Origin of the sequence: Corallococcus sp. AB030, assembly GCF_003668965.1 — a bacterium.
Taxonomy (GTDB): Bacteria; Myxococcota; Myxococcia; order Myxococcales; family Myxococcaceae; genus Corallococcus; species Corallococcus exiguus.
Map to the genome: position 1 here is coordinate 1 of NZ_RAWQ01000005.1, position 113,540 is coordinate 113,540.

Annotated in this window: 100 protein-coding genes and 1 tRNA gene; 52 read left to right on the forward strand and 49 right to left on the reverse strand. The window is 70.5% G+C overall.

Annotated elements, in window-relative coordinates; genetic code table 11:
• On the reverse strand, positions 1-984 hold a 984-nt coding region (locus tag D7Y15_RS02185), incomplete at its 3' end, for an ABC transporter permease (protein ID WP_121751558.1).
• Positions 985-1,282: 298 nt separating this feature from the next.
• Here D7Y15_RS02185 and D7Y15_RS02190 point away from each other — a divergent pair.
• A complete protein-coding gene (locus tag D7Y15_RS02190) occupies positions 1,283-2,053 on the forward strand; it encodes a hypothetical protein (protein WP_121751559.1) in 771 nt (256 codons plus the stop codon).
• Here the strand turns inward: D7Y15_RS02190 and D7Y15_RS02195 are convergent.
• Entirely contained in the window at positions 2,050-3,093 is a 1,044-nt protein-coding gene (locus tag D7Y15_RS02195) for a sulfotransferase (RefSeq protein ID WP_126935393.1), read from the reverse strand. The genes D7Y15_RS02190 and D7Y15_RS02195 overlap by 4 nt on opposite strands.
• A 310-nt stretch (positions 3,094-3,403) precedes the next feature.
• Between D7Y15_RS02195 and D7Y15_RS02200 the strand changes: the two genes are divergently transcribed.
• The 8 genes from D7Y15_RS02200 (at position 3,404) to D7Y15_RS02230 (ending at position 12,511) form a co-directional block, all read left to right on the forward strand.
• A complete protein-coding gene (locus D7Y15_RS02200; protein ID WP_121751561.1) occupies positions 3,404-3,871 on the forward strand; it encodes a hypothetical protein in 468 nt (155 codons plus the stop codon).
• A 16-nt stretch (positions 3,872-3,887) separates the two neighbouring features.
• Positions 3,888-5,162, forward strand: coding sequence for a cupin domain-containing protein (locus tag D7Y15_RS46525; RefSeq protein WP_121751562.1), 1,275 nt, complete (start codon positions 3,888-3,890; stop codon positions 5,160-5,162).
• A 4-nt stretch (positions 5,163-5,166) separates the two neighbouring features.
• Positions 5,167-5,436 (forward strand): hypothetical protein, encoded by a 270-nt coding sequence (locus D7Y15_RS44580; protein ID WP_158628992.1) that lies wholly within the window; start codon positions 5,167-5,169, stop codon positions 5,434-5,436.
• 62 nt (positions 5,437-5,498) lie between these two features.
• Positions 5,499-6,041, forward strand: a complete 543-nt coding sequence (locus D7Y15_RS44585) for a 2OG-Fe(II) oxygenase (protein WP_158628993.1) — start codon at positions 5,499-5,501, stop codon at positions 6,039-6,041.
• On the forward strand, positions 6,038-8,746 hold the full coding sequence (locus D7Y15_RS02215) for a thiopeptide-type bacteriocin biosynthesis protein (protein WP_148712677.1): 2,709 nt from the start codon (positions 6,038-6,040) through the stop codon (positions 8,744-8,746). Before D7Y15_RS44585 ends, D7Y15_RS02215 begins: the two co-directional genes overlap by 4 nt.
• 196 nt (positions 8,747-8,942) lie before the next feature.
• Entirely contained in the window at positions 8,943-10,238 is a 1,296-nt protein-coding gene (locus D7Y15_RS02220) for a cupin domain-containing protein (protein ID WP_158624423.1), read from the forward strand.
• Entirely contained in the window at positions 10,228-11,292 is a 1,065-nt protein-coding gene (locus D7Y15_RS02225) for a hypothetical protein (RefSeq protein WP_120577428.1), read from the forward strand. Before D7Y15_RS02220 ends, D7Y15_RS02225 begins: the two co-directional genes overlap by 11 nt.
• Before the next feature lie 25 nt (positions 11,293-11,317).
• Positions 11,318-12,511, forward strand: a complete 1,194-nt coding sequence (locus tag D7Y15_RS02230; protein WP_121751565.1) for a hypothetical protein — start codon at positions 11,318-11,320, stop codon at positions 12,509-12,511.
• 19 nt (positions 12,512-12,530) lie between these two features.
• On the opposite strand, the gene D7Y15_RS02235 is transcribed toward D7Y15_RS02230, so the two are convergent.
• Both D7Y15_RS02235 and D7Y15_RS02240 read right to left on the reverse strand, forming a co-directional pair.
• The gene (locus D7Y15_RS02235; RefSeq protein WP_255430323.1) at positions 12,531-14,411 is read right to left on the reverse strand and encodes an ABC transporter ATP-binding protein; all 1,881 of its coding nucleotides are present in this window, start codon (positions 14,409-14,411) and stop codon (positions 12,531-12,533) included.
• Positions 14,412-14,453: 42 nt separating this feature from the next.
• A complete protein-coding gene (locus D7Y15_RS02240; RefSeq protein WP_121751566.1) occupies positions 14,454-15,359 on the reverse strand; it encodes a flavoprotein in 906 nt (301 codons plus the stop codon).
• A 188-nt stretch (positions 15,360-15,547) separates the two neighbouring features.
• On the opposite strand from D7Y15_RS02240, the gene D7Y15_RS02245 reads away from it, so the two are divergent.
• On the forward strand, positions 15,548-16,567 hold the full coding sequence (locus tag D7Y15_RS02245; RefSeq protein ID WP_158624424.1) for a radical SAM protein: 1,020 nt from the start codon (positions 15,548-15,550) through the stop codon (positions 16,565-16,567).
• A 63-nt stretch (positions 16,568-16,630) separates the two neighbouring features.
• Here D7Y15_RS02245 and D7Y15_RS02250 read toward each other — a convergent pair.
• Together D7Y15_RS02250 and D7Y15_RS02255 are read right to left on the reverse strand one after the other, a co-directional pair.
• Positions 16,631-16,703, reverse strand: a tRNA-Phe gene (locus D7Y15_RS02250).
• 91 nt (positions 16,704-16,794) lie between these two features.
• A complete protein-coding gene (locus tag D7Y15_RS02255) occupies positions 16,795-17,598 on the reverse strand; it encodes a sigma-70 family RNA polymerase sigma factor (RefSeq protein WP_121751567.1) in 804 nt (267 codons plus the stop codon).
• A 124-nt stretch (positions 17,599-17,722) separates the two neighbouring features.
• Here D7Y15_RS02255 and nhaR point away from each other — a divergent pair, with 124 nt between their 5' ends.
• Positions 17,723-18,622, forward strand: coding sequence for a transcriptional activator NhaR (gene nhaR / locus D7Y15_RS02260; RefSeq protein ID WP_014393518.1), 900 nt, complete (start codon positions 17,723-17,725; stop codon positions 18,620-18,622).
• Between the two features lie 6 nt (positions 18,623-18,628).
• On the opposite strand, the gene D7Y15_RS02265 is transcribed toward nhaR, so the two are convergent.
• Positions 18,629-20,227, reverse strand: a complete 1,599-nt coding sequence (locus tag D7Y15_RS02265) for an amidohydrolase (protein ID WP_121751568.1) — start codon at positions 20,225-20,227, stop codon at positions 18,629-18,631.
• An 11-nt stretch (positions 20,228-20,238) separates the two neighbouring features.
• Positions 20,239-20,460 (reverse strand): hypothetical protein, encoded by a 222-nt coding sequence (locus D7Y15_RS02270; RefSeq protein ID WP_120577435.1) that lies wholly within the window; start codon positions 20,458-20,460, stop codon positions 20,239-20,241.
• A gap of 247 nt (positions 20,461-20,707) precedes the next feature.
• On the opposite strand from D7Y15_RS02270, the gene D7Y15_RS02275 reads away from it, so the two are divergent.
• Both D7Y15_RS02275 and D7Y15_RS02280 read left to right on the forward strand, forming a co-directional pair.
• On the forward strand, positions 20,708-22,042 hold the full coding sequence (locus tag D7Y15_RS02275) for a nodulation protein NfeD (RefSeq protein ID WP_233604807.1): 1,335 nt from the start codon (positions 20,708-20,710) through the stop codon (positions 22,040-22,042).
• Positions 22,039-22,863 carry a slipin family protein gene (locus tag D7Y15_RS02280; RefSeq protein WP_121751569.1) on the forward strand — a complete coding sequence of 275 codons (825 nt, stop codon included), beginning with the start codon at positions 22,039-22,041 and terminating at the stop codon, positions 22,861-22,863. Before D7Y15_RS02275 ends, D7Y15_RS02280 begins: the two co-directional genes overlap by 4 nt.
• Before the next feature lie 80 nt (positions 22,864-22,943).
• Here D7Y15_RS02280 and D7Y15_RS02285 read toward each other — a convergent pair whose 3' ends face one another.
• Together D7Y15_RS02285 and D7Y15_RS02290 are read right to left on the reverse strand one after the other, a co-directional pair.
• Entirely contained in the window at positions 22,944-23,459 is a 516-nt protein-coding gene (locus D7Y15_RS02285) for a peptidylprolyl isomerase (protein ID WP_120577448.1), read from the reverse strand.
• Positions 23,460-23,598: 139 nt separating this feature from the next.
• Positions 23,599-24,090, reverse strand: coding sequence for a DUF2721 domain-containing protein (locus D7Y15_RS02290; RefSeq protein WP_120577438.1), 492 nt, complete (start codon positions 24,088-24,090; stop codon positions 23,599-23,601).
• Positions 24,091-24,205: 115 nt separating this feature from the next.
• Between D7Y15_RS02290 and D7Y15_RS02295 the strand changes: the two genes are divergently transcribed.
• From D7Y15_RS02295 to D7Y15_RS02310, 4 genes are all read left to right on the forward strand, one after another.
• On the forward strand, positions 24,206-24,694 hold the full coding sequence (locus D7Y15_RS02295) for a MerR family transcriptional regulator (RefSeq protein ID WP_121751570.1): 489 nt from the start codon (positions 24,206-24,208) through the stop codon (positions 24,692-24,694).
• Positions 24,691-27,405 carry a VIT domain-containing protein gene (locus D7Y15_RS46530; RefSeq protein ID WP_121751571.1) on the forward strand — a complete coding sequence of 905 codons (2,715 nt, stop codon included), beginning with the start codon at positions 24,691-24,693 and terminating at the stop codon, positions 27,403-27,405. Before D7Y15_RS02295 ends, D7Y15_RS46530 begins: the two co-directional genes overlap by 4 nt.
• A 101-nt stretch (positions 27,406-27,506) precedes the next feature.
• Positions 27,507-28,655: a hypothetical protein gene (locus tag D7Y15_RS02305; protein ID WP_121751572.1), complete on the forward strand. Its 1,149-nt coding sequence runs from the start codon at positions 27,507-27,509 to the stop codon at positions 28,653-28,655.
• Positions 28,656-28,696: 41 nt separating this feature from the next.
• Positions 28,697-29,335 carry a phospholipid scramblase-related protein gene (locus tag D7Y15_RS02310; protein WP_121751573.1) on the forward strand — a complete coding sequence of 213 codons (639 nt, stop codon included), beginning with the start codon at positions 28,697-28,699 and terminating at the stop codon, positions 29,333-29,335.
• 3 nt (positions 29,336-29,338) lie between these two features.
• Here the strand turns inward: D7Y15_RS02310 and D7Y15_RS02315 are convergent, their stop codons facing one another.
• The gene (locus D7Y15_RS02315) at positions 29,339-29,632 is read right to left on the reverse strand and encodes a YkvA family protein (protein ID WP_121751574.1); all 294 of its coding nucleotides are present in this window, start codon (positions 29,630-29,632) and stop codon (positions 29,339-29,341) included.
• Positions 29,633-29,725: 93 nt separating this feature from the next.
• On the reverse strand, positions 29,726-30,781 hold the full coding sequence (locus D7Y15_RS02320) for an ABC transporter ATP-binding protein (protein WP_121751575.1): 1,056 nt from the start codon (positions 30,779-30,781) through the stop codon (positions 29,726-29,728).
• 178 nt (positions 30,782-30,959) lie between these two features.
• Here D7Y15_RS02320 and D7Y15_RS02325 point away from each other — a divergent pair, with 178 nt between their 5' ends.
• The gene (locus D7Y15_RS02325) at positions 30,960-31,592 is read left to right on the forward strand and encodes a nuclear transport factor 2 family protein (RefSeq protein ID WP_121751576.1); all 633 of its coding nucleotides are present in this window, start codon (positions 30,960-30,962) and stop codon (positions 31,590-31,592) included.
• Between the two features lie 86 nt (positions 31,593-31,678).
• Here the strand turns inward: D7Y15_RS02325 and gyrA are convergent, their stop codons facing one another.
• From gyrA to D7Y15_RS02340, 3 genes are all read right to left on the reverse strand, one after another.
• Positions 31,679-34,492 carry a DNA gyrase subunit A gene (gene gyrA / locus D7Y15_RS02330; protein WP_121751577.1) on the reverse strand — a complete coding sequence of 938 codons (2,814 nt, stop codon included), beginning with the start codon at positions 34,490-34,492 and terminating at the stop codon, positions 31,679-31,681.
• 263 nt (positions 34,493-34,755) lie between these two features.
• Complete coding sequence (locus D7Y15_RS02335) at positions 34,756-35,520, reverse strand: tetratricopeptide repeat protein (RefSeq protein WP_120580045.1); 765 nt, start codon at positions 35,518-35,520, stop codon at positions 34,756-34,758.
• A 60-nt stretch (positions 35,521-35,580) separates the two neighbouring features.
• Positions 35,581-36,426: a class I SAM-dependent methyltransferase gene (locus tag D7Y15_RS02340; protein WP_158628994.1), complete on the reverse strand. Its 846-nt coding sequence runs from the start codon at positions 36,424-36,426 to the stop codon at positions 35,581-35,583.
• A gap of 275 nt (positions 36,427-36,701) precedes the next feature.
• Between D7Y15_RS02340 and D7Y15_RS02345 the strand changes: the two genes are divergently transcribed.
• Positions 36,702-38,036 (forward strand): Xaa-Pro peptidase family protein, encoded by a 1,335-nt coding sequence (locus tag D7Y15_RS02345; protein ID WP_121751579.1) that lies wholly within the window; start codon positions 36,702-36,704, stop codon positions 38,034-38,036.
• A gap of 148 nt (positions 38,037-38,184) precedes the next feature.
• Entirely contained in the window at positions 38,185-38,544 is a 360-nt protein-coding gene (locus D7Y15_RS02350; protein WP_120594668.1) for a response regulator, read from the forward strand.
• 71 nt (positions 38,545-38,615) lie between these two features.
• Here D7Y15_RS02350 and D7Y15_RS02355 read toward each other — a convergent pair whose 3' ends face one another.
• Genes D7Y15_RS02355 through D7Y15_RS44590 form a run of 6 tightly spaced genes read right to left on the reverse strand, consistent with a single transcriptional unit; the run spans position 38,616 to position 44,289 of the window.
• Positions 38,616-39,419, reverse strand: coding sequence for an acyl-CoA thioesterase II (locus D7Y15_RS02355; RefSeq protein ID WP_120580049.1), 804 nt, complete (start codon positions 39,417-39,419; stop codon positions 38,616-38,618).
• 60 nt (positions 39,420-39,479) lie between these two features.
• Positions 39,480-40,700 (reverse strand): hypothetical protein, encoded by a 1,221-nt coding sequence (locus D7Y15_RS45515; protein WP_233604808.1) that lies wholly within the window; start codon positions 40,698-40,700, stop codon positions 39,480-39,482.
• A 13-nt stretch (positions 40,701-40,713) separates the two neighbouring features.
• Positions 40,714-42,318, reverse strand: coding sequence for a TIM44-like domain-containing protein (locus tag D7Y15_RS02365; protein ID WP_199745870.1), 1,605 nt, complete (start codon positions 42,316-42,318; stop codon positions 40,714-40,716).
• Entirely contained in the window at positions 42,315-42,944 is a 630-nt protein-coding gene (locus D7Y15_RS02375) for a hypothetical protein (protein WP_121751580.1), read from the reverse strand. Before D7Y15_RS02375 ends, D7Y15_RS02365 begins: the two co-directional genes overlap by 4 nt.
• 38 nt (positions 42,945-42,982) lie before the next feature.
• On the reverse strand, positions 42,983-43,663 hold the full coding sequence (locus D7Y15_RS02380; RefSeq protein WP_120594663.1) for a uracil-DNA glycosylase: 681 nt from the start codon (positions 43,661-43,663) through the stop codon (positions 42,983-42,985).
• A gap of 56 nt (positions 43,664-43,719) precedes the next feature.
• Positions 43,720-44,289 carry a hypothetical protein gene (locus D7Y15_RS44590; protein WP_158628996.1) on the reverse strand — a complete coding sequence of 190 codons (570 nt, stop codon included), beginning with the start codon at positions 44,287-44,289 and terminating at the stop codon, positions 43,720-43,722.
• Between the two features lie 241 nt (positions 44,290-44,530).
• Between D7Y15_RS44590 and D7Y15_RS02390 the strand changes: the two genes are divergently transcribed.
• The 5 genes from D7Y15_RS02390 to D7Y15_RS02410 all read left to right on the forward strand — a co-directional run bounded on the left by D7Y15_RS02390 (position 44,531) and on the right by D7Y15_RS02410 (position 51,500).
• Positions 44,531-46,252, forward strand: coding sequence for a CpaF family protein (locus tag D7Y15_RS02390; protein ID WP_121751582.1), 1,722 nt, complete (start codon positions 44,531-44,533; stop codon positions 46,250-46,252).
• A 181-nt stretch (positions 46,253-46,433) separates the two neighbouring features.
• Positions 46,434-47,402: a hypothetical protein gene (locus D7Y15_RS02395; RefSeq protein WP_120580055.1), complete on the forward strand. Its 969-nt coding sequence runs from the start codon at positions 46,434-46,436 to the stop codon at positions 47,400-47,402.
• 14 nt (positions 47,403-47,416) lie between these two features.
• Positions 47,417-49,162, forward strand: a complete 1,746-nt coding sequence (locus D7Y15_RS44595; RefSeq protein ID WP_158624532.1) for a hypothetical protein — start codon at positions 47,417-47,419, stop codon at positions 49,160-49,162.
• 140 nt (positions 49,163-49,302) lie between these two features.
• Positions 49,303-51,009 (forward strand): serine/threonine-protein kinase, encoded by a 1,707-nt coding sequence (locus D7Y15_RS02405; RefSeq protein ID WP_121751583.1) that lies wholly within the window; start codon positions 49,303-49,305, stop codon positions 51,007-51,009.
• A gap of 8 nt (positions 51,010-51,017) precedes the next feature.
• On the forward strand, positions 51,018-51,500 hold the full coding sequence (locus tag D7Y15_RS02410; RefSeq protein ID WP_121751584.1) for a hypothetical protein: 483 nt from the start codon (positions 51,018-51,020) through the stop codon (positions 51,498-51,500).
• Between the two features lie 7 nt (positions 51,501-51,507).
• Here the strand turns inward: D7Y15_RS02410 and D7Y15_RS02415 are convergent, their stop codons facing one another.
• Positions 51,508-52,293, reverse strand: a complete 786-nt coding sequence (locus tag D7Y15_RS02415; RefSeq protein ID WP_120575134.1) for a transglycosylase domain-containing protein — start codon at positions 52,291-52,293, stop codon at positions 51,508-51,510.
• A 55-nt stretch (positions 52,294-52,348) separates the two neighbouring features.
• Here D7Y15_RS02415 and D7Y15_RS02420 point away from each other — a divergent pair, with 55 nt between their 5' ends.
• The gene (locus D7Y15_RS02420) at positions 52,349-53,041 is read left to right on the forward strand and encodes an NAD-binding oxidoreductase (RefSeq protein WP_120575135.1); all 693 of its coding nucleotides are present in this window, start codon (positions 52,349-52,351) and stop codon (positions 53,039-53,041) included.
• On the opposite strand, the gene D7Y15_RS02425 is transcribed toward D7Y15_RS02420, so the two are convergent.
• Together D7Y15_RS02425 and D7Y15_RS02430 are read right to left on the reverse strand one after the other, a co-directional pair.
• Positions 53,035-54,675, reverse strand: coding sequence for a WD40 repeat domain-containing protein (locus D7Y15_RS02425; RefSeq protein WP_121751585.1), 1,641 nt, complete (start codon positions 54,673-54,675; stop codon positions 53,035-53,037). The genes D7Y15_RS02420 and D7Y15_RS02425 overlap by 7 nt on opposite strands.
• A complete protein-coding gene (locus D7Y15_RS02430; protein WP_233596698.1) occupies positions 54,672-56,816 on the reverse strand; it encodes a penicillin-binding protein activator in 2,145 nt (714 codons plus the stop codon). The genes D7Y15_RS02425 and D7Y15_RS02430 overlap by 4 nt, the downstream gene beginning before the upstream one ends.
• A gap of 442 nt (positions 56,817-57,258) precedes the next feature.
• Here D7Y15_RS02430 and D7Y15_RS02435 point away from each other — a divergent pair, with 442 nt between their 5' ends.
• On the forward strand, positions 57,259-57,699 hold the full coding sequence (locus D7Y15_RS02435; RefSeq protein ID WP_233596699.1) for a hypothetical protein: 441 nt from the start codon (positions 57,259-57,261) through the stop codon (positions 57,697-57,699).
• A 10-nt stretch (positions 57,700-57,709) separates the two neighbouring features.
• On the forward strand, positions 57,710-58,183 hold the full coding sequence (locus tag D7Y15_RS02440; protein ID WP_120575138.1) for an SMI1/KNR4 family protein: 474 nt from the start codon (positions 57,710-57,712) through the stop codon (positions 58,181-58,183).
• 49 nt (positions 58,184-58,232) lie between these two features.
• On the opposite strand, the gene dnaJ is transcribed toward D7Y15_RS02440, so the two are convergent.
• Together dnaJ and D7Y15_RS02450 are read right to left on the reverse strand one after the other, a co-directional pair.
• Positions 58,233-59,354, reverse strand: coding sequence for a molecular chaperone DnaJ (dnaJ, locus tag D7Y15_RS02445; RefSeq protein WP_120575139.1), 1,122 nt, complete (start codon positions 59,352-59,354; stop codon positions 58,233-58,235).
• Between the two features lie 127 nt (positions 59,355-59,481).
• Positions 59,482-59,922 (reverse strand): hypothetical protein, encoded by a 441-nt coding sequence (locus tag D7Y15_RS02450; RefSeq protein WP_120575140.1) that lies wholly within the window; start codon positions 59,920-59,922, stop codon positions 59,482-59,484.
• 158 nt (positions 59,923-60,080) lie between these two features.
• On the opposite strand from D7Y15_RS02450, the gene D7Y15_RS02455 reads away from it, so the two are divergent.
• The 3 genes from D7Y15_RS02455 (at position 60,081) to D7Y15_RS02465 (ending at position 63,378) form a co-directional block, all read left to right on the forward strand.
• Positions 60,081-61,844, forward strand: coding sequence for an ABC transporter ATP-binding protein (locus D7Y15_RS02455; protein WP_120575180.1), 1,764 nt, complete (start codon positions 60,081-60,083; stop codon positions 61,842-61,844).
• A 45-nt stretch (positions 61,845-61,889) separates the two neighbouring features.
• Positions 61,890-62,363 carry a hypothetical protein gene (locus D7Y15_RS02460; protein ID WP_233596700.1) on the forward strand — a complete coding sequence of 158 codons (474 nt, stop codon included), beginning with the start codon at positions 61,890-61,892 and terminating at the stop codon, positions 62,361-62,363.
• Between the two features lie 82 nt (positions 62,364-62,445).
• A complete protein-coding gene (locus D7Y15_RS02465) occupies positions 62,446-63,378 on the forward strand; it encodes a hypothetical protein (RefSeq protein ID WP_121751586.1) in 933 nt (310 codons plus the stop codon).
• Here D7Y15_RS02465 and D7Y15_RS02470 read toward each other — a convergent pair.
• A complete protein-coding gene (locus tag D7Y15_RS02470) occupies positions 63,347-64,039 on the reverse strand; it encodes a hypothetical protein (RefSeq protein WP_233596701.1) in 693 nt (230 codons plus the stop codon). The two genes, D7Y15_RS02465 and D7Y15_RS02470, sit on opposite strands and share 32 nt — an antisense overlap.
• A 145-nt stretch (positions 64,040-64,184) precedes the next feature.
• Between D7Y15_RS02470 and D7Y15_RS02475 the strand changes: the two genes are divergently transcribed.
• Positions 64,185-64,946, forward strand: a complete 762-nt coding sequence (locus D7Y15_RS02475) for a hypothetical protein (protein ID WP_120575143.1) — start codon at positions 64,185-64,187, stop codon at positions 64,944-64,946.
• Between the two features lie 2 nt (positions 64,947-64,948).
• Positions 64,949-65,503, forward strand: a complete 555-nt coding sequence (locus D7Y15_RS02480) for a hypothetical protein (RefSeq protein ID WP_169821335.1) — start codon at positions 64,949-64,951, stop codon at positions 65,501-65,503.
• On the opposite strand, the gene D7Y15_RS02485 is transcribed toward D7Y15_RS02480, so the two are convergent.
• The 5 genes from D7Y15_RS02485 to D7Y15_RS02505 all read right to left on the reverse strand — a co-directional run bounded on the left by D7Y15_RS02485 (position 65,504) and on the right by D7Y15_RS02505 (position 72,673).
• The gene (locus D7Y15_RS02485; protein ID WP_120575144.1) at positions 65,504-66,214 is read right to left on the reverse strand and encodes a hypothetical protein; all 711 of its coding nucleotides are present in this window, start codon (positions 66,212-66,214) and stop codon (positions 65,504-65,506) included. It lies immediately after the preceding gene.
• Positions 66,214-67,197 carry a hypothetical protein gene (locus D7Y15_RS02490; RefSeq protein ID WP_120575145.1) on the reverse strand — a complete coding sequence of 328 codons (984 nt, stop codon included), beginning with the start codon at positions 67,195-67,197 and terminating at the stop codon, positions 66,214-66,216. The genes D7Y15_RS02485 and D7Y15_RS02490 overlap by 1 nt, the downstream gene beginning before the upstream one ends.
• Positions 67,197-68,735 (reverse strand): pilus assembly protein TadG-related protein, encoded by a 1,539-nt coding sequence (locus D7Y15_RS02495; protein WP_120575146.1) that lies wholly within the window; start codon positions 68,733-68,735, stop codon positions 67,197-67,199. The genes D7Y15_RS02490 and D7Y15_RS02495 overlap by 1 nt, the downstream gene beginning before the upstream one ends.
• A complete protein-coding gene (locus D7Y15_RS02500) occupies positions 68,714-69,511 on the reverse strand; it encodes a TadE/TadG family type IV pilus assembly protein (RefSeq protein ID WP_121751587.1) in 798 nt (265 codons plus the stop codon). The genes D7Y15_RS02495 and D7Y15_RS02500 overlap by 22 nt, the downstream gene beginning before the upstream one ends.
• Before the next feature lie 102 nt (positions 69,512-69,613).
• On the reverse strand, positions 69,614-72,673 hold the full coding sequence (locus tag D7Y15_RS02505) for a helicase-related protein (protein ID WP_121751588.1): 3,060 nt from the start codon (positions 72,671-72,673) through the stop codon (positions 69,614-69,616).
• A 342-nt stretch (positions 72,674-73,015) separates the two neighbouring features.
• On the opposite strand from D7Y15_RS02505, the gene D7Y15_RS02510 reads away from it, so the two are divergent.
• The 9 genes from D7Y15_RS02510 (at position 73,016) to D7Y15_RS02550 (ending at position 86,537) form a co-directional block, all read left to right on the forward strand.
• On the forward strand, positions 73,016-74,872 hold the full coding sequence (locus D7Y15_RS02510; protein ID WP_121751589.1) for an ATP-binding protein: 1,857 nt from the start codon (positions 73,016-73,018) through the stop codon (positions 74,870-74,872).
• A gap of 268 nt (positions 74,873-75,140) precedes the next feature.
• A complete protein-coding gene (locus tag D7Y15_RS02515) occupies positions 75,141-77,000 on the forward strand; it encodes a cytochrome C (RefSeq protein WP_121751590.1) in 1,860 nt (619 codons plus the stop codon).
• A 27-nt stretch (positions 77,001-77,027) separates the two neighbouring features.
• Entirely contained in the window at positions 77,028-78,191 is a 1,164-nt protein-coding gene (locus D7Y15_RS02520; protein ID WP_120575151.1) for an FIST signal transduction protein, read from the forward strand.
• A 7-nt stretch (positions 78,192-78,198) separates the two neighbouring features.
• The gene (locus D7Y15_RS02525; protein WP_120575152.1) at positions 78,199-81,165 is read left to right on the forward strand and encodes a response regulator; all 2,967 of its coding nucleotides are present in this window, start codon (positions 78,199-78,201) and stop codon (positions 81,163-81,165) included.
• Positions 81,158-81,577, forward strand: a complete 420-nt coding sequence (locus D7Y15_RS02530) for a response regulator (RefSeq protein WP_120575153.1) — start codon at positions 81,158-81,160, stop codon at positions 81,575-81,577. Before D7Y15_RS02525 ends, D7Y15_RS02530 begins: the two co-directional genes overlap by 8 nt.
• Positions 81,578-81,789: 212 nt before the next feature.
• Positions 81,790-83,355, forward strand: coding sequence for a tryptophan 2,3-dioxygenase family protein (locus D7Y15_RS45145; RefSeq protein WP_199733739.1), 1,566 nt, complete (start codon positions 81,790-81,792; stop codon positions 83,353-83,355).
• A complete protein-coding gene (locus D7Y15_RS02540) occupies positions 83,352-84,497 on the forward strand; it encodes an aminotransferase class V-fold PLP-dependent enzyme (protein ID WP_120575154.1) in 1,146 nt (381 codons plus the stop codon). Before D7Y15_RS45145 ends, D7Y15_RS02540 begins: the two co-directional genes overlap by 4 nt.
• A gap of 8 nt (positions 84,498-84,505) precedes the next feature.
• A complete protein-coding gene (locus D7Y15_RS02545) occupies positions 84,506-85,540 on the forward strand; it encodes a methyltransferase (protein WP_120575182.1) in 1,035 nt (344 codons plus the stop codon).
• Positions 85,541-85,862: 322 nt separating this feature from the next.
• On the forward strand, positions 85,863-86,537 hold the full coding sequence (locus D7Y15_RS02550) for a dienelactone hydrolase family protein (protein WP_121751591.1): 675 nt from the start codon (positions 85,863-85,865) through the stop codon (positions 86,535-86,537).
• A 10-nt stretch (positions 86,538-86,547) separates the two neighbouring features.
• On the opposite strand, the gene D7Y15_RS02555 is transcribed toward D7Y15_RS02550, so the two are convergent.
• The gene (locus D7Y15_RS02555) at positions 86,548-87,237 is read right to left on the reverse strand and encodes a response regulator transcription factor (RefSeq protein ID WP_121751592.1); all 690 of its coding nucleotides are present in this window, start codon (positions 87,235-87,237) and stop codon (positions 86,548-86,550) included.
• Between the two features lie 234 nt (positions 87,238-87,471).
• Here D7Y15_RS02555 and D7Y15_RS02560 point away from each other — a divergent pair, with 234 nt between their 5' ends.
• Together D7Y15_RS02560 and D7Y15_RS02565 are read left to right on the forward strand one after the other, a co-directional pair.
• Positions 87,472-89,406: a CheR family methyltransferase gene (locus tag D7Y15_RS02560; RefSeq protein WP_121751593.1), complete on the forward strand. Its 1,935-nt coding sequence runs from the start codon at positions 87,472-87,474 to the stop codon at positions 89,404-89,406.
• On the forward strand, positions 89,403-90,653 hold the full coding sequence (locus D7Y15_RS02565) for a sensor histidine kinase (RefSeq protein ID WP_121751594.1): 1,251 nt from the start codon (positions 89,403-89,405) through the stop codon (positions 90,651-90,653). The genes D7Y15_RS02560 and D7Y15_RS02565 overlap by 4 nt, the downstream gene beginning before the upstream one ends.
• A 9-nt stretch (positions 90,654-90,662) precedes the next feature.
• Here the strand turns inward: D7Y15_RS02565 and D7Y15_RS02570 are convergent, their stop codons facing one another.
• Positions 90,663-91,721 (reverse strand): chemotaxis protein CheB, encoded by a 1,059-nt coding sequence (locus tag D7Y15_RS02570; RefSeq protein ID WP_120575183.1) that lies wholly within the window; start codon positions 91,719-91,721, stop codon positions 90,663-90,665.
• 119 nt (positions 91,722-91,840) lie between these two features.
• Positions 91,841-92,260 carry a hypothetical protein gene (locus D7Y15_RS02575; RefSeq protein WP_120575159.1) on the reverse strand — a complete coding sequence of 140 codons (420 nt, stop codon included), beginning with the start codon at positions 92,258-92,260 and terminating at the stop codon, positions 91,841-91,843.
• Between the two features lie 257 nt (positions 92,261-92,517).
• On the opposite strand from D7Y15_RS02575, the gene D7Y15_RS02580 reads away from it, so the two are divergent.
• Positions 92,518-92,913: a response regulator gene (locus tag D7Y15_RS02580; RefSeq protein WP_120548103.1), complete on the forward strand. Its 396-nt coding sequence runs from the start codon at positions 92,518-92,520 to the stop codon at positions 92,911-92,913.
• Between the two features lie 22 nt (positions 92,914-92,935).
• On the opposite strand, the gene D7Y15_RS02585 is transcribed toward D7Y15_RS02580, so the two are convergent.
• From D7Y15_RS02585 to D7Y15_RS02595, 3 genes are all read right to left on the reverse strand, one after another.
• Positions 92,936-94,246, reverse strand: a complete 1,311-nt coding sequence (locus D7Y15_RS02585) for an AarF/ABC1/UbiB kinase family protein (protein ID WP_121751595.1) — start codon at positions 94,244-94,246, stop codon at positions 92,936-92,938.
• A 75-nt stretch (positions 94,247-94,321) separates the two neighbouring features.
• Positions 94,322-96,178: a serine/threonine-protein kinase gene (locus D7Y15_RS02590; protein WP_233596702.1), complete on the reverse strand. Its 1,857-nt coding sequence runs from the start codon at positions 96,176-96,178 to the stop codon at positions 94,322-94,324.
• A gap of 660 nt (positions 96,179-96,838) precedes the next feature.
• Positions 96,839-97,318, reverse strand: coding sequence for an SMI1/KNR4 family protein (locus tag D7Y15_RS02595; protein WP_120575162.1), 480 nt, complete (start codon positions 97,316-97,318; stop codon positions 96,839-96,841).
• A 30-nt stretch (positions 97,319-97,348) separates the two neighbouring features.
• On the opposite strand from D7Y15_RS02595, the gene D7Y15_RS02600 reads away from it, so the two are divergent.
• The 3 genes from D7Y15_RS02600 to D7Y15_RS02610 all read left to right on the forward strand — a co-directional run bounded on the left by D7Y15_RS02600 (position 97,349) and on the right by D7Y15_RS02610 (position 98,833).
• Positions 97,349-97,756, forward strand: a complete 408-nt coding sequence (locus D7Y15_RS02600; RefSeq protein ID WP_121751596.1) for a hypothetical protein — start codon at positions 97,349-97,351, stop codon at positions 97,754-97,756.
• Between the two features lie 213 nt (positions 97,757-97,969).
• Positions 97,970-98,287 carry a hypothetical protein gene (locus D7Y15_RS02605; protein WP_199745871.1) on the forward strand — a complete coding sequence of 106 codons (318 nt, stop codon included), beginning with the start codon at positions 97,970-97,972 and terminating at the stop codon, positions 98,285-98,287.
• A 9-nt stretch (positions 98,288-98,296) separates the two neighbouring features.
• The gene (locus D7Y15_RS02610) at positions 98,297-98,833 is read left to right on the forward strand and encodes a cupin domain-containing protein (RefSeq protein ID WP_121751597.1); all 537 of its coding nucleotides are present in this window, start codon (positions 98,297-98,299) and stop codon (positions 98,831-98,833) included.
• Between the two features lie 25 nt (positions 98,834-98,858).
• On the opposite strand, the gene D7Y15_RS02615 is transcribed toward D7Y15_RS02610, so the two are convergent.
• Genes D7Y15_RS02615 through D7Y15_RS45525 form a run of 3 tightly spaced genes read right to left on the reverse strand, consistent with a single transcriptional unit; the run spans position 98,859 to position 101,176 of the window.
• Positions 98,859-99,803, reverse strand: a complete 945-nt coding sequence (locus tag D7Y15_RS02615) for a ribokinase (RefSeq protein ID WP_121751598.1) — start codon at positions 99,801-99,803, stop codon at positions 98,859-98,861.
• Positions 99,800-100,501: a dienelactone hydrolase family protein gene (locus tag D7Y15_RS45520; RefSeq protein WP_121751599.1), complete on the reverse strand. Its 702-nt coding sequence runs from the start codon at positions 100,499-100,501 to the stop codon at positions 99,800-99,802. The genes D7Y15_RS02615 and D7Y15_RS45520 overlap by 4 nt, the downstream gene beginning before the upstream one ends.
• 3 nt (positions 100,502-100,504) lie before the next feature.
• Positions 100,505-101,176 carry a phosphoribosyltransferase gene (locus D7Y15_RS45525; protein WP_120575167.1) on the reverse strand — a complete coding sequence of 224 codons (672 nt, stop codon included), beginning with the start codon at positions 101,174-101,176 and terminating at the stop codon, positions 100,505-100,507.
• A 239-nt stretch (positions 101,177-101,415) separates the two neighbouring features.
• On the opposite strand from D7Y15_RS45525, the gene adh reads away from it, so the two are divergent.
• Both adh and D7Y15_RS02635 read left to right on the forward strand, forming a co-directional pair.
• On the forward strand, positions 101,416-102,942 hold the full coding sequence (gene adh, locus D7Y15_RS02630; RefSeq protein ID WP_120575168.1) for an aldehyde dehydrogenase: 1,527 nt from the start codon (positions 101,416-101,418) through the stop codon (positions 102,940-102,942).
• Between the two features lie 10 nt (positions 102,943-102,952).
• On the forward strand, positions 102,953-103,342 hold the full coding sequence (locus tag D7Y15_RS02635) for a DUF779 domain-containing protein (protein ID WP_120575169.1): 390 nt from the start codon (positions 102,953-102,955) through the stop codon (positions 103,340-103,342).
• 24 nt (positions 103,343-103,366) lie between these two features.
• Here D7Y15_RS02635 and D7Y15_RS02640 read toward each other — a convergent pair whose 3' ends face one another.
• The 8 genes from D7Y15_RS02640 to D7Y15_RS02675 all read right to left on the reverse strand — a co-directional run bounded on the left by D7Y15_RS02640 (position 103,367) and on the right by D7Y15_RS02675 (position 111,229).
• Positions 103,367-106,189 carry a GAF domain-containing protein gene (locus tag D7Y15_RS02640; protein ID WP_158628997.1) on the reverse strand — a complete coding sequence of 941 codons (2,823 nt, stop codon included), beginning with the start codon at positions 106,187-106,189 and terminating at the stop codon, positions 103,367-103,369.
• A gap of 244 nt (positions 106,190-106,433) precedes the next feature.
• Positions 106,434-107,387, reverse strand: coding sequence for an aldo/keto reductase (locus D7Y15_RS02645; protein WP_121751601.1), 954 nt, complete (start codon positions 107,385-107,387; stop codon positions 106,434-106,436).
• Between the two features lie 32 nt (positions 107,388-107,419).
• Positions 107,420-107,695, reverse strand: a complete 276-nt coding sequence (locus D7Y15_RS02650) for a DUF5985 family protein (RefSeq protein ID WP_169820306.1) — start codon at positions 107,693-107,695, stop codon at positions 107,420-107,422.
• A gap of 18 nt (positions 107,696-107,713) precedes the next feature.
• Entirely contained in the window at positions 107,714-107,971 is a 258-nt protein-coding gene (locus D7Y15_RS02655; RefSeq protein ID WP_120593881.1) for a DUF5985 family protein, read from the reverse strand.
• A complete protein-coding gene (locus D7Y15_RS02660) occupies positions 107,964-108,371 on the reverse strand; it encodes a hypothetical protein (protein ID WP_121751602.1) in 408 nt (135 codons plus the stop codon). Before D7Y15_RS02660 ends, D7Y15_RS02655 begins: the two co-directional genes overlap by 8 nt.
• Positions 108,372-108,499: 128 nt before the next feature.
• Entirely contained in the window at positions 108,500-109,321 is an 822-nt protein-coding gene (locus D7Y15_RS02665) for a hypothetical protein (protein ID WP_121751603.1), read from the reverse strand.
• A gap of 31 nt (positions 109,322-109,352) precedes the next feature.
• Positions 109,353-109,742 (reverse strand): response regulator, encoded by a 390-nt coding sequence (locus D7Y15_RS02670; protein ID WP_120575175.1) that lies wholly within the window; start codon positions 109,740-109,742, stop codon positions 109,353-109,355.
• A gap of 14 nt (positions 109,743-109,756) precedes the next feature.
• A complete protein-coding gene (locus D7Y15_RS02675) occupies positions 109,757-111,229 on the reverse strand; it encodes an ATPase domain-containing protein (RefSeq protein ID WP_120575176.1) in 1,473 nt (490 codons plus the stop codon).
• A gap of 81 nt (positions 111,230-111,310) precedes the next feature.
• On the opposite strand from D7Y15_RS02675, the gene D7Y15_RS02680 reads away from it, so the two are divergent.
• Positions 111,311-112,657: a short-chain fatty acid transporter gene (locus D7Y15_RS02680; RefSeq protein WP_120575177.1), complete on the forward strand. Its 1,347-nt coding sequence runs from the start codon at positions 111,311-111,313 to the stop codon at positions 112,655-112,657.
• A gap of 138 nt (positions 112,658-112,795) precedes the next feature.
• On the forward strand, positions 112,796-113,299 hold the full coding sequence (locus D7Y15_RS02685; RefSeq protein ID WP_120575178.1) for a hypothetical protein: 504 nt from the start codon (positions 112,796-112,798) through the stop codon (positions 113,297-113,299).
• Positions 113,300-113,540: the final 241 nt, after the last annotated feature.

The following is a 113,540-nucleotide window of genomic DNA, read 5'->3' on the forward strand; positions in this document are numbered from 1 at the left end:
CCCTCCCACCAGCGCCAGCAACAGGCTCTCCACCAGGAACTGCCGGACAAGCCGGCCCCGCCGCGCCCCCAACGCCACGCGGATCGCCAGCTCCTGCTGACGGGCACCCGCGCGCGCCAGCAACAGGTTCGCGACGTTGGTACAGGCAATCAGCAGGACGAGCCCGACGGCGCCGAGCAGCACCTGGAGCGGCGTGCGCCACGCACGGGTCTCCATCTGGGACAGCGAGAGCACCGCCGCGCCCCGCCCCTTCTGCGCCGCCGGGTACAGGGCCTCCATCCGCGCGGCCAGCTGTTTGAGCAGCGCGTCCGCCTGCTCCACGGACACGCCCTTCCCCAGCCGAGCGCGCACCGTGAGGATGTGGCTGCGATTGGGCGCCTCCGAGTCCGCGGGGGTCTCCAGGGGGAGCCACACGTCCATCTCCTGGGAGAACGAGGCCGGCATCACCCCCACCACCGTGCGGGACACCCCATCCATCACCAGCGTCCGGCCCAGCACCGAGGGGTCCGCGCCAAAACGCCGCCGCCACATTGCCTCGCCCAGGACCGCCACGGGCGCCCGGCCGGGCAGGTCCTCCCCGGACTCGAAGGTGCGCCCGAGCAGCGGCGCGACCCCATGGACGGCGAAGTAGTCCGCGGTGCCTCGCGTGGCCATCAGACGCTCGGGCGCGGCCTCCCCCGAGAGGATGACACCCCCTTCCGTGAAAGCCGTCATCCGCTCGAAGGTGGCGGTCTGCTGCTTCCACTCCAGGAAGGTGGGCCAGGACACCATCCCCCCGCCGTTGCGCTCCCCCAGCACCACCAGCCGCTCGGGGTCTGGGTAGGACAGCGGGCGCAGCAACACGCCGTTGACCACGCTGAAGACCAGGCCATTGGCTCCAATGCCTAGCGCCAGACAAAGCACGGCGATGATGACGAAGCCGGGAGCACGCCGCAGGGTCCGTGCCGCGAATCGTACGTCCTGCTTCAAATCATCCCACCACATGGCGCGCACGTGTCCTTTCTCTTCCGGGCTGCTGGCGGCGGCGGAAACCCTGTCAAGGACTGGCAGGGCCTCTTCACGCCCGATACGCTACCACCTGATGGAGGACGCAAGCCCTTGAATCCTCCCTCATTCCGCCCGCAACCGCTTTCAATTCCAGGCCATTCCCATGCACCCACTCCGCGTCGCGCAACGCACGGCGATCCTCGGGCTCACGGGATACTCCCAGCTCTTCATTCCACCTATTCCAAACAATTTCACATTCATCCTCTTTCCCACCGGCACGGACGCTGAACAGCAGATGGAGAGGGTTCGCGTCCTCAACGCGCCCCTGAACCAGGCCAACCTGCTGCTGCACGAGTGCTGCCGAGAGCTCGCGGCGCGCATGGGGGGCGGCCCGTTCCCCGCCCTGGAGGAGGCGTTGGAGGGATGGCGGCGGCAGATTGACGGGCGCACCAACCTGCGCAGCGTGGAGTACGCGGAAGCCGCCCTGGCGGCGCTGGACCAGCGCTTGTCGCCCCGGCGTGCCCGCACGGAGATCGCCCGGCGGCGCCCCGACATCATCACGGCCTTCACCCGCGCCCCCGTGGACGTGAAGGGGCTGCTGCGCATCAACCTGTACCTCCCGGAGGAGGCGCTGGAGGACTCCCTGTCCGGCCTCATTCGCGGGGTCTTCGCGACGCCGGCCTCCTTCGGGTTGGTGGAGCGGCTGGAGGTGGCCAAGGTCCGGGTGGAGCCCTCCATCGCCGTCACCTATCCCACGCTCATCCTCTATTTGAGGGCCCACGCGAACCAGCCGGCGCTGCGGCCGAGGGTCGAAGCCCTCCTCCAGGGACTGGCCTCGCTCCTGGAACCGTTCAGGCGCGCCTCGCTCGCGGACGACACGTACGCGGACCAATGGCACCCCAGCGCCACCGCGACCCAGGGGCTGCGCCTGCACAAGCGCTACCTGCACCTGCTGGCGCTGCTGAGCCGGGTCTACGACCGGCGGTCGAACTTCGCCTACCTGAAGGCACCTCCTTCGCGCGCCTCCAGCTTTCCCGGCGTGCTCGACCGCGTCCGGACCCGCTAGCGGAGCCGGCGGGGATGCCGGTCGAGCACGGAGAAGGCTGGCAGCGCCCAGCGCTCCGCCGCGCGCTCCACCGCCGGTCCCGCGACGCGCCGCTTGAGGGCGGTGTCCCCGGTGAAGGCCCGCTGGCCACTGGGGTCCTTGGAGTACACCCGCAGGCTCTCCTCGGCGCGCGCCTGCTCCGCCCGGGTGGGCCGGACGCCGAAGGCCTCCATCACCGCGCGGATCCGCGGCAGGTCGATGTCCTCGTAGTTGAGCAGGTATGCACGCCCGTCCGCGCTTCGCGCCGCGGCCGAGCAGAAGCTCCCCACCACCCGCGCGCAGTATTCCTCGGGCGTCATGTCCGCGAGCTGCTCCCCGCTCCAGCCAAAGTGCAGGGTCTTCCAGTCCGCGGGCATTCGCATCCAGCCCGGAGGCCGTGACAGGTTCGAGACCATGACGTCGACCGGGTTCCGGTAGACGAAGAGCCACGGCACGTCCGGCCACAGCCTCCGGATGACGTCGAGCTGCACGCTGTTGCGGCTGGTGAACTTCACGAAGTATCGCCGGTCGCCGGGCCGCCGCCGCTGCCCGAAGATGCGCACCATGCTGCGGAGCAACGCGTCGCGCCTCGCCTCCCAGTCTTCGCGCTCGCCCGGCCACACGCTGGGGGAGTACGGCGTCAGCAGCGTGCACAGCGGCTCTGGTTCGCCAGGGACGATGCTTCCGTCCAGGCACCGCAAGGCGTTCTGGACCAGCGTCGAGCCACAGCGGGACATGTGGAAGATGAACCCGGAAGGCTTGAGCGCGTCCAGGACGTCCCCCACCAGGTTCACCGTCCCCAGGCTCGTGCGGTTGCGGGTGATGCGCGGCTCACGCCGCATCAGCGCCTCCACCGCGTGCCGGTAGAAGGGGGCTTCCTCGTAGTGTTCCCCGGCCTGGAGCCACAGCACGCGCGGGACGTCGGCCTCCAACCGGACCGCGGCCGGAAGCCAGCCCTTCCAGAGTCTGGCCATGACGGCGCGGGAGGGCATGGGCAGGGGGTGCTGGATCTGGGCGCTCATTCGAGAGGACACCTGCGCGAAGGGGACCGGATGAAAGGACTTGCTTGGACAGACGCGACCACGCGCGAACTCTAGCCATGGCGCGCCCCCAGGGGAAATGCCTGCCATCCCACGCCAGGATTGGCGGAATTTTGCAATGATTGCCCCCAATCCACCCAGGCCCTTCAAATAACGCCTGACGCCCTTGCAATCCACGACAATGCCTGTGTAGCTTGTCTTTGATGCAGAGCGCGCCGGGTGAGCGCCTGCCTTCAGTGATTGGAAGGGTCACCCGGGACACGCAAACACAAACGAAGTGCCCGGAGGAATCATGGCCAGCACGACAGGCAGGCGCACCACGACGACGTCCTCGAAGTCCGCCACGCGCACCGCCCAGAAGATGATCAAGCCCGCGGCGGCGCAGGGCCGCGGCCAGCGCACGAAGTCCGTCGTGACGCGCTCCCGCAGCACGGTCACGCCGCAGCTGGCCGCGGAGCCGGTCTTCGCCTGGGCCGAACTCAAGCCCCTGCTCAAGGCGCGGGCCCGCAACGACCCGGACTTCCGCAAGAAGTTGCTGGCCCACCCGGAGGCGGCCTTCGAGGAGGCCGTGGGCTATCCGCTGCCCAAGGGCCTGCGCCTGCAGCCCTTCGAAGAGACGCCCCAGCAGCTCTACATCATCGTTCCCAGGAGCGAGCGCAAGCTGACGGCCCTGGAGATCGAGGTCGTCCAGAGCGGCCTCGACTTCCCGCCGTCCTGCCCCGAGGACTGCCCCGGCGACAGCAACCCGCCGTCCTGCTAGGGCGCCCCGTCCCTCCGTGAAGCCCCGACCTCGCTCCGCCCGTGTCGCGCGGCAGGAAGCGTTCGCGCCTCCGGTCCATGCGCCGAGCCTCGAAGCCCTGCTCGGAGGCCTGACGCCAGTGGCCTTCCTTGCGGACCACTGGGAGCAGCGGGTCTACCACCTCTCCCGAGGGCAGCCGGACTTCTACGCGCCGCTGCTGCCCCGGGCGGAGATCGATCATCTGATCGCCTCCGCGCTCGCGCTGGACCCCACCAGCGTGGAGCTGCTGCCTCGCGCGCGGCCGGGGGACGCCGGGCGTCCCCTGGACGCCCAGCGCCTCCAGGAGGGCTACGACGCGGGCAACACCCTGCGCGTCAACGCGGCCCACCGGTTCCTGGGCCCGCTGCGCCAGCTCCGGGGACACCTGGAGCAGGGACTCGGCGCGCTGGTGAACGTCAACCTCTACTGCGCCCCCGCCCGTTCGGAGACGGCGCAGGTGCACTTCGACCGGCACTGCTTCGTGTTGCAGGTGTCTGGCCGGCGGAAGTGGAGCCTGTCGCCGCGGGAGACGGACCTGCCGCTCGAGTACGTCCCGCCCTTCCGCTTCGAGGACCTGGAGGATTCGCGCGGCTTCCGCACCCCCCGGTTCCAGCCGGCGGGGAGCGACGGCCCCACCGAGCACTTCGTGCTGGAGGCAGGAGACCTGCTCTACCTGCCCCGGGGCCACGTCCACGAGTCGCGCGCGGATGGCACCCATTCGGTCCACCTGACGCTCGGGTTCAAGACGCTCACGTACGTGGACTGCCTGGCGTCCGCCCTGTACCAGTTGGCCCACCGGGAGCCCGCCCTGCGCCGCTCCCTGCCGCCCGGCTTCCTCCTCGGAGGCACCGTCCAGGAAGAGGTGCACGAGGAACTCCGCCGGCTGGGGGAGCGGCTGCCCCAGGCGCTCGACGTGGAGGCAGCGGTCACCGACATCGCCCGGGCCTTCCTTCACAAGCGCGGCCAGCTCACGGGGATGACGCTGGGCTCGGAGGACGACGCGGCCCACCTGGGCCTCCAGGACCGGGTCGAGCGGCGGGCGGGGCAACTCCTGCACTACAGCGAGGGCGCGGGCAAGGCGCGGCTCCAGTTCGGACAACGGACCGTGTCGGTGCCGGCGGACTTCGGTGAAGCCCTGCGGTTCATCCAGCGAACCCCCCGCTTCCAGGTGCGGGCGCTACCGGGGCCACTGGATGACGAGGGCCGGCTCGCGCTGGTGGGCCGGCTGACCCGCGAGGGCCTGCTCTACGCCTTGCGCCAAGAGGAGGACTGACGGGATGGAGCGGCACTGGGAAAGCCCATGGCAGGCATTGAAGGTCGCGATCGCCCGGCGCGCGCGCGTCGATCCCCTCTTCCGCATGAAGCTGCTGGCGACCCCCCGGCGTGTCATCAAGGAGGTGCTCGGTGTCGACCTCCCGCCTGGGATTGCGCTGCACATGAAGGAAGAGGCGCCGCGGACCCTCTACCTGACGGTGCCGCCCAGCGCCGAGCCCCCCCGGGGACGGAGCCGTGGGCGCGGCCGCTCACGCCAGGGGGGGCGCCCATGAGCGCGGCCGGAAGACGTGCGCGCGCGCCAGCGCCGCGACCTTCGCGGCAGGTCGAGGCCTTCATGCCCCTGGAGGTGGGAATCGCCCTGGGCAAGCTCTTCACCCGCCAGCAGGCGAAGCACATCGTGGCGCTGGCGAAGCAGTCCCCGGACTGGGATGCCGCGACGGTGCTGAACCGGGAGGGCAAGGTGCTGAAGCCCCAGGTCCGCTCGGCGCGGGTGCTGACCGAGAAGGTCCTCCCGGAGGCTTTCGCGGACTTCCGGGAGCGGCTCCAGTTGGCGCTGGCTGGCGCGGACTGGCTGCCCTGGAGGCACCTCATGCTGACGCCGCTGCAACTGGTCCGCTACGGCGTGAACGACTTCTACCGGCTCCACCGGGATGACCGCCCCGGCGGCAAGCGCCGCCTGTCCATCGTCTGCTACCTCAACGACGACTTCGACGGCGGAGAGACAGCCTTTCCCAAGCTGGACATCCGCGTCCAACCGCATGGCGGCATGGCCGTGCTCTTCGACTCCAGCCTGCTCCATGGCGCCGAGCGGGTCTCGCGCGGGGAGAAGTTCGTCTTCGTGGCGTGGTTGGCGACGCAGCCCGAAGAGGGCCCGTGACGCCGGGGGCCGCACCCGAGGCGTCCCTGGCCGGGATGGCGAGGCGGCTGGGACTCGGGGCGCTGGAGTTGGAGTCCCTGGTGCACGGCGCGCTGCGCCTGCCCGCCCTGGCTCCGGGCCTCCTGGCGGAGCTCCAGGCCCTGGCCCGGGACGACCCGGGTCAGGAGGCGGCGGCGCTCCACACCTGGCTGGAGGAGCAGCTCCAGCGTCCGGAGCTGCGTCCGCTCATCGCCACGGCCAGCCCCCAACTGCTCCAGTACTGGGAGGGCGGGGGGAAGGATGACGCCGCCCGGGGCGCCCTGCTGCGCTACCTGCTGCGCGCCGCCTCGCGCTGCACACCGGTGGGGTTGCTCGCGTGGGCGGCGGCGGCGCGCTTCGACGCACCGGAGGGCAGCTGGCCGGACCTCCGCGCGCTGCCCATTCGCGTCGCGGGACTCCAGGCGAACACCGGACACCGCCGGGTGCTGGCCTCGGAGCGCGTCCTCGCCCGTCGCGGCAACCGCATCGTGGCGGCGGAAGCGCACTCCCAGGAAGAGGCGCTCCTCGACTTCCGCGAAGAGCTGTGGCGCGAGCTGCGCGGCATCCATCCAGACCGCGGGCGCTCCCCCGTCCAGGAACAACTGGTGCGGGTGAGGCTGCTCGACACTGTCGCGCAGCCGGAGCTGACCGAGCGGTTCCTGAAGCCCGGTGAAGTGGACTCCTTCCAAGGCGTGACGGCGGCGGTCGTCGCCGAAACGGTCCCCCTGCCGGCATCGGTGCGGCGGGCCATCGCCCACCGGGCACTGGCGCTGCTGTCGTGCCAGTCGCTCCCCGACAGCGCCCGCAGGCTCCGGACCTATCACCGCCTGTTCCGGGACCGCTTCACGGACGAATGGGTCTGCGCCGCGGAGCTGGCGGATCCGCTCATCAGCGGACTGCCCGCGCCATGGGAGGCCGACCTGGAGCCCCCGTCACCCGCCGACGAGGCCCGTGCCCGCTGGCTGGCCACCGTGTACCACCGGGGCATGGCCGCCGGGGGACGGGCCGTCCTCGAGGATGACGAGCTCTCGCGCTTCGCCGCCCCCGCCGCGCGGGAGGTTCCCGTCGCGGACGGGTTCGAGGCGGGCTGTCTGCTCGTCGCCTCCAGCCAGGCCGACCTGGAGCGGGGAGCGTTCACGCTCGTCCCAGGGAGCCTGCACGGCTCGGGCGCGCCGCATCGCTCGCTCGGGAGGTTCCTGGGGTGTCTGCCCCAGACCTTCCGCGACGAGGTCCTGGGCCACCAGCGGACCTGGGAGGGGGAGCGGGGAGCCCTGCACGCGGAGGTGGTCTGGACACGCGCGGACTCGCCTCCCTCGCTGCGCTGGGCCGCGCATGCCTGGTCGAGCGAGGTGATCTGCAACGGCGCTCCCCGGATGGCCTCCCGGCGGCGGGTCCGCCCCGAGGACGTGATGGTGCGGGCGGCGCCGGAGGGCTTCGTCTTCGCGCTCCGCGACGGCACGCCGCTGGTGCTGCACCAGGGTCACATGCTGGCCCCCCGCGCGAGCCCGCGCGTCGCGAGGCTGCTCCTGGAACTGGCGATGGAGGGCGCGCGCCATCCGGGAGGCTTCGACTGGCGGGAACTCGGAAACCTTCCCCGGCTGCCGCGCCTCACCTGGCGGGGGCAGATCCTCTGTCTGGCGCGCTGGCGTCCCGGCGGGCCGTACTCGCGGGAGCGCGCCGGGGCCCTGCGCGACTGGCGCGAGGCGAATGGCGTCCCCCGCGTCGTCTGCCTCGTGGAGAACGAGCGGCGGCTCCCCATCGACCTGGAGTCCCACTGGGGACGGACGGAGCTCCTCCGCGCGAGCCGGTCCGCCGCGGCCTCCTGCTATCTGGAAGAGGCGCCCTGGCTGGAAGAGGCCACCGCGAGGACCGTGGTGTGCGAGGTGGTCCCCAGCTTCCGCCGCCGGCTGCCCGCCCCGGCTCCGCGCCAACAAAGGCCCCCCACCGACGGGACGCGGATCCACCGGCAGTGGCGCTCCTTCACCCTCTTCGCCGACGAGGCGGCGCAGCGCAGGCTCCTCGTCGCCTTGCGCCCCATGCTCCCCGCCAGCCCCGGTGACTGGCACTACGTCCGCTTCGCGGAAGGGCCCCGCCGGCTGGTCCGCCTGCGCTGGCGTGGAGAGTCCCCGCTCGACCGCTTCGAGTCCCTGCTCGACCTCGCGCTCGAGCACGGCGCCACGGACGTCCGCCAGGAGACCTTCCGCCCGGAGACCTTCCGCTATGGCGGCGCCGACGCGCTGGACGCCGCGCTCCGCGTCTTCACCTGGGACAGCGACTCCGCGCTCGGGAGCTGGGGCGCGGGCAGGGAGCCGGAGCGGCTGCTCATCGAAACGGGAGCGGTGATGGCCGCCTACCTGGAGCTGCTCCTGGGCCGTGCCGCGGGCGCCGCCGCGTGCCGCGAGCGTTCCCGGCGAACCGAGATCGCGCCCCTCATCCGCCGGCTCCGCGCCCGGCAGGACCTGCTGGAACAGCTGGGGCGGGACGCCCCCCCTCGGGCGCTGATGGAGCTGCTGCGGGCATGGCGCGACGCCACTCCCAACGCGGGACCTCGTGAGGCGCTGTCCTTCACGCACATGGCCGCGAACCGCCGGCTGGGTTCACGGCGGGGACAGGAAAGCGTGGCACAGGCCCTCGCGGAAACGCTGCTCCAGGCCCGGATGCGCGCCGAACCCCAATCCTCGCGCTGAATGGCAACCACCCCCGGCCGTCGTCTCCGTAATTCTTTACCATGACGGCTCAATGACGGGTCATTTCCCCGGAAACCCTTCACGCTTTCACTTGTCAGACACACAGCACCAGAACAATGATTGCCCAGGTCCTCCATCCGCCTGGGAAAGCCATGCATTGCCACCCACCCTCCCGCCAGGCCCGACTCCCTCTCCCGTGAAACCCAGACTCCGCTCCGCCCGGACCCCGCGGCGGCAAGCCCTCGCACCCGCCAGCTATGCCCCAAGCCTGGAGGCGCTGCTCGGAGACCTGACGCCAGAGGCCTTCCTGGCGGACCATTGGGAGAAGCGTTTCTACCGTCTTTCCCGGGGCCAGCCGGACTTCTACGCCCCCCTGCTGTCCCAGGCCGGGCTCGACCACCTGGTCGCCTCGGCCCTCGCGCTGGACCCGGCCGCGGTCGAGCTGCTGCGCTCCGACCTGCCGCGCAACAGGATGAAGGACCCGACCCGCGCCCCCGACGCACAGCTCCTCCAGGCGGGCTACGAAGCCGGCAGCACGCTCCGGGTGAACGCGGCCCACCGCTTCTCGACCTCCATCCGCGACCTGTGCTTGTCATTGGAGCAGCGCCTCAGCGCGCCGGTGAACGTCAACCTCTACTGCTCACCGGCCAGGTCCCAGGGGGTGCAGGCCCACTTCGACCGCCACGACGTCCTCGTGCTCCAGGTGGCCGGCCGCAAGACGTGGAGCCTGAGCCCTCCGCCGGTGGACCTGCCGCTCGAGTACGTCCCGCCCTTCCGCTTCGAGAACCTGGAGGACGCCCAGCGCTTCCGCGTCACGCGCCACCAGCCCTCGCAGGTGGACAACTCGTCGCCGACCCAGCGCTTCACGCTGGAGCCGGGGGACCTGCTCTACCTGCCTCGGGGCCATGTCCACGAGGCCCGGACGGATGGCGGCCATTCGCTCCACCTGACGGTGGGCTTCAAGTCCATCACCTACGCGGACTGCCTGGCCTCCGCCGTCTTCCAGCGGGCCCACCAGGAGCCCCGCCTGCGCCGCGGGCTGCCTCCGGGCTTCGCCAGCGACAGCGCCGCCTGGGATGAATTGCGCGGGGAGTTCCGCCGGCTGGGTGAGGCGCTGTTCCAGTCGCTCGACCCGGACGCGGCGGTCTCCGAGGTCGTCGAGGTCCTGATGAGGAGCCGCTCGCGCGTGTCGGGGTTGACGCTGGGCTCCGAGGAAGACGCGGCCCGTGTCCACACGCGCAGCCAGGTCCAGCGGCGGTTCGGGCCCCTGATGCGCTACCGCGAAGGCGACGGCAAGGCCACGCTCCAGTTCGGCCAGCGGGCCGTGTCGGTGCCGGCGGACTTCGGCGAGGCGCTGCGCTTCATCTTGCGGACGCCGCGCTTCCAGGTGGGTGAGCTTCCGGGGCCCCTGGATGACGAGGGCAGGGTGACGCTCGTGCGCCGGCTGACCCACGAGGGGTTGTTCCACATCGTGTCGTCCAATGACGGGTGACTTCATGGGCGCGAAGCTGGTGCATCCCATCCCCCCGCCGCCCCGGGGCGCCATGGCGGCGCTCTGGGAGGGGTGGATTCCCGCCTGGGACCGTCTGGCCGAGGAGCCCCGCGGCATCGAATGGATCAACGAGGCGGGGCGCTTCCAGGAAGGACCCTTCTACGACGAGTCCATCGCACTCCTGCTCCAGCGCCATCCGCGCATCGGGCGCAACGTCAGCAGTCCGGCCACGGTCCATCAGGTGGCGGAAGCCATCGACGGGCTGTCGCCCTCCGGCTTCATCTTCCACATGTCCCGGTGCGGCTCGACGCTGGTGCAGAACGCGCTGCGCTGCCTGGACGGCACCCTCGTTCCCGGCGAGCCCGACGTCCTGTCGTCGCTCCTGCTGGCCTCGGTGCCAGGCCCCAGGCCCCGGGGCGCGTCCGCCGCGGCGCAGGCGGAGCGGGACGCCCTGCTTCGCAGTCTGGTCAAGGTCTTCGGCCGGCGCCGCACGAAGCGCGACCGCCGGCTCTTCATCAAGTTCGCCAGTCTGGAGACCGTCCGTCTGGATGTCGTCCGCAGGCTCTGGCCGGACGTGCCGTGGCTCTTCATCTACCGGGACCCCGTGGACGTCGTGGTGTCCAACATGGCCCGCCCCTCCGGCTGGATGGACCGGCCCACACCGGAGCAGGTCAAACGGTACTTTGGCTGGGGTCCCCGGACCGTGGACGCCATGACGCGCGAGGAGTACTGCGCGCGAGCCGTCAGCCATTTCTGCGGAGTGGCCGCTGACAGCGCGGATGCGAAGGCCCACCTGCTCAACTACGAGGACATCGACCTGGAGCGGCTGGTGGCGGTCATGGATGCGTTTGGCGTCCACCCCACCCGGGCGGAGCGGGCGCGCGTCGAGAAGAGCCTGCGGGTGTACTCCAAGGACCCGCGGGGCAAGCGCCGCTTCATCGCGGACACCGCGCTCAAGCGGCGCATCGCGGGCCCCGCCGTCCATGACGCCGTCAAGCAATGGGCCCTGCCGGCCTACCGGCTGCTGAACCGGCACCGCAGGCGGATCCGCTAGGAGCGGCCCAAATCAAGGAGGCGCTGTGTCCAACCTCGTGGTGAACCCCTTCGCATCCATCGAGCTCACCCGCGAGCGCTCCGCCCCGGTCGGGCTCCGGGTCTCCGCGCCGTTTCCCGGGAGAGGCAGGCTGACGACCGCCATCGACAGCCGGCTGCACCCTCGGCTGTTCCAGTCGCTCCGGGCGCTGGCGGAGAGCGCCCGGAGCCACGGCCGCGGCCGCCTGGAGTTGGACGAGACCGAGGTGTCGGTCCTGCGCGAGGCCGGATACCTGGTCCCGCCCTCGGAGGTTCCCCAGGCCCCGCGCTTCGGCTGCCTCCTGGGAGAAGACCTCCCGGCGGCGGGCCGCAAGCCGCGTCTCGCGCCCGGCACCGTCGTGGTGACGGGCTTCAAGCTGCTGACGGCGCCCCCACGGCTTCCTCGGGAGAAGCGCCATCTGGGCCTGCTCGGACTGACCGGGCGCTTACCGCTCGCGCTGGTGCGCGATGCCGTCACCGGCATCACCGCCGTCCACGAGGTCCCCGGCTGGCTTGTCGGGGCCTGCACCCGGCTGCGGCCTGGCGGATCCGCGCCCACGCTCACGCCCCGGGAGTTCCAGGCGCTGAGGGCCGCGCGCATCCTCCTCTCCCAGGAGGAGCTCACCCGGGAGCGGGCCACCTGGCGCTACGCGCTCGACTCCGCGCGCATCCTCCTGGAGCACCGGGGCTATGCCAACATGGCGGGGCTCTTCCACCCCGCGCAGATGAAAGCCCTCCGCGCCTACTACCGGGGCCTCGTGAGCAGCGGGCTGCTGGTGCTGGGAGACCCCCAGAGCTTGCGCTACGTGCGGCACAACGATCCGGTCTCCAGCTTCTTCCACGAACAGCTCGCGGGCGTCGTGTCGAACCTCTTCGATGTCGAAGCCCGGCCCTCCTACAACTACCTGGGCTGCTACCAGCCCGGCGCGCGGCTCGCCCGCCACACCGACCGGGCGCAGTGCCGGTTCAGCGGAACCCTGCTGGTCGACTTCACGTCAGGCCGGACGGGGCCCGGCAGTTGGCCGCTCGTCTTCAGTCCGCCTGGCGGCAGGCCGGGCACCCTCCACCAGACATCGGGCGAGTGTGCGTTCTACCGTGGCTGCGACATCCCCCACGCCCGCCCCACGCTCCCCGAGGGCTGCCGCTCCACGTCCCTGTTCCTGCACTATGTGCCCCGGACATTCCGGGGGGCGCTGAGCTGAGGCCGGGCAGTCCGCGGGCTCAGCGCCCCGCGCGTCCCGAAGCAGGCTCGTCGCCGTGGCCGTCCGCATGGAGCTGGAAGAGATGCGCGTACTGTCCACCACGGCGAAGCAGTTCTTCGTGGGAGCCCAGCTCCTGGATCTCCCCGTTGTGCAGCACGACGACGCGGTCGGCGATCCGCACCGTGGAGAACCGGTGGGAGATGATGAGCGCGGTCCGGTCCTCGGCGAGGGCCCGGAAGCTCTCGAAGAAGCGCTGCTCGGCGCGGGCATCGAGGCTCGCCGTCGGCTCGTCCAGGATGAGCGCCTCCGCGTCGCGCATGAAGGCGCGGCTGACAGCCAGCTTCTGCCATTGCCCCACGGACAGGTCCTGGCCTGACTCGAACCACAGGCCCAGCAGCGTGTCGAGCTTCCGGGGCAGCGACTCGATGAGCGTGCTGGCACCGCCTTTCTCCGCCGCCGCCTGGATCCGCGCCGCGTCCTGCCAGTGCTGGGTGTCCCCCAGCCCGATGTTGTCGGCGGCGCTGAACTGGTAGCGGACGAAGTCCTGGAACACCGCGCTGAAGCGGGAGCGGAGGTCGCCGGGGTCCATGTCCCGCAGGTCGACGCCGCCGTAGGTGATGGACCCCTCCGTCGGCTCGTAGAAGCGCAGCAGCAACTTCACGAAGGTGCTCTTGCCCGCCCCGTTCTCCCCGACGACGGCGAGCTTCTCCCCCGCGGGGAGGGTCAGGTTGACGTGCCGCAGCGCCCACCCCTGCTGTCCCGCGTACCGGAACGACACGTCGCGGAACTCGATGGTCTGGGCCCGCCCCCGCACCGGGCTCCGCGGGGGAAGCACGCGCGCGCCCTCCTGGTCCGTGGGCACCGCGAGATACTGGAACAGGTCCGACATGAAGAGCGACTCCCGGTAGACGGACCCGATGGACAGCAGGGTCGCCTGGAGCGCCGTCTGCCCCTGCCGGAAGACCGCGATATAGAGAATCATCTCCCCCAGGGTGAGGACGCCCATGACGGTCCGGGCCACCACGAACGCATAGCACCCGTAGAAGGCGAGGATGGACAGCGCCCCGAAGCCCAGCCCGAAGGACAACCGCCGCCGCTCGTACTTCCGGTCCCGCTCGTAGAACAACCGGGCCAACCGCTGGTAGCGGTCCAGGATGATGGAGCCCAGGCCATACAGCTTGACCTCCTTGGCATGGTTGTCCCGCGTGAGCAGCCATTCCAGATAGTCGAGCCGCCGCGCGGCCCCCGCGCGCTCCGAGTGGAGTTCGAACGACTCGCGGGCGAGGCGTGCCTCCACGAAGAAGGCCGGCAGGGACGCCGCGACCAGGATGAGCGCGCTCCAGGGCGACAAGGCCAGGAGGAGCGCCGCGTAGCTCGCGAGCGTGACGCCGTGCTGCACGGTCGAGAACAGGTTCACGACAATCACCAGGGGCCGGCTGTCCGCCACCCGCCGCGCCTTCTGCATCGTGTCGTGGACCTGGGGGTCCTCGAAGTGGCGCAGCTCCAACGCCAACGCCTTGTGAAGGATCTTGAGGTTGGTGGCGGTGGTGAGGCGCGCCTGGAGGACCTCGTGGACGAGCGCGATGAGCCGGCCCAGGGCGGCGGAGGCAAGGACGAGCGCGAACTCCAGCGCCACCAGCCACAAGGTGTGGGAGGAGAGGGCCTCGCTCCGGGTCTTCGCGGCGGCCAGGACCCCATCGACGACGAGCTTTCCCACGTAGACGATGGCCGGCGGGAACAGCGCCGCGAGCAGCGTCAGCCCCGCGCTCCACGCCATGGAGGCCCGGTCCGCCTCCCAGGCGAGGCGGACGGTGGCACGCACCTGGGAGAGCACCGTCGCGAGCGACCGGACGCGAAGGCGTCCGTCACGCAAGAGCCGCTGGAAGGGAAAGACAGCCACCCGGGAACCCTCCTTGATGCGCGATGAGCGCCCATCCACGACTCACTCCCGCGAAACCTCGCGCGTCCGGGGCTTGCCGGCGGCCACGGCCGTCAAGGTCGCGAGCATGGCCCCGTCCAGCAGTCCCTGTGTCCCGAAGCCCAGACGTGGAGGCTCGCCCCGCGCAAGCCAGGCGACCTCCAGCCCCCGGTGAGGCTCCACGACATGGACGCCATCCGCGACGATGCGAGCCACGTTGCGCTGGACCGCGGGATGGTCCCACATGGCCTCGTTCATGGAGGGCACGACGATGACGGGGGCGCGGGTCGCGGTCACCACGAGTGACACCAGGTCGGAGCAGGCCCCCTGGGCCAGCCTGGCGATGGCGTGGGCGGAAGCAGGGCAGACAACGACAAGGTCGGCGGTGTCGGCGAGTTCGATGTGAGGGACCCGCACCTCTCCCCGGCGCGCGGACGCGCTTCCCCAGACCTGGATGCCGTGGGCCTCGAAGGCAGCGGGCGCCACGAAGGGCCGGGCCGCTCGCGTCACCACCACGTCGATCCTCCTGGCGAAAGGTTGGAGACGCGCGATGGAGGGGAGCATGTAGGCACTGGCCACGGCCCCGGTCAGCCCGAACACGACGTTGCCGAGCGGTGGCTGTCCTCGCGCCTTGAGCCGGGGGGAGGACTTCGCCTCCAGCGCGTCCAGGGTCCGGCCCTCGGTGAGGCAGCCGGCCTTCGCGAGCGCCTCCAGCACGGCGGGGCCGTTCTCCAGCTTCGAGGCGCCACGGCGCAGCTCGCTGCCAGAAAGCGGCACCGAGGCCAGACGGATCAACTCCGCGACGATCGCCGCGTCGGCACGGCGCAACTCCAGTGCCTCACGCCCGGAGATGACCAGACACCCGTCGGAGCGGCGAAGGAAGGTGCAGGCCATGTTGCGAACATAGAAACACTCATCCTGGATGGGCATGACGACCTCCCGCTCTGCCCGGAGCAGACATTTCCTGTCAGCGTGGAGATGACCGGACCCCGAATCACTGACGCTCCGGCCCCCCTACAATGGCAATGCTTTCTAGCGTATTGCTTCGAATCCAGCCATCCCTGAAAGGCTCCCGCGGACGCGAGGGCCTCCACCTGTTCGGCCCAGGCTGTCAGCCCATGCAAAAGACAGTGACCCAAGGCAGCCCGTACTCTCGCGCGCTCGTCTGGCTGGTGACATACCGTTGCCCGCTGCTCTGCACCCACTGCCACTCAGAATCCGGCAGGCGCCCTTCCCGGCAGCTCCCGCCCGAGAAGATGCAGCAACTGGTCGACGTCCTGCTCTCCATGCGCTTGCGCCAGGTGACGTTCTCTGGCGGGGAGCCGCTCACCGTCCCAGGACTGACAGGGATTGCCGAACGCCTGTCCAAGGCCGGTGTCCAGACAATCCTTTATACGAGTGGCTGGGGGATGACGGAGGCGCTGGCGCGGCGGCTCGGCGAAGTCTTTCACGAGGTCCATGTCAGCCTGGATGGCGCGACGGCGGACGTCCACGACAAGATTCGGGGACGTCCCGGCAGCTTCGTCCGGACCCTGGCGGCGCTGGAGCTGCTCAACCAGCACGCCTCCAGCGGGATGCGGCTCGACATCGAATGCGTGGTGGTCCGCAGCAATCACGACCAGCTCGAGCGCTTCTGCACGGAGGTGGCGCCCCGCTTCCCGAGGCTTCGCCACCTGGTGTTGGGGGCCGTCGCGCCCTCGGGGCTGGCGACGCGGGAGACCTTCGCCAGCCAGGAGTTCCTGACCGACGACGAGATGCACGCCCTGGACGACCCGGCGGTCACCGCGAGGCTGCAGGCGCTCGCGCCACCGGGCGTGGCGGTCCAGACCACCAGCAACTTCAGCCTCAAGACAGGCCGTGGCTGCTGGTACATCCAGCCGGACGGCGACGTGCAAGCGATGCCGTCCTACGAAGGCGCCGTCGGGAACCTGCTGAGCGAGCCACCCGAGCTCCTGTGGAGCCGCTGCCAGGAGCGGCGCGGAGATCCCTTCGTCCGCTCGATGCTGGATGGGGCGCGGACCGTCCAGGAATGGGTGGAGGCGGTGCGGCGCATCGACCTGCGCTTCGGGAGCGAAGAAGACCAGGCGCGCATTGGTGCGCGTGCAGCGCATCCGGCACCGGCGCGTGCGAGCCGCTGACGTCAGAAACGACGAAGGGCGCCGGACCGGAGTCCGACGCCCTTCAGATTCTTCGTACTGGTGTGCCCAAGGGCGGAATCGAACCACCGACACGGGGATTTTCAGTCCCCTGCTCTACCGACTGAGCTACTTGGGCGTACCGCGCACCGCGAGCGGCAGCGCCGATTTACGGTCACTGGCCCGCGACGTCAACCCCTTTTCCGCCAACCCTCCTCCTCGCTCGACACTCAGGCCGCCAGCCGGGGCGCTTCGCCATCCCAGGCCGTGCAGCCCGCCGTCAGCCGCTGGCGCAGCTTCTGGCGCAGCCCCTGCTCGATCTGCCGGATGCGCACCGCCGTCACCCCGAAGCGCTTCGCCAGGAACTCCGCGCTCACCCCGTCCTCCACCAGCATCCGCTCCTTCACCAGCGCCCGCTCCCTCGCGTCCAGCTCCGGCCAGGCCGCCGCCACGCTCTGGTGCAGCTTCTCCGCCCAGGCGCCCCGGTCCGCCTGCTCCTCCGCCGAGTCCTCGTCCGACTCCAGCATGTCCAGCCGCGTCGCGTCCCCCTCCAGGCCCAGGGGCGCGTTCAGGGACACGTCCTTCGCCAGCGCGTCCGTCCCCCGCACCACGTCCTCCTCCTTCTTGCCCAGCGCCTCGGCCAACCGCTTCGTCACCTCCGGGTGCCCCTCGCCCCAGCGGGCCTCCAGCCGCGCCCGCTCGCGCCGGAGCTGGAAGACGATCCACGGCGCGCGGCCCCCCGCCATACTCCAGGTGCGGGACACGTACGCCCGGATGCGCGCGCGGATCCACTGCTGCGCGTAGGCACCGAACGGCACTCCCCGCTCCTCGAACCGGCGCGCCGCCTCCACCAGGCCGACGTTGCCCTCCGACATCAGCTCCTCCAGCGACAGGCCCGTCCAGCGGTACTTCCAGGCCAGCCGACGAACCAGCTCCAGGTGCCCCCGCACCCGCATCTCCACTTCCGCCGAGTCCACCTCGGTCTCCACTCCCTCCACCGTCGTGGACTCAAGCTCCTCGTAGATGGCTTCCATGACGCGTACCTCCCCAATCAGTCCCCCGCGCACCCATCGCGCGGTGACGGACGTAGAGATAAGCGGGGACGACACTTTAAAAAATGAGCTAGTTTGGATGAAACCCTTCGGTTATTTCTAAGTCATGGCGTGGCTCAACTACCACCATCTCCTGTATTTCTGGACGGTTGCGCGGGCGGGCAGCATCGCCAAGGCGAGTGAAGAGCTGCACCTCGCCCAGCCCACCATCAGCGCCCAAATCAAGCTGCTGGAGGAGTCGCTGGGCCACCAGCTCTTCGAGCGCAAGGGCCGCAAGCTCGTCCTGTCCGACGTGGGCCGCACCGTCATGCGCTACGCGGACGAAATCTTCCGCCTGGGCAACGAGCTGAAGAACGTCGTCTCCGGCCTGCCCACCGGCCAGCAGCTGCGCCTCAACGTGGGCGTGCTCGACGTCATCCCCAAGCTCGTCGCCGAGCAGCTGCTCAAGCCCGCGCTGGATGCCGGGCCCTCGCTGCGCATCATCTGCCGCGAGAGCCCCCTGCCCCAATTGCTCGCACAACTGGCGCTGCATGAGCTGGACGTGGTGCTCGCGGACGCGCCTGGCTCCGAGCCCGTCAGCGTCCGGTCCTTCAACCACTTGCTAGGCAAGTGCGGCGTGACGTTCTTCGCCGCCCAACCCCTCGCGCACCTTCGCAAGGACTTCCCGCGCTCGCTCGACGGCGCTCCCATGCTGCTGCCGTCGGAGGAGTCGTCGGTGCGCCGCTCGCTGGACCTGTGGTTCGAGCGGCTCGGCATCCGGCCCCTCATCGCTGGCGACTTCGACGACAGCGCGCTGCTCCAGGCCTTCGGACAGAAGGGGCACGGCATCTTCGCCATGCCCTCCATCATCGACGCCGAGGTGCAACGGCAGTTCAACGTCACCGCCATCGGGCACACCGACGAAATCGAGCAGTGCTTCTACGCCATCACCGTGGAGCGCCGACTGCGCCACCCTGCCGTCGTCGCCATCGCCGAAGCCGCGCGCTCGCACATCTTCGGCGGGTGAGCCGCGTCACCCGTCCGCCCGGAACACCTCCGCGCCCGCCACCACCGTGGCCAGCACGCGCGCGTCCACCAGCGCCGCCGCGGGCCCCTCCAGCGGATCCTCCGACAGCGCGACGAAGTCCGCGTCCAGGCCGGGCTTCAGCCTTCCGCGCCGCGCCTCCTCGAAGGACGCCCACGCGGGCCCCACCGTGAAGCCCTCCAGCGCCTCCGCCGCGCTCAGGCGCTCCTCCGGATACCAGCCGCCCTCCGGCCAGCCCTTCGCGTCCTGCCGCGTGCGCGCCGCGTAGAGCCCCGCGAGCACGTCCGGGTTCTCGATGGGGAAGTCACTGCCCAGCGCCAGGTGCGCGCCCGCGTCCTTCAACGTGCGCCAGGCGTAGGCCCCCCGGAGCCGCTCGCGCCCCAGCCGCGTCTGTGCCCAGGGCATGTCGCTGGTGGCGTGCGTGGGCTGCACGCTGGCCACCAGGCCCGCCGCGCCCAACCTCCGGATGTCCTCCAGCCGAAGAATCTGCGCGTGCTCCACGCGGTGACGCAGGGCCTGCGTGCCCGTCCGCTCCGCGCCTCGAAGGAGGACGTCCACGACCAATGTATTGGCACGGTCTCCAATGGCGTGGATGCACACCTGGAAGCCCCGGGCCATGAAGGCCTGTGCCCGTGCCTCGAGTTCCTCGGGTGAGAGGAGCAACAGGCCGCGCTGGCCGGGCTCGTCGCTGTAGTCTTCATGCAGCGCCGCGCCCCGGCTTCCCAGCGCTCCATCCGCCAGGAACTTCACCGAGCGCATGGACAGGTGACGCCCCTGCCACGGCCCCTGCTCCAGATAGCCGTGACGCTGTTCCCCCTGCCCCGCCGCCATCGCATACACGCGCAGGGGCAAGGTCCCCGCGGCGTCCCAGTCCTGCAACATGCGGAAGGCCTGCAGGTCCATGCCCGCGTCGTGCACGCCCGTGAGCCCGACCTGCGCGCACCGCTCCAGAGCGGCTCGCAACCGGGTCTCCAGTTGCTGGCGCGTGGGCGCGGGAATGGCGGCCTCCACCACGTCCAGCGCGTTGTCCACGAGGACGCCGGTGGGCTCGCCGTTCGCATCCTTGAGGATGCGGCCTCCTGGCGGATCCAGCGTGTCCCGCGTGATGCCCGCGCGGCGCAGCGCCTCGCCGTTCACCCAGGCCGCGTGATGATCCACCCGCATGAGGAACACCGGCGTCGTGGGGAAGCGCGCATCCAGTTCCTCGCGGCCAGGGAACACGGCGCCGGGCCACTCGTTCTGGTCCCACCCCTTGCCGAGCAACCAGTCCCCCTGGAAGCTCGACGCGGGCGCCTTCGCCAGACGCTGGAGGACGTCCTCCACCGAGGGCGCCTTCTCCAGGCGCACCGTGGTCAGGCTCTTCCCCAGACCGTGCAGGTGCGCGTGCGCGTCCACCAGGCCGGGCACCACCGTGGCGCGGCCCAGGTCCACTTCACGCGCGCCAGGCCCCGCGGCGGCGCGCGCTTCCGCGAGCGTCCCCACCGCGAGCACCCTTCCGTCGCGCACCGCCAATGCTTCCGCGCGCGGACGCTCCGCATCGAGTGTCCACACGCGCTCCGCCCTGTAGACCGTGGTCTCCGCCGTCATGGCGCGGAAGACTACCCGCCGCCCTCGGGGAAGCCACCGTCCACGTCCGGCGCATTGACGGGACCCGCGGGGCCCGCCGGTTCGTTGGGCACGTTCTGGATGACTTCGCGGTTCGTGTCCGGGCCCTGGATGGGCATCTGGTCCTCAGTCCCCGGGGGCTGGGTGGTCCTGCAAGCTCCCGCCCCAACAGCGGACAGGCCCAGAGCAGCGATGATCAGCACGGCACGGCGCATGAAACCTCCTGGAAGAAGAGCGAGAGGCTGACCCTAAGGAGGTGCGTCCTTCTCCAGCAACGCGCATCCCCTCCATCGTCCAGGACTGGATGCACAAGCGGGGCGCCGGGCCCTCCCTGCCCGCCTGCCCTCCAGGCCCCCGGCTTCAAGACGCGGTCATCCGAAGGTCCGATGCACATCGTTGTCCGAGTGCGTGTGCGAGAGGGGCGCGCATTCGGGGGCGGACATGCAGGACCACGTCGACAGGATGCGCTGGCGCCATCACGTCCTCTGGGGCTGGCTCCTGGCGTTCCTCTTCGTGGGCCTCGCCGCTCCGGCGGCTCCCGCTTCATCGTCCTTCGTCGCGCGGTGCGAGCTGGAGGGCGTGGTGGATGCCGGCTCGGGCGCGTACCTCACGGACTGCGTGAAGCGCGCGGAGGATGAGGGAGCCTCGGCGCTGCTCGTGCGGCTGGACACTCCGGGCGGTTCCTTGGACGCCACCCGCACCGTGGTGCGCGCGTTCCTGGGCTCGCGCGTTCCCGTGCTCGTGTGGGTGGGACCTTCCGGCTCACGTGCAGGCAGCGCGGGCGTGTTCATCGCGCTCGCATCGAACGTGAGCGCCATGGCTCCGGGGACGAACATCGGCGCGGCGCATCCCGTGGGCTTCGGGGGCGAGGACGTGGAGCAGGTGGGTGGCGAGGAGCTCGCCCGCAAGGTGGAGAACGACACGGTCGCCTTCGCGGAGGGCATCGCCCGGCAGCGGGGCCGCAATCCGGAGTGGGCCGCGGCCGCCGTGCGCGACAGCGCCAGCGTTCCCGCGGACCGCGCCGTGGAGCTTCGCGTGGTGGAGCTCGTTGCTCCCACCGAGGCTGATTTCCTCTCCGCCGTCGATGGCCGCCGCGTGGAGGTCGCGAATGGAGACACCGTGACGCTCGCCACCCGCGAGGCCCGCGTGGTGTCGCTGGAGCCGGGGCTGTCACAGCGGGTGGTGCATGCGCTCGCGCAGCCGTCGCTCATCTACCTGCTGTTCCTCGTCGCGGCGCTGGGCCTGGTGGTGGAGCTGTCCCATCCGGGCGCGGTGGCGCCGGGGCTCATTGGCTGCGTGGCGCTGGTGCTGGCGTTGATGGCGTCGGCGACGCTGCCGGTGCGCTCGGGGGCGCTGGTGCTGATGCTGGTGGGCGTGGGGCTCATCCTCGCGGAGCTGTTCGTCACCAGCGGACTGCTGGGCGCGGCGGGCGTGGGGCTGTTGATATTGGGCGGCGTGTTCCTGGTGGACCGCTTCGAACCGGGCTGGTTCGTGGAGCCATCCTTCCGCTTGTCGTGGGGCGTGATGCTGCCCACGGCGCTCGTGTTCGCGGGGACCGCGGCCTTCATCGCGTACCGCAGCGCCCAGACGCGCAAGCTGCCGCAACGGGGCGGCGACGCGGGGCTCGTGGGCGAGGCCGGCACGGCGTTGGGCCTCGTCACGCCCTCGGGCGGCGAGGTGTTCGTCCACGGCGAGCGCTGGCGCGCCGTCTCCTTCACTCCCATCCGCGAGGGCGCCCGGGTCGTGGTGCGCGCCGTGGAAGGGCTCACCCTCACCGTCGCGGAGTCGATGCCATGAACGAGCTGGTTGGAGCGCTGGGTTGGCTCATCCCCGTGGCGCTGCTGTTTCTTCTCTTCATCTCCGGCGTGCGCATCGTCACCGAGTACCAGAACGGCGTCGTGTTCCGGCTGGGCCGCTACGTGGGCCTCAAGCGCGCGGGCTTCCGCTGGCTCATCCCCTTCGTCGAGCGGATGGTCATCATCGACCTGCGCACCGTGGCGCGCGACGTGCCCCCGCAGGACGTCATCACCAAGGACAACGTCAGCGTGAAGGTCAACGCCGTCGTCTACTTCCGCGTCATCCAGGCGGACAAGGCCGTGCTCCAGGTGGAGGACTACCTCTACGCCACCAGCCAGATTGCGCAGACCACGCTGCGCGCCATCCTGGGCCAGGTGGAGCTGGACGACCTGTTGTCCCAGCGCGAGCGCATCAACCACGAATTGCAGCAGGTGCTCGACGCGCGCACCGACCCGTGGGGCGTGAAGGTCTCCAACGTGGAGGTGAAGCACATCGACCTGCCGTTTGAGATGCAGCGGGCCATCGCGCGGCAGGCCGAGGCCGAACGCGAGCGCCGCGCGAAGATCATCGCCGCGGAAGGCGAACACCAGGCCGCGGAGAAGCTCGCCCTGGCCGCGGACGTGCTCAGCCGCAACCCCGCCACGCTCCAGCTGCGCTACCTGCAGACGCTGGTGGAGATCACCAGCGGCGGCAACCACACCATCCTGCCCATCCCCCTGGAGCTGCTGCGCGCGTTCGGCGCCGTGCCCGCGCGGCCCTTCCGCCCGGAGGAGGCCCGCGAGGAGGAGGAGGACGAGGACGCGTCCCACGGGCCGTCTTGAAACGCCTCCGGCGGAAACGACGAAGGTCCACCCGCGCGCGAGGCACGGATGGACCTTTCGGGTGAGACGGAGCGGCGGGATTACAGCTGGCCGCTGTCCTCGATCTTCACGGGCTGGCGCGTCGCGCCGGACTGGCTGCCCACGCCTTCAATCTTCTTCACCACGTCCATGCCCTCGACGACCTTGCCGAAGACGACGTGCTTGCCGTCGAGCCAATCCGTCTTGGCCGTGGTGAGGAAGAACTGCGAGCCGTTGCTGTTCGGGCCCGCGTTGGCCATGGAGAGGATGCCCGGGCCCGTGTGCTTGTGCTTGAAGTTCTCGTCCGCGAACTTCTCACCGTAGATGGACTCGCCGCCGTAGCCATTGCCGAGCGTGATGTCGCCGCCCTGGCACATGAAGTTCGGGATGACGCGGTGGAAGGGCGTGCCCTTGAAGTGCAGCGCCTTGCCACCGCGGCCGGTGCCCTTCTCGCCCGTGCACAGGGCGCGGAAGTTCTCGGCGGTCTTGGGGACGTCGTCGGAGAACAGCTCCATCACGATGCGGCCGGCGGGCTGGCCACCAATCGACATGTCGAAGAAGACCTGGGCGTTTGCCATGTTCACGTGCTCCACGGTGAGGGTTGAGCCACAGAGGCTGCTGAATCCTGCGCGATACCAGGCGCGCGAGCCGGGACCTACCAGACCCGCGCGTCTCGGAGGCACCCGCTAGCACCTTCGCGTGCGCTGCGGAACAAATTCAGGGCGCTGGCGGGTCGCCCGGCCGCCCGTCGCGGAAGAGCTCCGCGCCCTCCAACGTGATGGCGCGGCGGCTCAAACGCAGCGACGCCAGGGCCAGCACCGCCGTGGAACCCAACAGCCCCACGCCCAGGGAGAAGGACATCACCGGCAGCCCCTCCGGCACCGCGACGCTGCGGCGCAGCAGGTACAGGAGCGACGTCACCACGAAGGACAAGAGCGCCGCGTAGGTGAAGCCAATGGCCCGCGCGAGGATGGCGTGGCGGCGGTCCATGATGGCCACCTCCTCGCGCAGGAGCGACCGGCGCGCATGGCCCTCCGGCAGCGTGCGCCATTCCCGGACCATGTCCCGCATCCGCGCGGTGATGCGCGAAATCTGATTGTCCAGGCCGGTGGCCAGGATGCCGCACCCGGACACCATCACCGCGGGCGTCACCGCCGTACCAATGAGCTGGATGGAGGAGGGGTCCAGGCCGTCCACGCCGACGTTCATGCCCCCTTCTGTCCCACCGCCCGCCCGGCCGCCACCCCATGCATCTCAACACCACTACTGACAAATCGCCACCGATGTCTTGACACTACCACTGTCACAACCTACTGTCAGGTTCGTGAGCACGCCCAAGACACAGACGGAGTGGAAGCTGACCGCGCTGGCGGAGGAGGTGGGCATCTCGCCGCGCACGGTCCGCTATTACGTCCAGCGGGGCCTCCTGCCCGCACCGCCCTTCAAGGGGCCGGACACGGTCTACGGAGAGGAGCACCGGGTGCGGCTCAAGGCCATCCGGGTGCTCCAGGCGAGGTTCCTGCCACTGGACGCCATCCAGGCGGAGCTCTTGCGGTTGTCGCCGGAGGAGCTGCGCCGGCTGGCGGAGTCGCCGGTGGGCTCGGGGACGTTGCCGGTACCGGAGGACGCCCTCCGGATGCCCCCGAAGCGGCCGGGAAAAGACCCGACGGTGGAGGTGGCGCGTTACCAGCGCTGGCTCCTGGCGCCGGGGTTGGAATTGCACGTGTCGGAGCAGGCGGAAGCGAAGGTCCGGGCGCTGGCCGAGCGGGTGCGCGCCCTCATCGAGGAGTTCCAGGAAGGAACGCGGTCATGAACGAGCAGGCGAAGTGTGGGCTGTTCACGCGGGACGGGGCCCAGGTGCCCCTGCAGGGAGTGGAAGTCACCGGTGAGCTGCTCGGGGGGCACGCGCGGGTGCGCGTGACGCAGCGCTACCGCAACGACGAGAAGAAGCCGGTGGAGGCCATCTACACCTTCCCCCTGCCCTCCGACGCGACGCTCAGCGCCTTCTCCATGACGTGCGCGGGCCGCCGCGTGGCCGGCGTGGTGAAGGAGCGCGAGGCGGCCTTCCGCGCCTACGACGACGCCATCACCGAAGGACACGGCGCGGCGCTGCTGGACCAGGAGCGCGCCAACGTCTTCACCGCGCAGGTGGGAAACCTGCTGCCGGGCGAGGAGACGCTGGTGGAGGTGGAGTTCCTGCAGACGCTCACCGCGGAAGAAGGCAGCGTGCGCTGGATGCTGCCCACGCTGGTGGCGCCCCGGTACATGCCCGGCGCGGTGCACGGCGACCGCACCGGCCACGGCAGCGCGGCCCCGACGACGCGGGTGCCGGACGCGGACCGCATCTCCCCGCCCACGAGCATGAACGTGGACTACGGGCTGCGCATGGACCTGCTCATCGACGTGGGCCGTGACGTGGTGGTGGAGAGCCCGTCCCACCGCATCACCGCCACCAAGGACGGCACCCGCACGCGGGTGACCCTGCAGCGCGATTCGTTCCTCAAGGACTTCGCGGGCAACGAGGTGGCGCTGGACCGCGACGTGGTGCTCACGATGCGCAACGCCAACCCGGACGTGATGCTCACGCCCGTGGTCACCCACCGGAAGGCGGAAGGCCCCGGCACGTTCGCGCTCACGGTGGTGCCGGACCTGCTGAACCTGGCGACGACGCCGCCCCGGCAGGAGGTGGTGTTCGTGGTGGACACGTCCGGCTCCATGGACGGCGACAGCCTGCCCCAGGCCCAGGCCGCGCTCCGGCTGTGCCTGCGCCACCTGCGTGAAGGCGACCGCTTCAACGTCATCGCGTTCGAGAACTCGTTCCGCTCCTTCTCTCCGCAGACGATGCAGTTCACCCAGCGCACGCTGGAGCAGGCGGACGCGTGGGTCGCGGGGCTGAGGGCCTACGGCGGCACGGAGCTGCTGGAGCCGATGGTCACCGCGATGAAGGCCGCGCCGGACGGCGTGGTGGTGCTGCTGACGGACGGCCAGGTGGGCAACGAGAACGAAATCCTCGAGGCGGTGCTCGCGGCGCGCGGGACGGGGCGGGTGTTCTCGTTCGGCATCGGCACCAACGTGAGCGACGCGCTGCTGCGCGACCTGGCGCGCCGCACGGATGGCGCGGTGGAGTTCATCCACCCGGGAGAGCGCATCGACGAGAAGGTGGTGGCGCAGTTCTCGCGGGCACTCGCGCCACGCGTCACCGACCTGGAGGTGCGCTTCGACGGCGTGGAGGCCAGCGAGCTGGCGCCGGCCACGCTGCCGCCGCTGGTGGATGGCACGCCGTGGACGCTCTTCGGGCGCTATGCGCAGGCGGGCACGGGCAGCGTGACGCTGAAGGGGAAGTCGGGCCGGGAGCCCTTCTCCCTCACGGTGCGGTTGGATTTGCCCGCGCAGTCGGACCGGCCGGTGGTGGAGAAGTTGTGGGCCGCCGAGCGCATCCGGGGCTGGATGGACGCGGGGCTGGTGGGCCGGCGCGCGGAGGCGATGAAGGAGCGCATCGTCCGGCTCGCCGTCGAGCACCAGCTGGCCACGCAGTACACGTCCTTCGTGGTGGTGGAGGAGCGCCAGGGCGACCGCCGTGCATCCGGCACGCCTGACACGCGCGTGGTGCCGGTGAACGCGCCCGCGGGCTGGAGCATGTTCAACCAGGCCGCTCGGGACATGGACGACGAAGACGTGCCGGAGGGCGGGCTCGCGGACGCGCTCGCGCCGGCGACGCGGCCCGTGATGAAGCGACGGGTGGCTTCGAAGTCGATGCCCGCGCCCGGGGCGGTCAGCCGTTCCCGGGGCGGCGCGGTCCCCCCGCCGCCTCCGAGCCTGTCCGCGCCCTCGCCCGCTCCCGCGCGCGACCTGGGGCCGGAGCCCACCACCGGGTCCTCCTTCCAGGCGGAGTTCGCGGATGGCTCCGGGCCCGGGGGCGCCAGCGCGCCCATGGAGCGCAGGGAGCAGGAGTCCGCGAAGAGCGCGAAGAAGGACAAGGGCGGGTTCTTCGACCGGCTGATGTCCGCCGCGAAGCCGCGCAAGGACGCCGCCATGCAGGGCGCCCCGGAGCTGGAGCGCGTCGTCAAGGAGAAGGCGGAGGTGGTCTACGAGCAGGAGGAGGAGTCCCTTCCGCTGTCCGTGGCGGAGGCCTCCATCCCCACCGAGGACGTGGGCGGCATCCTGGGCCAGCAGTTGGCGAACGGGCTGTGGGCCGGCACGGGTGAAGGACCGGAGCCGGTGCGTCAGGCTCGCGCCACCGCGCGGGTGCTGTTGGTGCTCCTGCGCGAGGGCATCACCAGCAGCCACCCGCTGCACGGCGCGCAGGTGAAGAAGGCCGTGGACGCGCTGCTCGCGCTGGCCTCGCAGCTGGGCCAGGCGCCGGACGTGGCGGAGCTGGCGCTGGGCGTGGCGTGGCTGGTGGCGGCGGGTCCGCGTACGCGGGGCCGCATCGAGCAGGCCGCGAAGCCCCTTCCGGGTCTGGACGGGCGGCTGGGGGACATGGCCGCGCTCCGCCAGCACATGGAGACGTTGGCGACGCGGTAGGCCGCCGCGTGGCGTCACCCGGGCCCCGGGCCTCCTTTCCAGGAGGACCGGGGTCCCGGGTCTCCCGTCTTTCCGCGGGGGTGACTAGGGTGGGAGCCTGCATGGTCCTCGCGCCCTTCTTCCTGGCCGTCCTCGTCGCAGCGCAGCCCGGTCCTTCGCCCCGGGAAGGCGCGGCGCCTCCCGCCGTCACGTCCTCGGGCTCCGTCTCCGCGCCACCGCTCGTGGCGAGTGACGAAGCCTGCGCCGCCGAGTCCGACTACGCGGCGGGCTTCGACGCGTTGGTGCGCGGACAGGAGGCGCAGGCCCTGGAGTTGTTGGAGCGCGTGATGCAGGTGTGCCCCGGGCATCCGTACGCACCGGAGCTGGCGCGGCTGGCGCGGACGCGGATGGAGCCGGGCGCGCGGCTGGCGCAGGACACGCTAGCGCGGCCGGTGGTGGCGGAGCCAGGGGTGACTTCGAAGGAGGGACCGTCGCAGCAGGCCCGGGCGTCGTTGACCGTCGTGCAGACGCTGCACGGCATCACCCAGGGCGTCATGCTGTGCTCCATCTCCAACTGCCAGGACGGGCGCGCGTACGTGGCGGTGGCGCTCCTGGGCGGCGGCGCGGGGGCGGCGATTTCGATGCTCGCCACCCGGAGCAGTCTGACGCGGGGCCAGGCGGCGGCCATCAACTCCGGCACGGTGTGGGGCTTCGGTTATGGCCTGGCGTCCCAGAGTTCGTTCGACCTGGAGGGGGAGAGCGCCACGGGGGCGGTGATGGCGGGGGCCCTGGGCTTCACGGGCCTGGGCATCCTGGTGGCGGAGTTCGCGCGGCCCACCGCCGGACAGGTGTCGCTGGCGAACTCCGGCGGCCTGTGGGCGGGCGTGGTGGCGGGGCTGCTGATGGCCACCCAGAGCGGTGAGACGCGCGACTTCATCGCCATCGAGCAGGGCGTGGTGGGCGCGGGCCTGCTCACCTTCGCGCTGGTGGGGCGCAACCTGGACATCTCCCAGGGCCGGGTGCTGCTCATCGACGCGGGCGGCATCCTGGGCGGCCTGGTGGGCTTGAGCGCGATGTTCCTGGCCCTGGACAGCGACCACGGGGACGTGCTGCTGGTGGGCACCGCCGTGGGCGTGCTGGCCGGCCTGGGGACCACGACGTTCCTCACGCGTGACTTCGATGCACCAGACAACACTCCGACCGTCTCTGTCGCCCCTGCGGCCATGGGGCGGCATGGGGGGATGGGGCTCGCGGTGCTCGGGCAGTTCTAGACTGCGGCCGCCATCCTCCTTCGGCCTTCCCGGAGCCGCCCATGCCCGACGAGTCCCAGGCGCTGACCCTCTTGCGTGACGAGCACACGTTGCGCGTGCGGCAGGTGAAGGAGTGGGGCGAAATCCTCACCGGCTTCGAGGGCCGCAACCGCTACGAGGTGGTGGGCGACGACGGACGCCCGCTCTTCTTCGCGGGCGAGGTGGGCAGCGGGCTGGGCCTGTTCCTGCTGCGCGGCTTCCTCAAGGCAAAGCGGCCCTTCAAGATGGAGCTCAAGTCCGCGCGCGGGGAGACACTCCTGCGGCTGCGCCGCCCGTGGCGCTTCTGGCTGTCCCGGCTGGAGGTGGAGGACGGCGAGGGACGGCACCTGGGCGCCATCCAGCAGCGCTTCCGCTTCTTCACCCGCGCCTACGACGTGCTCGGGCCTCGCGACGAAGAGCTGGCCCACTTGAGCGGGCCGTTCTTCAGGCCCTGGACGTTCAACGTGGAGCAGCAGGGCCGCGAGGTGGGGACCATCGCGAAGAAGTGGAGCGGGTTCGGCAAGGAGATGTTCACGGACGCCGACAACTTCGGCGTCCGGTTCAACGGCCTGCACGACCCGCACGTGCGGACGCTGGTGGTGGCCGCGACGTTCCTCATCGACTTCGTGCACTTCGAGGACCGCCGCGGCGGCAACGACTGACGGCTAGGAGTGCCGGCGCAGCGTGGGCACGCGCGTCTGGCCCTGCTCGTCACGCGGGAGTCCGTCGAACGCCGGCTCACCGACGGGCGGGGCGGGGCGCCAGCGCTGGACCTCACGCACCATGAAGAAGGCGGCGGCCGATAGAACGCCCAGGTCGTCCAGCCAGCCGAACACGGGGATGAAGTCCGGAATCGCGTCCACGGGCGACACGAAGTACAGGACGGCCAGCAGCCCGGACAGCTTGCGCCACGTCGCCACCCGAGGGTCGCGCACGTAGTGGAAGAAGCGGGTTCCCATTCCTCGAAGGCCTGCGATGTTCATACCCCTCCCTACGCATGGGGGACGCGGGTGATTGCACCATTCATGCCGGGCGCTTGCACGCCTGGTGTGCTAGCGGGCGGCGCCAGATGTCTCCTCCAGCACGTCCGCGCGGCCCGCGACCTCCAGGCGGGCGCGGCTGCCCTCGCGAAAGGGGGCCGAGGAGGCGGCGCGCACCACCAGCGCCATGCCCGCGCAGGACACGGTGAAGTCCACGTGCGCGCCCCGGAAGGCGCGCTCCAACACCTCCGCTCGCAGGGCTCCGCCCACCGCGACGCCGTCCGTGTCGGGGACGAGCCGCAGCGCTTCCGGGCGCAGGGAGAGCATCACCTCGCCGCGCGCCTCCGTGCTCAGCGGCAGGTTGCCCAGCGCCGTGCGCGCGACGCGGCCGAAGGCTGAACCGGGCAGCAGGTTGGTGCCGCCCAGGAAGTACGCGGCGAAGGCGCTGCGCGGCGCTTCGTAGACGGACTCGGGCGAGCCCTGCTGTTCCACCGTGCCCCCGCGCAGCAGCACCAACCGGTCCGCGAAGGCCAGCGCGTCCCCCACGTCGTGCGTGGCGAAGAGCACCGCGGTGCCTCGCGCCTTGAGCACGCGGCGCCACTCTCCAAGGACGTTGGCGCGCAGGCCGGCGTCCATGCCGGCGAAGGGTTCATCCAGCACCAGCAGCTTCGTCCCGGAGGCCAGCGCGCGCGCCAGCAACACGCGCTGCCGCTGTCCCCGGGAGAGGGTTCCGCAGATGCGCGCCTCCAGGTCTTCAAGTTGGAACAGCGCCAGCATGCCGCGCGCGTGCGCCAGGCCTTCGCCCTTGGGCTGCACGCCCATCACCACGTCGCGCACGGTGAGGCCGGACTCGAGCTCCGTGTCGTGAAGGACTCGGCGCAGGGGGCGCTGCTCCGGGGGCACGAACACGTCCGGCCCGGCGACCACGCGGCCCGCGAGCGTGATGTTGCCGGACGTCGGCTGCTCCAGGCCCGCCACCAGCCGCAGCAGCGCCGTCTTCCCGGAGCCGGAGGTGCCCATCAGCGCCACCGCGTCCCCCGGCTCCAGCGCCAGCGACACGTCGCGCACCGCGGGGGCGGCGGCACCGAGGAACTTCAGGGTGAGGGCATCGAGCGAAAGGAAGGCCATGACGGCGGGCACACTACGGTGCGGCACCGGCCGGGCCAAGCACCGGCCACCCGACCCGGTCCCAACCTGTCCGACTGTCGGACAGGCTCGTGCGGTGTGCTCCGCGGAGGGGAATCCCAGCGAGGGCTTCCGCGCCGTGGGATTAGGCTCTTCGCCTTCCCCTCTTCCGGGAGTCCCCATGTCGCGCCTGCTCGTCGCTTGTGCCGTCCTGTTGGGAACCGCGTCCTTCGCCCAGGCCCCCGCTGCGCCTCCGTCGCAGCCCAAGGCCGCGGCCGCCCCCGCCGCACCGGAGAAGCCGAACCCGATGAAGGCCTCCGCGGAGCGCACCCAGGCCGCGCTCGCCCAACTGCCCAAGGCGAAGCCCGAGGACGTGAAGTCCCAGGACGCCATCCTCAAGGCGCTCTACGACGTCATCAGCGGACCGGCGGGCGCGGCTCGTGACTGGCAGCGCTTCCGCTCCCTCTTCTATCCGGGCGCCCAGCTCATCCCGCTGGGGAAGCCGCCGGGGGCGACCACGCTGGCGGCCCGCCCCATCACGCCGGAGGACTACGTGACGTGGGGCCAGGAGAGCACCGCGACGCACGGCTTCTTCGAGAAGGAGATTGCTCGCCAGACGCACGCCTTCGGCGCGCTGGTGCAGGTCATGAGCACCTACGAGGCGCGCGGCACGCAGGACGGGCCGCTCATCGCCAAGGGCGTCAACAGCATCCAGCTCTTCAACGACGGCCAGCGCTGGTGGGTGATGAACATCTTCTGGATCGACGAGAAGACCGCCGGCCTCACCGTGCCCAAGGACCTCACCCAGAAGTAGTCCCCCGCACCAACGAAGAGGGCCGGGTCCCGGAGCGCGCATCCCGCGTCCCGTGCCCGGCCCTCCCGTGTTTCTACCGCCTGGACTCAGCCTTCCGAGCCGGGCTCACCTTCCGTGCTGGCCGGGCCAGCCTCGTCCGCCGGAGCCTCCGGCGAAGCAGCCTCCACCGGCGCGGCCTCCGACGAAGCCTCGACGCCGGCCCCTTCCACCGGCGAGGTGGTCTCCGTCTCCTCCTCGGACTCCTCGCCTTCGGGCAGCTTGGAGATGGCCATCACCTTCTCCTCGCCGTTCTCCAGCGCGATGAGGCGCACGCCCTGCGTGTTGCGGCCGATGACGGAGATCTCCTTCACCTTCATGCGGATGAGCATGCCGCCGTTGGTGACGATCATCACCTCGTCGCTGTCCTTCACCTGCACCACGCCCACCACGCGGCCGTTCCGCTCGGTGGCCTTGATGTCGATGATGCCCTTGCCGCCACGGCCCTGCTGCCGGTACTCGGCGCCTTCGGTGCGCTTGCCGTAGCCGTTCTCCGTCACCGTGAGGATGGCGCTGCTCTGCTCCGCCGGCGCCTGGCCCTCCTCCGGCTCCTTGTCCAGGAGGTCCGCGCCCACCACCTCGTCGCCGTCCTCCAGCGTGATTCCCTTCACGCCGTAGGCCTGACGGCCCATGGAGCGGACATCCTCTTCCTTGAAGCGGATGCTCATGCCCGTGGCCGTGGACAGGAGGATGTCCTTGGTGCCGTCGGTGATCATGACGCCCACCAGCTCGTCGCCCTCGTCGATGCCCAGCGCGATGATGCCGCTGGCGCGGACGCTTTCGAACGCGCTCAGGTCCGTGCGCTTCACCACGCCCTTCTTCGTGACGAAGAAGACGTAGCGGTTCTCCGGGAAGTCGCGCGTCACCAGCACCTGCGCCAGCCGCTCCCCTTCCCCGAACTGCACCAGGTTCACGATGGCCTTGCCGCGCGACGTGCGGCTGCCCTGCGGAATCTGGTGCACCTTCAGCGAGTACAGCTTGCCCTTCGTGGTGATGGGCATGAGGTACGCGTGCGTGCTGGCCACGAACACCTTGGTGACGAAGTCGTCCTCCTTCGTCCCCGCGCCCGTCTTGCCGCGCCCGCCGCGCTTCTGCGCGCGGTACTCCGACAGGGGCGAGCGCTTCACGTAGCCCGTGTGCGACAGCGTGACCACCATCGTCTCTTCCGCGATGAGGTCCTCGCGGGTGAGGTCATCCACCGCGCCGGTGATCTCCGTGCGGCGCTTGTCGCCGTAGCGCTCGCGGATCTCCATCAGCTCCGCCTTGATGACGGAGAGCAGGCTCTTCTCATTGGCGAGGATGTCGCGCAGGCGCGCGATGTCGCGCACCAGCCCGATGAGCTCCTTGAAGAGCTCCTCGCGCTGAAGGCCGGTGAGGCGCTGCAGGCGCATCTCCAGGATGTTCTGCGCCTGGTCCTCGCTGAAGCCCGCGCCTTCGTACTTGTGCTCCAGGCCGCCGTAGGCCGGCTCCTCGTTGCGCGCGCGGCTGACCAGCAGCTCCATCTGCGCCTTGGCCTTCGCGTAGTCGATGCGGTCCAGGTTCTGGAAGCGCTCGCGCGTGTACAGCTCCGGCGACAGGATGTTCATCAGGCCCCAGCGCGCTTCATCCGGGTCACGCGACGCGCGGATGAGGCTGACCACCAGGTCGATGAGGTCCTGCGCGACGAGCAGGCCTTCCACGATGTGCATGCGCGAGAGCGCCTTGCGCAGCTCGTAGCGCGTGCGGCGCGTCACCACGTCGCGGCGGTGCGCGATGAAGCGGTCCAGCAGCTCCTTCAGGTTGAGCGTGCGCGGCTGCCCGCCGTCGATGGCCAGCATCACCGCGCCGAACGTCGTCTCCATCTGCGTCATGGAGAAGAGGTTGTTGAGCACCACCTGGTTGATGGCGTCGCGCTTGAGCTCGATGACGATGCGCATGCCCTGACGGTCGCTCTCGTCACGGATGTCGCTGATGCCCTCCAGCTTCTTCTCGCGCACCAGCTCGGCGATCTTCTCGATGAGCCGGGCCTTGTTCACCTGGTAGGGGATCTCCGTGACGATGATGGCCTCACGGTCGCCCTTCTTGTTCGTTTCAATCTCCGTGCGCGCGCGGATGGTCATGGCCCCGCGGCCCGTCTCGTAGGCGCGGCGGATGCCATCGCGGCCGGTGATGATGGCGGCGGTGGGGAAGTCCGGCCCCTCGATGAACTCCATCAGGTCCAGGACGGTGCAGCCCGGATTGTCGATGAGGTGCAGCGTGCCGCTGATGACCTCCGTCATGTTGTGCGGCGGGATGTTGGTGGTCATGCCCACCGCGATGCCGCTGCTGCCGTTGACGAGGAGGTTGGGGAACTTGGCCGGCAGGACGAGCGGCTCTTCCAGCGAGTCGTCGTAGTTGGGGCCGAACTCGACGGTCTCCTTGTCGATGTCCCCCAGGAGGTCCTCCGCCAGCCGCTCCATGCGCACTTCCGTGTAACGCATGGCCGCCGGCGAGTCGCCGTCCACCGAGCCGAAGTTGCCCTGGCCGTCCACCAGCAGGTAGCGAAGGCTCCATTCCTGGGCCAGGCGCACCATGGCGTCGTAGACGGAAGAGTCGCCGTGCGGGTGGTACTTACCGATGACGTCACCGACCACGCGCGCGCTCTTCTTGTAGGCGCGGTTGTGGAGGTTGCCCAGGTCGTTCATCGCGAAGAGGACGCGACGGTGGACGGGCTTCAGGCCGTCGCGCACGTCTGGCAGCGCGCGGCCGATGATGACGGACATCGAGTAGTCGAGATACGAGCGGCGCATCTCGTCTTCGATGTTGATGGGAATGAGCTCTCCAGCGCCGCTCGACGGAGGAGGCGCGGGGGGCGTTGCCGGCGTGTCGGTGGTGTCGTCAGCCATGGGCTCTGGAAGGTGCGGACGGGCCCCTCACGTGGGGGGCTCCGCCCGATGGGAGAGTGTTCGTAACCCCCGGATTTCCCTCAGTCAATAAGGGAAACAGGGGGGATTCGCCCCGGCTGCCCGCCCGCCCGGTTCCAGGGGTCGGAAAGGGCCTTTCCGGGGCACCGGGAGGGAACATCCGGGCGGTGCGTTTTCAGCCCCACCGGAGGCCGTTTCCGGGCCCGCGTCCGGGGCCCGTTTCCAGGCCGTTCCGGGCCCGTTTTTCAGGTCTTGGGGCGGAGGTTCGCGGCCAGCCGTTCGGCCTCCGCGCCCACGCCGCCCTCGGGGTCCTTGGCCTTCGCGGTTTCGAACGCGGCGAGCGCCCCTTCGCGGTCCCCGCGGAGCCTCAGGGCCACGCCCACGTTGAGGTGCGCGGAGGCGTTGTCGCGGTCCATGGCGAGCGCCTCGCGGAACAGCGTGAGCGCCTGGTCCACGTCGCCGGACAGGAGCGCCTCGCGGCCCGCCTGGACGCGCTTGTCCGCGTCGTTGACCAGCTCCACCTCGAACACGCTCTTGCCCACCACGTTGGCCACGAGCACGCGCAGGATGCCGCCCCAGTAGAAGGACAGGCCCTCCGCGGCGACGACGGCGGCCAGGGGCAGGTCGGGCAGCAGCTGCTTGCCCCGGAACTTGAAGCGGACCTTGGTGTAGCGGCCCTTGTTGGTCCAGTGGACCAGCTCGCCGCGGAGCTTCTGGAAGCCGGCCTCCAGCTGCGCCGGGTCGATTTCGAAGGGCAGCACCCGGCCCTTCGGCTCGCCCGCGGGCAGGCTCTTGGGCGTGGACTCGCGGGGGTCGGCCACGGGGCCGGAGTCGAAGACGGGCTCGGCCTCCAGCACGGGGGGCTTCGGAGAGGAGGCGGAGGCGCGGCGGGGCTCCACCTTCTCCACCTTCGCCTTCACTGGCCGGGCCGGTGTCTTCGCGGGCGCGGCGGGGCGCGCGGGCTGCTTCTTGGCCTTCGCGGGGGACTTGCGGGATGCCGTCTTTGCCATGAGGCCACTCTAAGCGACCCACTCCCCCGCCGCTCGTGAAGTCGTGCGAAGACGGCGGCGCTAGACAGGGCCTGGACGGTGGGCCCAGACGCCCACCATGAGGCTGGGCACCAGCACGCCGCCGTTGGAGCGCAGCTCGGCGGTGAGGCGGGCGGCCAGCGTGTCGATGTCCACCTCCATGGCCAGCGCCACGCCCAGCCGCTCCATGTGGGGCAGGAGCGTGCGCACGGTCTCCACCAGGGCGTGCGTGGTCTCCGCGTCCGGCGTCACGCCCAGCCGCCCGCCCACCACGCCGTCATCCACCACCAGCCCGGCCCGCCGCAGCGTGGACACCAGCTCCAGGCCCATGTGGACCTTGATGCCCACGCGTTCGCAGGTGGGCAGCATCCAGTTCCAGACACGGTTGAACAGCGGCAGCTTCGGGTGCGCCATGCCCATGGCCGCCAGCTCCAGTTCGTGCAGCGCCAGCACGCCGCCGGGGCGCAGGTGCTCCACCATGCGGCGGACGAACGTCACCGGGTCCGGCTGGAACATCACCACCAGCCGGCCGACGATGGCGTCGAAGGGGGCGCCGACGGGCAGGGACTCCAGGCTGCTCTGCTGGAAGCGCACGTGGCCCAAGCCCTGCGACCCGGCGCGACGCTGGGCGCAGGCGAGGACGCGGGCCTCGCGGTCCACGCCCACCACCTCGCCCGTGGGGCCCACCAGCTCCGCCGCGAGGATGGACACGTCCCCCACGCCGCAGCCCACGTCCAGCACGCGCATGCCGGGCTTCAAGCCGGCCCCGCGCAGCACTCCCTCCGTCAGCGGCGCGTACACCTGGGCCTGGAGCATCAACCGTCGCAGCTCCCGGTCCTCGTTGCCCTGGACGTACTCCGCGGCGGAACTCGTTTCTTCGACACGCATGTGCGACTCCGGGGTTGGAGACGACGCGCACGGTCGCAAGCCCTGGCGCCGTTCGCGCCCTCCCGGCGGTCCCGGCGCAATGACAGACAGCCATCCGCGCCCGAGCCCCGGGGGCAGGGCCATGTCCACCCACGAACAGGCCCACGTCCCGGACATGTCTCTTGTGATTCCGGGACTTCCGGGTGAAGCACCCGCGCGGTGCACGGCGTGTGGGTTGTCGCGCGGCGTGGCCGTGAAACAATCCGCGCCCTCCCCCCACCAGGAAGAGCGCATCCATGACGCGTGTCCGGCCCGTCCTCCTCTCCGCCCTGCTCGCTGCCTCCCTCGCCCACGCCGCGCCCGCCGTGCCCGCCGCGGAAGGCGCGTGGCCTCGCGTGCGCAAGGAGCGCCTCCAGAAGCTGCTGCCCCAGGCCATGGCCCGCGCGGGCGTGGACGCGTGGGTGGTGCTCTGCCGTGAGAACGACAACGACCCGCTCGCGGCCCACGTGGGCGGGGAGAACGCGGGAGGCACCGCCGCGTTCCTGTTCCTACGGGACGGCGACTCGCTGCGCTCCACCGCGCTCTCTCCCGAGGGCGAGGCCACCGCGCTCCGCGACATGGGCGTGGTGGACGAGGTGGTGGCCTTCGAGCGCGGCGCGGACGTGAACGCGCTCATCGCCGCGCGCCTCACCCAGGCGAAGCCGGCGAAGGTGGCCATCAATTCGTCGGAGCGGATGTCCATCGCGGACGGCCTGTCCGCCACGCAGCGCGCGAAGCTGGAGGCGGCGCTGTCCCCCGCGCTGCGCAAGAAGCTGGTGTCCTCCGAGGACCTGGTCTCCGAGTGGCTGTCCGTGAAGACGCCCGAGGAGGTGGACATCATGCGCAAGGCCGCGGACATCACCGCGAAGCTGGAGGAGGAGGCGTACCGCACCGTGGTGCCCGGCAAGACGCGGGACTCGGACGTGGCGCGCTTCCTCAAGAAGCGCATCGCGGAGCTGGGCGTGGGTGACGGGTGGCAGCCGGACCAGAACCCCAACGTGAACAGCGGGCCCACGCGCGGGCACTCGAACGCCACCGACCGCGTCATCCAGCCGGGGGACTTCATCCAGACGGACTTCGGCATCCGCGTGGGAGGCACGTGGGTGACGGACATCCAGCGCTTCGCGTACGTGCTGGCGCCGGGGGAGAAGCAGCCTCCCGCGGAGGCGCTGGCGAAGTGGGAGAAGTCGAAGAAGGGCAGCCGCATCGCGCTCGCGGCGATGAAGCCCGGCGTGCGCGGCTACGACGTGGACAAGGCCCAGCGCGACTGGATGCGCGAAGCGGGCTCCGAGCCCGTGATGTGGGGCACCGGCCATCCCGTGGGCTACTGGGCCCATGACGCCGGCCCCGCCCTGTCCGGCGCGGCGTCCGGCAAGCCGCCCGCGGGCTCCTCGCTGCGCAAGCTCCAGCCCGGGCAGGTGTTCGCCTTCGACGGCTTCTACGCGTGGAAGGACGGCAGCAGCCCGGACGCGCTGCGCATCCTCTCCGTGGAGGAGATGGCCGTCGTCACGGAGACCGGCGCCGAATACCTCAACCCACCCCAGGAGCAGCTCATCCTCATCCCCTCTCCTGTCACGGCCGCGAAACAGTGAGGGCCTGAGGCCCGCCGAGCGCCCACACCCTACGACGTGGGTGGCCCCGACCCCGGCAACTCGCACCGTGGGGGTGTGGCGCGCGGACGCGCGGGCTCGGATACACTCGTGCGCATCGCGCGCGCCGCTCAGGCGCTGGAGGAGTGCCATGCCAACCGTGCTGGTCATCGACGATGACCTCTTCGTGCTCGCGACCGTGGGAGACACCTTGCGGGACGCGGGCTACACGGTGCTCACGGTGCAGTCCCCCGCCGAGGCCTTTCACCTGGACCTCACCGGCATCGCCGCCATCCTGTGCGACTACAACATGCCGGACATGAACGGCTCCGACGTGCTCGTCGCCATGCGCGAGCTGCAGGAGTGCCGCGCGCCGTTCATCTTCCTCACCGGCCACTCGGACCTGGATGACCTGCTGCCCGTGGCCATCCGCTACGGCGCGGAGCTGCTGCCCAAGCCGGTGGACCCCGCGGAGCTGACGCGGCTGTTGCGCAAGCAGATCGCCGCCTGAGCCGTTCTGGCGTACGCGCGTCTGCCCGACGCCGTCTCCGACCACCACGCCGTGGTGGCCGAGTTGGCGGTTCAGCCGAGCACGGCGACGAGCTGACGGCACTGCGCGAGCAGCGTGCCGTCCTCCGCCCAGAGGAGCTGGGTCTCCTCTGTGTAGCCCTCCGCGGCCTGGCGCGAGCGCCCGGTGCGCAGATAGTGCGCGTCCGGCGCGATGCCCTTCACCGGGAACGGCTGGAAGAACTGCACGCTGAGGTCCACCGACGCCGCGGCGCGGAAGCCGTCCAGCCGTGACAGCACGGACGGCGGATACGCATCCATCAACCCCACGCACAGCGCCGGGTCCAACGCCGTGGGAACGCGAGGCCGCAGCCACCCGCCCACCTCCGCCTCGGGACCGCCCGAGTACGGCGCCGAGCCCACGCAGTAGCGGTACTCGAAGAAGCGGCAGAAGTCCGGCATGGGCACGTCGTCAGGGACAGGCGTGAGCGCACCGGGCGCGGGCACCTTCGGCATGACGAAGTCCATGTACTCGGGAGCCCCACCGCGAGCGGCGCCAAAGGTCGCCGTGGCGACGGCCACCACGACGCCGCCGCTCTCCACTCGCGCGGTGGCATGGGTGACGAACTTGCCGGCGCGCTCGATGCGCGTGTGCAGGTCCGCCACGCCCTCCACAGCGGGCGAGCAGAAGTGCACGGTGAACGAGCGCACCTGCCGTTGGGGGTCGTTCAGCTGGTGCTCCATCGCACGCAGCACCTGCCCCGCCACCACGCCGCCGTACGCACCCCGGCCCTGATACCAGGGCGCCTCGTAGCGCGAGCGGTAGTGCCCGGGTTCCAGCGGTTCAACGAGGGTGGCGACAAGGAAGGGCGCGGTCATGATGCACCGCATCCTAGTGTTCCCGGCGTGGATGTCCCGGGGAGATGCGGGCCCCCGGCGCTACTGGATGACGAGCTCGCGCAGGGTGGTGGTCTGCTTGAGGGGCACCCAGCTGAAGACGCCCTTGCTCAACCGGGGGTACAGGTTTCCGGGTTCCGCCAGGTAAAGGCTGCTGAAGTTCCCAGCGCCGGGACGCTTCTCCGTGGTGGAGACGAGCGTCTCCTGTCCCTTCCCATCGCTGTCGGAGAAGACGACCGTGATGGCCGCCAGCGCCGACGGAGGCTCCATGTCACCGTCATGGACCGTGACGCCCTCCCGCGGCTTGGGAACCAGCCAGCTCACGGGGAGCTCCACCTCGAACCGGTCGGGAGCGGTCCAACGGATGGAGGGAAGCGCCCTGTCCTTGCGGCCGGGAGGCTGGAACCACGTGGCGACGGGCTTGCCGTCGGCGGTGCGCGCCACGCCCAACTGCACCGCGCGCTTGGAGTCCGCGTTCGGCTCGCTCCACCACAGCTCCAGGTGATCCGCGCCAAGGATGGCCTTCGCGCTGGCATCCACCGCGGGCACCGGCTGGTCGTCCTGGAGCGTCGCGAGGAGCGTCACCGTGGTGCCCTTGCGCAGCCACTGCACCTTCAGGCCCGCGTCCGCGTCGCCGCTCCAGTTCTTCTTCCCCCAGCTCACCCAGACCGGCGCGGGCGGCGCCGGATTCTGCGTACCGGAGGCGAGCATCGAGGCGGACCGGTTCGGGACAGGGTCCTCGGTCTGCGATTCGGAGTATTCGTAGGACGAGAGCTCCGTCCGCTGGGAGACCAGGTCCATGCTCCACGCGTGGTACCGGTCACCGGTGTCGCCCCCCACCAGCAGGGGCCCCTTGTTGTCGAACAGCAGGGACACCGCCCCCACGTAGCCCGTCAGGCCATTGCCCGCGAGGCGGAGGGAGTTCGGCCGGCCCTTCGTCTTCGATGACGGCGCGCCGGGACAATTGACGTGATCAATCGGGCCCAGCCCTCCACCACGCATGGCGAAGCGCTCGCCGGTGGCCAGCCCCACCAGGATGACGGGCGTCGTGGTGCCGGGCCCTTCTGCATCCTTGAAGTCGTAACAGACGACATCGTCCTCCTTGCCGTCCCCATCCAGGTCAAGCTGGAAGCGTTCGCGGACGACGACCTTCTCCGCCTTCACGCGCGCATCGAACCAATCTCCGAAGGACTGTGGAGCCGAGGCGGCCGGAGTGGCCGTGACGAGGAGACCGAGCAGCGAAAACCAATGGGGCGTGTGCATGAAGGACCGTGGCTCAGCCCTGGTACGACTCGTCCTGTTCGATGCGGCTGAGCACCCAGTCGAACTCGCCGGACGTCACGCGCGCCTGGCAGTGCGTGCAGTGGCCCGCCATGTTGATGGACAGCGGGGCGCCGCACGACGGGCACTTCTTCTGCGTGGAGGGCTTGCCCTGCACGCCCCGGCCGCGGATGAGCGTCCAGTACTCGCTGTAGGCGCGCTCGCGGGAGCGGCTGCCCCCCACGACCTGTCCGTCCCGGTCCCGCACCGTGTAGTCCAGGCTGGACGCGAACACGCGCAGGGTGACGGCGTCGAAGTACTCATCCCGCGTCACCCGCGCGAGCACCAGGTTCGTGATGTGCGCGTTCTCCGTGATGTTGCGCAGGCCCGCCTCACGGTAGGCGTTGATCCAGTACAGCTGCGTCTGGAAGAGGTTGTCGCTGAGGAAGGGCCGCATGCCCTTCCACTCGCGCGCGGCCCACGCGGTCTGCATCTCGTGGAAGATGAACTCCAGGCGCTTGCGCAGCGCCAGCGGCGTCGCTTCCGGGTCGTCATGCAGCAGCGCGTTCAGCCGCTCCTGCGAGCGCGAGTCCTTGATGGTGGGCAGCTCCGTGCCCTGCTCCTCCGTGGTGCCGGTGAGCTGAGGGCCGCGCCGCTCGCGCTCCTGCGACGCCACGCGCGTCACCACCCAGTCGAACTCGCCGGTGTTCACCACCGTGTCGCAGTACGAGCACTTGTGGCCGTGCACGGACTCCAGCGGCGCGCCGCAGTTCGGGCACTTGAAGGCGCGCACGTCCTCGGGAGGCCGGGACTTCGCGGACGCGTCACGCTCCAGCAGCCACTCCTCCGCGACGTACCAGCTCTGCTCGGAGCCGGAGGAGACCTCCGTGTAGTTGGCCTCGAAGCGCAGGACGACGCGGACGCGCTGGCTGTTCGCGCTGATGCCCTCCACGGACTCATACGTGACGGCGCCCACCACCACGGCCTTCACCGCGTCCGGAGTGCCCAGTTCGTGGAGCGAGTCGATGGCGCCGTCGGACAGCCAGCCGCCCAGCGTGTCCAGGCGGCCGCCGCCGCGCGCCTCGTGCACGCGGGCGAAGAGCGAATAGACGAAGTCCTCGAAGAGGACGATGGAGAACTCCGGGTCCAACGGCTGCACCGACCCGTCCGAACCCTTGGGCCCCACGCGGGCCAGACGCGCGAGCTTCGTGCGCAGCGAGCCCTGGCGTTGGGGCGGCGGAGGCGCATGGGGCGTGGTGGTGCTCCAGTCCCTCTGCCCCGCGCCCGACTTCATGTTCATGACGACGATGGCCACCACGCCCATGACGACGATGAGCAGGCAGAAGCCCCCGAACGCCCCGCCTCCACCCGAGGACGACGAGCTACTGGAGCTGTAGTGGGGGCCGGAGCTGTAAGAGGACCGGCTGCTGGAGCTGGACGAGCTGCGGCTGCTCGACGAACTGCGGCTGCTCGACGAGCTCCGGCTGCTCGACGAGCTGCGGCTGGAGCCCCGATAGGAGCTACCACCGCCGGGGCGCGCCTCCGCGTCCGGGATGGAGGCGAGGCCCAGCCCGAGGAACAGCGCGACCGCGAGAAGGAGGAAGGAGTGGGAGCGCCTCACGCCACGGCTCCGGGCATGTCCGGCAGTTCGTTCACGTCATCCTCCAGGCGGGGCAGCACGCGCGAAAGCGGTGCCTGGATGCGGCGCAGGGCCTGGAGGAAGGGCTCGGGCGCGGTGGACGCGGCCAGCGCGGCGGACAGCTGCGTGAGCGCGTCCTGCCATTCCGCCCCCATGAGCGAGGTGTCCACGCCGTAGTCGGTGACGACCTCCACGCGGCGCTCGAAGAGGGAGACGAACACCAGGATGCCGGTGCGGCGCGACGTGTGCGAAACGCCCAGCTCCGTGAAGGCGGCCTTCGCGGCGGTGCGCACGGAGTCTTCCTGGAGCTTGCGCGGGGTGAGCGCGCGGCGCAGCGACGGCAGCAGGCGGCCGCCCATCACACCCGCGGCGTAGGCCAGGAGCACGACGGGCGGGAAGGCGAAGAGGTGGACCTCCTGCGGGATGAACAGGAGGACCAACAGCATGACGAAGGCGACGGCCGCGCCCAGCCGGGCATCGGTGTGGGCGTAGTCGCCGGAGGCGCGGCGCACGGACACCACGACCTCCGCGGCGGTCTGGGACTCAATGGCCGCGACGGCTTCAGCGGCCTGGGTGCGTGCGGCGTCTTCGAGGAAGGTCGTGGCCATCGTGGGCGGGCACTATAGCCAACCCACGCGACACGCTCCTATGAGGGCAGCTGCCAGTCGATGGTGTGCTGGCCGTGCTTCTTCAGCGCGGCGTTGGTGGTGCTGTACGGCTTGCTGCCGAAGAAACCCTTGCTCGCGGACAGCGGCGAGGGGTGCACGCCCTCCAGGACGACGTGGCGCTTCTCGTCGATGAGGGCCTTCTTCTTCTGCGCGGGCTTGCCCCAGAGCAGGAAGACGACGGGGTCCGCCTTGGCGCTGACAGCGCGGATGACCGCGTCGGTGAAGGGCTCCCAGCCGTGCTTCGCGTGGCTGTTGGGGGAGGCCTGGCGCACGGTGAGCACGGTGTTGAGCAGGAACACGCCCTGCTTCGCCCAAGGGATGAGCGACCCGTCGCGAGGCTTCGGCGCGCCCACGTCGCTCTGGAGCTCCTTGAACATGTTCACGAGCGAAGGCGGGGACGGCACACCGGGCTGGACGGAGAAGGCGAGTCCATGGGCCTGACCCGGGCCGTGGTAGGGGTCCTGGCCCAGGAGCAGCACGCGCACGTCCGCGTAGGGCGTGAAGCGGAACGCGGAGAACACATCCTCCTCCGATGGGAACACGGTCTGTTCCTGGCGTTCCTTGCGCACGAACTTCTCCAGCTCCGTGAACGACGGAGCATGGATGGCGTCATGCAGCACTTTCTTCCAGTCCTCGGGCAACCCATCCGCCAGGCTCATTGCGTCCCTCCGTGGGCCGCACCCTAGACCAGCGCGCGCGTTCTGAGGGGGCCCGCTCAGGGATTGGGGCTCCCGGCGTCCAGCCATTGGGCTGGAAACGAGGGCTGCTGTTGGCCCCAGGAGGTGTCTCCCACGGGGATGGACGGGTGGTCCGAAGGGCCGGTGGGCACGCCCGCATCGGGGCCACCAGGGCCGAGCGGTCCCTCCGGCTCACCATCGTGGAGCCGCCGCAGGATGCGCCCGTCCGACAGTCGGACCGCGTACGTGACACCGCCGTCCAGCGACAGCCCGCCGGGCTCACAGGCACGCGGGTCCAGGTCCATGCGGATGAAGACGATGCCCCCTTCACGGAGGAGCCTGAAGCGATGGGCCTCCCTCCTGCTCCAACAGGACCGTCCCTCCGGCTGGCGGGGAAGGAAGTCATCGGCCGCCACGACCATGGCCTGAAGCAGGCCGCCCTCCAGCGAGTACGGCTGCCCCGGCGCAGCGACGGTCAGCGCCTCTCGCGCGAACATCTCAGGGAAGACAATGGAGCGGTCCTCCGACGCCAGCGAGTCGGATGGATTCGCCTCGCGTCGCATGCACCCAGCGCACAGGACCGCGCCCACGAGCAGCAGCCGCTTCATGGTCTGGGCTCTAGCCGCACGAGGTCCGGGTCGAGCGCGGCGGAGGACGCGCAGCCCCCAAGCCAGCACACCAGGCAGCACCACCAGGGACCGCGCATGGGCTGGCACTCTTTCCTCGGGAACGGAGGGCGGATGGCCACCTCCGGGTGGCATCGTGCCGGAACGCCACACCGGAAAGCGAGCAGGCACTCAAGGCGGGAGCTTGGGGCCCGGGCCGGAGCGCGCTAGCCTTGCTCCCGCCATGACGATGTACACCGAGTCGCTCCGCGCCTTCCTCAAGCCCGTCCTCCTCTACCTGGATGACGAGTCGGTGTCGGAAATCATGATCAACGGCCCCACCGACGTGTGGATCGAACGCAAGGGCCGCTTGATCAAGACGGATGCCGCCTTCTCCGAAGAAGGTCTGATCGGCGCCGCGCGCAACATGGCCCAGTTCGTGGGCCGCCCCCTGACCGAGGAGCGCCCCCGCCTGGACGCGCGCCTGCCCGACGGCAGCCGCATCCACGTGGTGATTCCGCCCATCGCGCGCAACGGCACCACCATCTCCATCCGCAAGTTCTTCAAGGACAAGCTGAGCATCGACTCGCTGTTGAAGTTCAAGTCGCTGACCAAGCCCATGGCGCGCCTCATCGAGGCCGGCATCGCCACCAAGCTCAACATGCTGGTGGCCGGCGGCACGGGCTCCGGAAAGACGACGCTGCTCAACATCGTCTCGTCCCTCATCCCGGACGAGGAGCGCATCCTCACCATCGAGGACTCCGCCGAGCTCCAGCTCAACCAGTCCCACATCGTGGCCTTCGAATCCCGCCCCGCCGACAAGTTCGGCAAGGGCGCCGTGGACATGGGAGACCTGCTGCACTCCGCGCTGCGTCTGCGCCCCGACCGCATCGTGGTGGGCGAGGTGCGCGGCGGCGAGGCCTTCCACCTCATGCAGGCCATGAACACCGGCCACGGCGGCTCGCTGGCCACCACGCACGCGAACACGCCCACGGACACGCTGCGCCGCATTGAATCCCTGTGCCTCATGTCGTCCGTGGAGCTGCCCATGGTCGCCGTGCGCGCCCAGGTGGCCAGCGCCATCAACTTCGTCATCTGCTGCGAGCGCCTCCACGACGGCAGCCGCAAGACGATTGCCCTGTCGGAGGTGCTGCCCCTCAACGAGAAGGGCGAGTACCGCACCCAGGACATCTTCGTCTTCACGCCCGTCGCCAAGGACGAGCACGAGAACATCCTGGGCTACCACGCGCCCACCGGCATCATCCCCAACTTCATCCAGAAGGCGCGCGCGTACGGCTTCGACGACCTGGACGACGCCTTCTTCGACCCCGCCACCTACGGCGTGCCGCCCCCGCCCAGCTTCCAGGTGGGCGAGGCGTACACCCTGCGCTGGGCCCCCTCGCTGAAGCACCGCGAGCAGGGACTGCCGGACCCCGCGCACTTCAAGGAGGACTGGGCGAAGTTCGAGCAGGTGCTCCGCAACGCGGCCCCGGACGGCCCCGTCGCTGGCCCCAAGCCGGCGGCGACCCCGCCCAAGCCCGCCGCCGCTCCGGCTCCGCCGCCCGCGAAGGCCGCTCCGGCGCTGCGGCCCTCGCTGCCGCCGCGCCCGCCGCCGCCGCAGGACGACGACAAGACGCCGCCGCCCACGCGCAACCCGTTCGCGGAGCAGGAGGACACCCGCTCCACGCCGCCCTCCGAGCCATTGGTGCAGGTGTCCGAGGACCTGCTCGCGGAGGCCCCGCCCGCGCGCAATACGCCGCCGCCGCGCCGGCCGCCGCCCGCTCCGGCGCGTCCCGGCACCCCGCCGGCAAACACGCTGCGAGCGGGTGCCACGCCCACGCGCCGGCCGCCGGGCCCCCCCCCGCCGCCCTCGGATGAGGACGAGGACGACGACCGGCCGAAGACGGAGCTGAACACGTCGGAGAAGACGCAGATCCGCCCGGTTCCGGATCGTACGCGCCGGTAGCCGCCCAAAGGCGAGGGGACCCTGTCCGGGCTTCCCCGGCCACGGCGACGTGAAACCTCCACGCGGGAGGCCCGGCGCCGGACACCGGCGTCGCCCCCGGGTGGGTGGGGCCCTGTCCCACCACGCGGGTCCTCGAATCCTGACCTTGCGAGGAGGACGGGTCAGGGGAGAAAGTGCTCCCGTGTTGATCCCCTTCCTCGCCGCGCTCACCCTGGTGGTCGCCCAGGCGCCCGCACCCGCTTCCTCCGCGAAACCCGTCACCGTCTTGCTGGCGCCCACGGACGTGACGCGGGGAACGCCGCGCTACCTCGTTGGAACCGCCCAGGAGCACGTGGCCGAGCAGCTCAAGGCCCGCGGCCTGGAGGTGATCCGCGTGGAGGACGTGACGCGCACGCTTCCGAAGAAGAAGCGCACGGCGATGATGCGCTGCAACCGCACGCAGCCGTCCTGCATCGCGTCGCTGGGCCTGGCGGCGAAGACGGACGTGGTGATGGTGACGGAGATTGGCCCGTACCTGAACGCGTACAAGGCGGGCGTGCGCGTGTACACGGCGCAGGACGGCGCGCCGCTGGTCGAGGAGTCGATCCCTGGCGTGAGCGAGGACCAGGTGCTGGACGCGCTCAACAAGTCGCTGGACGTGGTGGTGCCGCGCACGCTGCGGGTGCTGCGTCCGGAGCCGGTGGCGCCGCCGGTGGCGCCTCCCGTGGCGCAGCAGACGCCCAACGTGACGCCGGGCGTGAAGCAGCCTGTGCCAGGGCCGGACCTGACGCCGGGAGTGCAGCCCCCCACCGAGATGGGACTGACGGACACGCCGACGGTGGAGACGCCGGGACGCCGCAAGTGGGCCTGGGTGCCGGCGGCGGGCGGCGTGGTGCTCGCGGGCGTGGGGACGGTGTTCTTCGTGCAGTCGCGGAGCAAGCTCAGCGACCTGAACAACAACGAGTATCCGAACCTGCAGGACGCGGAGAAGCTGCGCGACTCCGGCAAGCGGTCGCAGACGATTGGCGCGGTGGGCATCGGCGTGGGCGCGGCGGCCATCGCGGCGGGCGCGCTGATGTACTTCCTGCCGGTGCAGCAGACGAACGTTCAGCCGTCCGTGACGCTCACGCCCCAGGGCGGTGGTCTGAGCTTCGCAGGGACGTGGCAGTGAGCACGGGGAAAGCCATGCGGAACCTCTGGAAGGTCGGCGCGCTGAGCGCGGTGTTCGGTGCGGTGCTCAGCGTGGGCGGCTGCAGTGACTTCGACGCGGCCTATGAAAACTGTCAGGGCGAGGGCCGCTGCGGACCGCAGGCGAGCGGGGACGGTGGGGCGGACGCCGGTGACGCGGGCGACGGCGGTGTGGACGCCGGAGACCTGACGCCTCCCGAGTGCGGCGACGGCGGGGTGGACTACCCCGACCTGACGGGCTTCGACAACGACTGCGACGGCATCGATGGTGTCGCGGATGCGGGGTATTTCGTCGATCCAGCGGATGGCCAGGACGACGGCAACGATGGAACCCGCAAGAAGCCGTTCAAGACTCTGGACCGGGCCCTCCGGGAGATCCGCGACGGTGGCACGGGGCGCAACATCGTGTACCTGGGCACCGGCACGTACAACGAGTCAGCGCCCGTGGTGGACATGCCCGTTTCCCTTTACGGCGGATACACGTGGCGCAAGAACGGGAACCCCTATTGGGACCGGTTCCTGGATGGCGGCGGCACTACGTTCTTCGACGGCGGCACGCTCGCGTTCACGGTCGGAGCCGTGTCCGATGGAGTGGTGGTGCTGGATTCGCTGAACGTTGCCTCCGCTAACGGACTGAGCAACGGCGAGCCATCCATCGCTCTCCGGCTGAAAGACAGTGCTGCCATCCTTCTAACCAACGTCACGCTTGAGGCCGGGCGTGGCGGTGCGGGTGACCGTGGGCAGCAAGGTGAACGGGGATTCGATGGTGGGGCTGGTGGAAACGGAGGCGATGGCAGCGACCGGCGGACGTTAGGAGGACCTGCGGGTCAAGCCACCTGCACCACGTCAGCAGGAACTCCTGGAGGAGTCGGTGGTCAGGGGAACAGTGGTGTCGCGGGATACGATGGAGGCGTAGGCACTCCCAATACAGCAGGGGGACGCGGTGGCCCGCTGATCAGCGGCACTTGTGGCCTGTACTGCCAGTGCATCGTCCCTGACGGAGGAATCAGCGGCACCGTCGGCACCAATGGTGGGCCGGGCAGCCCTGGCGATGCGGGTTCTGCGGGAAGTGGAGATGGAATCATCGCCAACAGCACCTGGCAGGCCAACCAGAGCGGAACACCTGGAGCGGCAGGTAAGCCGGGGCAAGGTGGAGGTGGCGGCGGTGCCGGCGGAAGTTGCGATGCAAACGCCGTCGATGTCGCCAGCGGTGGCGCGGGCGGTGGAGGCGGAGCGGGAGGTTGTGGTGGATTGGGCGGCAGGGGAGGTCATGGAGGAGGCGCATCCATCGCGGTCCTCGCGACCAATGTGCACCTCCGCGTGCAGGGCACGGTCTCCTTGACGACCAGGGGCGGCGGAGAGGGAGGCATCGGAGGCGAAGGAGGTCCTGGGGGTCCGGGCGGGCCCGGTGGACAAGGCGGCAGTTTCAAGCTGCTGACCTCCAAGGAAGTCGTCACTCCCCCCGCTACTGGTCGTGACTACATCACTGAGAGCGGAGCTGGCGGCGACGGTGGAACCGGTGGAACCGGTGGCCATGGCGGCAGTGGTGGCGGCGGGGGTGGCGGCCCATCCGTCGCGCTGTGGTGCGAATCCGTCAGTTTCGAACTGGATGGCGGGGCTTTTTCGCCGCGTCCCGGTCCTGGTGGCGCGGGGGGTACCAGCACCGATGGACCGACTGGCAGCACAGGTTCGTCACTTGAATACAAGGGATGCGTCATCCCAGGCCTCACAGGAACGCCCTGACCCACCGCATCGCCCGCTGTGTGACACCAGCGGGTGAGAAAACGCGACCCGGGGGCAGGTGCCTGTTTGCTTGCCCGGCGTGCCCCGGGCCCTGACTTCGCTTCCCGGGATTTCACCTGTTACGCTCCCCCGCGGTGGAGATGTCATCCGAGTTGATCTGCGAAACCTGCGGCCTCACCGTTCCGTCCGAGACGGCGGTGTGCCCTCGCGATGGCACCGTCGTGCTGTCGTCGTTCCATCCGACTCCACCGGAACCGAAGGTCATCGTGGAGCACCCCGGTACTGAAGCCACCGCCATCACCGACCCCCTCATCGGCCTGAAGCTGGGCGAGTACGAGCTGCGCTCGCGCATTGGCGTGGGCGGCATGGGGCTCGTCTACGACGGCATCCAGCCCCTCATCGGCAAGCGCGTCGCCGTGAAGGTGCTGCGCCCCGAACTGGCGCACTCGTCCGAACAGGTGGCCCGCCTCCTCGCGGAGGCCCGCGCCGTCAACGCCATCCGCCACCGCGGCATCATCGACATCTTCGGCTTCGGCCAGCTCCCTGACGGCCGCCAGTACATCGTCATGGAGTACCTGGATGGCCAGCCGCTGGACGCCATCCTCGCGGAGAAGGGCCGCCTCCCCGTCCCGGAGGCCCTGTCCCTCCTGGATGAAGTGCTCGCCGCCCTGGGCGCCGCGCACGGCGCGGGCGTGGTGCACCGCGACCTGAAGCCCAGCAACATCTTCCTCGTGCGCCAGCCAGACGGCACGCGCTACGTGAAGCTGCTGGACTTCGGGCTCGCCAAGCGCGGCGAAGGGCCCACCGTCCGCACCGCGCAGACGCGCACCGACATGGTCGTCGGCACTCCGGAGTACATGGCGCCCGAGCAGGCCCGCGGCCAGTCCGTGGGCCCCATGACGGACCTGTACGCCATGGGTGTCGTCACCTTCGAGATCATCACCGGCCGGCTGCCCTTCATCGGCAGCTCCCCGGTGGACCTGCTCATGAAGCACGTGGAGGCGCGCCCGCCCCGGCCGTCGGAGTTCGTCCCCGACCTGCCGCCCGCGGTGGACGCCTTCATCCTGCAGATGCTCACCAAGGACCCGGAGACGCGCCCCGGCTCCGCGGATGCCCTGCGTCAGCACCTGTCCAAGCTGCGCCGCACCCTGCGGGCCACGCGCACCAATCCCACCGCGCCCGCACCCGTCGAGCCCACGCCGCCCAAGCCCGCAGTCGCCGTCAGCGACGCGGACGCGCGCCGCCCCACCACCCAGGTGCCGCCGCCCGTCCCGCCGGACGACCTGATGGTGCCGCAGGAAGAGTCGACCTCCCTGCGCCGCTTCGTCCCCATCGCCGTGGGCGCGGCCGTGCTGTTCGCCGCCGTGGGCGTGGTCATCGCCACGCGCGGGGGAAGCGAGGCGCCTCCGCCCGTCGTCGCCGTCGCCACTCCGCCGCCTCCCGCCCCGAAGGTGGAACCCACGCCGCCCCCGCCCGCGCCGGAGGTCGTCGCCGCGCCCGTGCAGGAGCCCGCTCCCGCGCCTGTCGTCGAGGAGCCCCCTGCGGCGAAACCGGTGCCGCCCGCCGTCAAGGCCGTGGCCGTGAAGACCGTCCGCGACGTCCCGGTGCCCAAGCGCACGGAGTCCTCGAGCGAGTCCGCCGTGAAGAACCTGATCCTCGACACCGTGAAGCAGGTCGAGAACAGCCCCCTGTACGCCGACAACAAGGTCCACAAGGGGCTCACCCAGCAGGCCGCCCTCAACTACCTGGACAAGCAGATCAAGCGGCTGGAGAACGCGGACGACGCGGCGGGCCGCGCGGATATCCTCAGCGAGCTCCGCGGCTGGAAGCAGCAGTACCTCAAGTAGCCCACGCCATGACCGCGCCCCCAGGTCCTGCGCTGCTCGCGGTGGACCTGGGCCTGCGCTGCGGGCTCGCGCGCTTCGGCGCGGACGGGCGGCTTCAGTGGTACCGCTCGCAGAACCTCGGCACGCACGCGCGGCTCAAGCGCGCGGTGCCCGCCGTGCTCCAGGACGCATCTCCGCTCGCGTGGCTCGTGCTGGAGGGCGGTGGCCCCATCGCGGAGGTCTGGGAGCGCGAGGCCCTGCGCCGCGCCCTGCCCGTGCTTCGCGTGGCCGCGGAGGACTGGCGCCACCGGCTGCTCTACGCACGGGAGCAGCGCAGCGGCTCGCTGGCCAAGGACGCCGCTGACGCACTCGCGCGGCGGGTCATCGACTGGTCCCACGCGCCCCGCCCCACCTCGCTGCGCCACGACGCCGCGGAGGCCATCCTGCTGGGCCTGTGGGGCGCGCTGGAGGTGGGCTGGCTTCCGCAGGTGCCCGCGGAAGTCCGGCGCTGACCGCCCGCTACTTCACCGACACGCACGCCACCGGCTGCGCGATGGCGTTGCGCGCGCGCTCCTCGCTCACCAGCGCGTAGCCCGCCAGGTCCTGCAACAGCATGTCGCGGTTCTGCCGGATGAGGCCCGCGTTCTTGCACGCCTTGATGTCGCCGTAATACCCGTACGGCGGCAGCGCGAGCTGCAGCTCCGCCAGCTCCGACAACTGGAGCTCTCCCAGCTCGCGGTGGAAGAGCTTGCGGGCCGCGTCCTCCACGCCGACGACGCCGCGCTCGAAGCGGATGATGGACAGGTCGTACGCGACGAGCTGATCCTTCTGGAAGAAGGCGTGCAGTCTGTGCGCGGCCACGGACAGCTGCAGGTCTCCCTCGATGCCCATCTCCCGCGCGATGCGCATGGCCAGCCGCCGCTCGCAGGCCCCGTCCCCTGGAGGCGCCGTGCCCAACGTCACGCCGGCGAACAGGCGCCACGCCCACGCGCGCCCATCCTCGCGCGGCGTCTGGAAATAGGTGGGGCACTCAATCTGGCGGATGTAGAGCGCCACCAGGTCCTTGGGCATCCGCGAGAAGTCCGGCCGCGTGAACGTCACCGCCGAGCGGTCCCGGATGCCCTGGTCCATCCGGCCGGCCAGGACACTCATCCGGTCGCCCTCGATGCGATGGCGCAGCTGGCTCTCGACGTCGAACTCGCTCTCCAGCCGCGGCAGCTTGCTGGCCGTGTAGAGGTACGTGATCGGAATCACCACGCCGGCCAGGCCGACGAGGAACATGAACAGCCAGAACACGGTCTTCACGGGCACGACTCTAGCAGGGCAGGCACGTGCCAGGAGGACGGGTTAGAAAGTCCCCATGAGCGACTGGCACACAGCCACCGTCACCGCCCGCACCCCCGCGGCGGATGGCCTCACCGATTGGGTGCTCGACATCGGCGGGACGCCGCTCGTGGGCTCGCACGCCCATCCGGGACAGTACGTGCAGCTGCGCCTTCCCGGTGGGCAGCCGGGCATGTTCGCCATCGCCTCGCCGCCCGCCCTCAACAGCACGCGGTGGGAGTTCCTCCTCAAGGACGAAGGCACGCTGCCGTCCGCGCTCCTGCACCTGCCGCTGGGCGCGCACGTGGAGGTGACGCGTCCGGCGGGCCCCGGCTTCCCCATGGAGAAGGCGCGCGGCCGCGACCTGCTGCTGTTCGCCAGCGGCTCCGGCATCTCCGCCATCCGCCCCGTCATCGCCGCCGTGCGACAGGAGCGCGGCGCGTATGGCCGGGTGACGCTGTACTTCGGCGCGCGCACGGCGGGCGGCTTCGCGTACCAGCACGAACTGCAGCAGTGGCTGGAGGACGGCGTGCGCGTGCTGTGCACCGTGAGCCGCCCCGGCGCCAGCGGCTGGCAGGGCCTCACCGGCTACGTGCAGGCCCACCTGGGCGAGGAGCCGCTGGAACACGCCATCGCGTTCGTGTGCGGCCCGTCGGACATGGTGCAGGACGTGATGGCCCAGCTGGCCCAGCGCGGCGTTCCGCGCAGCGCCGTGTTCCTCAACTACTGAGCCGCGCGCGTCTCGACCGCGGGGGACGCGTAGCGCACGCCCACCACCACCGCCGCCGGGTCGCTCTCCTGGCTGCCGGTGGCCTTCTGCGGCGTCCACGCGGCCACGCCCAGTTGATGCCCCTCTGGCGAGAAGCGCACGCGCCGCACGGACCAGCCGAACTCCAGCTCACCCGCCGCTTCCGGCGCGCCCTCGGCGAAGAGATACACGCGCCGGTCCCATCCGCCCGACGCCAGCGAGCGTCCATCCGGCGCGATGGCAGCGGTGGACACCACGCCGTGGTGCAGCTCCCACTTGCGCAGCACCTGACCGGAGGCCGCGTCCACCAGCGCGCCCGCGTTCCACGGGCCCTGGGGCTCCTGGATGCCCTTGCGCTCGCGCTCGTACACCGTGCGGTTGCGCTCCGCCTTCTCCTGGCTGAAGGCCACGCCCAGCCGCTTTCCCCGCGCGTCCACGGTGACGTCGTTGACGTGCGCCGGGAAGGTGAAGTCCAGCCGCGGCGTGAGCGTCCGTGCCATCGCCGTGCTCGCCCCTTCCGGAGCGCCGCCCTTGAGCGTGAGCACCGCCTCCGCCGTCGTCTCGTCGAAGACCGTGTCCACGCGCTCGGCGAAGGGCGCGCCCAGCACGCCCTGGCTGCCCTGCGGCACGCACGCGTCACACACCGCCACGTCCACGCCCGGCAGCGTCAGCTGCTTGAAGCGCAGCGTGCGTCCACGCGACAGCCGCGCCACGGTGTTGCCCAGCGCGCCCGGCACGGTGACGGTGTCCTTCAGGAACGCCACGTCGATACCGGACGCCGTGGCCGCCGCCGTGGTGAGCACCACCACCGGCGTGCGCGAATCCAGCGCCAGCACCACCGGCGGCCCGCTGTCCACGCGGCCCTGCACCGCAGCGAAGCCGCCGCGCCGCTCGAAGTGCGTGCGCGCCACATCCGGCTTCAGCACCTGCTCCGGCGTGTCCGACGCGCGCACGTGCCCGTCCCAGCCGCCCGAGTACAGCGTCCCGTCCGCCGCGAACGCCAGCGCGCTCACCGGCCCCACGTGCAGCCGCGCCTCCGCGCCGAACGACAGCTCCGGCACGGACAGCAGGGACACCAGGCCCTGCGCGCTGCCCACCGCCAGCCACTTGCCATCCGGGTGGAAAGCCACCGACACCAGCGGCTCCTCCGTGGCGAGCGCCACCACCTGCGAGCCCGTCGCCGCGTCGAAGAGCTGCACCGCGCCGCTGCGGCTCACCGTGGCCACGCGCGAGCCGTCCGGCGAGAACGTCACGCCCTCCAGGTCGTACTGCTGGACGTTGACCGAGGGATCCGCGCGCATCACCGGCGCGCGGGCGTCACCGGACTTCGCCGCGGCGGGCGACAGGTCCCAGATGGAGACGTGGTACGCATTGTCCCCCAGGCGCGTGTACGCCACGCGCTGGCCGCGCGGCGCGAAGTCCAGCGCCCAGATGAAGTCCTTGCGGTTGAGGACGGTGGGTTCCGCGTCGAAGCCCTCCACCGTGCCGGAGAGGAAGCCTCCGGACGTGGACTCCAACCGTCCCAGCGTGTCCGGCGCCAGGCCCACGGCGGTGTGCGCGCAGCCCGTGAGCGTCAGCACGCCCGCGAGGACGAAGCCCCCGGTGCGCTGTCTCATGAACCCGACCCGCGGACGGCGGCCTTCTCCTTGTCCACGTTGATCTCGTTCACGCCCTTGTTGTCCACGGACAAGAGGAACAGCTGCTTGTCCGCTTCACGCTTGTCGTTGAACGAGGTGCGGCCGGTGGCGCCGTCGAAGTCCTTCAGTCCCGCCAGGGCCTCGCGCATCGCCGCGCGCGTGTTGGGCCGCTGCTTGTCCAGCACCTGCCGCACCATGCGCGCCGAGTCGTAGCCGATGGCCTCCAGCAGGCCCGGGTCCCGGCCCGTCTCGCGGTACGCGTCGCGGTAGCTCTTCACGAACTTCTGCGTGGCCGGCCGCTGCGAGTCCACGAAGAAGCCGTCCACGTACACCGAGCAGGTGACGAACTTGCCGCCGCGCTCCAGGAGCTCCGGCAGGCCCGAGCGGCCCTTGGGGCTGGACCACTGGTTGGTGCCGAAGAGCGTGACGGTCTTCAGGTCCTTCTTGCCCGTCGTCTTGCGGATGCGCTCCAGGTCGCGCGGGTCGCACGCGTTGGTGACGATGTCCTCCACCGCGAGCGCGGGCGTCACCAGGCTCACCCGGCGCCAGTCGTCCGGGATGAAGAGGCCCTCGAAGTCGATGATGGGCTCCACGCCGCTGCGTGCCTTCTCCATGGCCTTGCGGCGGCGGTACGCGTCCGTGATCTTCTCGCCCTGCACGTCGCGCACGGCCTCCGCGTAGTCGCCGCGGTCCTCCAGGTAGTAGCGGCCCACCAGGCGCTTCGCTTCACCGGTGAACGTGGTCTGGTCGTACGAGTACGACTCCGCGCCGCGCATCACGCCGCCGCGTGACACCACGTCGTCCCAGAACTCGTTCGCCAGCTCCACACCGTAGGGGATGTTCGGGTAGAGCACCGCGAAGCGCTTGTAGCCCTTCACGTTCATCGCGTAGTCCGCGATGGCGCGCGCCTGCGCGGAGTTCGTCAGCATGTTGCGGAAGACGTACGGGCCAATGTCCGTGATGCCCTCCTGACGGCTCAGCGTCAGCAGCGGCACCTGGAGCTCCTCCGCCAGCAGCGCCGCGCGCTTGGTGTCGTCCACCAGCAGCGGGCCCAGGGCCGCGATGGCGCCGTCGTCGAACGCGAGCTGCTCCATCGCCGTGCCCGTCTTGTTGACGTCGCCCTGCGTGTCCTTCACCACCAGCTCGATGTCGCTGCCCTGCAGGCCCAGCTTCACGCCGCGCAGCACCGCCTCGCCGATGGGCTGGTAGCGGCCCGACATGGGCAGCAGCACCGCCACGGTGCGCGGACGCACCTCCACGCGGCGGGTGGCGCGCGCGAGCAGCTCCTTGGCCTGCGGCGCGAAGGTGCTGTTGGGCGCATCTCGCAGGAACGTCTGGAGCGTCTCCTCCAGGCGGGACCAGTCGCGCAGGTGGTAGTAGATGCGCGCCAGCTTGAACTGGAGCACCGGCCACGCGGGGTTGGACGGGGACAGCCCCTCCTGCACGCGGGCGATGTCGAGGAAGCTGGCGCGGCCCTCCACCAGCTGCTCCACCTTCTTCACCGCGGCGGCCTTCTCCTCATCCGTCCGGGCGTCGCCCGCTTCCTTCACCGCGGAGGACAGCGCCTGCGTGTACAGGCCCGCGCCTTCCGCCGCGCGCGCGGCCTCCCTCAGCAGCTGCTCCTTCTCCGCGCCCTCCGCGCGCTCCGCCAGGCTGGTGAGCGTCTGGTACGCGTCGCGGTAGGCGCCCACCTCCATGGCGGAGACGGCCAGCTTGTGCTTGGCGTCATCGGCCTGGGCGTAGAGGGGGTTCTCGAAGAGCAGCTCGTTGAAGCTCTTGCGCGCGTTCGCGTAGTCCCTCGCCTCGAAGTAGAGGACGCCCGCGTTGTAGAGCGCGTCCTGGCCGGCGGTGGTGGCGGGGTACGCCTTGCGCACGGACAGGTAGGCCTCCGCGGCCTGCTTCTTGTCCGGGTTCGACTGCGCCTGGGTGCGGGCCTGCGCGAGCGCGGCATTCGCGGTGGCGTCCTGCTTCACCTCCACGCGCGGGCGATCGGGCTGGGTGGAGTCACCCCCGGAGGTGTCGTCCCGGCTGTCAGTACGGGAAGGCGTCTTGGGGCAGGCGGTCAACGTCAGGGCCAGCGCGGCGACGAGCGCGCGGCGCGATGCGGAGAGGACTTCCATGGCGAGGTGCATAGCAGCGCGGGTGCGGCTCCGTCGACACTTGAGCGGGGGGAAGATTCCCCTGGAACGTCCGCTTCAGTGCACCGCGCATGCCCGCGTGCGTCACCGAGGGGAAACCCCTGCCCTCCCCACTCCGTGCGGCCCCGGAGCCACGCCACCGCGTGGCCCCGGCCGCACGCCCGGCGGGCGACCATGGACACATCACGTCGCAGGTCGCGGACGATCTAACATCGTGGCCGTGGAACCCCACTCTTCCAGGTCCCCGCGATGGAGCATCCTCGCCATGGTGGCCCTGGTGCTTGCCTCCACGGCTTGCGGCTCGATCACCCCCTCATTGGTGGGCCCTGGTCGGAAGTGGGTGGGCCCCCAGGTAGCCGTTCCCGGAGGGGGCCATTTCCGCACGGTCATCCACTATGGCCCATGGCAATGCAGACCCACGTTCATGCGCTCCTGCGAGAGCAAGTGCGCGGCGACGGGCAATGTGCTCATGGGGTGCATCTGGCTGGCGGACATCAAGATGGACTTCGAAGGGCCTGTTGTCCACGCGGGCAGCCGATACGGCGTGACGCACTGCTGCTGCAACTACACCCCCGTTGCACCGGCCATGACACGAGCGAGCCGCAGTCGCTGGAACAACATCCGCGACACCTTCCGTCGTGAGTGGGCGAAGCGCATGGGGGCCTGGCCGAGCGACGCGGGCGGTACACCCTGGCAGGGGCACCACGTCTTCGACCTGGGTCATGGTGGCAACCCTGTCGACTGGGACAACGTGATTCCGCTGCCCCAGGACCTCCACCAGTACGTCACGGACTCCTATGGCCAGTGCTATGCCGGAGCGCCGCCGTGGAATGGCGTGGGAGTCGATTATCCCTATGGCGAATGAGCCAGACCCGATGAACGCGATGCTGCTGGAGATTTCCCAGCGGCATTTTCCGAATCCGCCCGCTACGGCCGAGCAGATCGAAGCCTTCGAGCAGCGGGTGGGTTGGAGGTTGGATCCGGACCTGCGTGCGTTCTACCTGCACTGCGACGGCGCGGATCTCTTCGACCACATCGATCCCCCGTTTCGATTCCATCCGCTCGCGCAAATCGTCCGCGCGCGCGTCGCGATCCGCGGGAAGGACACCGACGACAGAGGACCCGCTGACTGGTGGTCCATCTGCGCGGTCAAGGACGGCAACTGCATCATCCTGGATGTCGGTTCCGCACGAGCTGGCCGATATCCACTTCGCGATGGCTATCGCGAGATGTTTCCCGATCCCGAATATTGCCCGGAGATCGCCAGCACCTTCGCGAACTTCATAGAGGGGGCGCTTCGAAGCAATGGCGACTGGTTCTGGCTGACAAGCCAGCCTCCGTCGCCATGAACGACGCTTCCCTTCTCCTCCACGGGAGAAGGGAAACGTCGCAGGTGAATCAGCCGAAGAGTTCCTTCACCTTGTCGAAGAAGGTCTTCGACTGGGGATGGGTCTCCTCGCCGGACACCTCCGCGAAGCGCTCCAGCAGCTCGCGCTGCTTGGAGGACAGCTCCGTGGGCGTTTCGATGATGACGCGCACGTGCTGATCCCCGCGCTGCTGGCTGTGCAGGTGCGGGATGCCCTTGCCCTTCAGGCGGAACACCTTGCCGGACTGGGTCCCCTGCGGAATGGTCATCTTCACCTTGCCGTCCAGCGTGGGCACGTCGATCTTCGCGCCCAGCGCCGCCTGCGTGAAGGACACCGGCACCTCGCAGAAGACCTCGTACTCCTCGCGCTGGAACAGCGGGTGCTCGCGCACGATGACCGTCACGTACAGGTCACCCGGGGGCGCGCCCCGGTCTCCCGGCTCGCCCATGCCGGACAAACGCACGCGCGTGCCGTTGTCCACGCCGCCCGGGATGGCGACCTCGATGACCTCTTCCGACGGCGTCTTCCCAGAGCCCCGGCACTTGGCGCACGGATCCGGAATGGTGGCGCCGGAACCGCCGCAGTCACCGCACGGCCGCGACACCGCGAAGAAGCCCTGCGAGTAGCGCAGCTCCCCGCTGCCGCCGCACGCCGCGCACTGCCGGGGCGCCGCGCCGCTCTTGCTGCCGGAGCCGGAGCAGGTCTCGCACTTCTTCGGACGGGGGATGGTCACCTTCGGGCGGCAGCCGAACGCCGCCTCCTCGAAGCTGATCTCCAGGTTGTAGCGCAGGTCCGCGCCCCGGCTCTGACGCTGCCGGCCACGCCCGCCGCCACCCCCGAAGATGTCGCCGAAAATCTCTCCGAAGATGTCGTTGATGTTGACGCCCTGGAAGCCGCCGCCCGCGTCCCCGAAGGGATTGCCCGCGTGTCCGAAACGGTCGTACTTCGTGCGCCTGTCTGGATCGCTCAGGACCTCGTAGGCCTCCGAGGCTTCCTTGAACTTCTCCTCGGCCTCGTGGTTCCCGGGGTTGCGGTCCGGGTGGTACTGCAACGCGACCTTCCGGAACGCGCTTTTCAGGTCCTGCGCCGTAACGCTCTTCTGGACGCCGAGGACTTCGTAGTAGTCGCGCTTCTGCCCTGCGGCCCCTGCCATTGAATCGAACCCCTGGAATTTGCTGGCGTTTTCAAGCTGCGTAGAGAATCGGAGTCACTATAACGCAGCGAAACACGCCAGCAATCCAGGCCGGGGTCCAACCCTGTGTGACGCAGGGGGTCTGCCGCTACACGGTCCAGACACGGTTGACCGTCAGCTCCATGCGGGCGAGCCGGCGCTTGAGGGCCGGGTCCACGGGGCCGTTCATGGACCACTTGGGGACCACGAAGTGCAGCTCCGCGTTGTAGAGCTTCGCGGCGCTCGCCAGCAGGCTCCAGCGGTTCTCCGCGGTCGGATCATCCACCATGCCCGGGGTGACGATCTCCAGGATGATGGGCGTGCGGGCGGAGTCGGACTGGCGACAGGTGAAGTCCGGCCGGTGGTCCTCGATGGTTCCGGAGAGCACGGGCGGCGGCATGAAGCCAGGGAGCCGGGCCTTGATGTCCGAGTAACCAATGGTCCGGAAGTACTCGGCCATCAGCCAGAGCAGACGGCGGCGATCTTCGTCATCCACGACCGACTCGCAGCCGGGATTGAACAGGACTTCTTTCTCAGTGTTGGTTTCCATGGCGCATCTCAAGCTGTCCGCGTGTGTGGGATGCGGCAACGCAGGCGGGCGCGAGCGCTCCCTGACCGGCCGTGGGGCGGGCGGCCATGCACGCGCGCTTCCCACTTCCCTTTCACTTGGACGACACCGTCGCCTCGGTGACAGAGTGCGCCCCCTCCGTGGCCCCCCGTCCCTCCGCGCACGTCTATCGCCGGCTCCTGGGCTACCTGAGCCCGTACCGCCGGTTGCTTCTCGCGGGCACGCTCGCCTCGCTCACCGCCGCGGCCGCTACCGCCGCGTACGCGTGGATCGTCGGGCCCCTGCTGCGCGCCGTCCTCACCGGCGCCCCCGTCACCGTCGCGGGGATGACCCTGGCGCCGGAGGCCCTGCTGTCCCGGCTGCCCCTGCTGGTCGTCGCGGTGGCGCTGGTGAAGGCCACCGCCCAGTTCCTTCAGGGGGGCCTGATGCAGCGGTTGGGCCAGCGGGTGATGGCCGACCTGAGGGGCTTCCTCTATGGCCGCCTGCTCGCCCAGCCTCCGGCTTTCTTCGAGCAGCGCCACTCTGGCGAACTTGTCTCCCGGTTCACCTCGGACGTACCCCTGGTGGAGTTCTCCGTCACCCAGGCGCTGTCATCGTACGTAAGGGATGGGCTCCAGATTTGCGCACTGCTGGCGACCTGCTTCCTCATCGACGCGAAACTCTTTCTCTTCACGTTCGTCGTCGTGCCCGTGACGGTGGTGCCGGTGAGCCGCTTCGCGCGGTCGCTCAAGAAGGTGGCCACCCGCTCGCAGGCCAACCTGGGCGCGCTCAGCGCCATCACCGCCGAGCAGCTGCAGAACCTCCCCGTGGTGCAGGCCTACGGCACGGTACCCCGCGCGCTGGAGTCCTTCGACGCGGAGGCGGAGGCGTACCTCACGGAGATGCGCCGCTCGCTCTTCATCCGCGGCGCCTTCAGCCCCACGGTGGAGCTGTTGGGCATCGTCGGCGTGGCGGTGGCGGTGGCGTGGGGCGCTCGCGCGGTGTCCATGGACCCGACGCTGGCCGGGCGGCTCCTGTCCTTCATGGCGGCGGCGCTGCTGCTCTACCAGCCGGTGAAGTCACTGAGCGGCACGCTGTCCCAGGTGCTCACCGGGCTGGCGGCGGCGGAGCGCCTGTTCTCCCTCGCGGACTCGCCGGTGCCACCGGACGTGGGCGCGGAGGCCCCTCCCCTGTCGCGCGCCCTGGAGCTGTCCGGCGTGCGCGCCACCTACTCGGACGGACGCGAGGCCCTGAAGGGCGTGGACCTGACGATTCCCGCCAGCGCGCGCGTGGCGCTGGTGGGCCCGTCCGGCGCGGGCAAGACGACGTTGTTCTCCGTGCTGCTGGGCTTCCTGCCGCCGAGCGGCGGTGAAGTGAAGTGGGACGGCGTGCCGCTGTCCTCGCTCAAGGCGTCCAGCGTGCGCGCGCAGATGGCGTGGGTGCCGCAGGAGCCGGTGCTCTTCTCCGGCACCGTGCGCCACAACCTGCGCCTGGGCCAGCCGGACGCGACGGACGACGCGCTGTGGGAAGCGCTGCGGCTGGCGCACGCGGAGGACTTCGTGCGGGCGCTGCCCGGCGGCCTGGATGAGCCCGTGGGCGAGCGGGGCAGCCGCCTGTCCGGCGGACAACGGCAGCGGCTGGCACTGGCGCGCGCGTTCCTGCGCCGCCCGTCACTGCTGCTGCTGGATGAGCCCACGAGCGCCCTGGACGCCACCAGCGAGGCTGCGGTGGGCGCGGGGCTCCAGGCGCTGATGAAGGGCCGCACGGTGCTGGTCATCGCGCACCGGCTCAGCACCGTGCGCGACGCGGACCTCATCGCCGTGGTGGAGGGCGGACAGGTGGTGGAGGCCGGCACGCACGAGCAGCTGCTCGCGCTGCGGGGCCGCTATGCGCGCCTGTTGGGCGAAGGCGCCGTCGCCGCCTGAACGCCGCCCCGCGGGGCCATGGCCTTCGCTTCCGAAGAGGTGTTCATGGGTCCCGTGCCCATTCGCTCCACGCCATCGCTGACCTTGCGCGACCGGGCACGCCCTGCGAGCCTTCCGCCCTGGCCCATGCCCCAGACGCCGCCCCGCGAACGAGAGCCGCTGTCGCTCAACGCGCTCCTGCTGGTGCCCGCCCTGCTGCTGGCCGCGGGCGCGTGCGTCGCGGTGGCCGCCCGGCACTTCGCGCTGGCCGCCGCGTTCACCGGCACGCTGGTGCTCGTCCCGCTCGTCTTCCGGCTGTGGACGCGGCCCTGGTACCGGGGGCTCGTGCTGCGCGGCCTGGGCCTGTTCATCGCGGGCATGCACCTGCCCATGCTCACCGGTGGCGTGCTCGCCTACGGGCGCATCGGCTGCGAAGGCGCGGACTGCGGCCAGACACTTCTCTGGAGCATCGTGCTGGCTCCCGTGGCCGGCGCCGTCTGCTCTGTCGTGTACTGGCTCGTGGGCCGTCCCCCCGTCTGAATTACAAGGAATCACAGACCCCCTATTCTCACTGGAAATGCTTGTTCCAGTCAGACCTCACGTCGCGCCCGGACCGTTCGTCGTGGCGTTGGCAGTCCCCACCACGGTGTGCGTGCTGGGGAGCACGCTGCCGGTGCTCCTGGGCAGTCCCGCCGGCCTGATGAGCGTGGTGAGCTCCGCGGGGCCCTTCGCGGCGCTGCTGGTGCTGACGCTGGTGGTGGAGGTGCCCCTGCTCATGCTGGCGACGGGCTCCACGCTGATGGGCCGCACGGTGCCGCTGGCGGTGATGGTGGGCATGGCGACGGTGCCGTGGACGCTGGGGCTCTTGGGCACGGAGGTGGCGCTGGAGCGGATGCAGGTGGCGCTGCCGATGGTGTCCGCCACGGACGCGGGCATCGCGTTGACGGCGGGCCTGGGCAAGGCGATGGCGCCCCGGCTGCTGGGGGCCTGGACGAGCGCGGTGCTGCTGGGCGCGCTGTCGGTGGCGTTGGGCATGGCGCGCTACAACACGGCGCGCGCGGTCCACGACAACACGCGCCGCAGCCTGCTGCTGGGCAGCCTGGTGTCCGCGGCGCTGGCGGGCATGGCGGTGGTGGGCACGCTGGAGGCGCACCATCTCTTCACGTTGCTGTCCAAGCTGTCGCGGGCCCCCGGCTCGCTCCGCCCGGACCTGATGGCGGAGGGCATGGCGCAGGCGGCGCGGCTGCGCACGGTGCGCTGGAGCTGCTTCTCCTGTCTGCTGGTGCTGGGCTTCGCCTGGCTGATGACGTACCGAGCGGCGGAGGCCCGGCGGACCCGCGCGCTGGATTGGGTGGGCGGCCTGGTGCTCACCGCCGCGGTGGCCGTGCTGCTGGTGCTGGACGCGCACCCGCTGCACACCACGCTGGGCCCGGAGCGCGTCACCACCGGCCGCAGGACGTCCGGCCCCGTTCCCACCGACGCGGACGTGACACACCTGATGGGCGAGCGCTCGCCCGTGCGGCTCAGCTTCCCCGCGTCAGCACGTACAGCATGACGAGCCCCACCACGACGGCGAAGCCGAAGACGGCCACCATCACCAGCCCCTCCGACTTGCGCACCACCGGGGGCAGGACCTCGTTGGGCAGCGGCTGACCGTGCCGCAGCACCAGCGGCTCCGGCTCCGGGGCCACCCGCGGCGCGGGCGCTGAAGCGACGGCGGCGGGAGCGGCTTCGCGCGGAGGCGGCGCCACCGGCGTGAAGGTCACGGTCCGGGTGGCGACGGTGTCCCGCGTGCCGGGGTTGCGGCCTGACGGGTCCGCCAGGTGCTCTGGCGACGTGACGCTGGACATCTCCAGCCCCTCGCGAGCGAGCGCCAGCACGCGCTGCATGTGCAGGATGTAACGGTCCTGGCCCTCGTAGGTGGCGAGCGCCTGCGCGGCGCGCACCAGCCGCTGCGGCACCAGCTCCGGGTCCGCGCGCACCTCCGTGGACACGGGCCGCGCCTCGCCGGCTTCCACCCGGCCCGTGCGCACGCCCTGTCCGCTGGCCCAGATGCAGTGTTCATCCAAGAGCGTCAGCTCCTGGCGGCGCACCCGGCCGTCCTCGTCCACCAGGGACATCAGCTCCGCGCCCTGGGGAGACAGGTGCCAGACGGTGCGCAGGCCGTTCTCCCCCAGCGGTCCTTCCACCGCGCGAGCGCGGTAGAGTTCCTGCATCGCGGACTTCAAGGGGTCGGACGAAGTTTCCACGGCCATGACTGCCGCAGAGTAGGGGCGCCGCGCCCGAAACGGAAGCGACGCCCGCTCCGGTGTGATTGCCCCGTGCGTGGATGCCCGCCTTGTGCCTACCGTCCATTCCACGATGAGCCGTTCCAAGAACCGAGCCCCCGACTTCATCCGCCAGTTCGAGGGTGCACAGACGCTCGACGGACTGCTGGAGCTGGCTGGCAGTCCCTGCGACACCGCCGACGTGCTCGAGCGCATGCAGGAGGCGCGCGCGGAAGGCGCCGATGCCGGCCAGGTGATTCCCACCCTCTTCGACGGGGAGCCCCGCTTCCCGGACCCGGAGCTGGCGCGCCGCCTGTACCAGAACCTGCTGGGGCTCTGGGACGTGGTGCTGGAGGGAAAGACGGTGCGGCCGGAGGACGGCCCCCGCCCGCCGCGCCCGAAGAAGGAGCGGCTGCAGCCACCCACGCCCTTCCATCCGGACGACCCCTCCAGCGAATTCGTGGAGGCCGCCTGGCGTTACCTGGAGGACGACGACAAGGCGCGCACGCGGCTGATGCATGCCTACGAGAACCGGCAGGACAGCCTGCTGGGTGCGCTTGACGCCGCTGGCCTCACGGACGAAGGTTATGGGGTCGCCCGCCACCTGCTCTTCGAGCTGCACTCCATGCTGGAGCTGGGCTGGCCGCCGGGGCTCTCGGCCGTGGATGCCAGGGCCCTGGACAGGGAGCCGGATGCGCCGCCCGCGCCGGATGCCCTCCAGGAGTACGTGACGGAAGCGCTGTTCGAGGCGGAGCAGGACGAGGAGCACCCCCTCGCCCCCGAGGAGCTGGCGCAGGTGCGCACCCTCGTCCGGCGGGGACTGGTCGCGCTGTGGCGCGCCCGCAAGGGGAGATGAAGATGGCCCGAGACGACAACGACGGTGGTGGCTTCACCGGCAAGCGCAACAAGTCCTACCGCGAGCTGGACGCGCAGCGCGGCAAGAGCAAGTACCACTCGCGCCAGGACGACCCGGCGCAGCAGAAGCTGGAGCGCAGCGCCAGCTACCAGAAATACAAGACGGCCGCGGACGCCCTCTTCACCGGCGGCGAGCTGCCGGAAGGGCTCGCGAAGACGTTCGACCCCGAAGGCAAGCGCAAGGCCCAGAAGGACGCCCTGCGCAAGGTGCAGGAGTCGGAGACGCGCGCGGACTGGGTGAAGGGCGTGGTGGACTACCTGGAGAAGTATCCGGACCTGCCCGAGGACGCGTACTTCCTCGACAGCCTCCTGGACCACCCGCGCGAGCGCATCGTGGACAAGGCGCTGGCGAAGCTGGAGTCGCTCCAGGAGGCGGGCACGCTCCAGAAGAAGCTGCCCAAGAGCCTGGACCAGCGGCTGAAGTCCATCGAGCTCACCGGCCTGGACCCCGACATGCAGGGCCGCGCCAAGGTGCTGCGCGAGAAGCTGCGCGCCTGATCAGCGCGCGCGCTGCTGGTGGATGAGCACCACGTCGCGCTGACCCTCCTTGGAGGGCTGGTGCGTGAGCCGCAGCTCCGCGCCGGGCCGCGAGTACAGGCCGGGCTCATCGCCGCGCTTCCACCCGGCCTTCGCCAGGGCGTCGTCGTAGAAGGCGTCCACCTGCGGGCCCGTGAGCGGCACCTGGAAGGTGAGCGTGCGTGAGCCCTCCGCGTTGACGCGCAGCACGCCGTTCGCTTGCGGCGGCAGTGGCGCGAAGTCCCCCGCCGCTTCCTGTGGACGCGCCAGCGCGTGGTTGGCCTCACCCAGGTACAGCGTGGTGGTGCCATCCGGCTGCGGCATCATCACCACGGTGTAGGTGATGCGCCGCTTTGGATCCAACGCGGTGAGCATGGCCGCGTTGTTCGCGTACTGCGCCTGCTCCTTGCCGGGCGGCACGTAGAGGCCGCCGTCGCGGAACGCGTCCGCGAAGCGCTGCACCAGGTCCCGGATGTTCTCCTTCACGTGCACCGCGCGCAGCGCCACCGGGATGCCACCCGCCTCCACGATGTCGCTGGACTCCACGTGGGCGATGACCTGGAGCCGGGGCCACGCGAAGCGCGGCGCGGCCTGCTGCACGCCCGCGTCCGGCACGCCCGCGTCGGGAGCCGCCTGGGCGGACAGCCCCAGCAGCAGCGAGAGCACCGCTCCCGCCACGCGCCCGGCGCGCATCAATGCGGCACGCCTCCCAGCCATTTGTTGCGCCGGCCGTCGTTCCGGTAGGTGGGGGAGAGGTTGTCCGCCACGAAGGGGGTGGTCTCCCAGACGGTCTGGTTGCCCGCGTGCGAGCCACCGATGCTCTGCTCGTAGTTGCTCTCCGAGCCGCGGAAGCTCATGAAGAACTGGTCCTCGTTCACGCCGCCCACCGCGCCCACGCCCGCCATCAGCGCGGCGCCGGCGCTCCCACCGCCGCCGTTCTCGCGGTACACGCGCTCGGCCCACCCGTAGTAGTCCACGTTCCCGCAGGTGCCCCCGCTGTCGATCATGAGCGGGCACTCACGGCCCTCCGCCACGGAGGACAGGCCCCAGTCATCCAGCAGCATGAAGAAGCGCCGGGTGCAGCGCCCGCCCGACGCGCGCCCCGCCGCGCACACGCGGAACTGGTCGCTGGCGAGCCGGTGCGACACCTTGAAGAACTCCGGCTCCATGAAGTTGCCCAGCCGCTCCGCGCGCAACGTCGTGGAGGCGTTGCAGGAGATGCCGTCGGACTGGGTGGCCATGGCCAGCCCCAGCGCCGTCGAGCCTGGATCCGCGTCCACCGGGCGGGTGCCCAGGATGCCCACGGGGCTGCCCGCGGGCCGCGTCGGCTCGCAGTCCACGTTCACCCGCGTGGCGCGCGCGATGGCCAGCTGGAAGGTCATCGCGCCGCTGGCGTGGCTGGCCCGGCCGTCGAAGTCCTGGTAGCGCCCCGCGGCCTCCGACGACGCCAGGGCCTCCGCGTTGGCGCGCTGGAAGACGCCGGCCTGCGGGTTGTGCATCACGTGCCCGGTGGCCTCCCACAGCGCGAAGTTGGCGGCCTCCTGCACCTTGAGCGTCAGCGCGCCCACCTCCGCGAAGTAGATGCCGAACAGGAGGATGGTGACGAACACCATGGAGCCCAGGGCCGTCTCGACGAGCGCCTGTCCCCGGCGCGACGTGGAAGCGCGCGCGCGCATCAGTACTTCCCTCCCGTGCTGCTGCCGCCCCGGTAGCCGGCGTTGTCCAGGCGGCGCAGCGCTTCCGCGTGCTCGGAGAAGCCCGCCTGCTGCAGGCTGTTCGCGGGCTTGTCGTCGCGGGCGCCCTCGGTGCTCACCAGCGTGGCGCGCCAGAAGGGGTTGAGGAAGTTGGGCGGCTCCTCCCAACCGCCGCCCACCGCCGCCGGCCGGGGCCGGTGGTAGTAGGCGAGCCCCGCGGCCAGGGCCACCTGGTTGCGCTGCACGTCCTCGCGGCCGGTGGGCAGGATGCGCCCGAGCGGCGCGGCGTTGTCGAACTCCGTCTCCTGGTTCGCGAACTTGAAGGTGAACAGCAGGTTCCAGGGGTCCGGCTTCGCGCGGCGCGCGTCGCTGGCGTAGTCGCGGTGGAGCATCGCGTACAGCTTGGGCTGGCCGTAGTCGTTCTCGTCGGCGTTGCCGTGCAGGAGCCCCGCGTTGAAGCCCACCGAATAAGGCCAGATGCCGGGGCACACCACGCAGGCGCCCAGCGTGTGGCGTTCATCCACGGTGGTGTTGTTCTCCGCGCCCTGGCCGGGCGGCGCCTTCGCGCCGTAGACGTGCTGGTCCTCGAGGGACTGGCGCTCGTCGGACATCACCCACGCGTCCGTCGCCCCGGCGGTGTAGGGGGTCCCGTCCGGGCAGATGCCGGTGACGGCGCGGCCGTGGTCGTGCGCCCACGAGTTGCGGCCGGAGATGGTCTGGTAGGTGGAGGAGTCCATCGCGGACGCGCTGCCGTAGTGATGGAAGCCCGGGTTGTGCGCGGCGGCGCCAGAGCCGAAGCCCGCGCTGCCGCTCCCCCGGTTGTGCACCCACGTCCAGCCCAGGCTGCCCATGGTGGCGTTGAGCGTGGCGGTGCCCTGGCCTCCGCCCGTGGGCATCACCGCGCCGGAGGTCGCCGGCACCGAGCCCGTCTTCTCCTGCTGCATCAGGTCGTCGTAGCTGGAGCCGGAGGACGCGCCGCCGGACACCTCCGACAGGGACTTGTTGGCGCCCTCGGGCTGGGCGGCCAGCTCCGGGTTGATCTCCTTGGCGATGAGCCGGGTGAGGTTCTGGTTCGCCAGGTGCGTGCCCACCAGATGGTTGTAGATGGCCAGCTCCGCGCGGAACATGGAGCTCGCGCGCCCCTGCAGCATCTGCACCTGCGTGGCCGCCGCCTGGTCCAGGGCGGACCAGTCGTTGCCGGGCATGGCACATGGGGACGTCTGCCGCGCGGCGTACTGCTGGCTGCCGAAGCTGATCATCGACTGCGTGCCCGCCATGGCCACCATGTGGGCAATCTGGGCGCGGTTCATCACCGCGATGGCGTTGAACGTGCGCGCCGTGGACACCGCCTGGCTGTAGGCCGCCGCGTCCGCCGCCATCTGGATTTCGACGCGCTCCTTGGCGCGCATGCCGAAGCCCAGCGTGAGCAGCACCATCAGCGTGAGCAGGAGGAACGTCAGCGAGAACAGCACCAGCGCCTGACCGCGCGCGCCGGACTTCAGAAGCCGTGCAGGCTGCATCCGGCACCTCCATTGAAGTTCGACGCCTTCACCGGGGTCATCATCCGCATGGCCGCGTGGACCTGGATGGGGAACAGGTAGTGGCCCTGCGCGTTCCAGCGCAGCATCCGCTCGCCCAGGTCGCCGCCGGGCCAGTCATCCGGCCCCAGCTCCACGTCGGTGTCCGCCCACCAGTCCGACTGCTTCTGCGCCGGGTTGAGCGGGTTCGCGTCCGTGTAGTTCTTGAGGTGGAACTGGGCCAGGAACATGCGGCTCATCACCCAGTCCGCGAACGGGATGCGCATGTAGTACCAGGCCACCATGCGGATCTCGAGCGTGCGCCGCTGCATCTCCGCATTGGAGTCCGTGGGCACGTCGAACAGCAGGTCCTCGTCGCCCGCGAGGCTGCGCACCCAGGCGGGATCCGGCGACTCACGGACGATCTCCACCATGGGCCCCTCGGTGAAGAGCGTCCCCCGCGAGCCGCGCACGCGCAGGTAGTTGCGCTTGCGCTCGTCAAAGGCGTTGGCCAGCTGCGCGGGCGTGCGCGTGTGCTCCACCGTGGGCAGCATCGTCACCAGCGCCGCGTGCGTCATCGCCTCGCAGCTGCCGTGGTTGAGGCTGCCCGCGCGCACCGCGCGGTACACCGCCACCTGCGCCAGGATGCGGCCCTGCAGCAGCATGAAGAGCTGCAGCGAGCCCAGCACCATGAACACCACGAGCGGCATGCACAGCGCCGCTTCCACTGCGGCCTGACCGGACTCGTGCTTCCGACGCTGGGGGTGGGGGAAGGCCATAGTGGGTGAGGCTGCCTTCCTCCTAGATTCTCGATGATTGGGGAATCGGTCAAATGGCCGGAACACCGCCAGACCGATTCCATACTATCAGGACTGTTTGCCTCAGCGGTTGAGGGTGAACCCGCAGGCCGCGTCCAGCGCCACCTTCGCCCCCGCGAGCGCCTGGAGCAGGCGCTCGTAGTGATTGCGCTCCGCGTCAACCTGGGCCTCCACCTCCTCTGGGGGCAGGCCCTGGTGGGAGAGGGAGAGGCGCAGGCGGGCGGCGGCCGAGTCGCGCTCCACCTCGATGGCCGCCCGGGCCTTCTTCGCGGACCGGCCGAGCTCCGCCTCGGCGGCGGCCTGGGCCACGGGCAGCGCGGCGTCCACGAAGGCGCCGAAGCCAGGGAAGGCCTGGTGGACTTCATCCCCCTTCAGGGCTTTGCCGTCGGATTCCAAAGCGGTGAGTACGGAAACGTCCGCCACGGGGCCCTGGGGGCCCTCCACCACGGCGACGGGCAGGAGGGTGCGGGCCAGGAAGCGGGCCAGCTGTCGGCTGGGCACGCGGGCACCGGGCGAGGTGTCCTGGGACTCCGGCAGCTGGACGTGGAAGAGCAGCTCCAGGCCGCGCGCGGGCTTCTTCACGCTGCGCTTCTCGATGTGGCGGAAACCACTGCGGCCGTAGGGTCCGTCCTTGAGGAAGCCGAACAGCGCCTCCACCAGCGGGTGGCCGGTGGCGAAGTACTCCAGCTCCTCCGCTTCCACCGCGGTGTCGCGCCAGAAGGTGCCCAGCAAGGTGCGGTCCTGCATCACGTCGATGCCGGGCAGGCCTTCCACGTTGAGCGCGTGGCCGAACTGGAAGGCCACCTGGAAGGCCTCCACCTGTTCGTCGGTGTCCACGCCAATGCCCACGCGGCGCGCCAGCTCCGTGACGGTCTCCTCCAGGCGCTCGTCCAGGTCACGCGCCACGCTCCACAGCCCGTCCTCCAGCGGTGGAGCCTCCTCGTCGGAGTCCTCGTCGCCAGGCTCATCCCCCATGCGCTCCTGTGCGCGCGCCACCAGCCGGGCCACGGCGGGCTTGTCGAAGCTGCGCACGTCCAGCAGCGGGTCGTACGCGCGCTTCACCTGCTCACGCGCCGCCTCCACGCGGGTCTTCAGCTCCGCGGCGTACTCCACGCGCGCCTCGCGGGGCAGCAGGGCCAGGTCCGCGATGCGGTCCTCCACCTCCTCCAGCACCGCGTCCAGGCCGCCCACCGTCTCACCGAAGACGCCCACGGCGTCCGCCAGCAGCATCAGCACGTCCGACGCGAGCGTGCCCGCGGGGTCGAAGACGTGGATCTCCACCGGGTGCGCCTGCCCGATGCGGTCCAGGCGGCCGATGCGCTGCTCCACCGTGGAGGGGCTCCACGGCAGGTCGTAGTGGACCAGGTGGTGCGCGAACTGGAAGTTGCGGCCCTCGCCGCCCACTTCCGTGCACAGGAGCACGCGGGGGCCTTCCGGGTCGCGGAAGCGCGCCACCTGACGGTCGCGCTCCACGAGCGGCAAATCGCCGTGGTAGCCCAGCGCCTCCACGCCCTCGCGCGACAGCTCCGACTGGAGCGAGTCCAGCGTGTCGCGGCTCTCCGTGAACACGAGCACCTTCGCGCGCGGCTCCGCATTCCAGATGCCGCGCAGCACACCCACGAACGCGATGAGCTTCGCGTCCCGGCCGGTCAGCTTGAGGTCCGCGCCCTTCAGCGCCGGGTTGGACTTCACCGCGCCCATGAACGCCGCGGGGCTGGACTCCAGGCGCCGCAGCACGTTGGCCAGCGGCGCGCCGCGCAGCGTGCCCTTCGCCAGCGTGGCGAGCGCCGTGTCACGCGCCGTCAGCTCCTCCGGCGTGAGCTGCACCGGGTGCCGGTGGAGCCTGCGCGTGGAGAAGCCGCCCACCACCGCGCGCCGGTTGCGCACCAGCCGGTCGGACAGGCTGTACGTCTCCGCCAGGTGCGCGAGCAGCGCCTCCTTCTCCTTCAGCGTCTGGAGGCTCGCGTCCTCCGGGAAGCGCTTCGCCAGCGCGGCCACGGCGGCCTTCGCGGCCTTGCCGTCGCCCTTGCCTTCCATGAGCGCGCGCACCGCGGTGGACAGCTCCTCCTGGCGCTGGAGCCGCGCCTCGAAGCCGTTCACGGACGGCGCCGTCGCCGCGTCGATGAGGGTGAGCAGGCCGTGGTACTCCGCCGGATCCAACTGCATGGGCGTGGCGGTGAGCAGCAACAGGCCCCACGAGTTCGCGGCCAGCCCCTTCGCGGCGGCGAAGGCCTTCTCGCCCTTGAGGTGGTGCGCCTCGTCGATGATGACCAGGTCCCAGAAGGCGTCCTCGGCGGCCACCTCTTCGCGGTGCTCGCGGGTGCGGCTGAGCAGCTCCAGGCTCGTCACCACCAGCGGGAAGCGCGCCCACGGAGAGACGTCCGGCGCTTCCTTCAGCGACTGCTCGTAGCGGTCCGAGTCCATCAGCGTGAAGAGCTGGTTGAACTTGTGGAACAGCTCCACCAGCCACTGCACGGTGAGGTGGCTGGGCGCCACCACCAGGCAGCGGCGCGCCAGGCCCACCAGCCGCAGCGCGCTGAACACCATGCCCGCTTCAATCGTCTTGCCCAGGCCCACTTCATCCGCCAGCACGAAGCGCGGCCGGCGCGCGGACAACACGCGCTGCACCACGCCCACCTGGTGCGGCTTCACCATCACCCGGCTGGCCAGCAGCGCGCCCAGCGCGTCACCCCGGCGCTCGTCGTCCAGCACCAGCGCCTGCTTGCGCAGCATGAACGCCTTCGCGTCCCCCACCCGCCCGTCGCGCAGCGTGGACAACAGGTCGGAGCGCGGCGCCAGCGCACGCACCTCCGACTCCGGCAGCTCGTCCTCCTCGCCCGTGTCCTCGAAGCGCACCACGTAGCGGCGCAGTCCGCGCGCGCCCGGCTCCTCGCCCAGGATGGTGGCCTTGCGTCCCTTCGGCGTCTGGATGGGCTCGCCCTTGGGCAGCTGGTAGGGAACCAGCGCACCGCCGCGCGTGGACACCAGCACCGGCGCATCCTCGCGGGACGGGAAGGCGATGAGGGCCTTGGCCCCCTGCTCCTGCAGCGACAGCAGATGCCCCACGCCCCACTCGGGCTGCGGGAGGTAGCGGACCTTCAGACCTTCGACGAGAGACGCCATATGCCGTGCAACACCTGGGTGACGAGGAAGGGGCGCTGCATAACGTCCCGGCGCCCGGAAGGCCATTTCACGGGCACCTCCACCTCTTCCAACCCCTTGATTCCAGGCCCGAGCTCCCGGAAAGCGCCGGGGCATCGTCCACCATCCGACAGCCCCGCCGCGTCCTGCCCGCCAGACCTTTCCCATCCCTGCGGGTAGGGTCCATGATTTCATGACAAACAGGTAAAAACAGGGTTATAGAATACCCTGCCCGACAGTGCGATGTCGCTCACCCCACCTTTTCGGTGATGTTGAGCGTCCTTCTGCACAGAAGCGCTCGGTGCCGTCGGGGGGGAGTGCCACATGCTGCGACGTTGGACCTTCGCTCAGCGGGTCGGGGCAGGTCTGTCCGTATGCCTTCTGGCCGGACTCATCCTGCTTGCCACCCTTGTGTCCACGGCCCACACGCTGACGGTGGACGACGGGGCCGTCCTCCATCACGCCTCCGACATCCTCTCCGGCCTGCTGGGCCTGGGCGCCCTGGTCGCGCTGGTGGTGGTGCTGCGCAACGCGCTGGGCCCCATGCACGCGGAAGCCGTGCAGAGTGAACAGCGGTTGCACCTGTTCATGGATGGCGTGAGCGACTACGCGCTGTGCTTCCTGGAGCCGGATGGCACGGTGTCCTGCTGGAGCACGGGCGCGGAGCGGCTCACCGGGTGGACGTCCTCCGACATCGTGGGCCAGCGCGTGGAGGTGCTGCACGTGCCGGACGCGGTGGCGCACGGCCTGCCCGCCTCCCACCGCGAGCGGGCCGCGCGCGAGCGGCGCCTGCAGGCGGAGGGCTGGCGGATCCGCAAGGACGGCTCGCGCTTCTGGGCGGAGACGCTGCTCACCGCGCTCTACACGGAAGGCGGCACGCTGCAGGGCTTCGCGGAGGTGACGCGCGACATCACCGAGCGCAAGCGCACCGAGCGCATGCAGGCGCTGCTCGCGGAGGCGGGACGCGTGCTGCAGCCGCAGGCCGGCGCCAAGGAGCTGGGAAACGCGCTCACCCGCCTGTGCGTGCCGGAGATCGCTGACGCGTGCGTGCTCTACCTGCCGGACGGCCAGGGCGGCGTGCGCCCCGGCGCGGTGACGTGCGCGGACGCGGCCACCCAGGCGCGGCTGTGGGAGCCGCTGTTGCGCAGGCCCTCGCAGGACGAGCCCGGCCCCGCGCGCGTCATGCACACCGGCCGCGCCGAGCGCTTCGCGGAGGTGGATCCAGACCGGCTGCCCTCCTCCGTCAGCGACAGCACCTGCGCGGAGCTGTGGCGCGCGCTGGGCGTGCGCTCCGCGCTGAGCGTGCCGCTCGTCGTGGACAACCGCGTGCTGGGCGCGCTGTGCCTCCTGTCCACCCGGCCCCACCGCCACTACGGCGCGGTGGACCAGGCCTTCCTGGAGGAGCTGTCCGCGCGCGCCGCGCTGGCGCTGGACAACGCCCGCCTGCTGGCGGCGACGCAGAACGCCCTGGAGCTCATTGGCGTGGCGGCGCACGACCTGGGCACTCCGCTCAGCTCGCTGCAGCTGCGCCTGCGCCGCATGCGCCTGCAGTGCGCGCCCGCGCACACGGAGGACCCGCGCCTGCGCGAGGGGCTGCTCCTGGCCGAGGACGAGACGAAGCGCCTGGGGCAGCTGGTGCACAACCTGCTGGACCTGTCGCGCCTGTCCGGCGGCCGGCTGGTGCTGGAGGCCCGGCCCATGGACCTGGCGGAGCTGGCGCACGAGGTGACCGCCCGCCACGAGGACCAGGCCGCCGCCGCCGGCTGCGCCCTCACCGTCCACGCCCGCGACGCGGCCCGCGGACGCTGGGACCGCCAGCGCCTGGACCGCGTCCTCACCAACCTGGTCAGCAACGCGCTCAAGTTCGGCCGGGGCCAGCCGGTGGAGGTGCATGTGAACGTGGACGAGGACTCACACCGGGTCCAGATGTCGGTGCGGGACCACGGCGCCGGCATCCCCGCCGAGGCCCAGCAGCGCCTGTTCACCCGCTTCGAGCGGGTCACGACGGACAGCCGCGCGCCGGGCTTCGGCCTGGGTCTCTACATCGTCCGCCAGCTCGTCGAAGCCCACGGCGGCACCATCCGCGTCCACTCCCGGCTGGGAGAAGGCTCGGAGTTCACGGTCGAACTCCCGTTCACCCTGGAAGCACAGGAGGAAGTGGGAAAATCGATTCGAATATGACCCTCCCGGGTGGGTTGCGCCCCAGAGGCCCTTCCCATCCAGTCACGGACAGTTCGAGTTCGCCTCTGGGTGGAATAATTCTCAGAAGTTGAATCGCTCTGTTGATTGTGGATATTCTCCGTGTGGCTAGAACTGCTCGTTTCCGGCAAAAGCCGGATTTGAGAGTGACCCTCCGCCAGCGTCCCCCCGACGCAAGGGCACCCGGGTCCACTGGCCGCGACGCTGCTTCGGCAGCCGTCCGCACATACGCGTTCGGAGGAGTCCCCTCATGGCTGGAACTGACACGATTCGGGAGCGGTGTTCTCGCACTTCCCCCCACCTGTTCACGGCGGGCCGCGCGAGCCTGCTGGCCACCCTGGCCACCCTGACGGTGGCGTGCGGCGGGCCGGAGTCCACGGAGCTGGAGTCCTCCGCCAACGTGGAGCCGCAGCTCGCGGTCCAGGGCCAGGACCTGTCGCTGGGCGACATCCTGGGCGGCGGCAACCGCGAGCCGGCCGTGGGCCTGGCGCTGGAGGTGGACAACGGCAAGGGCGTGCCCATCAAGGTGAAGGCCGGCCAGAGCTTCTGGGTGAACCAGATTGACCTGCGCGCCTCCCTCACCGCGTCCAGGGACGAGGGCGTGGACGGCCTGCGCCAGAACAGCGACTTCCTGGCCATCGGGTGGTCGGGTGTGCGCCTGGCGGACCAGGAGTTCGTGGGCCTGTCGAACCCGGACGGCACCTTCACCCGCCGCCGCTTCTACCGTGACGCCGCGTGGATGAAGGCGACCAGCCTCTTCACGGTGGAGCCGGTGGACTCGCGCGGCGTGCTGACGGGCGCCCCGGTGCTGCTGAACATCGGCAGCGACGACACCCGCCGCACGGAGCGCGACGACTTCTTCGTCCGCCGCATGCGCGCCATCCAGTGGACGCGCGACTGCCGCTCGCTCACGGACTGCAACGGCGCCCGGGCCTATGAGGAAGAGGCCCTGGTGGAGCTGCGCAACGCGTACGACCACGCGAAGAAGCAGACCCTCACCTTCAACTCCCGCACGGCGGGTCTGCGCCTGCGCTGGAGCCTGCGCCCGTTCGCCCCCTACTACATCCCCGTCACGCAGGTGTCCCAGCCGGAGTTCAGCTACGGGTTCGGCATCGACATCAAGCCCGTGACGGCGCCCCGCAAGGACGGCACGTATGCCCCCGGGTCGGACGTCACCTTCCAGATGACCCTGAAGGACGGCAAGGGCAAGCGCCTGCACAAGGCCGGGAGCCTCCCAACCTACAATGAGGTCGCACCTCCGGGCGCTCCCGGTAGCCCGGGCGGCATCCAGTACTATCAGGCGTTCTTCAACCCCACGACGACCTACTATCGCCGCAAGCACCAGGAACGGATGATGATGACGCAGCTCATCGGGCCGGCGCAGGACATCCAGCCCATCCGGACCATCGTCGACCTGGAGGCCTTCCTGGATGACTCGCAGGACGTGCAGACCATCGCCACCCCGGCGCGCGACGGCGTCTATGCGCAGTTCATGACCTTCCCCCCCGCCAACAAGCTCTTCGGCGGCGCCTTCTTCCCCAACGACGGCCGCTGGGACGCGCCCGTGAGCGACACCTGGACCTACACCCTGCCCGCGGACGTGAAGCCCGGCACCTACCTGGTGACCGCCAAGGCGCGCCGCAATTACCTGGGCGAGGACATTCCGGCGTCGCGCACCATCGAAATCCAGGTGGGGACGAAGACGCACACCAGCGCGGCCCTGACCACGGGTCCGTGCAACACCTGCCACAGCAAGGGCGGCGATCTGGGTGAAGTCCTCCATGCGAACGACAACCGCGCCGCGTGCGCGTCGTGTCATGCTCCGCTGGGCTTCGAACTGGAAGGGCCCATCTTCGTGCGCACGCACTTCATCCACTCGCGCTCCAACCGCTTCGACGCGCCCCTGGAGAAGTGCTCGTCCTGCCACCTGAAGCAGGAGACCACGCAGCGCACCAGCAAGGCCGCCTGCCTGTCGTGCCACAAGAGCTACCCTGAGAGCCACGTGGCGAAGTTCGGCCCCATCGAGAGCATGTACGTCGGCGGGGGCCGCGAGTCGTTCCAGCAGTGCACCGGCAGTTGTCACAAGACACACCCCGGCGCCGGCTTCTAGCCGCCGCCGGTTCGCACGGAGGTCCTCATGGCGCACGTGAAGATGCAGACGGCTCGTTCCACCCTCACGGATCCGGTCGCCGTCGCCGAGGACCTCCTGCGCCAGTTGCACGGCCCCCCGCCGAAGCTGGTGACGCTGTTCGCGGCCCGCCAGCGCGACCAGCGCGCGCTCAACCGCGCGGTGCGCGAGCGGCTGCCGAAGGACACCCGGCTGGTGGGCGCCACCACCGCCGGGGAGCTGGACAACAACGGCATCCACGAGAACAGCGTGGTGATGGGCGCGCTCTCCGGCGACTTCGAGGTGGGCCTGGGCCTGGGTTCGGGCCTCACCGGGGACGCCATCGCCGCGGGCGCGCAGGCCATCAAGCGCGCGTGCGAGGAGCTGGGCGTGCGTCAGCAGGACCTGGACGCGCGCCGGTACGTGGGCCTCGTGATTGACGACGGCTTCCGTTACAAGAAGGAAGAGCTGCTGCTGGGCATCCTGGAGAAGAACCAGACCCTGGTGCTCGTGGGCGGCGGCGCCAGCGACTCAGAGACGGACCCCGCGCGCCAGTCCGCCCTCATCCACGTGGATGGCGAAGTGGCCGGCGACGGCGTGCTGGTGGCCCTGTTCAAGACGAACGCGCCCTGGGCCGCGCTGCGCTCGCACTGGTACGTGCCCACCGGCGAGCGCATGACCATCACCAAGGTGGACGAGACGCACACGCGCGCCCTGGAGATCGACGGCCAGCCCGCCGCCCGGCGCTACGCGGACATCCTGGGCGTGGAGAACATCGCGGACCTGGAGTTCGGCCGGCCGGGTGGCTTCGCGCTGCGCCCCACCGCGCTCAAGGTAGGCCGCGAGTACTTCATCCGCGCCGCGTGGCGCCCCCTGGAGGACGGCTCCATCCTGTTCGCCAACCTCCTGGAGGAGGGCAGTGAGCTGGACCTGATGAAGGCTGGCGACCTGGCGGGCATGACGCGGGACTTCTTCCAGGAGGAACTGCCCAGGCGGGTGCAGAACCCCCAGGCCGCCCTCCTGTTCCACTGCAGCGGACGCCTGTGGTACGCGCAGGCCCAGGGCATGTTGCCAAAGCTCTCCGAGGCCATGAAGCTTGCACCGTCCGCTGCTGGGATGAACGTGCAATTCGAGATCTACTCGGGCTTCCACATCAACACCACGCTGACCGTGCTCGCGTTCGGCTCCAACTAAACAGACCATGGCCCACCACCCGTTCGACGTGGCCCAAGCCGAAGCGCCCCTCGGTTACACCCTGTCCCTGCTCCTGGTGGGCAGCGAGCGTGAGACGCGCGCCATGCGCGACGCGTTGGAGAAGGAGGACATCCTCTCCATGCTCACGCTGGAGCCCGTCAGTACGCGGGAAGCCCTGGAGCAGGCGCTGGAGCGCCCCTGGGCCCTGGTGCTGGTGGGGTCCGAGCTGCCGGGCATGACCTGGGAGGACGTCCAGGCCGCCTGGGTGAAGCGCGGCCGTGAGACGGCCTTCGTGGTGAGCGCGCCCACCTGGAGCGCGGACACGCTGGCCGCCGTCATGCGCGCCGGCGCGCGCGACTACGTCAGCGAGGACCGCTACGGCCACCTGCCCTTCGTGGTGGCGCGGGAGCTGCGCCTGCACGCCGAGCGCGCCCAGCACCAGATGACGGGCGTGGAGCTCAAGCGCACCAACTACCTGCTCAGCAACATCATCGACGCGCTGCCCTTCGTGCTGTTCGTGAAGGACGCGGAGACGCGCCGGCTGGTGGTGGTGAACAAGACGTTCGCGGACGCGTTCCGGGTCACCAAGGAGTGGTTGCTGGGGAAGCTGGACCACGACTACTTCCCCAAGGAGCAGGCGGAGTCGTTCATCGCCATCGACACGGAGATCCTCGAGACGCGCAAGATGAAGACGTTCGAGGAGGTGGCCCGCGCGGACGGCGTGGACCGCATCTTCGCCACGCGCAAGATTCCGCTCCTGGACGACCAGAACGTCGCGCGCTTCGTGATGGGCGTCACGGAGGACATCTCCGACCGCAAGCAGAACGAGGAGGCCCTGCGCGCCTCCAGGGATGAGCTGGAGGCCGCCAACAAGCAGCTGGCCGCCAGCCTGGAGGAGATCAAGAAGACGCGCGCGGTGTCCGCCCGCTCCCTGGCGAGCTACCAGCAGCGCGCGCTCCAGATGGAGATCATCCGCCAGCAGAACGAGGACCTGGACCGGCTGGCCCAGGAGCTCTCCGTCGCCAAGCGCAATGAAGAGGAGCGCGCCCGCGAGGCGGAAGGCGCCGTGCGCCTCAAGAGCGAGTTCCTGGCGAACTTCAGCCACGAAATCCGCACGCCGCTCAACGGCATCATCGGCTACTGCGACCTGCTCATGCGCGAGGAGGGCAGCCGCCTGACGCCGCACGGCCGGCGCGACCTCAACGTGGTGAAGACGAACGCCAAGACGCTGCTGGCGCTCATCAACGACATCCTGGACCTGTCCAAGATTGAAGCGGGCCGCGTGGAGGTCGTCACCGAGCCGGTGGACGTGCAGGAGCTGGCCGACGAGTGCATGGCCACCGTGAAGGAGTACCTCAAGGGCAAGGACGTGGCCCTCACGGTGAACGTGGACACCGAGGCGAAGGAGATCCGCACCGACGCGCTGAAGCTGCGGCAGATCATGCTCAACCTGTTGAGCAACGCGGCCAAGTTCACGGACACGGGAGAAGTGGCGCTCACGGTGGTGCCCGCGGGCGGCGGCGAGCTGCTGATGACGGTGGAGGACACCGGCGTGGGCATCCCGTCGGATCAGCTCCCCTTCATCTTCGAGAAGTTCCGCCAGGTGGACGGCACCACCACGCGCAAGGTGGGCGGCACGGGGCTGGGGCTCGCCATCGTGCGCGAGCTCACCCGCGTGCTGGGCGGCACGGTGGACGTGAAGAGCACGCTGGGCCGCGGCTCCACCTTCACGGTGCGGCTGCCGGACGTGCTGGCGACGACCGTGGGCGCGGACAGCCCGCACGCCACGGAGCGCCTGGTCCCCTTCCACGACGTGGCCCAGAAGCTCGCGCCCATGGCGCGGCCGGGCAGCACGGTGATGGTGGTGGACGACGACGTGCTCATCCAGCAGCTCGTCACGGGCCAGCTGGAGCCCGCGGGCTTCAGGGTGGTGACGGCCAATGACGGCCTCGCCGCGCTGAAGCTGGCCCGCGAGGTGAAGCCGCAGGCCATCCTGCTGGACATCCACCTGCCGCGCATGGACGGCTGGTCCGTCCTGAGCCAGCTGAAGAGCGACCCGGCGCTGGCCGCCATCCCGGTCATCCTGGTGTCGGTGGAGGAGCAGCGCGCCCGCGGCTTCAGCCTGGGTGCGTGCGAGTACCTGGTGAAGCCGGTGGAGCCGGAGCGCCTGGTGGACGTGGTGCAGAAGAGCCTGGCCTCCGCGGGCGCTTCCGCCGCCACGGGCGACGTGCTGGTGGTGGACGACGACGCGGCCACGCGCGAGCTGGTCAGCCGCAACCTGCGCCGCGCGGGCTTCTCCACCAACGAGGCGCGCAACGGCGAGGACGCGCTGCTCAAGGCGCGCGTGTCTCCGCCGTCGCTGGTGGTGCTGGACCTGATGATGCCGAACCTGGACGGCTTCGAGGTGCTGCGCCGGCTGCGCGCGGAGAAGCTGTCCGTGCCGGTGGTGGTGCTCACCGGCAAGACGCTGTCCACCGAAGAAGAGACGCTGTTGCGCGACGGCTTCGCGGGCTTCGTGCGCAAGGGCGGCCACGCGCTGGAGGACGTCATCGCGCAGGCCAAGGGCCTCTTGATGACCCAGCGGGCGGCGTCCGCGGGGAAGCTGCCTCGCGTGCTGTACGTGGAGGACAGCGAGCAGAACCGCGACATCGTCCGCAGGTACCTTGGCGGACTGTATGACCTCATCGAGGCGGAGGACGGCGAGCAGGGGCTGGAGCGGGCCCGCAACGACGCGCCGGACCTCATCCTCATGGACCTGTCCCTGCCGCGGCTCGACGGTTGGGAAGTCACGCGCAGGCTCCGCGCGTTGCCGGATGGGCAGAACGTGCCCGTCATCGCCGTCACGGCACACGCGGGTCGCGAGTACCAGGACAAGGCTCAGGCGGCCGGTTGCACGGCCTACATGACCAAGCCCCTGGACCGCGATCAGCTCATCGAGACGATTCGTCAGTACCTAGGGAGAAGCCATGGCTGAAGCCAAACCGCGCGTCCTTGTCGTGGACGACGATCCGGATCTGCTCGACCTCGTGCAGCGCTCGCTGAGCGCGTACGGGTTCGATGTGCAGACCCACACGTCCGCGTTGGGCGTGTCCAACATCGTGCGCGCCTCCGAGCCGGACTTCGTGCTCATCGACGTCAACTTCCCCGCCCTCAAGGGGGACAAGGTGGTGGGCCTGGCGCGCCAGTACGCGCCCCCCGGCACCCGCTTCATCCTCTACTCCGCCTCGGATGAGGCCAAGCTGCGCTCGCTGGCCATTGCCTCCGGCGCGGACGGCTACATCTCCAAGAGCGTTCAGGGCGCGGAATTGGCGCAGAAGCTCCACGCCATGCGCCTCAAGCCTCGCCCGGCGTCGCCCAACCGGAATCCCTCACCGGTTGAGAGCTGACCCACCCCCTGGGTGAGCCCGACCCCTCGGGCCACCCCGTACTCCGGACGGATGGGAATCTCAAAAATCGATAACCAGCAAGCCCTGTATGACTTGAAGTTCACCAAAAGGGCTGTAAGGTAGTCGCTTCTAGAGATTTACGCGCTCACTGTTCCTCCCGACTGGGGCGCGCTCTACCCACCACGATCTGCCTGCGTCCCCCCGGAGGCACCTTGCATACGTCGACCGATTACAGCCACGCCGAAAAGCTGAAGCAGGAGCTGACTCAACCGCTGTTCAACGTGATGTTGAAGAAGTGGGTGGGCAAGGGCGAGCTGGACTACGAGCGCTACCTGCACACGGACACCCTGCTGGCGCTGCAGTCTCCGGAAGGCGAGCTGGTCTCCCATGACGAGCTGATGTTCCAGATCGTCCACCAGTCCCAGGAGCTGTACCTGAAGCTGGCGTCGCGGGAGATGGTGGAGGTGGTGGCGGAGATGGACCGCGACGCGCTGTGGGCGGTGTCCGCGCGGCTGGTCCGGGTGCAGAAGATCATCGCCGGCATCAGCGCGGAGATGGCCATCCTGGAGACGATGACCCCGTCCGAGTACCAGGTCATCCGCCGCAGCCTGGGCAACGGCAGCGGCCAGGAGTCGCCGGGCTACAACACGTTGCGCCTCGCGGCGGACGGGCTGGAGTCCGCCATGGAGCGCATGCTGGCGCGTCGCGGACTGACGCTGTTCCAGGTCTATTCGGCTGGGGGGCCGAAGGACCTGCAGCACGTCTGCGAGCAGCTGGTCACGGTGGATGAGAGCTTCCAGGGATGGCTGTACGCGCACTACCAGCTGGTGCGCCGGACGATTGGCATCGACCGCACGGTGAAGGCGCTGGACGGGCTGCCTTCGCAGGTGCTGCAGGCGCGCATGACGCTGCCGCTGTTCCGCGCGCTGTGGGACGTGCGCGTGGAGCTGACCGCGGGCTGGAAGCGCGAGGGTGGCTACACGCCGGGTGAGTCGCGCGGCGGCGGCTGCCCGATGGCCGCCATCAACGCGATGAAGGACACGGCGGTGAACATGCCGGTGGCCCAGGCGCAGGCGGCGCACGCCCATGTGGCGGCGCACGCGCAGCACGCCTCGGCGGCGCAGGTCCATCACACCGCGACGGCGCACGCGGCCCCGGCCCCTGCGCATGAGGCGCGCACCGGCGGCGGCTGCCCGATGAACATGCAGCACGCTCCGGCGGCCCACGCGGCCCCGGTCCACGCTCCGGCGGCCCACGCGGCCCCGGTCCACGCTCCGGCGGCGCACGCCTCCGCGGTCCATGCGCACTCCGCTACGGCCCACGTTCAGCACGCCTCGGTGGCTCACGCCGTCATGGCGCATGCTTCGGAGATCCACGCGGCCCATGCGCAGCACGCCTCGGTGGCTCACGCCGCGACGGCTCACGCGGCCCCGGTCCCTGCGCACGAGGCGCGCACCGGCGGCGGCTGCCCGATGCATGCTCAGCACGCGCCGGTGGCCCATGCTCCGGCCGTCCACGCACAGCCGGCTCTGGCTTCACACGCTCCGCACGCGGCGGCCCATCCTCCGCACGTGGCGCACGCGCCGGTGGTCCACGCCCCGCACGCGTCGGTGCCGCACGTGCCCGCTCCCCATGCGGCGGCGGCTCCCGCGCCGGTGGCGCACGGGCCGCATGCGGCGGTGCCCCACGCTCCGACTCCTCACGGACCTCACGCGCATCCGCACGCCGCGCATGTCTCGGCGTACACCCACGCCCAGGAGCTGCGGAGCCAGTCGTGACCGTGGCGGCACTCCCGGGAGCCCTGCGCGCGGAGTACCCGCTGCTCCAGACCTGCACGTACCTCAACAGCAACTCGACCGGGGCGCTGCCCCGGGCCGTGGAGGGCGTGCTGGCGCAGTACTGGAACACGATGCGCGCGTGGCGCGATGACACCTGGGACATGTGGCTGTCCCAGATGCAGGCGTACGCGGACGGGGTGGCGGAGCTCATCGGCGCACCCGCCGGCTCCGTCGCGCTGGACACCAACCTGAGCGCGCACCTGTCGCGCCTGGCCTCGTGCCTGGAGTTCACCGGAGAGCGCCGCCGCGTCGTCATCACCGACCTGGAGTTCCCCACGGTGCCCTTCATCTGGAAGGGCTTCGCGCGCTACGGGGCGGAGCTGGTCGTCGTCCCGTCGAAGGATGGCCGCGTGGACGAAGCCGCGCTGGAGGCGGCCATCGATGAGCGCACGCTCATCGTCTGCGTCGCGCACGGGGCCTTCGCCACCGGCGCCGTGCTGGACGTCGCGCGCATCGCGAGGGCGGCGCACGCGGCCGGAGCGCTCATCGCCACGGACGCGTACCAGACCGTGGGCACCGTCCCCGTGGACGTGCGCCAGCTGGACGTGGACTTCCTCATGGGCGGCGCGCACAAGTGGCTGGGCGGCTCCGAGGCCGCCTTCCTGTACGTGCGCCCGGGGCTCCTGCCCACGCTCCGGCCCGCGGTCACCGGCTGGCTGGCCGGCGCGTCACCGCTCGGCTTCCAGCAGACGACGGACTATGCGCCGGACGCGCGCCGGATGATGGGCGGCACACCCGCGCCGCTGATGGTGCTGCTGTCCCGTCCCGGCCTGGAGCTGATCAAGGACGTGGGCATCCACGCCGTGCGTGAGCACTCGCTGAAGCTCACCGGCCAGCTGATGGCGCGCGCGGACGAGGCAGGCCTGCGCGTGGTGACGCCGAGAGAGCCAGACCAGCGCGGCGGCGTGGTGGCGATGAGCTTCCCCGGCGACGCCCAGGTGACGGCGCGGCTGGTGGCGCGAGGCTTCATCTGCAGCCACCGGGGCTTCCTGCGCGCCGCGCCACACTTCTACAACACGCTCGAGGAAGTGGACGCCTTCATGGACGCGCTCATCGAAGCGCAGCACAATGAAGCCGCATGAGCAGCCAGATGCCTCCCTTCACACGTGAGGCGCCGTCGCCTCGCGCCCTGCTGCACCTGCTGTTCAACGGCGCCCGCGCGATGGACGTCGTGGAGACCGCGCTGAAGCTGGGCCTGCTGGACGCGCTGGAGCCCGGCCCGGTGACGCTGGGCGAGCTGGCCACGAAGTACGACCTGCGGCCCAAGCGGCTCTACAAGTTCCTCGACTGCCTTGAGAGCCTGGGGCTGGTGCAGCGCGAGCAGACCAGCGACACGCTGGAGGCGGCGCGCTACCGGGGCGTGCCCGGCCTGCGCGAGGCGGCGGAGCTCGTGCTCGGCGCGGGGTCGCTGGAGCGCGACCGCGAGAAGTACGACTGGAAGGCCCTGTACGGCCGGCTGCCGGAGACGCTGCACGGCGAGCACTCCATGTCCGCCACGTCGTTCGACTGGCCTCCGCGCACGCCCGAACAGGTGGAGGGCTTCGAGGCCAGCATGTCCGCGGGCCTGGGCCCCATCCTGGAGACGTTCCGCGCGCACGCGAGCACCCTGTGGCCCTCCGAGGCCCGGCTGCTCGACGTGGGCGGTGGGGACGGCACGCTCGCGGAGCACCTGCTGCGCCAGCACCCGATGCTCTCCGTGGACGTCTACAACCTGCCCGCCACGGAACCCCTCGTCGCGCGCACGCGCGAGCGCGCGGGCCTGTCCGCCAAGCGGCTGGGCTTCGTGGGCGGCGACTTCCTGAAGGAGCCGCTGCCCCGGGGCTACGACGCGCTGTCGCTCGTGCGCGTGCTGCATGACTGGCCCGCGGAGGTGGCGCGGTCGCTGATGCAGGCCGCCTTCGCCGCCCTGCCCTCCGGCGGACGCGTGCTCATCTGCGAGGAGTTCCGCACCCCGGAGCGGCTGGCGGCCCAGTTCTTCTGGTCCTACTTCCTCATCGGCGTGGACACGTGCGTGAGCCGGCTGCGCGAGGTGGAGTTCTACCTGGAGGGGCTCACCGCCGCGGGCTTCACGGACGCGCACGTGCTGCCCGGCCCCTTCGAGCTGGTGGTGGCCACGAAGCCCTGAACCGCCCCACCCCGTCAGGGGTGGCGTGCGAGGAAGGGCGCCCTCCCCGGGGCGTCGTGGCCTGCCCCGCGGGCCCTGTCCTACGCTGGACACCCGGCCCCCTCCGGCAGGTCACAACGGGTGGGGCCATGTTCAGACTGTTTCTCAGCCAGACGCGGTAACCAGCCACACGCAGACGGGAGGAGCCTGTATGACAGGTCCCCGGTCACGAACGGGGTTGAATGCGGTAGGGCAGGACCACGGGTGGGAAGAAGCGCGGGAGTCCCAGGCGCGACAACGTGGTGTCGGACCGGCGGCGCGCTCGCATCTGGAGCGCGAGGTGATGGTGCCGGTCGATGACGCCGTCCTCGTCCGAGGACGGCTGGCGGTGCCCTCGGGGGCCCGGGGCGTGGTGGTGCTGGCGCGCGGCAGCGACAGCAGCCTCCAGAGTCCACGGCTCGCGCAGACCGCGCGCCTGTTCCAGGCGATGGGGCTGGGCACCTTGTTGATGGACCTGCTCACCCGCGAGGAGATGGAGGAGCGCAGGACGCGGCAGTTGCGCTTCAACGTGGGCCTGCTGGGCATGCGCATGGCGGGCGCGGCCCGGTGGCTCCGGCGAGAGGGCCCCTCCGCGGGCCTGAACGTGGGCTACTTCGGCGCGCACACCGGCGCGGGCGCGGCGCTGGCGGCCGCGGCCTTCCGGCCTGATCAGGTGGAGGCCGTCGTGTCGCGTGGCGGCCGTCCGGACCTGGCAGGGGCGGTGCTGCCCAAGGTGCAGGCCCCCACCCTGCTGCTGGTGGGCGGCGCGGACACGCTGGGCCTGGACATCAACCGCCGGGCCTACGAGGCACTCCGCTCCGACAAGCGCATGGACATCATCCCGGGCGCCACCCACCACTTCCAGGAGGACTCGGAGCTGGAACAGGTGGCCGAGCTCGCCGGGGAGTGGTTCCTCCAGCACCTGGGCGACCCCCGGGAAGCGCTGGAAGACGGCGCGGAGGAAGCCGCGCCGCCTTGAGGGAACAGCCTCAGGCCAGCACGGGACGGGTCACGCCCAGCTCGCACGCCATCACCGCGAGCTGGGCGCGGTTCTCCGGTCCCAGCTTGCGGTAGATGCTCGTCAGGTGGGCCTTCACCGTGCGCTCGGTGATGCCCAGGTGGGCGGCGATCTTCAGGTTGTCCGCGCCGGCCGCCACGTAGCCCAGCACCTCGCGCTCGCGCAGGGTCAGCCGAGACAGCGCGGAGGCCGGCATCTCGAGGTCGTCCAACTGCATGGCATTGGCGTGGAGCATGTCCACGGGCAGCAGCCGCTCGCCCCGGGCCACACGCCCCACGGCCCGCACCACGTCGTCAACGCCCGCGTTCAGCTTGCACAGGTAGCCCGCCGCTCCCGCCTGGAAGCAGCGCTCCACCACGTCCGGCTCCTGGTGTCCGGACAGCACCAGCGCGCGCACCTGCGGATGGAAGTCATGCAGGTACTTCAGCGCGTTCAATCCGTCCTCCGCGCCCTCGCGGCCCACGTGCTCCAGCCGCAGGTCCACCACCGCCACGTCCGGCGCGGCCGCGCGCACGTTGGAGAGGAACGTGCCTGTCTCCGCGCACCGAGCCACCACCTTCATCCCCGCGCCTTCGAGTAGGGCCACCAGGCTCTCGCGGAACACCTGCTGATCCTCCAGCAGCGCGACACGGATCTCCCGTCCCGTTGAGTTCAATTCCATGGATGACACCCTCGCCTTCCCATCGTTTGGTCATCACCCCCTGGGAAGGGACATCCACGCTATGCCATCGCGCCGCCCCCTGTGAAACCACCCCCGGTATGCGCGCGGCGGAGGAGAAGAACAGCGAACGTTTCGTCGTCCGAGACCCAGACGAAGAGTATGGCCGACAGTGCTCCCGCAAGAGCGGAAGTACAGGTCTTGCCCGGTCGGTCTCACTGGACTACGTCCTTCTGAATGGCGACCAAGCCTCCACGCGACAGCGAGCTCGAAGCCATCCTGGAGAAGGTCCGCCAGGTGCGGAACTTTGATTTCCGCAATTACAAGCGGGCCACGCTGCACCGGCGCATCGAGCGGCGGATGCAGGCCACGCGCTGCCGGAGCCGGGCGGCCTACCTGGCGCTGCTGGAGCGGGACCCCACCGAGGTGAGCACGCTGGTCTCCTCCATGCTCATCAAGCTGACGACCTTCTTCCGGGACCGGGAGGTCTGGCAGGCCCTGGAGCAGAGCATGGCGGAGCTCGTGCGCCAGCGGCCGGACAAGGACCTGCGCATCTGGAGCGCGGGCTGCGCCACGGGCGAGGAGGCCTACTCGCTGGCCATCATCGCGGCGGAGGCGCTGGGGCCGGGCTACCCCGGCGCGGAGCTGAAGGTGTTCGGCACCGACGTGGACGAGGAGGCCATCGCCACGGCCCGCCGGGGCATCTATACGCCGGAGCAGTTGGAGAATGTCTCCCCGGAGCGGCTGGCGCGCTTCTTCGTGCGCACGGGCAACAGCTTCACGGTGCGCAAGGAGATCCGCCGCGCCGTGGTGTTCGGCGTGAACAACCTGGTGTCGGACGCGCCGGTGTCGCGCATCGACCTCCTCCTGTGCCGCAACGTCTTCATCTACCTGGACTCCGACCTGCAGAAGCGGGTGCTGGCGCGCTTCCAGTTCGCGCTGCGCCGCAACGGCCAGATGGTGTTGGGCCGCTCGGAGCTCATCCCCTTCGCGGCCCGGCTCTTCCGGCCCATCGACCTGGCCCGGCGCATCTACCGCAAGGATGGGCACGTGGAGCTCACCAGCACGACGCAGGACCGCCTGCCACCGGAGCCCGTGAGCCTGACGCGCATCCTCGAATCCAGCCTGGACTTCGAGCGCTCCTTCCTGCGCAACCTCCTGGACTCGCATCCCTGTCCGCACATCGCGACGGACAATGACGGCACGGTGACGCTGTGGAGCCGCGCGGCGGCCCGGATGTGGAACCGCAACGAGGGGGAGATGCTGGGCAAGAAGCTGGCCGCGCTGGGCCTGGCGGGCCTCAGCGGCGACCTGCTCGTCGAACAGAGCCAGCGCGTGCGCTCCGGCAGCTCCGAGCGGGAGGTGGCCGACGGGATGATGGAGGTCTCCAACGGGGAGCCCCTCGCCCTGCGCGTCCAGGTGGTGCCCCTGCGCGAGTCGGCGGGAGGGCGGCAGGGCCTGCTGTACACCGTCCACGACATCACCCACCTGCGCGGCGTGGAGCAGAACCTGCGCACGGCGCAGGAGGAGCTGCAGGCCATCCAGGTGCGGATGCAGTCCTCCACGGAGGAGCTGCGCGCGTCCAACGAGGAGCTGGAGACGACCAACGAGGAGCTCCAGTCCGCCAACGAGGAGCTGCAGACGACCAACGAGGAGCTCCAGTCCACCAACGAGGAGCTGGAGACGACCAACGAGGAGCTCCAGTCCGCCAACTCGGAGCTGGACGCCACCAACCGCGAGCTGGCGCACCGCACGCTGGAGATGGACGCGCTCACCTTCTGCCAGCGCACCATCATCCGCACCCTCTCCGCCGCGGTGCTGGTGCTGGACGGCGACGGCCGCATCACCACCTGGAACCTGGCCGCGGAGCGGCTCCTGGGCCTCACCGAACGCGAAACGGTGGGCCAGCTCTTGTGGTCCCTGCATGTGCCCGCGCTGAAGCGCGCGCTGGTGCTCAAGCTGCGCCGCCACCTGCAGGAGAATCGCTCGCTGCGTCTGGATGGCATCCCCTATCAGCTGCCGCACGGGGGCAAGGGGAGCGCCACGCTGGTGGCCACGCCGCTCGTCACCGACACGCACGTGCTGGGCTCCATCATCCTCTTCGAGGACACCACCCGGGCCTCCGCCCTGCTGGAGGAGAACCAGCGCCTGCGGGAGAAGCTCAAGGCATGAGCCCGCGCCGCGAGCCCCCGCCCTCCACCGTCCCGGGCCCCAGCGTCCGGGAGTCCCAGGGACTCCTGCGCAAGTACCGCGAGCTCATGAAGAAGCACACCGCCCTGGTGCGCAAGTTGGGGGAGAACACCCGGCGGCAGGTCATCACCCTCAAGCTGTCGCGCTGGGCGCTGGAGACCAGCGACAGCGCGCTCGCGATGATGAACGCCACCAGCGTGGTGCTGGCCAACAGCCGCTGGCACGCGCTGGGGCGGCTGCGTGGCCCCTGGAGGCGCGAGGACGACGGCGCGGAGCGGATGGCCCTGCGCGACGTGGGCCAGGCGGAGGCCGCGGTGGTGCTCGCGCTCACCGAAGGCGGCGCGCGCATCACCCGCTACCGTCAGGCGCGCGAGGCCCAGCCCCGGGTGCTGGAGGTGCGCATCGAGCGCGTCACCGGCCAGATGCAGGGACAGGTGCTGGTGCTCGCGCGCGACATCACCGAACAGGCGCGCGCCGAGGAGGAGCTGGCGAGCGCGCGCGCCACCCTGCTGGAGCGCGAGAAGGTGCGCGCCCTGGGGGAGCTGGCGGCGGGCATCGCGCACGACCTGCGCGCCACGCTCAACGCCATGCGGCTGCGGCTGGAGCTGCTCCAGCGTGAAGTGAGCCCCACGGGCCAGGGCCAGCAGCACATGGACGCGCTCGTGAGCATCGTGTCCGACGCGGAGGCGCGCGTGGGCCGGCTCCAGGACTTCTCCCGCGGCAAGCACGGCACCGCCCTGGAGCCCGTCCAACTGGCCCACGTGGTCCACGACGCGGTGGACATCGTCCGGGGCGGCATCGAGCACCAGGCGCGCCAGGGCGGCCATCCCCTGAGCCTGGACGTGGCGCTGCCCGAAGGGCTTCCCCGCGTGGCCGGTTCGGCCATGGAGCTGCGCTACGTCGTCATCAACCTGCTCATCAACGCGCGCGACGCCATGCCCCGGGGCGGCGCCATCCGCGTGCGGGCCTTCAAGGCCGGGAAGGCCGTGCGGCTCGTGGTGGAGGACGAGGGCACGGGCATCCCGGAGGAGCACCTGCCGAACATCTTCAAGCCCTTCTTCACCACCAAGGGCGAAAAGGGCACGGGCCTGGGGCTGTCCATGGCCCACGGCGTGGTGACGCAGGCGGGCGGCACGCTCACCGCGGCCAACCGCCCGGAAGGGGGCGCGGTGTTCACGCTCACCTTCCCCGCGCTGAAGGCCGCTCCGGCGCACGGCGGAGCGCGCTGACCCGGGGCCTCAGCCCGTCTGCTCCGACTCGTCGGAGACCCCGAGCACCGGAGGCTCCACGGACGCCGCGCCGGACGGAGGCGCCGCGAGCACCGCCCGGCGCAGCAGCTCCACCTGGGACTCCGCCGTGCGGGCGCGCTCCTCGAAGCGCCGCGCGGAATGGTCATGGCCACGCTCCCGGGCCCGGGCGGCCAGCCGGCGCGACAGGGACGCGCTCTCCTCCAGCGCGCGCAGCGCGGCCCACAGCGCGCCGTCCAGCTGGTTCTGCTGCGAGCCGGACAGCGCCTCCCCTGTGTACGCGTGGCCCGTGCGGCAGCGGAAGCGCAGGAGGCTGCCCTCCTCCAGCTCGAAGAGCACGCCGCCGCAGTCCGGGCAGCCGTAATAGGACGGCTTCGCGTACTCCACCGGAGAGGGAGGGTCGCCCATGGCGGGAAGGTCCACCGACATCACCTTCACCTCCGTCTCCACCTGCCGCGACCGCTTGCGCGAGCGCGGAGCCACGGGCGTGTCCACCAGCCGCGTCAGCAGCGCCCCCATCTCCGCCAGGGGCACGCAGTAATCCACCGCCACGAGCTCCAGCGCGCTCCGGGGCATGTCCGGGCAGAGCGCGTCGCGCGGTTCCTGCACCACCGCCAGCCCGCCCTCCCGCTTCACCGCCATCAGGCCGCTGGTACCGCAGTCCAGCGCGCCGGTCAGCACCACGCCCACCACGCGCGGGCCGTACGTGAGCGCGGCCGAGCGGAACAGCGGATCCACCGCCGGCCGGTGCCCGTTCTCCCTGGGCCCCTTCACCACCTTCACGCGGTCCGGCTCCACCAGCAGATGTCTGTCATTGGGCGCCACGTAGATGCGGCCCGGCGCCAAGGCCTCTCCGTCCCGGGGATGGTGGGCCGGCAACGGACCGGCGCGGGAGAGGATCTCCGGCAGGTAGCTGCGGTGCTGGGCCGGCACGTGGAGCACCAGCAGCACGCTGGCGGCCAGGTCCCCAGGCAGTCGCCGCACCAGTTGGGTCAGGGCCTCCACCCCGCCCATGGAGGCGCCGATGACGATGATGTCGTGGCGTTGCAAGTTCCCATCCCCCAATCCGGAAGCGCGAACAGACCTCGCCGCGTCTGTTTCAAGCTAGGCAGGCCTGGAACCCCGTGCGGACGGGCCCGGGGAGGCACGGCACCGCCGCCTGGCAGGGGTCAGCCTGGGTCCTCCGGCGGGGCGCGCCCCGCGGACATCGCGAGCGGCGCCAGGTGGGCCTTCTGCGCGGACACCGCCGCCTCGGCGTCCGCTCTCGCGGCCTCGGCTTCCGCCCGGCGGGCCTGGGCCGCGTGGACGGAGGCCTCGCGCTCCATCAGGCCGACGTGGACCCGGGCCCGCTGACCGTCCCCCGCGGCCCACGTCCGCTCGGAGTCGTTGCCCCCCAGCATCGCCACGGCCTGATCCGCCAGTGAGACGACCTTCAGCGCCTGGGCCCGCTGCACGCAGGCCTGGGAGAGGACGCCATAGGCCTCCGCCTGCGCCCGGGCCGCCGTGGCCTCCTGCCGCCGGGCCGCCGCCCGGGCCTCCAGGGCGTGCCCCCGCGGGTCCGTCCGCCCTGCCTTCCGTTGGGATGTCATCAGGTCCTTCCTGGTGGGAGGCCACCTACATGCCCCGTGGCGCGCACACCCTTCAAAGCTAGGAACGCCCTCCAGGGCTGCCCACCCGCCAGGACGAGGCGTGTGGTTCCAATCGGAAGTTTCCAGAAAATTCCAGGGAGGGTGGCCAGAAGGGAGGGGGGTGGGTCATACTCGGGAAGTGCCCGGGTCACGTGTCTTCCTTGGGGCGGCATCCTGCCGACCGGGGCACCCAACTGTCGGTTCCAGGGGGAGCCACCATGTCCGAGACCAAGATTCGCGTCCTCATCGTGGACGATGACCCGGACCAGCTCGCGCTGACCGAACGCTCGTTGTCCTCGTACAACTTCGAGGTCCGCACCCACCGTTCGTCCCTGGGGGTCTCCAACCTGGTGCGCACCACGGCGCCGGACCTGGTGCTCCTGGACGTGAACATCCCCGCGCTGAGTGGCGACAAGGTGCTGGCGCTGGCCCGGCAGCAGGCGCCGGAGAACACCCGCTTCGTCCTCTACTCCGCCTCCGACGAGTCGAAGCTGCGCGCGCTGGCGCTGGCGGCGGGCGCGGACGGCTACCTGTCCAAGAGCACGCAGGGCGCGGACCTGGCGCGCAAGCTGGAGCGGCTGCACAAGCGCCCCCGCGTCGCCGCCGGCACGTAGCGCTCCGCGCTCACGCGAAGGCTCACTCGCCCACGAGCGCGCCGACCTCCAGGAACACCTGCCGGAAGTCGCCCTGCGCGCCCACGAGGCGCAGGTTCTGGGCCAGCCCCCCGGTGGCCCGGAAGAACATCATCGCCTCCGGGGGCGGCCGGATGCGCATGATGCGCGCGGCGTTGCGCGTGAAGTGGTTGCGCATGTCGCGGTTGATGTCGCAGGTGCCGTAGTCGTACGGCGCCGTGCGCATGGGACGCCCGGCGATGTGGAGCACCTCGCGCAGGAGCACCTCCGCCTCCGCCTCCGGCAGCTCCACGGAGAAGCCCACTTCGCGGCACAGGCCCAGCACGTCCAGCGTCTCCAGCCGCAGCGCCTGCTGGAACATGCGGCGGTTGGCCGCGATGAAGCCCGGGCTGAAGCGCTTGATGGAGCCGAAGTCCAGCAGGCCCATGCGCCCGTCCGGCATCACCATGAAGTTGCCGGGGTGCGGGTCGGCGTGGATTTCGCCCGCGTCCAGGAACGGCCCGTAGGTGGCGCGGATGAGCTGGCGCGCGACGCGGAAGCGCGCGGCGTCATCCGGCGACGTCGTCACCCAGTCCTTGAGCGTCTGGCCCTCCAACAGCTCCAGCGTGAGCACGCGGTGGGCGCTGCGCTCCTCGACGACCTGGGGCACGTACAGGTCCGGCAGCCGCGCCACGCTCTTCGCGAAGCCCTGCGCGAGCTTCGCCTCGCGGCGGTAGTCCAGCTCCAGCATGAGCTCGTCGCGGAACTCCTGGAAGTAGGCGGTGCCGTCCATCATCCGCGACGTCTTGGACACCGTCTTCACGACGAGGCCCAGGTTGTCCATGTCGTGGCCCATGGACACGTCGATGCCGGGGTACTGCACCTTCACGGCGACGGGGCGGCCGTCATGCAGCACCGCGCGGTGCACCTGGCCCAGCGACGCGGCGGCGAGCGCGTCCGGGGAGAACTCCTTGAACAGGGCCTCCGGCGGCGCGCCCAGCTCCTCCTGCACCACGCGCGACACCTGCGCGTAGGACATGGCGGGGGCCTGGTTCTGCAGCCGGGCCATCATCTGCCGCACCTCCGGCGTGAGCAGGTCCGGGTCCATGGAGAGGGCCTGGCCCAGCTTCATGGCCGCGCCCTTCATCTCCCCCAGCGTGGCCACCAGCTTCTCCGCGGTGCCCAGGCTGAGCAGCTCCGAGGAGTTCGTCCCGGAGAGCTTCTTCGCGCCCGTCTTGAGCACCTCCGTACCCACATGCAGGGAGAGGCCCGCCAGCTTGCGCAGGCGGTTGAATCGCCCCTGGGGCGGCAGCTTGTCGTCGGGTTCGGAAGCCATGGGAGAGCAGAGGATTAACGAAGACTCCTCTCCCATACGCAAGACGCCCCCGGGGTGGATGCGAGCCCGGCTCCCCTACCGGGGAGCGGCCGAGCCCCGCACCCGGGCCCGGAGGAAGCGCCAGCGCTTGAGCCCCTCCAGGTCCAGGGGGTCCGCACGGACCGCCAGCTCATAGGCGGCGAGCGCCTCCTCCAGCCGGCCCACGGACGCGAGCGCGTCTCCGGACAGGCGGTGGACGGCGGCGCGGCCCTCGCGGCCGGTGTTGCCGGCGAGGAAGCGGCGGCGGCACTGCTCCAGCATGGTGGCGGTGAGGCCCGCGGCGAGGCACCGCTCGATGCCCTCCACGTTGCCCAGCGTGGCGTCGTACTCCACGCGCCGCTCCACGTGGCCCAGCGTGTGGAGCGCTCCGGACACGCGATCCAACGCGCGGTCCACCTGGGCGCGCTGGCCGTCCGACAGCGGGCGGGCCTTGAGCAGCTCCAGCGCCCCACGAGCGCGCTGGGCCGCGGTGCGCACGGACTCCAGCGTGGCGTCGCGCGGCAGCTCCAGCACGGCGTACGGGTCCCCGGCGAGCCGCCGGCGAAAACCCTGGAGGACGGTCTCTGCTTGCGCGTCCTCGGGCGTGGGGATGGCGGCGGTGGCCTGCGCGGACGTGGCGCGGGTGACGTTGCGAAGCTGGGCCAGCTGGGCCTGGAAGGCGGGGCTGGCATCGCGCAGCTGCACGCCGAAGCCCGGGGGCATGTTCCACGACTGGGCCTGCTCGGCGGTGACGTGGCGTACCACCTGCGCGGTGCACGGCAGCTCGCCGCCGGGAAGCCGCAGCACCAGCGACACCTCCGACAGGAGCGCGGGGGGCGGAGTGGCCAGCTGGAAGAAGAGGCCGGAGCGGCCCACCCACTCGCCCTTGAGCTCCACGGGGGCCTGCGTGCCCTGGCCGCGCAGGAGCGCGGTGAGCGGCGGCGCGGAGGGCGCGGGCGGCGGCGCGAGCGACGCCTCCAGGGCCACTCTCAGCTCCGCGGCGGAGGCGAAGCGGTGTTCGGGCCGCTTGGCCAGCGCGCGCAACAGCACCCGCGACAGGGGCTCCGGCACGGCGGGGTTCAGTTCGTGCGGCGGGACGGGCTCCTTCTGCAGGTGGCCCACCAGGATTTCGGCGGCGGTGCGGCCGTAGAAGGGCACCTGGCCGGTGAGCAGCAGGTACGCGAGCACGCCGGCGGCGTACAGGTCGCTGCGCGCGTCCACGATGCCGTCGCCGCACTGCTCGGGGGCCATGAACTCCGGCGTGCCCAGGAGGACGCCCACTTCGGTGGTCATCTCCCCGGCGGGGCGGGACAGGAGCTTGGCGATGCCGAAGTCGAGCAGCTTCACCCGCTGCTTGCCGCTGGGGCTGGGGACGAGGAAGACGTTGGCGGGCTTCAGGTCGCGGTGGACGATGCCGTGCGCGTGCGCGGCGCCCAGGGCGTCACACACCTGCATCATCAGGTCCACCACCAGCGCCGCGGCCATGGGGCCGCGGGCGAAGTTGGCCAGGCTGTCACCCTCCAGGTACTCCATGACCAGGTACGGGCGCCCTTCGCGCGAGTCCAGGTCATAGAGGGTGACGACGTTCTCGTGCTGCACGAGCGTGAGCGTGCGGGCTTCGGAGAGGAAGCGCGCGACGAGCTCCGGGGCCTGGGCCAGGTGCGCGTGGAGCACCTTGATGGCCACGCGCTTCTGGATGAGCGTGTGCTCCGCGAGGAACACGGTGCCCATGCCGCCGCGGCCCAGCTCGCGCACGACGCGGAAGCGGCCGAACTCCTGGCCCACGAGGGAAGGCACCACGGGCGTGGGAGACGACATGGGCGTGAGCGAAGGGGCGGGCAGCGACGCCGCGGGTCCCGGCGGCGGCGTGCCGGCGTAGAGCATCGTGCCGCCGTTGAGGTCCAGCCCGCGCATCAGCGTGGGACACGCCTCCGCGTCCGAGTGGGGCTGACCGCAAGAGCAGATGAGAGGCGACTGGGCGAGCACGAGGGACCGGTAACCAGCGAAAGGCGATGCGGGGGTAAGGACAGCGTCAGCGGCCGATGCGAGCGGTGTGCCAGGAACCGGGATTTTCCGGCTCGCGCGGACGGGCGCGCCAACCGGTTGATCCGCTTCGCTTTTGCGACACTCGGATGCGGCCTGGGTCCCAACTCATCGACAGACACCCCTCGGTTGCGGGGAGTTTTTACAGCCCCGGGGCGGAACAGTTTTCCGTCCAGCACATCCCAATACGTTCGGTCCGCAAGACCTTGGGCAACTTCCGCCCTGCCTTCCCTTCAACCGTCCTGCCGCGCCGCGAAAGTCCCTCAACGATGACAGCACGCGGTGCGGGTTTCCAGTGCGCAGCGACACGAACATCCACGCTGGAAAACATCTCGTTCAGTCTCGAAGTAAGCCGCGATTGCGCGGATGGCAGTGGGAGCCTGGAAGGCCCTGTAGCGCGTGAGGAACGTACGGATCCGACGGTGTTGGGAGGCCGACAAATCGGCCTGGGATGAAGTGTCCTGCGAGGATGGCGGGGGTTTCCGGGCTTCTGGCGGGACGCGGTTGCGTGCGGTGGGGACGCGGGGTCCGTCACCCGTCCTGCATCAACTTCTTCAGCCAGAACCAGCGCCCGTTGGAGCGGAGCGCGCCCGCCAGGAACTCGGAAAACGAGCTGGCTATCTGGGGGCACTGCGCTGGATCCGGGAAGCGTTCGCGGAAGCCGTCGCGCAGGGGATAGCGGCCGTCGTGCTGCTGGCTCACGTCGAGCAGGACGTAGTTCCCATCGCGGACCTCGCAGAGGGCGTACCAGGACGCGGGCCCCGCCCGGTCCGTGTCGTCCTGGCTCATGACGATCCGCGCGCGGCGGAGCTCCGACAGCGGGGGGAAGGAGAACGCGGGGTCGACGCGGTCGAACAGGTCCGCACCGTCGCAGTGCAGGTAGAAGGCGCGCAGGTCCGGGTCCAAGCGCCATCCGGCGCGTTGCTCGAAGGCGTCGAGCTGCGCGGGAGTCGCGGGAGGGCGTGCGTGGTGGAGGCGCGAGACCTCTTCGAGCAAGGCACTCATCGACATGGGGTCATTCGCCCCTGATAGGGAGAAGGGATGCTCAAGACGGCAGGCTACTTCCGGGAGTTCGGTCCCGGGTTCGAGGATGCCCCTTCCCTCGTGGAGTCGCGAGGGAAGCTGCCGGAAGAGGACTGGCGGCGCGTCGCACGCTATCTGCACACGGGCGTCACGCTCGCGGTCAGCGGCGGCCTGCTGAAGGACTGCCTCACGGGTGAGACGCTCGTGGCCAGCCACTACGCCCAGACCGATGGCGTTTGGACGTGGCGGGCCGACCTGCCTCGCTACGTCGAGCGATACCGCGTGGCCATCCCCGACGCGTTCCTGGAACACATGCGGGCGCTGGACTGGAAGTGCCCCGTCCTCTCCCAGCAGGAGCTGATCGCGCTGACGGAGCGGCTCTTCCACGAGATGAAGCACGCACGGAAACATCGACGGAAGCCCTGAGGGCGGCACGAGCCCAGGAGAAGGCCACGCGCCGGGAGCACCGCTCGCTCGTGGGCTCGCGACTGGCGGACCGTGCGTTGATGGCCACCCTTACGCCATGAGCACGCAAGCCCCGCGCAGGCTGAACGACGGGAACTCGCTTCCTCCCATGGGCTTTGGCACCTGGCCGCTCACAACGCGGAGGACCACAAGGGCGCGACGCTGGCGGAATGGGTGCAAGGCACGCTGTTCGGCACTTCGCCCGCGCTCGTGGTGGTGGACCTGACCACGGGGCGGCAGCGCCGGGTGCTGGCCACGCATCCGTCCACCCAGCCGGAGCAGGACTTCCTGGCGGTGGTGGCGCGGGATGCGCGCATCGTCTGGCCTGACGGCATCTTCGCCACGGCGGGACATGTCTACGTAACGCTCGGCCAGTGGAACCGGCTGCCGTCGTTCAACGGCGGCAAGGACCTGCGCGAACCGCCGTACCTGTTGATGCGCGCACCACTGGAGGCAACGGCTCCGGTGGATGCCACGCGGACGAAGAAATGAGGAGCGGCCATGCACTCACGATTGGGATGGAGGGCGGCCCTGGTGGCCGTGCTGGGACTGGGCGGAGGCGCCTGGGACCGAGACTCCTCGGCCACGGCTCCAGGACAAGCGCCTGTCTTCAGCTACTGGCACAACTGGACGGATGACCATGGGGTCAGCCACATGACCCTGTGTCCCGTGCGGAGCTTCGACCTGAAAAGCATGTCTCCGCCCGCCGATCCTCAATGGCAGGCACACCAGCCGCCCGGCCAGTCCCAGGTCATCTTCACGGTCCAACCCAACGGCTGGAAGGGGTCCTGGCACGAGGACCCGAAGGTCCAGTGGATCATCCCCCTCTCCGGAACATGGTTCGTCGAGGCAATGGACGGCACACGCGTGGAGCTGGGGCCAGGGCAGGTGTCCCTGGGCGAGGACCTGAACACACGGCCGGACGCACAGGGCCGAAAGGGCCACCTCTCCGGGAACGTCACCCCCGGTCCTGTGACGCTGATGGTCGTGCAACTCGCGGAGGAGCCCACCGTCAATCAACCGTGCCGGTTCAAGTGACGGCGGTGCGTGCTGGATGTCTTCGCTACGGCGGCGCGAGCTGAACGTCTGGCACCACGTCCGCGAGCAATCCGAGCACTTCATCCCGATAGGGCAATCCCGCCTGCGCTCCCAACCGCGTCGTCGCGATGGCGGCGGCTGCATGCGCGAAGCGAGCGGCGGAGAGCAGCGGCTGGGACTCCGCCAGAGCGACACAGAGCGCCGCGGAGAAGGCATCCCCCGCTCCGGTGGTATCCACCGTGTCCACCGGCAGCTCAGGCAGCCAGGCCTCTTCCTCCCGCGACACCAACAGGCTGCCTCCAGGCGCCGCGATGATGGCCGCCCCCACGCCGCGCATCAGCAGATTCCTTGCAGCGCGCCGCGCGGAAGCACGGCCATGCACCGTGATGCCTGTCAGCGTCCGCGCTTCGGAGGCGTTGGGCCGGATGACGTGCACATCCTCCAGCAACACCTCCGGCAGCGGCACGGCCGGCGCGGGATCCAGCACCACCCGGACTCCGGCCGCTCGCGCCAGACGGACCGCCGCCTGGACCGCGTCCAGCGGCACCTCCAGCTGCACGAGCAATACCTTCGCGGTGGCGATCCGCTCCGCGCTCCGCAACACATCCCGGATGGAAAGTCTGTGATTGGCGCCCGGGGAGAAGAAGGTCTGCTTCCTCCCGTGTCCATCCACCATCACCAGCACCGCGCCAGAAGGCGCCTTCGGATCAGGCACCACCCCCTCCAGCGCAACGCCCTCCCGTTCCAGCAACGCCACCTGCCTCAGGCCGCGCCCATCCGTCCCCACCCTCGCCACCAGCGAGGCCCGCGCCCCCAGCCTCACCGCGGCCACCGCGCCGTTGGCTCCCTTGCCTCCGAGCGCCTCCTGGAAGACGTCGCCCTCCGCGCTGCCTCCCGGCTCCGGCAGCGACGGTCCTCGCACCAGGTAGTCCGTGGCCACGCCCCCCACCACCACGATGCGCGGGCTCATGGCGGAGCCTCACCGAACGGACGCTCCCGTGCGGCCGTGACCAGGTGCTGGAGGAACCAATCCCGGGCCAGCCGGGCCGCCTGCTCCAGCGTCCCCGGTTCCTCGAAGAGGTGGGTCGCCCCAGGCACGATCTCCAGCCGCTTGTGCGTGCGCAGCGCCGCCAGCGCCTCCTGATTGAGCGCAATCACTTGCGTGTCATCTCCACCCACGATGAGCAGGGTGGGCGCCCGCACCGCCGGCAGCACGGCACCCGCGAGATCCGGACGACCGCCCCGGGACACCACCGCCTGGATGGCTTCAGGCATCCGCCCCGCGGCCACCAGCGCCGCACCCGCCCCCGTGCTCGAACCAATCAACCCCAGCGGCTGGCCTCCCAACCCTGGCACCCGTTCCAGCCACCGCGTGGCTCCCACCAGCCGCCGCGCCAGCAACTCGATGTCGAAGCGCAGGTGCCGCGTCCGCCGCTCGGCCTCCTCCTCCCCCAGCGTGAGCAGGTCCATGAGCAGTGTCGCCAGCCCCGCCTGCTGCATCACTCCCGCGACGTACCGGTTGCGAGGACTGAAGCGGCTGCTGCCGCTGCCATGCGCGAACAGCACCACGCCGGAGACCGACTCCGGCACGCTCAGCGTTCCTTCCAACCCCACGCCGGGCTCCACCTCCAGCCGCACCGCGTGCTCCGAAATTCGTTGCTCAGCCATGTCTCAAACCTCCGCTGGACTCACGGCGCCACCGTGCGCAGCGCGCGCCAGCAGCTCGCGCACCTCGTCGTCGGTGGTCTGCGTGAAGTCCTCGAACCATTGCCCCACCGCGTAGAACGGCTCTGGGGTGTGGACGCAGACGACCGCGTCCGCTTCGCGCTCGAACTCCGCGCACGTCTCCGGCGCGCCCACCCCCACGCCCACCACGATGCGCGCGGGCTTCTGCTGACGAAGCGCCCGGAGCGCCGCCCGCATCGTCGAGCCCGTGGCCAGCCCGTCATCCACCAGGATCACCGTCCGCCCTTCGACCCGCGCGGGAGGCCTGCCGTCGCGGAAGAGCTGCTCCCTCCGGACCAGCTCCCGCCCCTCACGCTCGGCGGCCGCGGCGATGGCCGGCTGGGGTATCCCCAGCCTTCGCACGACACCCGCGTTGAGGACCGTGACGCCTCCGGTGGCGATGGCCCCCATCGCCAGCTCCTCGTGCCCCGGCGTGCCGAGCTTGCGCACCACGAACACGTCCAGCGGCACCCCGAGGATGCGAGCGACCTCGAAGCCCACGGGCACACCGCCGCGCGGCAACGCCAACACCAGCAGGTCACCGCCTCCGCCAAGCAGGACGCGGAGCCGTTGGCCCAACGCACGGCCGGCGTCGACGCGGTCTCGAAACAGTTGCATGCCATGCCCCAGGGTCCGGAAAAGACGTCCTCCTCCTTGAGGTGGAAGACATGCCGGATGGCAGCAAGGGCACCCTGCCCGCCCGCTCGCATCACGCCCGAGTGACTGATTCAGCGATCAACCATTAACAAACATTAACATCCGACTTCGCGCGCATGACGCGAGGCGTCACCTGCCTATGGTCTGTTCCGCGTCAAACCCCCGTAGGAGTGCGTCAAAACCCAACGCAGGGAGTCCCCATGTCGAAGGTCTATGAAGCTCCGGGTCAGAAGGGCAGCAAGGTCGAGTACAAGAGCCGTTACGGCAACTACATCGGCGGTGAGTTCGTCCCGCCCGTGAAAGGCCAGTACTTCGAGAACATCAGCCCCGTCACGGGCCGCCCCTTCTGCGAGATTCCCCGCTCCACGGCGGAGGACATCGAGAAGGCGCTCGACGCCGCGCACAAGGCGAAGGACGCGTGGGGCCGCACCGCCGCCGGCGAGCGGGCCAACATCCTGCTGAAGATCGCCGACCGCATGGAGCAGAACCTGGAGATGCTCGCCGTCTCCGAGACGTGGGACAACGGCAAGCCCATCCGCGAGACGCTCGCCGCGGACCTGCCGCTCGCCATCGACCACTTCCGCTACTTCGCTGGCTGCATCCGCGCGCAGGAAGGCTCGCTCAGCCAGTTGGACGACAACACCGTCGCGTACCACTTCACGGAGCCGCTCGGCGTCGTGGGGCAGATCATCCCGTGGAACTTCCCGCTGCTCATGGCCGCGTGGAAGCTGGCCCCCGCGCTCGCCGCCGGCAACTGCGTGGTCCTCAAGCCCGCGGAGCAGACCCCCGTCACCATCCTCAAGTTCGCGGAGCTGGTGGGCGACCTGCTTCCCCCCGGCGTGCTCAACATCGTGAACGGCTTCGGCATCGAGGCCGGCAAGCCGCTCGCCAGCAACAAGCGCATCGCCAAGATTGCCTTCACGGGTGAGACGACCACCGGCCGCCTCATCATGCAGTACGCCTCCGAGAACATCATCCCCGTCACCCTGGAGCTGGGCGGCAAGTCCCCCAACATCTTCTTCGAGGACGTCTTCGCCAAGGACGACGACTTCGCCCAGAAGGCGCTGGAGGGCTTCGCCATGTTCGCCCTCAACCAGGGCGAGGTCTGCACCTGCCCGTCCCGCTCGCTGGTCGCCGAGCGCTTCTACGACGACTTCATCGCCAAGGCGGTGGAGCGCACGAAGCGCATCGTGCAGGGCAACCCGCTGGACGTCTCCACGCAGATTGGCGCGCAGGCGTCCAATGATCAGCTGGAGAAGATCCTCAGCTACCTGGACATCGGTAAGAAGGAGGGCGCGAAGGTGCTGACCGGCGGCGGCCGCAAGTCGCTGTCCGGCGCGCTGGCGGAGGGCTACTACGTGGAGCCCACCATCTTCGAGGGCCACAACAAGATGCGCGTGTTCCAGGAGGAGATCTTCGGCCCCGTCGTGGCGGTGGCGAAGTTCAAGGACGCCGAGGACGCGCTCGCCATGGCCAATGACACGCTCTACGGCCTGGGCGCCGGCGTGTGGACGCGTGACAACAGCACCGCGTACCGCATGGGCCGCGGCATCCAGGCGGGCCGCGTCTGGGTGAACTGCTACCACCTGTACCCCGCGCACGCGGCGTTCGGCGGCTACAAGCAGTCCGGCATCGGGCGCGAGACGCACAAGATGATGCTCAATCACTACCAGCAGACGAAGAACCTGCTCGTCAGCTACGACCCGAAGCCCATGGGCTTCTTCTAGGACGCCCCGCATGTCCGTGCCGCGCGTCGAGGTCACGCCGGCCGCCGAGGCCCTGCTCCACAAGATGCAGGGCCTTCACGGTCCGCTCCTCTTCCACCAGTCCGGCGGCTGCTGCGACGGCAGCGCGCCCATGTGCTTCCCGCGCGGCGACTTCCGCGTGGGCCAGGAGGACGTGTACCTGGGCGACATCGTCCGCACGCCCTTCTACATGTCCGGCCCGCAGTTCGAGCTCTGGCGCCACACCCACCTCACCGTGGACGTGGTGCCCGGTCGCGGCAGCGGCTTCTCCGTCGAAGCCCCTGAAGGCGTGCGCTTCCTCATCCGCTCACGCCTGTTCACCGACGACGAGTACCGCGCGCTCGAACAGGAAGGGCCCCCGCCCAAGGGGCCCCAGCACTGAAGGCATCGCCGGCCCCGGCCTCCCTCACGGCTTCGGGGGAGGCGGGGGCCGCGCTTCCGCCGTGTTCCGGGGCAGCCGCAGCGTGAAGGTGGCGCCCTGCCCCGGCTGGCTGTCCACGTCGATGCGGCCGCCCAGCGCTTCGACAATCTGGCGGCTGATGTAGAGCCCCAGGCCCATGCCGCCGTAGTGCCGCTCGCTCACGGCGCGCTCGAAGCGGCCGAAGAGGCGCGGCAGCGCGTCCGCTTCGATGCCAATGCCCTCGTCGCGCACCTCCACCCAGGCCTCGTCGCGCGCATCCACGCCCGCGCGCACCGACACCGGGTGGCCGGCGCCGTACTTCGCCGCGTTGGAGAGCAGGTTCACCAGCACCTGGTCCAACCGCAGCGCGTCCCACTGGCCCGTCAGCGTGCGCGGCAGCTCCAGTTCGAGCGTGCACCGCGCCTGGGCGAACACGTCCCCCAGGCGCTCCACCGCGTCGCGCGTCAACTGCACCAGGTCCACCTCCGCGCGCTCCAGCGACAGCTTGCCCAGGGACAGCCGGCTCACGTCCAGCAGGTTGTCCACCAGCGCCGTCAGCCGGAGCACCTGCCGCTGCGCGGTGTTGAGCCTCCCCGTCACGGGCCCGGGAGTGCCCGCTGTCTCCAGCGCCCGGCCAATGAGGTTGTGCTGGAGGATGAGGCTGGTGAGCGGCGTCTTCAATTCGTGGCTCGCCACGGAGAGGAACTCGTCGCGCAGCCGCACCGCGGACTGGGCGTCGTGGAACAGGCGCGCGTTCTCCAGCGCCACGCTCAAGCGCAGCGCCAGCTCCTCCGCCATCGTCACGTCCGCGGCCTCCAGCGCGCGCTGGGGCTCCGCGGTGAACAGCGTGATGACGCCCAGCGTGCGGCCGCGCGCACGCAACGGCACCGACAGCACGGACGTGGGCGCCAGGCGATCCACCAATGCCCGGTGCTCGGCGCTCGTGGAGACGGCGTCGCAGCGATTGAAGTCCAGGGGCGACAGGAAGCAGACCTCCCCGGTGCGGAAACACTGGAGCGCCGGGTGGGCGGGCCCCCTGTCCGTGCCTCCCAGGGCCGCATGGAGCCGCGCGTCGTGCTCGGCCAAGCGGTGGGCCGCGGTCACCCGTCGCAGGGTGCCGTCCGGCGCTGCCAGGTCCACCAGGCAGCCGGTGGCCACGTGGTCCACCACCAGCCGCGCCACCGCCGGCAGCGCCTCCTCCACGTCGTCCAGGCGCAGCGCCAGCACGCGGCTTGCGGCCAGCAGGAGCTGCAGCCGCTCCTCGGCCGCCTTGCGCCGGGTGATGTCCGCCATGGCGCCGGTGAGCTCCGTCACCTTCCCGTCCGGTCCGCCGAAGGACTGTCCCACGCTGTGCAGCCAGCGCACGCCGCCGTCGCGGCGAATCACGCGGAACTCCAGCTCGAAGAAGCCCGGCGACTCGCGCTGGTAGCGTTGGAACTCCGCCTCCACGTGCGGCCGGTCCTCCGGATGCAGCCGCTCCAGCATGTCGCCCACCAGCACCGCCGAGTCCACCGCCGTCAGGCCCAGCATGTGGTTGAGCGCCGCGTCTCGCACCTCCTTGCCGCGCACCAGGTCCAGGCGCCACGTCCCCATGTCGCCCGTCACCAGCGCCTGCCGCAGCCGCTCCGTGCGCTCGCGAAGCGCTTCGTAGAGCGCGGCCCGCTCCAGCGCCTGCGCGCACTGGTGCGCCAGCGCCTCCAGGAACGCGCGCTCCTCGGCGGGGAAGACGCGAGCCTCCGGCCACCCAAGCAGCAGCAAGCCCCTCGCGCGGGTCTCCCCCCACAGCGGCACCACCGCGCGGGCCCCCGGCCCCTGGCGGCGCGCGAACTCCGCGCCCTCCGGGTGGCGTGCGACGAACTCCTCCAGCGTCCCGAACCACTTCGCCTCGCGCCGGGGGGCCGGGTCCGTCCCGTCCGGCGGCCGGGTGAACGACGCCAGCGCGTCTTCCGGGTAGCCCAACACGCGCAGCGGGCGCATGAGGCCGTCCTCCTCCAACGCCAGCACCGCGACGCGCGTGGCCCCGCTCGCCTCCCACACCTCACGCGCCAGCACCTGCGCCACCGCGTCCTCGGTGGCCGCGCGGGACAGGGCCGCCGTCACCGCCTGCAGCCGCGCCGTGCGTGCCTGGGCCTGACGGGCCTCGCCATACAGGCGCGCGTTGTCCAGCGACAACGCCGCCCGGCGGGCCAGCTCGCGCGCCAGCTCCAGGTCCTGCTCACCAAAGCGTCCGGCCGTACCGGACATCAATGACAGACTTCCCAGCACCCGCCCGCGCGCCACCAGCGGCACCACCATCACGGAGCGGCACCCCAGGCGCCACGTCTCCTCCAGGGCCGCGTTCCCCCGTGCCGCCGCCAGGAAGGCCTGTTCGGGCACGTCCGGGATGAGGCGGGCCTCACCGGTGCGCAGCACGTGGGCCATGTTCTGGGAGCCGTTCTCCTGGAGGGCCCAGCGCTCCCCAATGGCATACACGGTGGGGACGAGCGAGGGGTCCCGGTGCGTCGCCGCCCTTCGCTCCACCTGGTTCGAAGGCGTGACGACGTCCACCGCGCACCAGTCCGCGAACACCGGCACCACCAGCTCCGCCAGCTCGCGCAGCACCGTGGGCTCGTCCAGCGACGACGCCAGCACCTCACCCGCGCGGGCCAGGAACGCGAAGCGGCCCTCCTCCGCGGAGGATGACGCCTCGCGCGCGCCGGGCGGAGGCACGGGCGCGACAGTCTCCACGGCGGCCTCGCGCGTGACGGCCGGCGCTCCCGGCGAGACGACCTCCATGGAAGCCGCGGACGCCGGCTTCAGCGCGACGGCCTCGCCTCCGCTTGCGGACACGGGGACCGCCGCGTCGCTCGCCGTTACGGCGGACGGCGGAGGTGGCTCGACGGCAGGCTCGGTCGAAGGCTCGATGGACGGTTCGGGCATGGAGCGCGGGCCACGGCGTCACGGGGATGACGCCTCACCAAAGGGACGTTCCGATAATGACGGCCTCGAACTGCCACAAGCCTCCCCGGCCACCTGACTCCTGGCGAGTGTCCGGCAGGCAACCCGCCCGGCCTGCCTGCCCTCGCGCGGTGCCTCAGCCCGCCGCGACGTCCGGTGAAGGCGGGTTCCACCACACCGCCCCCTTCCCCTGGATGGCGGTGTGCGCCCGCTCCCGCACCGCCTGCATCCCCGCGGCGTCCAGGGGCTGGAAGGCCGAGGCCGCCCGCAGCGCGGCGTCCTGTTCGTTCGGGAAGCCCATCCCCATCAACATCACGTCCGGATCCAACGTCAGCGTGTATTGCACGCACTCCGCCACCGACAGGTGCGGCAGCATCGGCGTGTCGCGCGCCTCACCACCGGAGCTGACCTTGCCGCGCGGGCGCGCCTGGAGCGGACGTCCGTAGCCCTCCGTGTCCCCCAACAGCTTGCCCGCGCCGAACGTCTTGAAGGACACCACGCCCACGCCGTGCGCTCGCGCCAGGGGCAGCACCTGCTCCACGTAGCGCGCGTCCACGAACGGCCCCAGCGGGAACATCACCACGTCGCACCGCCCGGAGCGCACCGCCGCCACCAGCGCGTCCGGGTGGTGGCAGGAGATGCCCTTGAAGCGCGCCTGCCCCTTCGCCACGCACGCCTCCAGTTGCTCCAGCGCGCCGCCCGGCCGGGCCAATTCCTCCCACTGCGCCAGCGACTTCACCGCGTGCAGCGCGAACAGGTCCACCGACGGCAGGCCCAGCCGCCGCAGGGACGCCTCCACCTGCGGGGCCACCGGCGCGTCCAGTTCGTCCACCTTGTCGATGACGAACACGCCCTCACGCCGGCCGCGCAGCGCCTCGCCCACCACCTCCTCGCTCAGGCCGTCCTCGTAGCCGGGCGCCGTGTCGATGACGTTGAGCCCCGCGTCCAGCGCCCTCGCGAGCGTGGCGACCAGTTCCTCACGAGGCACCGTGCGGTCCGCCAGGTCGCCAATGCCCACCGCCGTCGCGGTGAAGCCCGTGCGCCCGAGCGCGCGGCGCGGGGTGAAGCGGGGAAGCGATGTCGTGGTCATCAAGCAATCCTCCTGTCAGGAGGAGCAACATCTCACCGCGCCCCACGTCCCGCGCGGTTCTTGTCCCAGATGGCTCCCAGGATGAGCAGGTAGGCCATCAAGCGGACGACATACAAGTAGTGGATGCGCTCGGCGTCCAGGGTGGGCGCCAGCAGCGCGCCCAGCAGGTTGTGGACGCCCATCAGCGTGAAGGCCAGGGCGAACAGCGCGAACAGCCGGTCCTTCGACTGGAGATAGAAGCGCAGGAAGAAGAGGGCGCACGCCAGGTACGCCATCAACACCGCGCCATCGAGCAGGATCTTCATCATGGCGTCCCCCCCATTGCGTCAGGACACGTCCCAGATGAGGCCGAAGAGCAGCACGCCGGCCCCCACCAGCGATGTAACGGTGCGCTCCAGCGACAGGTCGCCCGCGGGGATGAGCACCAGGTCCACGAAGAGCAGCACGTTGTTCAGCGTGAAGACCGTGAAGCACAGGCCGCTGTAGAGCAGCAGCTTCATCCGCGTGCGCCGCCAGGCCCGCAGCAGCAGCACCGCGCACGCCAGACTCGTCAACGCGCACAGGATGTAGACCGCCTCAGCCATGTCCGTCGCCGTCCTTGTCCTGCTTGATCACGAACGCGTCCGCGAAGCCCCTCACCCGGTCCATGGGGCGTGAGAAGATGAACGAAATCACACTCACGCGCCGCGCCGAGTACGCCATCGCCAGCTCCGCCGTGGCCTGCACGTCCTCCGAGCGGCCAGGGCTGAAGCGGTAGGCGTCCTCCGCCACCCCATCCTGGAGAAGCAGCCCTCCCGTCTTCAGCTCCGCCATACGGCGGGCCGCGGAGGCTTCGGTGATGCGCAGCTCCAGGGCCACCGACGACGCAGTCCACGCCCGCTCCGTCCGGGCGCGAAGCAGGAGGAGCACCTCCAGCTTCTCGATGGAATCGATGTGCGTCGTGAGGAAGCGCTGGACCCGTGGTGAAAGGCCGGCGTCAGTCACGTCTCCACCTATGGACCTAGATACTTTGTGAATCAACCTTTCTATTGGGAGCGGTTGTTCACAGTTACACACGAGCCTGGTCGCCTGACTGGTCAGGGTGCGTCACGCCAGGAGCCCCCTGATTCCGCCTAGTTGCGAACGCGAGGGGCAGGGGCGCGGACGCGGACGTCCATGCGGGCGTCGCCGGCCACCATGCTGCTCAGGGCCTCTGGTTGGGCCGGGGAAAGGCGGGCCACGGCGCGCAGGGCGGCCACCAGGATGAGGGCCTCCAGGCTGGAGGGCACCGCCAGCCCCTCGGGGCCGGCCTTCACGGGCAGGGGCAGCCGGGGGGCGCGGCCGGCGGAGGACAGCGCGTCCACGGCGTAGGCGGGGCGGGCCTCCAGCGACACGGTGATGGCGGGCAGGGACTGCGCCTCCTTGTCGGCGCCGTGCACCTGGAGTTCCAAGAGCCGCCCCAGGGAGCCAGGGGACAGGTAGAGGGCCAGGCCCGAGGGACCGTCGTCGTCGCCGTGGAAGACGCAGCCCTCGTAGGTGTGCTCGTGCGCGCCCGTCACGTCCACGGTGAAGGCCTGGCTGTCATCCCAGTGCGTCCAGGGCTTCGCGTCCCAGAACTCGGTGGCGGCCTGGACGAAGAGCAGCGCCTTGTCGCTGCCCAGCCCGGACACGCCCATCTGGCCCCACGCGAGGAAGGTGGCGATGGCCGCCCGGGCGGAGAGCGCCGCCAGGGACGGCGGCGCCACGGACAGGCCCAGCGCCTCGGCGGCTTCCGCCAGGGCGGGCTCGCACGACACCTGGGAGGGCTCCAGGCCGGCGATGAGGGCGCGCACGCCAGAGAGGTCCGTCTGTTCGAAGACGGGAGCGGACGGGTCGCCCGAGTCACCGATGCGCAGGTAGACGCCGGTGGTGCCCACGGAGAGGGGCACCGGACCCAGCTTGAGCAGGTGGAACATGGCGGACCCTCCGGGCGCGCGGGCTTTCGCGTCACCCTCCCAGGACGCGAGGGTTCGCGTCCAGGGCCCTGCGGACCATCTTCATCAGGGCGCGGATGTCGAACGGCTTCTGGAGGAACTCCATGCCCGGGTGCAGGCGCTTGAGGCCGCTGACGTCCACGGCGCTCATGCCCAGCACGGGAATCTGGCGCAGCGTCGGGTCCTGCTGGATGCGCGCGATGAGCGCGGGGCCGTCCAGCACGGGCATCATCCAATCCGTCAGCACCAGGTCCGGCTTCACCTCCGCCAGGCGCTCCAGGGCCTCGCGGCCATGGGACGCCGTGAGCACGCGGTAGCCCTCCTCCCTCAGAAGGTCCGCGAGCGCCTCCAGGATGCCCTGTTCGTCGTCCACCACCAGCACGGTCTCGGTCGCGGGAACCACGGAGCCTCTGGGGGTCAGGAGTGGTTGCCCGGGAAGCGAGCGATGCCGGTGAGCAGCAACTCGGGCGAAGGCTGGAACGGCGGCTGGATCTCGATTCCCTGGGAGGTGATGAGGAACTCGCGCAGCGTCGGGTCGTAGTCCGCGTCCCGCAGCTTGAAGATGGACAGCAACCGCCTCAGGCGGCCATTGAGCTCCAGGTGGCGCATGAACAGCAGGTTCTCCGCCACGCCGGACAGGCCGGTCCCCAGGGGAACATCCATGTCCGGGCCGAAGAGGCGCGGCGTCTCCAGCGTGAAGACGGTCGTCACCCCGTGGCGTCGCAATTCCTGCGTGAGCGCGGCGAAGAAGGGGCTGATGCGCGCCGGTTCGTGGGTGGTCTCCACCATGGCGCTCAGGCCGTCCACGAACAGGCGCTTCACGCCGCGCCTGCGCACGTCCTCCATCAGCGTGTGCGCCACCAGGTCCAGGTTGCACTCGGCGGGCATGTTCCACTGGAGCACCAGCCGGCCGTCCTTCACCGCGGTGCCCAGCGACAGCCCCACGTTGGCCGCCTTGTGCATCAGCCGGTCCGGCCCCTCGTAGAAGCTCACCATCAAGCAGGGCTCGCCCAGGCGCAGCCCTTCCGCCAGGTGGCTCACGCCGAGGATCGTCTTGCCGCAGCCCGGGGGCCCCATCACCAGCGTGGTGGACGCCGCGGCGAAGCCCTCCGGAATCATGGCGTCCAGCGTGGGCACGCCGAAGCGCACGCGCTGCGTGCCCCAGTCCGGCGGCTGCGAGCGGCTGACCATCGTCTCCAGGCGGGGGAACACCTCCAGGCCCGACTCGGAGATGCGGAAGTGGTGCGAGCCATTGAGGCTGGCACTGCCGCGGAACTTGCGCACCTGCAGTTCACGCCACGAACGCATGGCCGCCGTGCGCTCGCGCAGCTCCAGGATGCCGTCCACCATGGTGTATTCCGGGTGCACGGTGGGGCCCACGCTGCTCGTGAGCAGGAGCGCGGTGAAGCGGGACAGGCCGGCGGACACCTGGAGCTCGTGGATGAACTTCTTGAAGTCGCGGCTGCTGCCCGCGGCCTCCTGCGCCTGCACCAGACCGTCCAGCACCAGGATGCCCGCGCCGTGGTTGCGCATCTCCCGGCGCAGGAGCTCCAGCAGGCCCGGCAGCCCCTGCTCCTCCAGCATGCGGAAGCCGCTGACGTAGTAGATGCGCTGGGGCAGCTGGGACGCGTCGAAGAACGCCATGCTGCGCAGGTTCGCCAGCATGCGCGAGTGCGATTCGGCCAGCAGCGTCACGTACAGACAGCGCGTGCCCTGTTGCGCCTGCGAGTAGCACAGCTGGTTGGCGAAGATGGTCTTCCCCGCGCCGGGCTCCCCCACCACGATGTAGACGCCTGAGGCCACCAGGCCACCGCCCAGGATGGGATCCAGTCCGGGAACGCCTGTCGCGATGCGCTCGAAGACGGGAGGGTGCTGCTCGCTAGGGGACATGGCGACCGCTCATACCGTAAAACCCGGGGTGTCGCCCTGGGAGATTCGCGCCGGGGCCCCTTGCCCCCTGGAGCCCCCACCGTGGAAACCCTCGTCCGGTTCGCCGAAGGCCTGGGCCGCTTCTCCGCGCGCTTCGTCCCCAGCGCCTTCGCCATCGCGGTGCTGCTCACCCTGCTCACCATGGCGCTGGCCATGGGCTGGGTGGGCGCCTCGCCGCCGGTGGTGCTGGACGCGTGGGGCGGAGGCTTCTGGGAGCTGCTCACCTTCTCCATGCAGATGGCGCTGGTGATGTTCACCGGCTACCTGCTCGCGCTCACCGCGCCGGTGAAGGCGCTGCTGGAGAAGGTGGCCAGCCTGCCGAAGAGCCCCCGGAGCGCCACCGCGCTGATGGCGGCGGTGTCCATGGCGCTCGCGTATTTCAACTGGGGCCTGTCGCTCGTCGCCAGCGCCATGCTGGTGCGCTTCATCGCGCGCAGGCGTCCGGACGTGGACTACCGGCTGCTGGTGGCCTGCGCCTACTTCGGCCTGGGCGCCACGTGGCACGCGGGCCTGTCCGCCTCCGCGCCGCTGCTGGTGGCGACGCCGGGGCACTTCCTGGAGAAGCAGCTGGGGATCATCCCCATCGACCGGACGCTGTTCTCCGCCTTCAACGTTTGCCTCACGCTGGCTGCGGTGGCGCTGCTCACGGCGCTGGCGTGGGCGCTGCATCCGTCTCCCGAGCGCACCGTGCGCGTGGAGCCCGCGGTGCTGGAGAAGCTGGGAGACTTCGTTCCGCCGGAGAAGCCCAAAGGGCGCTTGAGCCCCGCGGAGTGGCTGGACCACGCGTGGCTGCTCAACACCGTCTTCGGGGTGCTGGGCCTGGCGTGGTTCGCGCGGCACCTGTGGCTGAACGGCGGATGGAAGGCGCTCAACCTCAACGTGGTGAACTTCACCTTCCTCACGTTGGCGGTGCTGCTGCATGGCACGCCCGCGCGGCTGCTCAAGGCGAGCGAGGAGGCCGCGAGCGTGCTGCACGGCATCGTGCTCCAGTTCCCGCTGTACGCGGGCATCTACGGCATCTTCAAGGCCACGGGGCTCACGGACCGCATCGGGGAGCTCTTCGTGTCGCTGTCCACGCAGCAGACGTTCCCGGCCATCGTGTATCTGTACAGCGGCGTGGTGAACTACTTCGTGCCTTCTGGAGGTTCCAAGTGGGCCATTGAAGCGCCCTACCTGCTGGACGCTGCGGGACGGTTGGGCGTGGCGCCGGAGAAGGTGGTGCTGGCGTACGCGTGGGGCGACATGGCCACCGACCTCATCCAGCCCTTCTGGGCGCTGCCGCTCCTGGCCGTGGCGCGGTTGGAGTTCAAGGACATCCTCGGCTTCCTGCTGGTGGCCTTCCTCGCGTACCTGCCGCTGGTGACGCTCGGCTTCTTCCTGTTCGGGTAGCGCGGCGCGGCGTCCCCGGTGCGAAACCCTGGAATCCTGGACTCGGGGAATGATGCGGGATGTTTCATGGTAGACAGGCACACCAAGGGGCCGGACGTGGGCCGGCCGCCTCCAACATCAACGAGGGGACCCCAAGACATGAAGAGCCTGATCAACGGAAGCGTGCTGTGCGCGGTGCTGGGTGTGGCGGCGGTGGCCGGAGCGCAGGAGGCGGCGGCGCCGGCGGCGGAGTCGGTGAAGGCCCCCAGCGCGGACGCGGTGCGCGACACCTGGAACTACTTCTACAAGGGCCAGGGCCAGGGTCCCGTGCTGGTGGAGGCCAAGCTCTGCACGGAGGTGGCCAAGGACGGCCCCAACAAGTACGAGTGCACCGCCGAGGTGGGCCCCGAGGGCGTCAAGGCGAACACCACCGTGATGCTGTGGCAGAGCTACCTGGTGCCCCAGGGCGACTCCATCGAGGACATCACGGTGCAGGTGAAGCAGGGCGCCACCGTGCGCGAGACGAAGGACGTGAAGGTGAAGGGCGAGGGCTGGCGCGCGCGTCAGTGGACCGGCGTGCGGCTGCCCAAGGCCGGCGCGTGGACCGTGACCGTCATGCGCGGCGACCAGGTGCTCAAGGAAGTGCCGGTGAAGGTGCTGTAGGCCTTATCCCGTCCAACAGATAACACATACATCGACGCCCGCCGGGGAGCCCCGCGCGGGCGTCTTTCTTTACCGGCCCTCCTCCCCGAGGTCGGCAGGAATTACCGGCCGACGAACAGCAACCCCACCCTTGTGACGGGCTCCCCGCGACTTCCGCCGAGGGAACACCCTGGCCAGGACACGTTGGCCGCGCCCTTGCAGTAGGGCTTGTGCGCGGTTGAAGGGCGGGGGAGTCGGGGTT

Coding starts and splice junctions, on each gene's coding strand:
- D7Y15_RS02190 (WP_121751559.1), top strand. CDS start 1,283: ATGGAGAGGGTTCGCGTCCTCAACGCGCCCCTGAACCAGGCCAACCTG.
- D7Y15_RS02195 (WP_126935393.1), bottom strand. CDS start 3,093: ATGAGCGCCCAGATCCAGCACCCCCTGCCCATGCCCTCCCGCGCCGTC.
- D7Y15_RS02200 (WP_121751561.1), top strand. CDS start 3,404: ATGGCCAGCACGACAGGCAGGCGCACCACGACGACGTCCTCGAAGTCC.
- D7Y15_RS44580 (WP_158628992.1), top strand. CDS start 5,167: ATGGAGCGGCACTGGGAAAGCCCATGGCAGGCATTGAAGGTCGCGATC.
- D7Y15_RS44585 (WP_158628993.1), top strand. CDS start 5,499: ATGCCCCTGGAGGTGGGAATCGCCCTGGGCAAGCTCTTCACCCGCCAG.
- D7Y15_RS02225 (WP_120577428.1), top strand. CDS start 10,228: ATGACGGGTGACTTCATGGGCGCGAAGCTGGTGCATCCCATCCCCCCG.
- D7Y15_RS02240 (WP_121751566.1), bottom strand. CDS start 15,359: ATGCCCATCCAGGATGAGTGTTTCTATGTTCGCAACATGGCCTGCACC.
- D7Y15_RS02245 (WP_158624424.1), top strand. CDS start 15,548: ATGCAAAAGACAGTGACCCAAGGCAGCCCGTACTCTCGCGCGCTCGTC.
- D7Y15_RS02255 (WP_121751567.1), bottom strand. CDS start 17,598: ATGGAAGCCATCTACGAGGAGCTTGAGTCCACGACGGTGGAGGGAGTG.
- nhaR (WP_014393518.1), top strand. CDS start 17,723: ATGGCGTGGCTCAACTACCACCATCTCCTGTATTTCTGGACGGTTGCG.
- D7Y15_RS02265 (WP_121751568.1), bottom strand. CDS start 20,227: ATGACGGCGGAGACCACGGTCTACAGGGCGGAGCGCGTGTGGACACTC.
- D7Y15_RS02270 (WP_120577435.1), bottom strand. CDS start 20,460: ATGCGCCGTGCCGTGCTGATCATCGCTGCTCTGGGCCTGTCCGCTGTT.
- D7Y15_RS02275 (WP_233604807.1), top strand. CDS start 20,708: ATGCGCTGGCGCCATCACGTCCTCTGGGGCTGGCTCCTGGCGTTCCTC.
- D7Y15_RS02280 (WP_121751569.1), top strand. CDS start 22,039: ATGAACGAGCTGGTTGGAGCGCTGGGTTGGCTCATCCCCGTGGCGCTG.
- D7Y15_RS02285 (WP_120577448.1), bottom strand. CDS start 23,459: ATGGCAAACGCCCAGGTCTTCTTCGACATGTCGATTGGTGGCCAGCCC.
- D7Y15_RS02290 (WP_120577438.1), bottom strand. CDS start 24,090: ATGAACGTCGGCGTGGACGGCCTGGACCCCTCCTCCATCCAGCTCATT.
- D7Y15_RS46530 (WP_121751571.1), top strand. CDS start 24,691: ATGAACGAGCAGGCGAAGTGTGGGCTGTTCACGCGGGACGGGGCCCAG.
- D7Y15_RS02305 (WP_121751572.1), top strand. CDS start 27,507: ATGGTCCTCGCGCCCTTCTTCCTGGCCGTCCTCGTCGCAGCGCAGCCC.
- D7Y15_RS02310 (WP_121751573.1), top strand. CDS start 28,697: ATGCCCGACGAGTCCCAGGCGCTGACCCTCTTGCGTGACGAGCACACG.
- D7Y15_RS02315 (WP_121751574.1), bottom strand. CDS start 29,632: ATGGGAACCCGCTTCTTCCACTACGTGCGCGACCCTCGGGTGGCGACG.
- D7Y15_RS02320 (WP_121751575.1), bottom strand. CDS start 30,781: ATGGCCTTCCTTTCGCTCGATGCCCTCACCCTGAAGTTCCTCGGTGCC.
- D7Y15_RS02325 (WP_121751576.1), top strand. CDS start 30,960: ATGTCGCGCCTGCTCGTCGCTTGTGCCGTCCTGTTGGGAACCGCGTCC.
- gyrA (WP_121751577.1), bottom strand. CDS start 34,492: ATGGCTGACGACACCACCGACACGCCGGCAACGCCCCCCGCGCCTCCT.
- D7Y15_RS02335 (WP_120580045.1), bottom strand. CDS start 35,520: ATGGCAAAGACGGCATCCCGCAAGTCCCCCGCGAAGGCCAAGAAGCAG.
- D7Y15_RS02340 (WP_158628994.1), bottom strand. CDS start 36,426: ATGCGTGTCGAAGAAACGAGTTCCGCCGCGGAGTACGTCCAGGGCAAC.
- D7Y15_RS02345 (WP_121751579.1), top strand. CDS start 36,702: ATGACGCGTGTCCGGCCCGTCCTCCTCTCCGCCCTGCTCGCTGCCTCC.
- D7Y15_RS02350 (WP_120594668.1), top strand. CDS start 38,185: ATGCCAACCGTGCTGGTCATCGACGATGACCTCTTCGTGCTCGCGACC.
- D7Y15_RS02355 (WP_120580049.1), bottom strand. CDS start 39,419: ATGACCGCGCCCTTCCTTGTCGCCACCCTCGTTGAACCGCTGGAACCC.
- D7Y15_RS45515 (WP_233604808.1), bottom strand. CDS start 40,700: ATGCACACGCCCCATTGGTTTTCGCTGCTCGGTCTCCTCGTCACGGCC.
- D7Y15_RS02375 (WP_121751580.1), bottom strand. CDS start 42,944: ATGGCCACGACCTTCCTCGAAGACGCCGCACGCACCCAGGCCGCTGAA.
- D7Y15_RS02380 (WP_120594663.1), bottom strand. CDS start 43,663: ATGAGCCTGGCGGATGGGTTGCCCGAGGACTGGAAGAAAGTGCTGCAT.
- D7Y15_RS44590 (WP_158628996.1), bottom strand. CDS start 44,289: ATGAAGCGGCTGCTGCTCGTGGGCGCGGTCCTGTGCGCTGGGTGCATG.
- D7Y15_RS02390 (WP_121751582.1), top strand. CDS start 44,531: ATGACGATGTACACCGAGTCGCTCCGCGCCTTCCTCAAGCCCGTCCTC.
- D7Y15_RS44595 (WP_158624532.1), top strand. CDS start 47,417: ATGCGGAACCTCTGGAAGGTCGGCGCGCTGAGCGCGGTGTTCGGTGCG.
- D7Y15_RS02405 (WP_121751583.1), top strand. CDS start 49,303: ATGTCATCCGAGTTGATCTGCGAAACCTGCGGCCTCACCGTTCCGTCC.
- D7Y15_RS02410 (WP_121751584.1), top strand. CDS start 51,018: ATGACCGCGCCCCCAGGTCCTGCGCTGCTCGCGGTGGACCTGGGCCTG.
- D7Y15_RS02420 (WP_120575135.1), top strand. CDS start 52,349: ATGAGCGACTGGCACACAGCCACCGTCACCGCCCGCACCCCCGCGGCG.
- D7Y15_RS02425 (WP_121751585.1), bottom strand. CDS start 54,675: ATGAGACAGCGCACCGGGGGCTTCGTCCTCGCGGGCGTGCTGACGCTC.
- D7Y15_RS02430 (WP_233596698.1), bottom strand. CDS start 56,816: ATGGAAGTCCTCTCCGCATCGCGCCGCGCGCTCGTCGCCGCGCTGGCC.
- D7Y15_RS02435 (WP_233596699.1), top strand. CDS start 57,259: ATGCGCTCCTGCGAGAGCAAGTGCGCGGCGACGGGCAATGTGCTCATG.
- D7Y15_RS02440 (WP_120575138.1), top strand. CDS start 57,710: ATGAACGCGATGCTGCTGGAGATTTCCCAGCGGCATTTTCCGAATCCG.
- dnaJ (WP_120575139.1), bottom strand. CDS start 59,354: ATGGCAGGGGCCGCAGGGCAGAAGCGCGACTACTACGAAGTCCTCGGC.
- D7Y15_RS02450 (WP_120575140.1), bottom strand. CDS start 59,922: ATGGAAACCAACACTGAGAAAGAAGTCCTGTTCAATCCCGGCTGCGAG.
- D7Y15_RS02460 (WP_233596700.1), top strand. CDS start 61,890: ATGGGTCCCGTGCCCATTCGCTCCACGCCATCGCTGACCTTGCGCGAC.
- D7Y15_RS02470 (WP_233596701.1), bottom strand. CDS start 64,039: ATGCAGGAACTCTACCGCGCTCGCGCGGTGGAAGGACCGCTGGGGGAG.
- D7Y15_RS02475 (WP_120575143.1), top strand. CDS start 64,185: ATGAGCCGTTCCAAGAACCGAGCCCCCGACTTCATCCGCCAGTTCGAG.
- D7Y15_RS02480 (WP_169821335.1), top strand. CDS start 64,949: ATGGCCCGAGACGACAACGACGGTGGTGGCTTCACCGGCAAGCGCAAC.
- D7Y15_RS02485 (WP_120575144.1), bottom strand. CDS start 66,214: ATGCGCGCCGGGCGCGTGGCGGGAGCGGTGCTCTCGCTGCTGCTGGGG.
- D7Y15_RS02490 (WP_120575145.1), bottom strand. CDS start 67,197: ATGCGCGCGCGCGCTTCCACGTCGCGCCGGGGACAGGCGCTCGTCGAG.
- D7Y15_RS02495 (WP_120575146.1), bottom strand. CDS start 68,735: ATGCAGCCTGCACGGCTTCTGAAGTCCGGCGCGCGCGGTCAGGCGCTG.
- D7Y15_RS02500 (WP_121751587.1), bottom strand. CDS start 69,511: ATGGCCTTCCCCCACCCCCAGCGTCGGAAGCACGAGTCCGGTCAGGCC.
- D7Y15_RS02505 (WP_121751588.1), bottom strand. CDS start 72,673: ATGGCGTCTCTCGTCGAAGGTCTGAAGGTCCGCTACCTCCCGCAGCCC.
- D7Y15_RS02510 (WP_121751589.1), top strand. CDS start 73,016: ATGCTGCGACGTTGGACCTTCGCTCAGCGGGTCGGGGCAGGTCTGTCC.
- D7Y15_RS02515 (WP_121751590.1), top strand. CDS start 75,141: ATGGCTGGAACTGACACGATTCGGGAGCGGTGTTCTCGCACTTCCCCC.
- D7Y15_RS02520 (WP_120575151.1), top strand. CDS start 77,028: ATGGCGCACGTGAAGATGCAGACGGCTCGTTCCACCCTCACGGATCCG.
- D7Y15_RS02525 (WP_120575152.1), top strand. CDS start 78,199: ATGGCCCACCACCCGTTCGACGTGGCCCAAGCCGAAGCGCCCCTCGGT.
- D7Y15_RS02530 (WP_120575153.1), top strand. CDS start 81,158: ATGGCTGAAGCCAAACCGCGCGTCCTTGTCGTGGACGACGATCCGGAT.
- D7Y15_RS02545 (WP_120575182.1), top strand. CDS start 84,506: ATGCCTCCCTTCACACGTGAGGCGCCGTCGCCTCGCGCCCTGCTGCAC.
- D7Y15_RS02550 (WP_121751591.1), top strand. CDS start 85,863: ATGGTGCCGGTCGATGACGCCGTCCTCGTCCGAGGACGGCTGGCGGTG.
- D7Y15_RS02555 (WP_121751592.1), bottom strand. CDS start 87,237: ATGGAATTGAACTCAACGGGACGGGAGATCCGTGTCGCGCTGCTGGAG.
- D7Y15_RS02560 (WP_121751593.1), top strand. CDS start 87,472: ATGGCGACCAAGCCTCCACGCGACAGCGAGCTCGAAGCCATCCTGGAG.
- D7Y15_RS02565 (WP_121751594.1), top strand. CDS start 89,403: ATGAGCCCGCGCCGCGAGCCCCCGCCCTCCACCGTCCCGGGCCCCAGC.
- D7Y15_RS02575 (WP_120575159.1), bottom strand. CDS start 92,260: ATGACATCCCAACGGAAGGCAGGGCGGACGGACCCGCGGGGGCACGCC.
- D7Y15_RS02580 (WP_120548103.1), top strand. CDS start 92,518: ATGTCCGAGACCAAGATTCGCGTCCTCATCGTGGACGATGACCCGGAC.
- D7Y15_RS02585 (WP_121751595.1), bottom strand. CDS start 94,246: ATGGCTTCCGAACCCGACGACAAGCTGCCGCCCCAGGGGCGATTCAAC.
- D7Y15_RS02590 (WP_233596702.1), bottom strand. CDS start 96,178: ATGCGCGGGCTGGACCTCAACGGCGGCACGATGCTCTACGCCGGCACG.
- D7Y15_RS02595 (WP_120575162.1), bottom strand. CDS start 97,318: ATGTCGATGAGTGCCTTGCTCGAAGAGGTCTCGCGCCTCCACCACGCA.
- D7Y15_RS02600 (WP_121751596.1), top strand. CDS start 97,349: ATGCTCAAGACGGCAGGCTACTTCCGGGAGTTCGGTCCCGGGTTCGAG.
- D7Y15_RS02610 (WP_121751597.1), top strand. CDS start 98,297: ATGCACTCACGATTGGGATGGAGGGCGGCCCTGGTGGCCGTGCTGGGA.
- D7Y15_RS02615 (WP_121751598.1), bottom strand. CDS start 99,803: ATGAGCCCGCGCATCGTGGTGGTGGGGGGCGTGGCCACGGACTACCTG.
- D7Y15_RS45520 (WP_121751599.1), bottom strand. CDS start 100,501: ATGGCTGAGCAACGAATTTCGGAGCACGCGGTGCGGCTGGAGGTGGAG.
- D7Y15_RS45525 (WP_120575167.1), bottom strand. CDS start 101,176: ATGCAACTGTTTCGAGACCGCGTCGACGCCGGCCGTGCGTTGGGCCAA.
- adh (WP_120575168.1), top strand. CDS start 101,416: ATGTCGAAGGTCTATGAAGCTCCGGGTCAGAAGGGCAGCAAGGTCGAG.
- D7Y15_RS02635 (WP_120575169.1), top strand. CDS start 102,953: ATGTCCGTGCCGCGCGTCGAGGTCACGCCGGCCGCCGAGGCCCTGCTC.
- D7Y15_RS02645 (WP_121751601.1), bottom strand. CDS start 107,387: ATGACCACGACATCGCTTCCCCGCTTCACCCCGCGCCGCGCGCTCGGG.
- D7Y15_RS02650 (WP_169820306.1), bottom strand. CDS start 107,695: ATGATGAAGATCCTGCTCGATGGCGCGGTGTTGATGGCGTACCTGGCG.
- D7Y15_RS02655 (WP_120593881.1), bottom strand. CDS start 107,971: ATGGCTGAGGCGGTCTACATCCTGTGCGCGTTGACGAGTCTGGCGTGC.
- D7Y15_RS02665 (WP_121751603.1), bottom strand. CDS start 109,321: ATGTTCCACCTGCTCAAGCTGGGTCCGGTGCCCCTCTCCGTGGGCACC.
- D7Y15_RS02675 (WP_120575176.1), bottom strand. CDS start 111,229: ATGTCCCCTAGCGAGCAGCACCCTCCCGTCTTCGAGCGCATCGCGACA.
- D7Y15_RS02685 (WP_120575178.1), top strand. CDS start 112,796: ATGAAGAGCCTGATCAACGGAAGCGTGCTGTGCGCGGTGCTGGGTGTG.